Here is a 115343-nt window from a genome sequence, read left to right as displayed (position 1 = left end):
TAAAACGATTTGGTTCGACCTTCAATTTTTAATGAATGTACGCCAATCTTTGTCAGATCTTCGACTAATTCAACTGCTCTTAAATCTTTTGAATTCATGATATAAGTACCATGTTCATCTTCAAAAGCTTGCATATATTCGCCAGGGCGACCAGACTCTTCTAGCATAAAGACCTGATTGGTTGTTGAGCCAATACCTAATGTTGGTTCAATTTGTTGTACAGGAATCGGCTCGCATTTATGGACTATCTGCCCTACTTCGTCCTCTTTGCCCTCAGATACTTTATATTCCCAACGACAAGCATTAGTACAGGTACCTTGATTTGAGTCACGTTTATTAATATAACCAGATAACAAGCAGCGTCCTGAATAGGCCATACAAAGCGCACCATGAATAAAAACTTCAAGTTCCATTTCCGGCACTTTTTCTCGAATTTCTTTGATTTCATCGATGGATAACTCTCGTGACAACACAACACGCGTTAATCCCATCTTATGCCAAAATTTTACCGTCGCCCAGTTAACCGCGTTGGATTGCACAGATAAGTGAATTTCCATTTCCGGAAAATGTTCACGAACCAACATGATTAAACCCGGATCAGACATGATAAATGCATCTGGTTTCATGTTAACAATTGGCTCTAAATCACGAATAAAGGTTTTTAATTTCGAATTATGCGGTGCAATATTAACTACCACATAAAACTTTTTACCTCGAGCATGGGCTTCGTTGATGCCAATAGCGAGATTTTCATGATTAAATTCGTTATTGCGCACTCGCAAACTGTAACGTGGTTGCCCTGCATAAACTGCATCAGCACCATAAGCAAACGCGTAACGCATATTTTTAAGTGAACCAGCTGGTGAAAGTAATTCTGGTTTTGGATATAACATTGTCATTAAAAAATGCCTCTGATTTCAAGTCAGTATTACCTTATAAGGTAATAGGTTAAGCAAAATAGGATGGGCATTTTACGCTTTAGCTATCAGATTGGCAAATTTATTGTTATAACAATCAATAACAGCTCAATAGTGAGCAAAACAGTCTAGAAAAAGTTCTTAATAATTACCTGTTATCTTCTCTTAATTGTTAAATCATTAAGGTAAATGGTCTTTATTTTTGTCAGAAATATTCACTGGTGATTTATAACCTAAATGACTAACCCAAACCATTAATTTGAGTTGTCTAGGTCTTCGGTAACTAGTCCAATCAATGGTAAATATTCTTGCCAACGATATTCCCTTATCGGCATTGGGTTAGCATTGTCAAAATATAAAACTAATGCGGGTTTGATACCATTCCAATTATCCACAAACTCATAGTGTATCAAATACCCTTGTGAGATCAGTTTTTTGGCTTTAGCATGATAATTAAAATATGCCATGTTTTATCCTGTTTCTTGATAAACGTTATAAGTGAGCATAACTGAATCAATGGCTTACAGTAAATGATGGGTACTTTTTTGATTGTTTAATTGACTAATGATTTAATAAACAACATTAAAAATCGAAAATATTTTTACAATTACAAAAATACCTGAACTACAAATGGACTTTAATGATGATATTCAGCTTTAAGATTACTAAAGAATGGTTATTTTGATTCATCTTTTAACATTTCCAAACAGTCTTTACTATCTATAGTAAAAGAAAATAAATATTTATTATTTTCTTCATTATACATGTATTTAAAAATCGCCCCTTTATTTATTGCTTTTTTTGTACTTTCTTCAGTACAAAGAAGGTTTCTTACCGTCAAAAAAAGTTTATTTTCAACAAAACCTATTTCTAAATCTTCAAAATTAATATTAAAAATTGTCAGTTTGTAAACTATTGTATTTTTATATGCCATAGTTGAATCTAAAATGGTAAACTGATCTAACTGATATGGAGTATTTTTATTTATTTCTTTTGACATGGTAACTAACTGCTTTTCAATATTTTTTTTATCAAATAGGTCAAATTGATTCATAAAAAAGAAAACTGCTACTGAAGCTATAATAAATGATAACCAATATCTAAGTTTTTCTACCGTCATAATAATACTCAATTCGCTATAATTATCATTAACTATATCATATGAAGAATAATTATCTATATTGACTTGATAGTTTATTCGAAGAAATACTGTAGGTAATTTATCAATTTTAATGGAGGCGCGTCCCGGAGTCGAACCGAGGTAGACGGATTTGCAATCCGCAGCATGGCCACTCTGCCAACGCGCCAATGAGGTCTATCTGAATAGGTGGCAAATATTAGCATTGGCTTACCTTATCGTCAAGTTTTAATAGGTTATAAATACAGCAGTCGCATAGAATATTTTAAATGTCCTAAATATAGGACATCAATAAAAAGGATAAATTAAATTTATATAGCTTATTTACAACTAAAATCATAATAGTTTTGAGGAGTGGGCTATTTTTAAGTATAAAATCAGATATAGTTTCTAATAACGCTTTTATTTATCATAAAAAAAACATAAGTTTCGCTAAATTCACAATCTTAAACTTCTAACTAATAACGTTATAAATTATTTTCAATTAAAAGACATTTATTGCTTGAAAATTAACTCTTTTAGTATAAAAATAGCTCTGCTTTTATAATATTTATTTTTAAGGAATGGAAATGTTTAAAAAACTATTAGCTGTATCATTATTAAGTTTTGCGTTAATTGGTTGTGGTGGTGGTGATGCACCTAAAATTGATTTTACAACACAAGAAACTTTTACTAGTTCTGTAAAAACAGCTAGTGAAAAATTAAGTGATAACGATAAAATTGCTTTTGCTCGTGCCATTGTTAAAGCAACAACTGCTGCGGCAACTAATCCAGCTAATGCTGGCGATGAAGCTAAAGTAACTGCAGATCTTAAAAGCAAACTTAATGGTAAAACAGCTAAAGAAATTATCAGCGAATTTGATAAATAATTTTAACTGATTAGCGCTAAAGCCCGCATAAGCGGGTTTTTTTATAAATAAATTTCACCTCATTACGTAATTTATTTTTAATAATACATATCGTTATATACCCAATTACCATTATTTTAATTGAATTACTTTTGATTATGACAACTTGATTTGTATATAATTTAGTCTATTGAAGTTAATTTTTTTTTTAATTTCCTGAACAATTTTTATATACTTATAGCAATAGAACAGTAAATTTGAGGTATCTAGTGATTGAGTTAAAGCTTAGAGAAGTAAAAAAAGACTTATCAACTAAAGAGCTTAAAGTTGCTTACTATATTATTGATAATATCCAAGCACTCAAGAATATGAGCATCCAAACTTTAGCAAAACTCAATCACGTAAGTACCACCACTATTTTACGTTTATGTAATAAATTAGGATATAAAGGATTCAGTGATTTCAAGGTCGATCTGATTGGCTCAATCCCTAAAAAACTTAATAATGAGATATTACAAGATGATATCAATTTGAACGATTCTCTTGCTGATGTGAATAGTAAAGTCCAAGCAATGGAAAAATCCTCAATTGATGAAACCCACTCTATCGTTAATATTCATGCATTAAATAATGCCATTGATTTAATTATTAATTGTCAAAAAATAGTTATATTTGGTGTTGGCAGTAGTGGCTTAGTTGGTAAAGAACTGGAATATCAACTTATCAAAATAAAGAAAGATGTCAATTGTCACTTCGATGCTCACATTACTCGAAGTCTCATCAGTACATTAGATAAAAATGATCTTGTTATTATTATTTCACACTCAGGAGAAACGCCTGATTGTGTTGAGTTATTAAAACTAGCTGGTCAATCTTCGGTTCCTTCTCTTGCTATCACTAAAATGGGACAAAGTCAGATTTCATCCTTAGCCACCATAGTGTTACATACTACATCGATGGAGCATGCTTCAAGATTAATACCAATACGCTCTAAAATATCTCAAATATCTGTAGTAAATATGCTCTTAACTAACTTATTTATTCGCCAATATGATGAACGTTTACTCTTACAAACTCAAAATAGAGAAAAACGTAAATATCCAGCCAAAACAACAAAATAAACACAAAAAAGGAAAACACAAGTACTCTAGCTCTAACTCATTAGTTATAACCATCATCTTTCTTTGCATAAATTTGATCTCGTTCACAAAATCATAAAAATTTCTTAAAAAATAGATGACTATTTGCCTCCGCGGATGTAACTTTGTTACTAAATAAATAAAAATATTTAGTAATAAAATTACAAAACAAGGAAATTTCTATGCCACAACCTTTACCCATCATTCTAGCTAGTCATGGCCCATTTGCTCAAGGCGCTTTAGAGTGTGCACAAATGCTTATGGGAGAACAAGACAATGTTCATGTTATATCAGTTTTAATTGATAGTAATATCGATAATCTACGTCAAGAAATGCAAAGTAGTTACAAAAAACTAAATCAAGGTAATGGCGTAATTATATTGGTGGATATCATGGGGGGAACACCCTGCAATCTAGCCACCGAACTACTCATATCACATGACGATGTATTGTTATTTTGTGGTTTTAATATTCCGGTATTACTTGAAGTTTTAAATAATCGTGAAGGGACATTAAATGATGCCAAATTGGCTATTGAGGAAACTTTTCCCGAAAGCTGTAAAGATGTTCGGCAGATTCTAAATGTTCAACAAGAACAATCTAATGAGTTGTAAGGAGAAGACTAATGCCAATAAATGTAGCAAGAATTGATGATCGCTTGATTCATGGACAAGTTATTACTACTTGGGTAAAAAACTATGACATTGAACAAGTATTAGTTATTAATGATAAAGTCGCTGAAGATAAAGTTCAGCAATCGGTACTCACTATGTCGGCACCTCCTGGTCTAAAAGTTTTAGTATTTGGGGTACAACAATTTATCGAAATTCTAAAAAAGACCCCTATCAAAAAAAGGACCATGTTACTTTTCACGAATAGTATTGATGTTAATGCTTTAGTTGAAGGTGGACTATCGCTAGAAAAAGTGAATGTAGGCGGGATGAGAATGCAAGATGGCCGACATCAATTATCAAGAGCGGTTTCGGTAACACCAGAAGAGGAACAAGCATTCAAAAATCTTATTGCTAAGAATATTCCAGTTGAGGTGCAGATGGTTCCTAAAGATCCAATAGTCGATCTGAAATCACTACTTAACTAAATAATCTTTCGAAATATTTATTTTTAATTTGGAGGTTAACATATGTTAACACAAGCTATTCTTGTCGCCATTTGGGCGGGAATTTGTTCTTTGGATGATGTTGGTCCGCAGATGTTACGTCGCCCATTATTAACAGGTACCATTGCAGGTATTATTATGGGCGATATGGTTCAAGGGTTAGCAATTAGTGCAACACTTGAATTAATGTGGATGGGTATTGGTAATGTAGGGGCATATTCAGCACCAGACATTGTTGCCGGTGCCATTATCGGCGTTTCACTAGGTATCACTACTGGCGGAGGTATTGCTACTGGTATTGCATTAGGCGTGCCTGTATCATTGTTATGTCAACAATTACTCATTATATGGCGTTCATTCGCATGTTTTTTAAATCCTTGGGCAGAACGTTCTGTTTTAAATGGTAATTATAAAGCGCTAGCTAAAGTTCACTTTTTCTCAACACCAGTTTGGTTTTTAATTCGTGCAGTTCCTTGTTTTATTGCAATTTATTTTGGTAGTGATTTAGTTAAAACTATTTTAGATGCGATTCCAAAAAGTATCATTGATGGTATGGGCGTTGCTTCCAAATTAATTCCAGCAGTTGGTATTTGTATTTTATTACTGATGTTACTCAAAGGCAGAATGTGGTTCTTTTTCCTATTAGGTTTCATGCTAACTACCTATTTAAAATTACCAATTATTCCTGTGACCTTTATCGCCCTTGCTTTCGCAGTCCTATATGACATGGCGTCAACTAATAGCAGAAACAGTAATAATAATGAATCCGATAACCAAACATCAATGAATAGCAACACTGAAGAGGAATATGATCTATGAGTACTCTACATAAAATTACCAAAAAAGATCTGAATCGTATCTTTTGGAACTTACAAACAATGTCATTTTCATATAACTATGAAAAAATGCAAATGATAGGATTTGCTCATTGTATGATACCTGTACTAGATCGACTATATAAAGATGCAGATAAAGAAACTCGTATCCGAGCAATGAAACGCCATTTAGAGTTTTTCAATACACAAATTAATGCTGGCGCTTTAATTTTGGGCGTCACCGCCGCAATGGAAGAGAAAACCAGTGAAGAAGAAAAAGATGCGGTAGTCTCTGTTAAAGCTGGCTTAATGGGACCTTTTGCAGGTTTAGGTGATAGTTTACTTAAATTCACTTGGATGCCGATTTGCGGCAGTATTGGCGCAGCATTTGCGTTGCAAGGCAATATCATTGGCCCTATATTAATGTTTTTAATTTATAACCTTGTTAATGTATTAAGCAAATATTTCTTTATTCATTATGGTTATAACAAGGGTGTAGATTTAATTGAGCAATCAAAAAATTCAAACATTATTCAAAGAATAAGTAACTTGGCTAATGTTGTTGGTGTCATGGTCTTGGGTTCGCTCATTGCATCAACGGTCAAAGTTGCTACACCATTAACAATAAATGTTGGCGAACAATCGATTAAAGTTCAAGAAATGTTCGATAAAGTCATGCCAAATTTTTTAACCTTACTTTTTGCATTAGCCACATTCTTCATCGTTAGGAAGTTTCAAGGGAAATACACAGTTAGCTTAATACTGGCAGTAATGGTGATTGGCGTAATATTTTCAATGTTTGGTATTTTAAAGTAAGGAATAAATATGGTAGTTAAAATTAAAACAGCTTCATTAAATCGAAATAAGCAAGGTCAATTAACTGTCTCATTTGAAAACAATTCAGATCAACGTGTAGATTTATATTGGACTGAAGAAGCAAATGTTAATGCAACAAATAAAACATTAATCAGTCAAGATATTAAATCACCATTTAGTTTTGAAGATCCTTTACAAGCAAAACGTCGTATTTATCTGATTTTACAAATTGGTAATGATTCTTCATATCTAGTTGCCGAAAGGACTTTACCAATTACAGGTCTAAATAATTTCCGTGATTTTGGTGGTTATATTGGTGCAAATGGAAAACGGGTAAAATGGGGATTATTATACCGTTCTAATCATCTTCATGGCTTAAAACCTGATGCACAACAATATATTAAAACATTAAACATCCAAACAATTATAGATTATCGTTGTGAAAATGAGATTAAAACTAGTCCGAATTCTTCAATTGGTGAAAAACAAACCTTTAATTTTGATGCTTCAGCACAAACAGCAGAACTTGCAGCTCAATTTGCAGCCGAGCCAAGCAATGAAGATCAAGCTTTAATTGAGAGTGTGTTAAGAGATATTCCGAAAGAATTAGTCAATGGTGAAGGCACCCAAGTTCTTGAACAATATCGTAACTTTGTATTGAGTGAAAAATCAAAAAATGCTTATCGACAAATGCTGAGAGTGGTATTAGATGGCCACAATAGTCCAAGTATTCAACACTGTCGTGGTGGTAAAGATAGGACTGGCTATGGCGTATTACTTATTCAGATAATGTTAGGTGTATCTGAGTCAGATATTATTTATGATTATATGCTAACTCATGATAACCGTTTAGAGCGCAATAAAATCAAAATGGAAGCTTATCGAAAAATAACCGATAATGAGGATGTTTTAGGATATCTGCTAAGTCTAATTGATACTCGTGAAAGTTTCGTATTAGAAATACTCAATACGATGAAAAAAGTTGCTGGAACACCAAGCAATTACATTAAACAAGAACTTGGTTTCACCGATCAAGATTTTGAAAAAATGCAGGCTATTTATTTAGAATCCTAACTTAATACCCTTAATCAAAAAGCGTAATGACCCATTACGCTTTTTTTAGAACCACTTTAGTCTTTAGCCAAAGGCAAATTTTTAATCATAAATGCACTTAATCGTGATTAATTAATCTTGATTTTGTTATAAACCTTCCAGCAATTACTTAGTTAGTTTTCCGGATAACTATATATCCAAGTGATATCAGAATAATTGGCAAAAGCGCTCGGAAATAGATAATGACCACGCAATAAAGGGAAATTAGCATATTTCCATTCTGGGTTAAAATCAGATTTATATTTGATAATAACGTCATACAATAACGTTGTGCAATATAGATGATCTTCCTCACGAGAAGCAAGTTTAAACTCTTCTCCTTGTTTAGTTAACAACTCGGCAATAATTTGTAACTTTTGCTCATCTGTTAAAAAGTTTGGTCGCGCTATGGCATATTTCTCAGCTAATTCTGGAGCAGTAAAATCAGCCAAACTTGAAATAATAACTTGATTTGGAATATTCTCATCATCAGTTGTCGTGGCATGAATAACTTTTATTTCCGGTTCAATCGCGACAACCATGCCTATATGAGAAAATATACCACCATCAAGTTTTTTAACGATAAAACTATCTGTCTGAACACCACTACGAAAAATCCAATCACCAACATTAATTAATGAAGTCTTTTCCATATAGGAATTATCGGAATTTGCTAATTCTTGAGCATAAACTGGATTTATGATAAAGAGGAAAAAAATAAAAATATAATATGAAAATTTCATAAAATTTAGATTGGTTATCTATAACCTAAAAAGGATAGAATCACCTCTTTAGGTTATCAAATAATTATAAGAATTATTTTATATTAATTAACCATTTACCATCAACTTTGATTAATGATAATGCTGAATTATTCTCAGTTCCATCTTTAAAAATAATGATTGTCTTGATAGTAGCTTGAGTTTTATCATCATTATATTCAGTTGAAGATATTTTGACTTGATCAAATCCACCATTTTGTTTTGCAGTGGCAACAGCTTGATCAATAGCTACTTTCATTTTACTTTTCATTAATACTTTAATATCTACACCATTAGTTTTTAATTCATCAGGAATATATAAAGCATCGAGAATACCATCAACATTACCACTGTAAGAATCTTTAATAAATTTCTCTGCAGCCACTTCAGGTGTATTATCATCTGAAGAACAAGCAGTAACGACTAATGCTAATAAAAACACACTTAAAAATTTAACTAACAATTTCATATTTTATTTCCTTTTTTGATTTTTTATCCAATAAATTGGTATTCTCATTGAACAACAAAAAAGAGTAAAAGCTAATTTACTCTTTTTTATATTTAAACGAGTAGTAATATATTATGTTTAAAATTAAAAACCTACTTCAATAAACCAATTTCCATCAACTTTGGTTAATTTAAGATCTTCATTTTTATTGGTATTATCTTTGAAGATTACATCTATATCAATAATAGCACGACTTTTATCATCATTTAGATATTTAGTTGGTTGATATTCAACTTTAGCAATACCACCGTGTTGCTCAGCATAAGCTTTGGCTCTTATTGTTGCATCTTGCAATTTACCCTTAATCATCGTGCTCGCATCCGAAGATTTCCCTTCATCTGGCATATAAATCATTTTTATTATTGCATCAGCATCACCACTATACATGGCTGATACATACTTTTCTGCGACTTTTTCTGGTGAACTTTCACCTGATGAACACGCGATAGCGAATAAAGTTAAAAAGAAGATACTTACATACTGAGTTAATCGTTTCATTGTTTTTCCTAAATAATTTACTAAATTTAACTATTATTAATACTTGAAAATGTTAACAATATTTTGAAAGTATGGTGATAAGTACTCTGCAGATATTGTTTAATATTTAGATATGCGGCTTAAGGTTATAGTAACTAAATCAATAATGCAATAAAATTTGTTTTGCAAATAAAAAATCAAATACCACTAATAAATTTAAATTAATTATCAATAAAGTCATTAACTTTATCTAAAATTTTTTAATACTGTTAACCACTCTTCACTTAAATTTGCATGGATAGTTAATGGTTCATAGGTGACTGGGTGCATCATTTTGATAGTGCTAGCATGTAACATAAGACGTTTAACACCAAAATAATGATTAAAAGCACGATTTTGATGGAGATCACCATGTTTACTATCACCAATAATTGGATGGAAAATATGTTTTAAATGACGACGTAATTGATGTTTTCGTCCGGTCTGCGGTTTTAACTCAACAAAACTATATCTTGCCGTTTGGTATTTGCCTACCGCTATAGGTAATTCTATTTTACTAAGACCTTTGTAAAAGGTTATTGCTTCTTGGGCAGGCTTATCTTTGTTGGCAAATTTATCAGCAATTTTATCTAACTGTTCAACTAATGGATAGTCAATGGTAGCTTCACCATCAATATAACCTCGCACAATAGCATGATAAGTTTTTTCGATCTGTTTTTCCGCAAACTGTTGTGACAATAAACGAGCGATATCGCTAGATAAGGCAAAAACTAATACCCCAGAGGTTGGTCGATCTAAACGGTGGATAGGATAAACATGTTGTCCAATTTGATCACGTAACGTTTGCATCACAACCACTGTTTCATTTTTATCAAGCCAGCTACGATGTACCAACCACCCTTCTGGCTTGTTAATTGCTATTAAATCATTGTCCTGATAAAGAACCTCAAAAACCATTTTTAATTAATCCATTTGGCTATAAAAATAATTTTTTAAGCTCATTAGCGATACTGGAGCTATTATTATCACCAATTGTATAACTGGCTTTGGCTTTAACTTCATCATCAGCATTGCCCATAGTAATACCTAGTCCAGCAATAGCAAACATACTGATATCATTATAACTATCACCAAAAGCAACTATTTCACTTAATTTAATATTTTCATGTTCAGCCCAATGCTTTAAACCATTACCTTTTGTGTTACCTTTAACCGCAATATCGGCACGATTAGACCATGACCACTCACATGAGAACTCATCAAGTGCATCAACCGCATCGGAAAATTGTTTTAAGGCAGGTAAATTATGGCTACTGGTAGCAAATTTGAAAATCATATTTGCTTGTTCAATGACTTGTTCAAAATTATCAACTTTTTTGACTTCTGGTTGTAAGAATTCTGGTAATGAATTCAACCATTCAAAGAATCCTTCAAGATGATCATCAAGAACTTCATAATTCATAACTTGATCAGTATAAATCATGGTATGAATACCAAATTGGTTAACTAAATTTAACAGTTTTTTTGCTTGCTGTTTAGTCATCGGTTTAGCAGCAAAATTTTGTTGTTTTTTGAAATCATATAAATAAGAACCATTACAACAAATTGCCGGTGTTGATAATTTGAGTTGATAATAATAAGGATGTATTACAGTATGATGACGACCGGAGACTAAAATAACTTTAATGCCTTTCTCGCTAATTTTTTGGATCATATCTACTGTTTCAGGCAGAATTAAACGATTACTCGCCAGTAAAGTACCATCCATATCAAAAGCAACTGCTTTATATTTCATAACATCTCTCTTTCTAATTTTTGCTAAAATCTACGAATATTTACTAAATAATCTGTTTTATCTATTACGATAAACCATTAAATAACATTAAAAGTCTATCTTTTGTCGACCAACAAATGAATGCGATAAGGTAGTACCGTCAACCATTTCAAGTTCACCACCGACAGGTACACCATGGGCAATCCGAGTCGCAACGATATTAAACTCATTACACATCTGAGCAATGTAATTAGCTGTTGCATCACCTTCAACCGTTGGATTGGTTGCTAAAATGACTTCATGAATTGATTCTGACGCTAATCGGCTTTTTAGTAAATCAAGGCCAATATCAGTTGGTCCAATACCATCTAGTGGCGATAAATGCCCAAGTAAAACAAAGTAACGACCACTATACTGTCCGGTTTGTTCAATAGCAAAAATATCTGCTGGAGATTCAACCACACAGAGTTGATCACTGCTTTGACGACGAACATTAGCACAAATGGTGCAGATCTCTTGCTCAGTAAAAGTTCTACATGCTTTACAATGACCAATGTTATTCATTGCCTCATTTAGCTGATCAGCCAAATGAAGTCCTGCTTGACGGTTACGTTGTAGTAGATGATAAGCCATTCGTTGTGCTGATTTTGGACCAACGCCAGGTAAACAACGAAGTGCACTAATAAGTGATTCGAGTAACGGACTGATTTGCATGAATTATTTTGTTACCATATAGTTATATATAATTAATCAATAATACCTTGTTTCAATTATGTATAAAACAAGAAATATTCTATTATTTCAATTCCAAATTAATTAAAGTTTAAAAAAACTAACGTGAAATTAGTTGTTTTATACTTTTTAAATTTTCATCATTAATAATGATTAGCTGTTAAAAATAAATATCCCATTAAGCTATTTTTTGTTATGCCTAGTATAGCTTTTTGGCTCTTCACCTTTAAATAATCGCATAATATTACTACTATGACGAATAATAATTAAGCAAGAGAGCATTGTCACTGGTAACGTTAATTCGGGCTTGAAAAACCAGACATATAAAGGCGCAAAAAGGAAACCGACAATTGCAGCCACAGATGAATAGCCAGTAATAATTAACGCTAACAACCACGTTAAGAGAAAACAACCAGTAAAATCAAGTCCAATAGGCGCCATCATCCCTAATGCAGTCGCAACACCTTTACCGCCTCGAAAATGAAAGAAGCAGGGAAAAATGTGACCAAGACAAGCAGAAATACCGATTATCCCTAAAAAGAAAGGTGATATCCCAAGTCGATAAGCGATATAAACAGGAATCGCTCCTTTTAACATATCAAAAATTAATACGATAACGGCAGGTAAACGGCCATTAATTCTTAATACATTGGTTGCGCCCGGATTATGAGAACCATGCAAGGAAGGATCATGTAACTTCATCACATGGCAAATAATCATAGCCCCAGACAGTGAACCACAGAGATAAGCAATGATGATCATTAATATAATTTGTAATGTCAAAATACCTCTCCTATGGTTACCGTAGTTTTAGTCTAGATTATTTATCTTTTTGTCGTTGCAATAATGGTTTTAAATATTGACCTGTATAGGATTTTTTCGATTTAGCAACATCTTCAGGGGTACCTTCAGCAATGATCTCACCACCACCACTTCCTCCTTCAGGACCTAGATCGACAATCCAATCAGCAGTTTTAACAACATCTAAATTGTGTTCAATCACGACTATAGTATTGCCCTTATCTCTTAAAGAGTGTAATTGAGCAAGTAATTGTTTTACATCGGCAAAATGTAAACCGGTAGTTGGCTCATCAAGTATGTAAAGAGTACTACCAGTATCTCGCTTAGATAACTCTTTTGCAAGTTTTACCCGTTGCGCTTCACCACCAGATAAAGTTGTTGCTGACTGACCAATGGTAATATAAGCAAGACCAACATCAATTAAAGTCTGTAATTTACGTGAAATCATAGGTACTGCATCAAAGAACTCTCGCCCTTCTTCAACCGTCATGTTTAGGATTTCATTAATCGATTTACCTTTATACTTAATCTCTAATGTTTCACGATTATATCTAGCACCATGGCACTGATCACAAGGTACATAGATATCAGGTAAAAAGTGCATTTCGACTTTTATTAAACCATCACCTTGACAAGCTTCACATCGTCCACCTTTGACATTAAAACTAAACCTTCCTGGATTATAACCTCTTGCTCTAGCTTCTGGCACACCAGCATAAAGTTCACGAATCGAAGTAAAAAAGCCTGTGTATGTAGCAGGGTTTGAACGTGGTGTTCGACCTATAGGGCTCTGATCAATTGCGATAACTTTATCAAAATAATTTAATCCTTTGATTGCTTTATAAGGCGCAATGTCACTTTTTTCCGCACCATTAAGTTCATTTTGGGCTAAAGGATACAAAGTATCATTAATCAAAGTTGATTTACCCGAACCAGAGACACCAGTAATACAGGTAAATAAGCCAACTGGGATATTCAAAGTAACATTTTTAAGATTATTTCCCGTCGCACCAATTACTGATAACATTTTTTTCTTATCAATTTTGGTTCGCTCAGCAGGAATTTCAATTTTTTCTTCACCAGAAAGGTATTTACCGGTTAATGAATTTTTACATTGCATAATCTGTTGTGGCGTACCTTGTGCAACAACTTCACCACCATGAACACCTGCGCCAGGACCGATATCAATAACATAATCAGCAGCCATAATCGCTTCTTCATCATGTTCAACGACAATAACGGTATTACCTAAATCGCGTAAGTGAGTCAATGTATCAATTAAGCGACTATTATCACGTTGATGTAAACCAATCGACGGTTCGTCAAGAACATACATCACACCAACAAGCCCTGCACCAATTTGGCTAGCCAGTCGGATACGTTGCGCTTCACCACCAGATAAGGTTTCAGCAGAACGTGATAAGGTTAAATAATTTAAACCGACATTAATCAAAAATTGCAGCCGATCATTAATTTCTTTTAAAATCTTTTCAGCTATTTGTGCCCGTTGTCCGGTCAATGATAACTTATCAAAAAAGTCCTTCGCTTGTTGGGTACTTAAATTACTAATAGTTGGTAAATTAGTATCATTAATAAAAACATGTCGGGCTGTTTTACATAACCTTGAGCCTTCACAACATGGGCAAGGTCGATGGCTAATATATTTAGCTAACTCTTCACGAATAGTTTGCGAATCGGTTTCTTTATAGCGACGAGAAAGATTATTGATAATACCTTCAAAAGCATGTTTACGCTTCACAACGTCACCACGATCATTAGTGTAAACAAATTGTATTTCGTCACCACCTGAACCATTTAGTAAAATATCTTTCACTTTTTCAGGTAATTTTTGATATGGTTGATCGATATCAAATTTATAGTGTTCAGCTAACGATTTTAACATCTGAAAGTAATAGAAATTACGTCTATCCCAACCTTTAATCGCGCCTGCAGCTAAAGAAACTTCTGGCATTTGTACAACTCGTTTTGGATCAAAATATTGTTGTACCCCTAAACCATCACATTCAGGACAAGCACCAGCAGGATTGTTAAATGAAAACAATCTTGGTTCAAGTTCAGAAATACTATAGCCACATATTGGACAAGCAAAATTGGCAGAAAATAGATACTCTTCGGCTTTAGGATCATCCAAATTCGCGACTTTAACAATACCATTGGTAATTGAAAGTACCGTTTCAATTGACTCAGCTAAACGTAGTTTCAAATCATCACGAATACGAAAACGATCCACCACCACTTCAATAGTATGTTTTTTCTGTAGTTCAAGTGTCGGAGGATCAGAGAGATCATAAACATCACCATCAACCCGAACGCGAATATAACCGCTAGCAGCAAGTTGTTCGAATAATTTCACAAACTCACCCTTACGCTCAGTAACCACCGGCGCAAGTAACATATAACGATTTTCTGAAGGTAATGCCATAATACTGTCAACCATTTGCGAAACCGTTTGCGCAGCTAATGGTAGATTATGATTTGGGCAACGTGGTTCACCAATTCGAGCAAATAACAGACGTAAATAGTCATAAATTTCGGTGATTGTGCCGACTGTTGATCGCGGATTATGTGATGTTGATTTTTGCTCAATTGAAATAGCAGGCGATAAGCCTTCAATATGATCAACATCAGGTTTTTCCATTAGTGATAAAAATTGACGAGCATAAGCTGATAACGACTCAACATATCGTCTTTGACCTTCAGCATATAAGGTATCAAACGCTAGTGATGATTTACCAGAACCAGACAGACCTGTAATTACCACCAATTTATCTCTTGGGATAACTACATTAATATTTTTTAAGTTATGTGTTCTTGCACCACGAATATCGATATCTTTAATTGACATAGATCTCTTCTTATATGAGTGTTTAGATAAATAGATAAAAGACAAACTGTATATTATACCAGTATGGATTGATTAAATATACAACTATATAGCTCAATAGGGTCGGTTATTAGAATTTCAATAACATAAACCAAATTTGTTCATTAAATAATAAAAATAAAGCATTTTTTACTCATTCAAAAACCCCGTTCCTCAAAATTTTTCTAAATAGATCTTAGTACTAAAAAATATATTCCTATAACTTAAAATTATTTGTTTACAAAATATAGCCATTTTACAATAAAAAAATAATCGTGTTTTAAAGTGTGAGGATTAGTTTTGAATAATGATGTATTACAAGCTTTAAATTTATTAAAATCAAAAAAATGGATTGATTTAACCCATACATTTGATCACAATTCACCACATTTTTTTATGTTTAATCCAGCCGAAATCAAAACGCTGTTTGATCATAATGATGGCTTTTTGGCACAAAACTTTAGTTTTGCTGGGCAATATGGTACTCACTTAGATGCACCTATTCATTTTGTGCCTAATACCCGCTATTTGCATGAATTACAATTACAAGAATTGGTATTACCGTTAATTGTTATCGATCAATCGCAACGAGCACAACAAGATCCTAATTTCTCTTTTTCAGTAGCAGACGTATTAAGCTTTGAACAGCAGCATGGACAAATTGAAGCGGGTAGCTTTGTTGCATTACGAACAGATTGGAGTAAAAAATGGCCATCACAAACGGCAATGGAAAACAAAGATGCTGATGGAAATAACCAAATTCCGGGATGGGGGCTTGATGCACTGAAATTTTTATTTGAAGAACGAAAAATTAAGGCTATCGGTCATGAAACTTTTGATACTGATTCGGCCAAAGCATTTAGGGAAAATAATGCTTTAAAAGGCGAATACTATGTTTTAGAGCAAGATACTTATCAAGTTGAGTTAATGACCAATTTAGATCAACTGCCTGCTAAAGGAGCGGTTATCTTTAATATTGTAGCCAAACCTAATAATGCATCTGGTTTTCCGGTTCGTTCTTTTGCAATATTACCTTAATCTATTCATCATACCCAACTGTTTATATTGGTTTGATATTAAGGGCTAATTTTTCGACAAATATTGATTTGCAATAAAAAACGGTCATGATGACCGTTTTATTTACTAACTCTCAATTAATTTCGGTGTAGCGTCCAAAGGGATTATAGCACCACGATACTGAATCACAGTTCCGGCAACTAAATGACCTTGACTGGCTGATTGTGAAGGAGTTTTACCACTTAAACGAGCAGCTAAATATCCGGCACTAAATGAATCACCGGCAGCTGTAGTGTCAATAACATCTTCTTTGGCAATTTTGTTAGCAGGAACTTCAAAACGGCCTTCTAATGAATCAATGATACAACTATCACTACCACGTTTTATCACAATTTCTGAAACACCGAAGTTTTTAGTACGCTCGATAACTTGTTCATAAGGTAATTTACCCCATAATAGATCTTCATCATCTAAAGTTAAAAAAGCAATATCGGTGTATGACAAAATATCCGAATAAACGCTACGAGCTAAGTCAAAGCTACTCCACAAACGCGGACGGAAATTATTATCAAAAATAACTTTACCGCCATTCGCCTTAACTTGCTTTAATAGCGCTAATAATTTAACGATACTTTCTGCATCTAAAATTGCGATACTAATACCACTTAAATAAACATAATCACATTTAGCAATTTGCTCACTAACTTTGGCTGTTTCAGCTGTTTTTAACCAAAATTTAGCCGCTGCATCATTACGCCAATAATAAAAAGAACGTTCACCTTGCTCGTCAGTCACAATTGAGTAAAGTCCTGGCATTTTATCAGCCATTCTTTGAACTAGATCAGTTGAAATATGCTCTTTTTGCCAACTATCAAGCATTTCTTGGCTAAAAGGATCGGTTCCTAAGCCTGTCACATAGTGAATCGAAAAATCTTTATTGGTTAACAAACGCGATAAATAAACCGATGTATTGAGAGTGTCGCCACCAAAATTACGGGTTGTAGAATCTTGTTTTATTGAAAGTTCAATCATACATTCGCCAATAACAGCGATATTTGTCGTCATAGTGTTACCTAAAATCCTTACTCTATCTATAAATAATTCAATGCAATTTTTACCACAACCTTACGAACCGTAGCAATCTTATTATCGACAGCACAAAGCGGTTTATGAACTTCATTGGGTAAAAAAACAATAAAATCGTTAGGCTGTAATACTAACATAGTTTCTTCGTTAGGCGTTTTGATAAAAGCAATATCATTTTCTGCTATTTTATCATCTAAAACTTGAGTGTGTGGAGGCAAAGTACAAATAGCCATACCTTCCTGACCTTCTAAAACAATTTGCACATCAATATACTTTTTATGATATTCAGGATTAGCATCATGAATATATCTCGATGAATTATCAGACACCATAAAAAACATATTATCACCATCAATATCATAACGACCAGCTGGTGTATTGCTATTAACGTTGTCCTTTACGTATTCAATCGATTGTTTAATTTTGGCCGGCAAGTATGGAACTAAATCCAAATGATTAACATTACCTAAAATCATACTCAATGCTCCTTCACTTATAAATTGATGCAATAACTATTCACCATACTCTTCTACATACAACTATATGGAAGAATAAAATCTTTAGGCAAGAGTATATACTCAAGCAATAATTTTTTATAGATCATTTGTTAATAAGTATTGTTACTTTTTATGATTTTTTTGCCATGTTATAATTTAGAAGAATAAGGAAAAAGAACAAATGAAAACATTTATAATTAACTTAGAAAGACAATCATTAAAAAAAGCCAATATTGAAAAAATATGTCAACGTTTAGAGCTAAACTACCAATTTATTAAAGCTATTGATGGTTATCAATTATCTGATGATTACATTCGAAGTATTTCCAACGATTATCCTAAAAATTATCTAACTAAAGGTGAAATTGGCTGTGCTCTAAGCCATATTAGTGTTTATAAAGAAATTATTGATAATAACCTACCATATGCCTTAATTCTTGAAGATGATTCTGTATTAAAAACAGAAGTACCAAAATTTTTAAACAGTTTTGAAGAGAAAAATTTTAAACATGGAATTTATCTACTTACTGCCGATTTTCATTATCTCATGAATAAAAAAACCAAGATGGGTGAATTTGAACTGTATGAAGTCACTAAAGCGGTGAGAGCAAATGGATATATAATCACAAATGACGCAGCAAGAAAATTAATCAACTTTTTATATCCTATTCGATATGAAGCAGATATTTTTAAAGTATTTAGATTATGTGCAGGCATAAAGATATACGGTTTAATACCCCATTTGATCGAGGTAACTAAAGATTATAATTTAAACTCTTCGATTGATGCTGATAGAGCTTTATTAATTAAACAACGTTCAGAATACAGAAAAATTATCTTTAAAAAAGATGTCAAAAAAAGACTAATATCTTACTTGTTTTGGAAAATAATATTAAAGAAATTCGAAAAAACTAAATATTATGTTGATTAAATTTCTTCAATGAAAAACCCGCTAAGCGGGTTAAGATTTTTAGATTAATAATTAATAAAAAAATAGATCAAATTATTTCTCTTTAGCAATTTTATCCAATGCCAATGGTAAAAATTCATCTAATTGTTTTTCTACTTTAATATAAGCAGATAATGGTAATTTGTATGGGTCTGAAAGATCTTCATTTTTACCTGTAGCAAACTCAGATAATGTAAATACTTTACCTTTCGATTCAGGGAATAGACCTAAAATTTTATCTTTATGTTTTTGCGTCATTGTCAGTAAATATTCTGATTTATCGATATCTTCTTTAACTAATTGAGTTGCTTTATGTGACGATATATCAATATTTCTATCTTTTAATACCTTAACTGTATTTGCTTCTGGGGTTAATTCACTCGGATCAACATTAACCCCCCGTGATTGAACCTCAATATTGAGATTATGTTTGTGGACATAATCCTTAGCTAATGCTTCGGCCATAGGGCTACGGCCGGTGTTACCAGTACAAACAAAAGTAACAACGTGGTCGAGAGCAAAACAAGAAGCACTAAACAATGCCAATAAACCAACTAAATATTTTTTTAAATTAAACATATTTTTACCTTAATAATTAACCAAATAATGGGATTTATAATAACAAAAATAATGTTAAATCCTAATTAATTTTACTTCAATGCTTATTGGCTTATATCATTCTATTTACTTCATTATTTAGATCATCTTTAATCTGCAAAAATAAACAAAGATAACCACTGTTAGCGATATAATAGAATTATTAAAAGAAAACTACCCACAATTTTTATCAATATCGTGTAATTAAAATGATAACCCTAATCCATACAGGATTAACTTATCCATTGTTTAGTAAATTTAGGTAACAACTCACTCTATTTTAACAATTGGCTATTAAAAACCTATTCATGCAAAGAAAATAAATATTAGTTTTCATTTAACAAGGTTATTAAATGACTACGACTTTGCTGTAAAAGTTGGATTTGTTCATCTAGTTTTAACAAAGTTTCATTCAACCCCATTTTGAACTCTTTACAAGGCGAAAACTTTTTATTTTGATGTTGCCAACAAGGGAGGATCTTACGTATAACTTTTAATGTTAATCCTGCATTATTTAACTTATGAATTAGTTTAACTCGGTCAATGTCCTCTATTTCAAACTGTCGATAACCTGAAACAGTACGTTTTGGTGAAAGAAGTCCTGCTTCTTCATAGTATCTAAGCATCCTTATACTAATTTGACTAAGTTTGGATAATTCACCAATTTTCATAACACCTCCTATTGACTCTAACAGTACTGTCATACTTTATCATATGCTCGTATTTATTAAAGGAGGTATTAAATGATCAAATTAATTACGTTAGTTAAACGCAAAAAGACATTAAGTTATCAAGAATTTGATGATTATTGGCGTAACCACCATGCGGCTTTAGTTAATTCACAAAAAGAAGCACTAGGAATTCTTCATTATGTCCAAAGCATACCATTACAAGATAAAAAACCGGGAAATGCTATGCGCAATAGTAGAGGTGCGCCCATTTTTGATTTTGATGGAATGGCTGAAATTTACTGGCAAAGTAAAGAAAAAATGTTAACTATCAGAACTTCACCTGAAGCCAAAAGAGCCATCCAATTATTATTAGATGATGAAAATCAGTTTATCGATCACTCTCAATCGCTAATCTGGTATGCAACAGAGCGAACGATTATTTAAAAGTGAATGAGTGATTATTGTTAGGCGTTATCATGTTTAATTAAATAAATTTTATGAGTCTTAAACCAAATAAAAAGCCATTCGATCTGGAATGGCTTTTAGATATTAATTGAAGATAACAACTAAACAAAAGCTACTTTAACTTGGTTATTGCATAAATTAATTTATTAGAAAAAACAATAAATTAAATTTATTTAAATATTTATACCGTTAAAAAAACCGTAATAAAATAAGAGCTGTATTCTCAGCGACTTTGCTTTCTTAAGGCGCTAACAGCATCAGCAATTGAATCAAGATTATTTTCATTATTAGCCCATTCTGTCCAGAATTGTTTTGTTGCACTTGCCGGCTCGATAAAAGGTTTATCAAGTTTTATTCTAGTAGGTAACAAAATGGAATCACCTAATATTAGAGCTTCTCCAGTATCAAGCAAAGGTAAAATATCAGCAATCCCCCCCATTGATTCAGGTATTAAACGTTTTACAACGTTTTGATCTTGGTCATTCGTTAATCTTAATACAATAAAGTTATTACACTGACTTAATATTGTTCTACTCACATCAGATGGGCGCTGACTTATGACAAGTAATGAAACTCCATATTTACGTCCTTCTTTTGCAATCCGTTCAAATGATTCCAGAGATCTTTTCTCTGCTGCTTCTGCTGCATTCCTTACAGGTAAATATAAATGCGCTTCATCGCAAACTAACGTTAAAGGGTGTCGGTATTCGTTTTCTATCCAAAATTGAATAGTATAAATTAACCTAGCTAGCACGCCTGTTACTATAGGCAATACATCAGAAGGAACCTCAGAAAAATCGATTACTTTAATCCCTTTTCTATTTTTACCTGTTTCAAATAAGTCTTTAGCAAAATTGACTAACCAATTATAATCATTAGTTTTTTCTGGAGGATTAAACATAAATCCTAATCGACGATCTTCAATCTTAGCATTTAATCTGGCAACAAATCGCGTTAATTTCCCATTCCAAGGACCATTTTTTTTCTTATCATTACTACTAGAACTAGGAACTTTTTCTTCATTGTCACTACTTAATAAACTAGCTAATTCATTGATATTATAAAAAATTGGAGAGTCAACGGTAAAAGTATTTAATACATCATGTTTATTTAAATTACTTAATGTTTGTGTCTTTAATTTCCTTACATGCTCTGTAAATCGAGTCGCTTGATTTGGAGCATTATCATCACTCCTATCTAATATCATAGCTAACATTTCATCCCGATTAAGTAACCAATAAGGTAAAAATATACTATCATCACTTGGTTTATCTAAATCTGCAGGGCCAGCTATCCTAAAACGTTTAGCAAATGCATTATTGCCATCACACAAAGGTGAATACTCTCCATGCATATCAAAAACAATTAAATTAGAATATGTTAATTTAGCTGCTTTTTCTAGAATTAAGGCTACAGTCCAACTTTTACCAGACCCTGTACTACCAAGAATAGCTGCATGTCTTTGAAAAAACTTATCACCATTTGCAATAGCAATCGCTTCCCTATCTGCTACAAATTTACCTATTATTAATCTCTCATTTTCTGGAACTTTAGATGACAACAAATTCATAAATAGTTGTAAATTATTACCTTCAACTAAATAACATGCTCTTTCCACTTGAGGAAAGCTATCGGCACCACGTTTAAAAGTATTTATTTCATTACCATCAACAGATCGATAAGTCCCAATTAATATAATCCTTATCAAATCATCCTGTGTTTCTTGCAAAGGAATATAGCCATCATTTGTTATATCATCAGTTAACAATTTTTTATCTAAAGTTCGAGTCACTTTATCAACAATACCGATCAAAAAATCTGTAACAATACTGCCTTGAATTGCAATCAAATGCCCGACAGAAATAGACGGCATTAACGTTTTGTCCTCAACTGTAATTAAGACCTTTGTTGTATCTACAGCAGAGACAAAACCAATTTTTTCCTGCTCTGTAAAATTTAATATGTTTTTATTTTTTTTCATGCAGATAGTACTCCTTCAACAAATCGTTCCAAATCCCACCATTGTGTTTCAGATATAAAATTTGATGACTGTTGTGTGGTGACTAATGTTCCTGATTTTCCTTCACGGTTTGAGTCTGAAAGTGCAATTAAATTAGGAGAATTTTTAATAATACTTGTAGCATTTTCGGATAAATTCCTCGTTAGAATAATACCTTTGGTTCCATTTCGGAGTTTATTTGATATATGTGTCTGTAAATGCGTGTCATTAAATCCATAACCAACAAAGATAATAGCGTTTGCTTGATCTATTTTTTGATTGCCCTGATCCCTATGCACATCAAATGGTGATTCATAACCCTTTAAGTATTTTTTAGTTCCCGGAGTAATTATCATTCTAGGGCAATTAAAATTTAATGAGCTATATAAAATGCCATTAGACGTTGAATACCAATCAAGACTTCCATGTGGTTTATATAGATGAATTCTATCTTTATAACTAAGTTTTACTGTTCTGCTTCGTTTAACAATACCTGTGCATAGAGAAAATAAGCTTTCATTAGGGTTATGTTTTCCCAAAAATTTACCTGTCATCATAGTATCAACACCAAAACCTAAATTTTCGCCTGCAAACTCAATTAAACGATCATAGTTAGTTGTTATAATATTAATAATTTTAGGGGTCTCAACAGATAAATAAGGTAACAACTTTTCTATTTTTAGTTTTCGTTGATTTTGTATACAATTTTGTAAAACTTGGAGTTCATGTTCAAGTATAAGTTCTGAGGTTAATTGAATAATATTATTCTCTATAACTGACGAAATCTGAGATGATAGTAAAACACTTTCTAAGTCTTTTCCTTCTCCTAGTTTAGCTGAAATCTTTAGCCATACATTTAGATCATCGGGCTCTGACAATAAATCAGGAATCTTATTACACAAGAATTCGCTTAACTCCAACATTCCAGGTATGCCTTCAGCACAAGATAATCCAGAACCAACAATAAGAACAGTTTTATCTCCAAAACAACCTTGTAGACTTTTTTTTAGATTACTTATAGCATCTGCATCCATGTATTGAATACTAAAATTGATTAAACATTATTCTATTTTATCACAATTTATTTGATAGGTTCTAACTAAGAAAATTAATTATATCCATTTTCAACGAATTGATACTTACTCTGATTAATGGTCTTATAAAACATAAAAATGAGATATAAAAATTAAATCAATATTTCGCTAAAGGCTCAATCAAATCACCATCAGTCTTAATTACTTCACTGTTAACCAAATTCTCCAAGCACGGACTTAAATTTTTATCTATATCAATCTCCATTGCGAGTAAATCGTTGAGAAAGACAAAGTTGGTTCAAGATTCCTTTTTTAGTGTAATTAAGTGTATATATACTCCCATAAAGTAATTTAATTATTGGCTAGGTTTGGCCCCTTATTGAACTCAGGCTATTTATCAATACATTATACTAAAGCTATCCTTAAGGTATAACGATGATAACTAGAAATAAATTTAGTAACAAATCATCATAACCTTTTACTTTTAATGTTTTCAATTTGGACTCAGTCAACTTGTAAATATCGTTCTAAATACATATCAATTTTTCTATTATTTTTTACAAAAAATAATTTAAAGATATTGCAAAAGATAGTTTATTTAAACAAACAAAAAAACCAGCGATATGGTTTATATCACTGGCTTTTTAGATATTGATCTATATTAATAACAAAAAGAGAACGTTACTCCCATTCAATAGTCGCTGGCGGTTTTCCGCTGATATCATAAACCACTCGTGATATCCCATTTACTTCATTGATAATGCGGTTCGATACTCTTCCTAAAAAGTCGTATGGAAGATGAGCCCAATGAGCGGTCATAAAGTCGATGGTTTCTACGGCACGTAGTGAGACAACCCAATCATAGCGACGGCCATCACCCATAACACCAACCGAGCGTACAGGTAAAAATACGGTAAATGCTTGACTAACTTTGTGGTATAGTTCAGCTTTGTAGAGTTCCTCGATAAAAATCGCATCGGCTTGTCTTAATAAATCACAATACTCTTTTTTCACCTCACCCAGTACCCGAACACCTAAACCTGGTCCAGGGAATGGATGACGATATAGCATATCGTAAGGTAAACCGAGTTCTAAACCAACTTTACGTACTTCATCTTTGAATAATTCACGTAAAGGTTCAACTAAGCCCATTTTCATATCTTCTGGTAAACCACCGACATTATGGTGAGATTTGATGACATGTGCTTTACCTGTGTCAGCGGCTGCTGATTCAATAACATCGGGATAAATAGTCCCTTGAGCAAGCCATTTTACATCTTTAAGTTTTGCTGCTTCTTCATCAAAAACTGCAACAAATTCACGACCAATGATTTTACGTTTAGCTTCCGGATCTGCTTCACCTTTTAGTGCCGCCATAAAACGATCTTCAGCATTAACAGCGATAATATTTAAACCAAATTTATCACCAAACATGTCCATCACTTGCTGTGCTTCATTTAAACGTAATAAACCATGATCCACAAAAACACAGGTTAACTGATCGCCGATGGCTTGATGTAATAATAGTGCAGTAACCGAAGAATCAACACCGCCAGATAGACCTAATAATACTTTATCCTTGCCCACCTTCTCTTTGATGCGCGCCACCGCATCAGTGATAATAGAAGATGGTGTCCACAATTTTTCACAATGACAAATATCGATAACAAAGCGTTGTAATAATTCAAATCCTTTAACGGTATGAGTAACTTCAGGATGAAACTGTACGCCATAAAATTGTTTTTCATCATTTGCCATAATGGCAAATGGACAGGTTTCTGTTTGGCCTATTACCGTAAACGAGTCTGGTAGTGAAGTGACTTTATCACCATGACTCATCCAAACATCAAGTTGATTAATACCTTGATCATTAATGCTATCTAAAATTCCGTCTGTTAATTTTGATTTTGCAACAATATCTACTTTAGCATAACCAAATTCACGTTGATTAGATGCAGTAACGACTCCGCCCTTACCTAACTGGATCGCCATTGTTTGCATACCATAGCAAATACCTAATACCGGCACGCCTGCGTTAAACACATATTCAGGTGCACGAGGGCTATTTTGCTCGGTAGTACTTTCGGGACCACCCGATAAAATGATACCTTTAGGATTAAATTGTTTGATTTTTTCTTCCGAAACATCCCATGGCCAAAGTTCACAATAAACACCGATTTCACGAACTCGTCGAGCAATTAATTGCGTTACTTGTGAGCCAAAATCCAAAATCAATATACGCTGCTGGTGGATGTCTTTATTCATCAATCTTAATTCCTAAAATATGGGCTAATATAAAAATTGGTGGCTATTGTATCATCTAATCATTATGCTTAAATAGCCTAGCAGTATTTTTTTTATATATTGTGTCTATGTATTAATAGATCGATAACTTGCTTAGAGAAATGAACTGCGTAATGGAAATAATTCTATAGGCACTTGAAGTAATAGTTGTGGGAAATTTTTCAAAATAGTTTATGAAGAATAAAAAAATATATACATAGTAACTATAAAGCAAATTACTATGTATATATTAGTAGATAAAACTAAGCAACTTTATGTATTACCATTGATACTACCATTTGTGCTCAACACCAATATTACCCTGATAACCTTGATGTTTAGCACTACTGAAATTATGTTCGAAGCGCGCATCACCATATAAATAGGTATCTTTAACTATTGGTGTTTTTGCGCCTAAACCAATTTCCCCCCAACTACTGTTATATTTTTCACTTAAACGGTCTCTACCCACTTCAATACTACTTGGTTTAATAAAATCGTGCCAAACATTGGCTATAGTATAAAAAGAAGAGATTTGTTGTGATTGCGCCAGGTCATTGTAAGCCAATCGAACACCAATGCGGCCACGAAGTAATTTTTGGTTATTTTGATCCACACTTCGATATTTATCCTTAAAGTTATCCAAATCAATATATTGATAGACAAGTTGCATTTGTGGTTCCACTGACCAATCACTTTGCTTAATATCATTTTGGCCAAAATTAAAAGCAGATCCAGCTTCTGCGGAAACCGCTACACCAAAGCCATTTTGGTGAATTGAACTAGTGCTTTTATGCGCATCGTATTTGTTTCGTAATGCCGAGAATTGGCCTACTAAATCGATGTAACTATTATCAACTGAAAAATAAGTATTAGTTAATCCAAGGTTAAATGCTTCCGAGTTACCTTTACCTGTTTTTTTGTTATGAGCAATTAAACCATTAACTGCACGATATTTATCGGAAAAATCAGTATTGGCTTTAGTATATGAAAAATAGGCACCGATATAATTGTGGCTACCATCGGCAAATAAATTATTTAAAAGATCATGACCAAGTTGTAGTCCATAGACACCAGTATCTAAATTCAGCCGTTTTTTCCCATCTAATTTTAGATGTTTTCCTAATATTCTCCCCCATGTTTCACTTAGATAGTTATCACAGGTACTACATTTTGCTAAATTAAAATTGGTATAGCTACCTCTACGTTCATGCAAAGTACCAACACTTAATAGACCTTGCTCTTGGTTTACTCGTGGCATTGAAACATATCCGGCCACTGCATGTGAATAAATCACTTTTTTTGGTGGCGCCGGAGGCACTAGTGATGATGATGGTGTTGTTTGCTTAGCAGCATCCATAGTCCAATAGTATTCATCACCATTAGCTGTTTGGCGTTTTGCTAATTGAATTTCAGTCGCACCTTTGGTTTGAGCATCGCCAATAAAATTGTTTACGGTGGTTGATTTTTCTATTTTAATAATCGGTGTACTATTCAATACTGTAGCAACTTGATGTATATTGCCATCAATAACATTTTCATCGCCATTGGTATCAACTGGTATGATTTTGGTCAAACCTTTAACATCACCAGTAATTTTCAGTAAATCTGATTGCGAATTGTTTGCATAAGTATCACTTACATTATTCCATAATGTATTCATCTTAACTATCGCATTATTGGATGCAAAATAGTTACCTTGAATGGTTAAAATATCATTATATTCTCCATGAGAACGGTTATCCATACTGATAATGCCACCATCATTGATAACATTACCTTGTAAAACAAATTCATTGCCGCCGGCATTATCAAATGCCGCATTAAGTACTGCACCATTTGCTAAGGTCAAATTATCAAATAATGCGGTTTTATTAGTACCATTTGCTTTCAAATTCCAAGTAAAACCATTTTTTAAGTTTAAATTAAGTGATGGTGTTTTATCGGTATCTAATACTTCGCCCTCTTCTGTTTTAACCAAACCTTTATAAACTAACCCAGTCATACTACCCTTATCAGAAGCATTAAAGGTTACCGATGACGCTAGATAGGCATCATGGCCCTGTTCATCACCAGCTTGATCATAAGTGTTAGAAAAGAATTGATATCCAGAAGCGGTATAATTACCACTCACATTAATAATATAACCAGAATCATTTGCCGTAAGATCTGTTTTATCACCACTAAATGATAAAACGGTATTGACTTGCCCTTGATCGACAAATATTAAATCTTTACGACCTACAGAACCGCTAATAACTGGATCAGCACTGGTACCATTAGTAGTAAATATGGCATTTTTAAAACTAGCACTAACATTATGTGAGGCAGCTTGTTCAAACTCGCCATTTGAATTAGTATCATCATGGGTACCTATTTCAAGTGCATAACCATTGGTTTTAATAATTGTCGAACTAGTATCATAATCAGCTTTCAATAAAGAATTTCGTATCATTTTGATACCAGAACCATTTAAAGCATTAGTCGTATCAATGGTGAGTTCGCCGTGAGATTCTAAAATACCGGGACCTTCCCCCATATTACGTGCCTTACCTAATTTAATACCACTACTGTCCCAATCTAATGATGAACTATCACTACCTTTATTCAAAACAATACTATTTTTAGCACCTTTTAAAATCACTATTGGCGTCAATTGACCACTAGAACCTGTTTCGTTGGCTCCATTATAATTGGTTGCATTACCAGATACATAAATACCTACAGCACGATTACCTGTCAACGTCATATCCAAATCATCATTAACAATAACTCGGCCGGTTGAACCATCGCCGCTATTAGTATATGCACCTTGAATAGCGCGAATACCATTATTTAATAACGGTGAAGTTTTACCTCCTGATGTTGTTTGATTGATTGTCAGTTTATCGACTGTAATTGTGCTATATTTACCATTATAGGCGTTTCCTTCATCTGAATTGATAGAAGAGCCAGCTAATATTCCATAAGCTTGAACCGTACCACTAGAATTTTGACCACGGGTATAATTATCAGTTATATTTAATGCAACATCTTTAGCAGTTATATCTACGTTGTTGTAGGTAATCAACCCCACCACATTACCATTATTATTAATAGTAAAATTCAAATTACCAGCATTAATTGAACTACCATAAACACCATAAGTATATTGGTTACCTAAACCGGTATAATTGCCGTTAACATTTGCGGTAAGAGTTGTATCGCCAACATTAAGTTGTTCATGCAATTTACTCCTTGTTAAAATATAGAAACTTGCATTACCTGCTTGTGTTACAGTTGCCGACTTTATATTATTGCAACTAGGGCTATTTTGACCGACTAAATAAGATCCATCAGCACTCGGTGTACAATCTAAAGCAAAAGATGAGGCGGAGGCAGATAAAATTGAAACCGTTATCATTACTTTACTAACACGTCGTGTCAATTCAGAACAAACTATGCTAGTACCAGTAATAAAATTATATTTAGTTTGGTATATTCGATTCATAATTTAATCCTTATAGACTCTAACATTGAACTTTTTTTACAACAGTGTTTGTTTTCGATTTGTGATAACCAAAAAAGCAGAGATTATTTTTTAGGACTTTTTTACATATTGATTTCATTAAGAGAGATTCATTCAATCCAAATGGACAAAAAAAAGATAAAATCCATAAATTTTTGCTATCATCTTTGGTATTGCATTGAACAAAATTTACATAATTATCTTTTTTATTTAAGTAGTTATATTCTTCTTCTGAGTTCAAATAAGCCCAATTGAGATAACCCAATGGTCGGTTATTTTTAATGAGTAAAATGAAATTTTTAGACTGAATGATAGGTAGTAATATTTCCACCGCCGAGTTTATGGCTGAATTTCGGTAATATGAGTTTCTGTTCCATAACCAAACCATGGCACCTAATACTTCTGCCTCATTCCATGAAGTGTCATGATATATATTTGGTGCAATTACTCTGATGGAGTCATGATTAAGACAGGTCATTTCGTTCTACCTTTTATAAAATTAATGAGAAATTGATCTATTTGAAAAAATAAAACCTAATTTTTTAACGTAGAAACAGAGACGTGTAACCGTCATATTTTAATTAAATAATTAAAGAGGTAAGGCTTAACAGCAAATGTTAAAAATTGATTTAATTACAGAAATATAGGTCAAAAATAAAAAACATTTAAATATTAACCAAAAACTATTCAATAATTATGAGAATAAGATCTAAAAACAGCATTAAACAATGTAAAACTTACATCATCCTTAACTAATTTTGTCATTTATAAAAATGATAAGACTTGTGAGACAGGAAAATTGAGAGGTTATAGAAAAACCTCTCATAAATTAAAACATAGATTTTAACTATTTACTAGCATTTTGTTCTTGTGCAGATTGAATAGCAGTTAGTGCAATAGTATAAACAATGTCGTCAACTAAAGCGCCACGTGATAGATCGTTAACAGGTTTACGCATACCTTGTAACATAGGACCAATTGAGACAAGATCCGCTGAACGTTGTACCGCTTTGTAAGTGGTGTTACCAGTATTTAAATCAGGGAAGATAAATACTGTTGCTTTACCAGCGACTTGTGAATTAGGTGCTTTAGATTTTGCCACATCAGGCATAACTGCTGCATCATATTGTAATGGACCATCAATCATTAGATCAGGGCGTTTTTCTTGTGCTATACGAGTTGCTTCTTTCACTTTCTCAACATCGGCACCTTGACCAGAACTTCCGGTTGAATAAGAGATCATTGCAACACGTGGTTCAATACCAAAGGCAATTGCAGTATCAGCAGATTGAATAGCGATTTCCGCAAGCTCTTGTGCATTTGGATCTGGATTGATTGCACAGTCACCATAAATATAAACTTGATCAGGCATTAACATAAAGAACACCGATGATACAAGTGAGCTTCCTGGTGCAGTTTTGATTAATTGTAATGGTGGACGAATTGTATTAGCCGTAGTGTGTACCGCACCTGAAACTAAACCATCAACTTCGTTTGCTTCAAGCATCATTGTACCAAGTACTACATTATCCGCTAATTGCTCACGAGCAATGACTTCAGTCATACCTTTGTTTTTACGCAATTCAACTAAACGTGGTACATATTTTTCACGAATACTATCTGGGTCAACAATTTCTACACCAGCACCTAAGGTAACACCTTGCGATGCAGCCACTTTACGAACTTCATCTGGATTACCAATCAGCACACATTTTGCAATGTTACGCTCGGCACAAATTGCAGCAGCTTTGATGGTTCTTGGTTCGTCGCCTTCTGGTAATACCACCACTTTTTTCGCATTACGAGCAAGTTCAGTTAATTGATAACGGAATGCTGGTGGAGATAAACGTCGTGCTGAATTTACAACTTCATTTAATGATTTAATCCAATTTGCATCAATATGGTCAGCAACAAAGTTTTGAGTATTATCCATACGCTCTTTGTCATCAACAGGGATTTCTAGATTAAATTGTTGTAAGTTAATTGAAGTTTGGAATGTATTGGTTTTAACCGTAAATACCGGTAAACCAGTATCAAATGCTGGTTGACATAACTTATACACTTTTTCATCAATCTCGTAACCACCAGTTAGCAATACCCCACCAATGGCAACACCGTTCATCGCGGCTAAACTAATAGTAACCAATACATCAGCGCGGTCGGCTGAAGTCACTAAAAGCGCATTTGGTTGCAGGTGATTGATGATATTTTGGACGCTACGAGAACAGAAAGAAACATGTTTAATTCGGCGATTTTTAATTGCGCCTTCATTAATGATTTTTGCATCAAAATGTTTAGCAATATCGATTGCTCGGCAAGCACTCAAATCAATATTCCAAGGAATACAGCCAAGGACTGGTAATGGACTATGCTCGCTTAAATCCTTAATAGTGATTTTTTTATTATCAAATTTTGGCGTATGATAAATTTCGGCCACATCAGGACGGGCAAGATTTTGCTCTTCAACAGGAGCATTGACTTTATTAACAATGACACCAATGATCTTATCATTTTTAATGCCACCAAAATTAGAACGGGCAATCTCAATACGATCTTTTAGCTGTTCAGGATTATCTTTACCCATATTTACAACAAAAATAATTTCAGCGCCAAGTGTTTTAGCAATGTTATTATTTAACTCATTAGCAAATGGATAATCAGTTGTTGGTACAATACCTTCAACTAAAACAACATCAGCACCTTTGGTATTTTCAGCATACAGAGCGACAATTTCTTCCATTAATACATCTTGTTGATTTAAACCTAATAGGTTCTCAACATGACTCATTTTTAACGGTTTTAAAGTAGGAATGGATGTGTTTGAGCTAACTAAAGTAGTTGTATTATCAGGGGCATCGCCACCTGCTCTTGGTTGCGCAACAGGTTTAAATACATTTAAATTAATACCTTGACGCTCCATTGCTCGAATAACACCTAGACTTACACCTGTTAAACCAACATTGGTACCTGTTGGAATCAGCATAATGGTACGAGACATAATTTGTTTCCTCTTAATTCTTTTATTAAATCCAAAAAACAAACCGCCTTGTAGGCGGTTTTAAAAGCTTTTAAGCTGTTAAACGTGCAGCATCTTGAGCAATGACAAGTTCTTCATTGGTTGGAATTACCATCGCGATTGCTGAACCATCTTTAGTAATTTTACCACCTTTACCAAAACGAGCCGCTAAGTTGCGTTCTTGATCAAGTTCAAAACCAAGTAAGCTTAATTTTTGTAAAGTCATACGACGAACTTCTTCAGAATTTTCGCCGATACCGCCAGTAAATACGATTGCATCTAGACGACCGTCTAATAACATTGCATAACCACCAATGTATTTTACTAAACGATGAACAAAAACATCTAAGGCATTTTTTGCATTTTCATCTTTATCGTAATTTTCGGTTACATAACGACAGTCACTGCTAACACCAGTTAAACCTAGTAAACCAGATTTTTTGTTTAATAAATTGTTAATGTCAGCAACAGACATTTTTAAATTGTCATGTAAGAAGAACATAATAGCAGGATCAATATCACCACTACGAGTACCCATAACTAGACCTTCAAGTGGCGTTAATCCCATTGAAGTTTCAACACATTTACCATTTTTAACTGCAGTAATAGAGGCACCATTACCTAAGTGACAAGTAATCACGTTAGTTTCTTCTACAGGTTTATTTAATAATTTAGCAGCTTCACGGCTAACATAATAGTGACTTGTACCATGAGCTCCATAACGACGAATACCATGTTTAGTATATAATTCATTAGGAATTGCATATAAATATGCTTCTTTAGGCATTGTAGTATGGAATGCGGTATCAAATACTGCGACGTTTTTATCTTTTAAATGAGGAAAAGCAACATAAGCTTCACGAATACCAATTAAATGAGCTGGATTATGTAAAGGTGCGAAAGCTGCTGCTTCTTCAATCCCTTTTAATACTGAATCATCAATTACAACTGATTGGGTATATTTCTCACCACCATGAACAATACGGTGCCCAATTGATTTAATACTATCTAATAATTCTGGTTTTTGTGGAAAAATACTGTTTACAATAAATCTAATTGCTTCGCTGTGCGCTGCACCAGCACCTAAAGAAGCTTCTTTCTTTTCACCATCTAATTTCCATTTAATACGAGCATCAGGAAGGTGAAAACATTCAGCTAAGCCAGATAAAAATTCATCACCATTTTCAGGGTTTATGATTGCAAATTTTAAAGATGAACTTCCACAATTCAGAACAAGAGCGTTATTACTTGATGACATAGTAATTCCTATAAATTGAATAAAAAGATATATACCAATCAAAATTGGTAACTCCACACATGATTAAATAATCAATGTGATATACAAGGCGACTTCTGATATCTTGGTTTTTAAGATAAAATAAAGAGAGCCCCCAATTTGAATGACACTATTTTAAGACATTAAAATGTGAATGTCGAGGAATCCAAATCAGATGAATTTAGTTAAAAAATTTAAGGCAGGTCAAACATATATGGATCTTTGCCCCAAAGATAAGGCGCTTTCATATTCATTTCCGGAATTAAAAATTATTAACCACATAAAAACCGCGAAAAAAATCTTACCACCAATTATTATTGGCTTAATTGTTTGGCAATATTATTTACCAGCACAATTAGCGGTAACTATTGTTACCATTTTATTTGCTTTGAGCTTACCCATTCAAGGAATATTATGGTTAGGCTATCGAGCTCAATCACCATTACCACTAAATTTGGTTGATGATTATAACCGTATTAAATTACAACTAATCGAAAAAAAAGTAATCAGTCCAAACCACAATCCTAATGAAAAATTAACGTTTGAAGCATTAATTAAATTAATGAATCTATCTAAAATTCATTTAGGCAATTATTTTGGACAAGATGATGATACATCTAACCAACAATGAAGATATATTTATGCAGAACTTTTTGGAAAAATTAAAAGAGCAGATCAATCAACTTGAGCAACAGATCAACCTAGCTGATCAACCTGCTTATCAAGAACACTATTTTGATGAACATCTGTTTAATAGCAGTAAGATTGAAGTCGATTTTCAATTTTATATCGATAAGATTAAGCTTACTTATCAATCCCTCTGTGATGCCGCTTTAACCGAAAAACTAAGTCAAATTGAATTTTTATCAGAAAAACTTATTGACCAAATCACTGCTCTAAGTCGAGAACTTGCTACTGTACATTTACGTAAGCAACCAACAAGTTACGTGATTAAAGAAACAGTAGCGGAAAAACATTCCAGACATTTAGATTATCTACGTCGATTGCAAGAGATGAAATACGAATTAGAACTATCACCTGAGGCTATTGATTATACAAAAATAGCAGCATTAGATAATCGAATATATCGTTGTGAACAAGCAATTAAAAAAATTGAATTAGATATGGAAAATGAGGTCTTCGATTAAGTTGAATTATTTTTTATCAGTATATTGCGCTTAAAATATTCTTTTTTCTATATTCTCTTTTTTATCTGTACAACATAAATTTAGTAGACTTACTGTAATTTGGCGATAGATATACCTGTCAATTTAAGCTAATCCATTTTTCATCATGATAATGTTCAAGTACTTGCTCTTTTAACCTATTGCTTATTCCCAAAATGCATATTGTTATAATTATTAATTAGTTTCATCTTTTATAGTTATATTTATAATGATATTAATATTAACAAAGTGATACTATTTATCATTAGGCAATAAAAAAGGATTCAAACATGAGTAAAATATTTGATGATAATTCACAGACCATTGGCCATACGCCTTTAGTTCGCTTAAAACATTTCGGACGAGGAAATATATTAGCCAAAGTAGAATCTCGTAACCCTAGTTTCAGTATTAAGTGTCGCATTGCATCAAATATGATTTGGGATGCTGAGAAACGTGGTTTATTAAACCCTGATGTTGAACTTATCGAGCCAACTAGTGGTAATACCGGTATCGCACTTGCTGCGGTTGCAGCTGCTCGTGGATATAAATTAACCTTAACCATGCCTGAAAGCATGAGCATTGAACGCCGTAAACTTTTAAAAGCTTTAGGTGCTAATCTCGTGCTAACCGATGCAGCTAAAGGAATGAAAGGCGCAATCGAAAAAGCAGAAGAGATCGTTGCCAGTAATCCTAAACACAATATTATGCTACAACAATTCAGTAATGCCGCTAATCCAGAAATTCATGAAAAAACTACTGGACCAGAAATCTGGCTTGACACAGATGGACAAGTCGATATTTTTGTTGCTGGGGTCGGTACTGGTGGGACTTTTACTGGTGTAACTAAGTACATTAAAAAAACACAAGGTAAAAACATTACTGCAGTAGCGGTTGAACCAAGTACCTCACCTGTTATTAGCCAAGCACTTGCTGGTGAGCCAATCAAACCAGGACCACATAAAATACAAGGTATTGGTGCAGGATTCATTCCTGATAATTTAGATTTAAGTTTGATTGACTTGGTCGAAAAAGTAAGCAATGAAGATGCTATCGATACTGCGCGGCTATTAATGGAAAAAGAAGGTATTTTAGCAGGAATTTCATCCGGTGCGGCAGTATTTGCTGCTGACCGCTTGGCGCGACTACCAGAAAATGCCAATAAAACCATCGTGGTTATCTTACCATCTTCAGGTGAACGTTATCTTAGTACTGATTTATTCAGTGGTATTTTTACTGAAAAAGAACTCGGTTAATTTATACTACAAAAGCAAAACACCGCCAATCGGCGGTGTTTTATCAAATATTCGACAATTTAAACTGAAAGTCAGTTGGTCTAGTTAATCATCTTGAACAATACCAAAATGTCGATAAGCATGAGGTGTGGCAATTCTGCCTCTCGGCGTTCTTTGGATATAACCTTGTTGAATCAAAAATGGTTCTAACACATCCTCAATAGTTTCACGCTCTTCACCTATTGCAGCTGCAATATTATCTAAACCTACTGGCCCACCCATAAATTTCTCGATAATAGCCAGAAGTAACTTACGATCCATATAATCAAAGCCTTCATTATCGACATCTAACATATCTAATGCTTGAGTGGCAATTCGTTCATCAATAACACCTTTAGATTTGACATCAGCATAATCCCTAACCCGCCGTAACAAACGGTTAGCAATCCGTGGCGTACCTCGCGAACGCTTGGCAATTAGGTAAGCACCTTCTTTAGAAAGATCCATACCTAAAAATTTTGCACTACGGCTAACAATATATTCCAAATCTTCTACACGATAAAACTCAAGTCGTTGCACAATACCAAAGCGATCACGTAATGGCGACGTTAATGAGCCCGCTCGAGTCGTTGCGCCAATAAGGGTAAAAGGAGGCAGATCTATTTTAATTGAACGTGCTGCTGGCCCTTCACCAATCATAATATCAAGTTGATAATCTTCCATTGCCGGATATAAGATTTCTTCAACAACTGGCGATAATCGATGAATTTCATCAATAAATAGCACATCATTCGGTTCTAAATTGGTTAGCATAGCAGCTAAATCACCCGCTTTTTCCAATACTGGTCCTGATGTGGTACGTAAATTAACATTCATTTCATTAGCAACAATATTTGCCAATGTAGTTTTACCTAGACCTGGAGGACCAAATATTAAAACATGATCAAGTGCGTCACTACGCTGTTTAGCAGCTTGAATAAAAATTTTCATCTGCTCACGAACTTGAGGTTGGCCAATATATTCATCCAAATACTTAGGACGAATGGCTCGATCTAAAGACTCTTCTTCTTTTTGTGCCTGTGGAGCAATTAAACGATCCGCTTCAATCATTATCAATACCTACTTTACAATACTGACTTTAATGCTTCACGTATTAGCATTTCACAATCCATTTCTGGTCTAATGACTTTACTAATAATACGGCTGGCTTCTTGTGGTTTATAACCCAAAGCAATAAGCGCTGAAACTGCTTCACTTTCAATTTGGTTGGATGATTTTTTAATATCACCAATATCAATAGCCGGGTTAACATTTGATAGTTCTTCACCAAAGCGTTTAACACGATCTTTCATTTCAACAATTAATCGTTCAGCGGTTTTCGTCCCGACCCCCGGTAATTTGACCAATGTTTTAATTTCACCTTGTTCAACAGCGTTAATAAATTGTGCTGCAGACATTCCAGATAAAATCGCCAGCGCTAATTTTGGGCCAACGCCATTAACTTTAATTAATTCACGAAATAACTCTCGTTCTTGCTCATGATTAAATCCATAAAGCACTTGAGCATCTTCTCGAACAGCAAAATGAGTTAACACAATTACCTCTTTGCCATTGTCGGGTAACTCATAAAAACAGGTCATTGGCATAAAAACTTCATAGCCAACACCACCAACTTCAATTAATACTTTAGGTGGTTGTTTCTCAATAATGATTCCACGTAAACGACCTATCACAATATATCCTTAATAAATTTAATGTTGATTAAATAAGTTTGCTTAAAATAAACCTATATTAAACAACCTTTAAGATTCTAGATTAATCAAATTGATATAATCAACATTGAAAGTGAATTGAATGTAATTATCAGTTAGTTTACCTGATAGGAAAAAATTAATAAAGAAAAACTGTATAAATAGACAGGAGATAAAAAGAAATTTTGCCGACTAAGTCGGCAAAATGTATAAGACGATATCTGATTAATTTTTCAACTTAAAATGGCATTTTAAAGCCTGGAGGTAATTGCATGCCGCCAGTTACTTGAGCCATTCTTTCTTTTTGCGCCTCTTCTAAACGACGAGTTGCATCATTGTAAGCAGCCGCAATCAAATCTTCTAACATTTCTTTATCATCTTCAGTTAATAAAGATGGATCAATTTCCACACGTTTACAACTATGCGCACCATTTACAGTTACTTTAACGATACCAGCACCTGACTCACCGGTAACTTCTAATTTAGCAATTTCTTCCTGAGCTTGCTGCATTTTTGCTTGCATTTGTTGGGCTTGTTTCATCAAATTACCCAAACCGCCTTTTCCACCTGGAAACATAATTATTCCTCATTAAAAAACATTTATTCTGTAATTATACAGGACGAATACTCGATTCATCAATCTTGGCATCAAAATATTGACAAATCGTCTCAACTTTAGGATCTTGATGAATCGTCAATTTAGCTTGTTCAAGCTTTTGTTGATATAAATCCTCACGCATTTCTAACGGCGTCTTATTAGCCTTATTATCATCAATCACCACCTCTAGATTGAGTGTTTTTTGACGATAATTTGACAGCGCAGTTCGCAACTTAATACAATTTGCTGACGATTTAGCTAGATGCTCCACAGCCGAACGCGTATGCAAAATAATATGATTATCATCAATTAATTCAGGGTAGGAATTAATCGCAATTTGTTTAATTAATGGCGCAAGTTCTAATTGTTCAATTTCAGCACACCAAGCGTCTTTTTCAGCCATTTCGACAATTAATTTTTTAACCATTTCTGGCGTTTTATCAACTTTGAAAGAATCGCATAATGTTTTTGCATCAAGTGCTGGTTCATTTTTTGTTTCAACTATGCCACAAGCCTGCCATTGATAATTTTCAGCAGTTATCTCTTCTTGTTCCACTTCCTCATCACTTTTTTCACTATCATTGCCTAGCTTGGCAAGCTGCTGAACGTCATCCCGTTTACTGTTAATTAAAGAATTAGATGGTTGATGATAATCAACCAATTCAGGCTTTTTTGGCTTTTGTTCCTCTTTCATTAACTGCATTCGCATCTCTAAAATGTTTTTAGTGATTGATGATGCATCATCAGGAAGTGATATTTCTGGTTGTGAAACAGTATTTTCATCACTAGTAGCTGGTCTTACTATTGTACTGTCATTTAATTGCTGATTCTCAATAGCTGACTTAACAGTTTGCTGTACAGGCTCTGCCTCATTTACGTTTTGTGATGAAGTTGTCACAACTTGAGCTGGTTGTGTTCTAATAGGCGATTCAGCTTTTTTTGTCGGTGTAGTCGGTATAGTCGCTGTTGCAGCTGGTGGCATAATCGCATCGACATTTTTAGGCATAAATGCTAAAGCGCGCAAAAAACTCATTTCAACACCCATTTTTTTATCTGGTGCAAAAGCAAGTTCTTTCCGACCCATTAATAAAATTTGATAAAATAGTTGCACATCATTAGGCGCCATATATTGAGCTAAGAAGCGTAACTGTTCTTCATTATCTGTATAATCACCCAATGCTGTCGGCACAACTTGTAATAAGGCAATTTGATGTAACAAAGCAATAGATTCGGCTAATAAATTATCCCAATCTGCACCTTGCAAAGCAGCCGCTTCAATCTGTTGCATCAAAGTATTACCATCATTTTGATAAAGAGCATTAATTAATGAAAAAGGAATTGCTTTATCTAAAGTACCAAGCATGGAGGCTACTGACGCAGCATCAATTTTACCATTACCAAGCGCTATTGCTTGATCGGTTAAACTTAATGCATCGCGCATACTACCATTTGCTGCTTTAGCTAACAGCTGTATTGCTCGCGGTTCACTTTCAATTTGTTCTAATTGCAAAATATGTTTTAGTTGCTCAGCAATTAATGATGTATCAAGCACATTTAAGTGCAGATGCAGACAGCGAGATAAAATAGTGATAGGTAATTTTTGCGGATCAGTTGTTGCTAATAAAAACTTAACGTGTTCTGGTGGCTCTTCCAATGTTTTTAATAAAGCATTGAAGCTACTACGAGAGAGCATATGTACTTCATCGATTAAGTAAACTTTAAAACGGCCTTTGCTTGGCAAATATTGAATATTATCTAAAATTTCCCGAGTATCTTCGACTTTAGTACGTGAGGCAGCATCAATTTCGAGTAAGTCAACAAAACGACCCTGTTCAATCTCACGACAATTATCACAAACACCACAAGGCGTTGCCGTTATACCACTTTCACAATTTAAGCCTTTGGCTAACAATCGAGCAATCGAAGTTTTACCTACACCTCGAGTACCAGAGAACAGATAAGCGTGATGTACTCGACCAAGAGAAAGAGCATTAGATAAAATTTTTAAAACATGCTGTTGCCCTACTACTTCAGAAAATGATTTTGGTCGCCACTTACGTGCTAAGACTTGATAACTCATAATCACCATTACTTTTACTAATAAATTTTGCTAATCATACCATAAAGTGTCAATTTAGTCTTTAAGATGCCGATAACCGATTCGATATTAGGTGAGATTTTTAAGCAATAAAATCCCCTTTGCACAAATTTTCAAATTATTAGGCTGTTTTGGGGAGTTAATTTATTGAAAAATGATTTATCAACCTTCAAACAGTAAATCGAAGGTTGATAAGTAAAGAAAATAATCAATTGATGATTAATTATGAATGGCTAATCTTGATTTAAATAGGCCCATGCATATTGTACATAAAATTCTGCACCTAACGCCATACCATCTTCGTCAACATTAAAACAGCCATGGTGATGTGGCCATTGAGTATCTTTTTCAGGATTACCAGATCCAACTAAAGCAAAAGCACCAGGAATGTTTTCAGTATAATAACTAAAGTCTTCACCACCGGTAGTTGGTGCTTCAAAATACAATGCATCTTCACCAAATGATTCTACAATGACTTTTTGTGCTAATAGTGCGCTTTCTTTATCGTTTATAACTGGTAAGGTCCCATAGATATACTCGACTTCAGCGGTCGCTCTATACATAGCTGCTACTTGGTTGGCATAACGTCTAATTGCAGCTTCTATTTTTTCACGCACTGCAACATTAAAACATCTCACAGTACCTTCTAATACCGCATTTTCAGCAATTACGTTAAAACGCGTACCCACATCCATTCGACCTATAGTCACAACCGCAGGATCGAGAGGCGATATTTCACGAGAAACAATTGATTGAACATTCATAACAAATGCAGATGCAACCATAACCGCATCCACGGTATCATGTGGCATTGAACCATGACCACCACGACCTTTAAATTTAACCGTTAATAGATCGGCTGAAGCAAAGCTTGAACCAACAACACAAGATACTTTACCTACTGGCATTTGTGACCATATATGCATACCAAAAGCGCTATCAACACCTTCAAGTACGCCTTGTTCGATCATCCCTTTTGCCCCTTGTGCAATTTCTTCAGCCGGCTGAAATACTAATCGCACATTACCTTTTAACTGTTCCCGGATAGAATATAACGTTTTAGCAGCAGTGAGCAGCATAGCGGTATGAGTATCATGTCCACAAGCATGCATTTTGCCATCAATAGTGGATTGATAATCAATATTGGTACTTAATTCCTTAACCGGTAAAGCATCAATATCTGCCCTTAGTAAAATCGTTTTACCTGGTTTACCGCCTTGGATCTCAGCAATAATACCTGTCGGCTTAGTGCGTCGATAAGTAATACCAATTTTATCAAGTTCTTCAGCAATTCTATCAGTAGTTCTAAATTCTTCCCACGGTAATTCTGGATGGCGATGTAAATCACGACGAAACGTAATCATGTCGTTAATGTTCTGTTTTATTGAATCTTTAATAGTTTGATTAATCATGTTACTACCTTTTATATATTTCATATGTATTCTTTTAATAGTGCACATATTTGCACAAATCTACAAGTTGAATCTGATAATTAAATTTCCAACTAATTAATTGGCGTTAACGGACCAACAATCATATTAACCATGATGCCAGCTAACACAACCGATACCATCGTTACTGAAATAAATCCTCCAATTAACATCGGTGGTAACATATGGCTAGTTAATACCTCTTTCTCTTTTGGATCTTTGGTTAAATTATTAATAACCTCGTTAGTGATAATATAATCAGCCGGAAAGCCATATAGTGCTGTTAAAGCGATCGAAAAAGCCATTTCTTTACTTACTTTTAAAACTTTACCGACAATAACCGAAAAAATAAACATCCCAACAACAGCAGAAAGAATAAAAATAATTAAAGGTGTGATAAGTCTAATTAACATATCCGGCGTTGCTCGGCTCAAAGTATCAAAAATAAATAACATTAACCCCATAACCGCAAGCCCAAAACCACCGGCTTTCTTTAAAGGGTGACGTTCTAAAAAACCTAAAGAAGCAGCAACAACACCAAATAATAAACATAAAACAAATGGACTAATACTGACGACAGGTTTCAATACTTCCGATACTGAGTAAGCTAAAAAGCCCACTATTGCAATACGTAAAAAGATAAAGTACGAAGAATTATAACTTGCTGGAATTTTAGCAAACAGACCTGGCATCGGATTTTCATCAGTAGTTGCAGCTTGTTTATCCATAGTACTAACATCTTTTTCAACGACCCAAGTCCCTTCATGATATTTTTTCAATACACGGCGACCTTCTTTTTTCAGCATAATTGAAGTTAATGGATAACCAATAAAACCTTGCATTACATAGATTATAATTGCAAATACAGCCAGATCTGGCAATCCTGCATCAGTTGCCCCTTTAGCCATAATAATGGCTGAAACAATACCACCGACTAATGGTGGAATAGCGACAATAATGGTGTTGAGGTCAAAAAATAGATATCCAACCATAATAGCAACAACAATAATACCCACAATTCCTGAAAGCGATATAAGTATTGTCTTCCATTGTAGTATCAACTCATTTATTGATAACAAAGTTCCCATGTTTACAATCAATAAATACATAAACATAACAGCTACTACATTTGGGATACCTGCTCGAGCAACAATATCAGTTGGGAAGAATGTCCAATAACCTAATAAAAACAGGACAGCACAAATAAAAACTGAAGGTATCCAAGCTTTAGTCCGTGTTGAAACAACATCACCTAGATATAAAATAATAAGCAATAAAACTAATGCCAACATCTGTGGCATATCATTCATAGTGGGCATAAAAACTCCATTTTTAATAAATTAAATTATAAAAAATAATTAAAATGATTTAAAAAATAGCTATTATAGATAATATTTTAAACATTGTTATAAGTTTTTTATCATAAAATCATTAATTTCGTCTAAGAAAAGATTACCATATTTTTCTAATTTAATTTTGCCAACACCGGTAACATTAATCAGTTGTTTCTTACTTTCTGGTTTGGTTTGCACCATTTCAAGTAATGTTGCATCACTAAATACAATATAGGGGGCAATATCTTCCATATCAGCAATTTCTTTGCGCAACCGCTTAAGATTGTTGAATAATATTCGTTCTTCATAAGATAATATCGTAGTTAAATTAATCGCTCTAGCATAACGATTTAAACGACTTTTCTTCACGATTTCTAAACGTGGTTTTGCTAAAGATAAGGCTACTTGACCTTTAAGTATCGCACGTGCTTGTTCGGTCAATTGTAACGTAGTGAAGGTGGAAATATTTTGACTGACATATCCCAAATAAATTAATTGTCTAATTACACTAAGCCAATAGTCAGAAGAATGCGCTTTACCTATACCATAAACCGATAATTTATCATGACCATTTTCTTTAATTTGCGAGCGCGAAGATCCTCGTAGTACATCAACAACATATTGAGCACCATAGCGCTGTTCAACTCGGTATATACACGAAAGAATTTTTTGTGCATCAATTAATCCATCATAATGCTCAGGAGGATAAAGACAGATATCACAGTTGTTGCAAGGTTCGGTTCTATTTTCGCCAAAATAGTTAAGTAATACCGTGCGCCGACAGGTCATACTTTGGGCAAATGACTCCATAGCTTGTATCTTATGTAGCTCAACTTGCTTATGTTTATTCTCTGGTTTATCGGCGATTTGTCGATGGTACCAATTTAGATCTTTACTATTAAATAATAAAAGTGCCTCTGCCGGAACGCCATCCCGGCCAGCTCGACCAGTTTCTTGATAATATGCCTCAATCGTTCTAGGGCAATCAGCATGTACTACAAAGCGAACATTAGGTTTGTTTATTCCCATACCAAAAGCGACAGTTGCAACAATAATTTGCACATTATCTTTCAAAAAACTCTCCTGAGCTTGTTGACGTTCAGCAATGGTTAAACCAGCATGATAAGCAACGACAGAAAATCCCCTTGTAGCAAGTCTGGTTGTCATATCCTCAACTTTGGAGCGACTTGAACAGTAAACAATACCACTATTCCCCTTTTGCGTTTCAATAAAAGAGACAACTTGCTCTGTAAGATTAAATTTTTCAACTACCGTATAACGTATATTTGGTCGATCAAAACTACGTACTACCACCAAAGGATCGATTAAATTAAGTTGATTAATCACATCAGCTTGAGTCAATTTATCGGCAGTTGCTGTTAACGCTATAATAGGCACTTCAGGGAAACGCAATGATAAATGGCTTAATTGACGATAGTCAGGTCTAAAATCATGCCCCCATTGTGAAATACAATGCGCCTCATCAATAGCTATTAATGAAGGAGGATAAGCAGTAATTAATGAAGAAAAGGACGACACAGCCAGTCGCTCAGGTGAAATATATAATAATTTAATTGAATGATTTAAATATTTTTCAATAATATTTTGTTGCTCTTCTGGAGCTTGAGTTGCATTTAAAAAAGCGGCTGGAATCCCATTAACTAATAATTGATCGACTTGATCCTTCATTAACGAAATAAGTGGCGAAATAACCAATGCGGTACCGGGCAATAATACTGCCGGAATCTGGTAACACAGTGATTTGCCACCACCAGTTGGAATAATGGTTAATGTATCTCGCCCGGCAATAACTGATTCAATTATATCTCTTTGCTGATTTCTAAACGATTTGTAACCAAAAACATTGTGTAACACGTCCTCAATCTGATCTCTAAATGACATACTAACCTGAACCAGTAATACCTTATCTATTTTTTATGGAGTATATCGAATTTGATATGAACAAACCACCGTGAATTTACATTTATTTACAAATCATAATAAATAGAACTTCTTCAAAAATTAACATCGTTGAGTAAAAATGACAAAAAACAAAATTCTGTATATTATTGGATTAACAATATTGATTGTTTTTCCAACAAACAAACGCAAAAGATTAAAAAAACAACTAATTTTGATTTTTTTTACTTGAAACAAAACAATTTGCCAGCTAATATTTGCATGTTTCAAATGTACGCCCGTAGCTCAGTTGGTTAGAGCATCACCTTGACATGGTGGGGGTCAGTGGTTCGAGTCCACCCGGGCGTACCAATTCAAAGATTTATCCTACAAGCCTTACAACAAATTTAAATCACCTAAAAAAAACTGTTGAGGTAAAACCGGGATTACCCTATGTCAATAATTAGTTATTTTAATATCAAAATAACTAATTTATGCGAGCCGTCGCTTAATCATTTTCACTAAACAATATTAATCGATAATCAATCAAAATAACAATTATTGAAAAATAGAGTAACAATAAAAATCACTAAAGTTTACATAAATCAGTTATCAAATAAAAAACTAAATATGATAATCCAAATGCAGATTATCATAATAACTTTCAGAAACTAAGATTCATTGATCAACTTTTTTTAGTTTTAGTTATTTTTCCACCAAAATTAATACCTGTTCTTTCTACAAAATAAAACGTAAATATGCTAACCAATAATGTTATAAATATTGTTATTAATGTATTGACTAAATAGCTACCATTTCTTAAAAATACCAAATTTATTAGAAATAAAATCAAACCATGAATTAAATAAATACTATAGCTAATGGTACCAAGTGAAATTAAGATTTTTGTCTTTAATAGTCCAAAAACAGAATTACCATTGCTAATAACTATAAATACCAACCCTAATAATAAGCAATAAACAAGTGGTTTATTATGTAGAAAAACAGAAAACATTGTTATTAATAAAATGATAAATGAGGTTATGTGGTTAACTAATATTTTTTTGTTAATTTTTAAATAATTATTAGCAATTAAGCTGGCTAACATCCCAAAAAAGAAAGGTATGATATTAGTAATAGTTAATACCATTATTTTAGACTGATTTATGATAATAATAGTCGCTAACCCTAGCAAAACAAATGCAATTGAAACAATTTTTTTTCTATTAAATAAACTTAGAAACGGAACACAAAAATAAAAAATCCACTCTATTTTTAAAGTCCATAAAACACCAGCTAAAGGTACTGAACCAGGAGCTATTGAAGAAATTGTTTTTATGTCTACAAAATAAAAACATAACCACGATAAAAAAGATTTGATACATTTTTTAAGACTTGAAAATTCAGCTGGTCCAGTGATTAAAGCGGAAACAAAAACCAACAAAATTACAAAATAATATAATGGTGAAATTCTAAAAAATCTTTTTATAAAAAAGTTTTTAATATTAATATGTCCTTCAGAGCGGATAAGCTTATCATAAAACAAAAAACCGGTAATCATAAAGAAAATACAGACACCAAATCCACCGAGGGAATAAATTGTCGCACCAATATCAAGATTTACTGATTTATCAAATGTTTGAGATAAAGTATCTTGATCCCACCATGTTTTGAAATGAAGAAAATGATATGATAACAAGGAATGAACAAACATTACGCATATTGCGGCTATACCTCTTAATCCATCAATATTTTGGTATTTATTTTTTTCGTCAACCAAGACATGTTTAATTCTTTTCGGCAGAAAATAATACATAATTGACATAAAAACAAAAGGACTAACAACAACAAAAAGTAAAGTAAAGTAATTAATATTCATATATTTAGTTATAAAATTTTTTCTTATTATTATATATTAACACTTATTAAGTTAATATCAAATTAATTGATTTTTTTATATCTCATCATTTAGAGCCTAATTAATATTAACAACTTCTTTTGGTTTTAGACTCAAATGTTTTTTAAGATTAATAAATTAAATATGTTAGAATTAAACCAGTTAAAATAAAGGATTATTTCAATGAAATACATACAAATTATTCATTTTTTGCTTAATCATGATTTGACGCATTTGAAACAATGTTGGTTAAACGAATTAACTGGTGGAAAAAAAATATCTATCTATAGAATATTAAAATCATACTTAAGCACAAGGTCATTACAAAAAAAATATCTATTTTGGTGGCGACTTATTAACGAAATGTATTTATACGGTAATAGAAAACAGAAGGATATTGCAAAACGTATACAGATGAAATTAATTAATCAGTTCTGTATTGATATAATGTTAGGCACTAAAATTGGTAAAAATTTATCAATTGTTCATCCACACTCTATTACTATCAATAAAAATGTAACTATAGGAGAAAACTTTATTGTTCACCATAATGTAACCATAGGTATAGGACATGAGCCAATAAACATAATAATTGGTGATAACGTTTATATTGGGACAAACTCTATCATATTAGGTGGCGAAATAACTATTGGGAATAATGTCAAAATTGGAGCCATGTCATTTATAAACAAAGACATTCCAGATAATTGTACTGTTTATACTCAAAAGAGTAATATAATTATTCAAAACAATTATTAATTACCTACTGATTTAAATAAAAAAAAGCATAGTTTGTTCTATCTATAATTTCAACAATGTAGTAATAAACCAATTCATCGATTTTAAATAAATCAACATATTACAGTTTAATTAATATCGTAAAATAGTGGGAATTTTAATCGCTATATTTTAAATTGCTTATAAAACCATCGAAAAATAAAAAAATTGCTACTAACCAAAAAATAAACCACAACTGCTATATAAAATTTCGCTAAAAGCATAATCTTTAATTCATAACTTTTACAACTTATGCTAAATCCGAATTAAGATAAATCAAATAAAATTCTAACTTTTTGTCAAAAAATTATTGAATTTTTTGCTGATCTTGAAGAGGAAATTCTCCCATTAAATGGCCTAAATAGTTCAGAAATATCTAATTTTGATAGTAAATTACATTCTTATCAAAAACAACTAACAAAAAACACGCAAAATGTTTTAAAAACTGAATGGGAGCGGGTTAAAAAAGGCATTTAATAAAATATTAATGTAGTAAAACTTTAAGGAGATTACTGCATCACTGATAAATTTTATTAGTTTGAATTTAAAATAAAATTGACCTCAGTAGGAATCGAACCTACAACTAGCCCTTAGGAGGGGCTTGTTATATCCATTTAACTATGAGGTCATCAAAGGCGTTTATTCTAATAAATTTATCAATGCAATATCAATCAAATAATGAAAAATTTTCTATTTTAAGCAAACATGATACAATCCTTACATTCGACATTTTATCACTTGTATTCGGTAGCATTATGAGAAAAAAAATTATAGGTATGATGTTCTCGGTTTTAGCACTGACGGGTTGTGCGACCTATAAGGCTGAAACAAATAGTTATAGTGACCCGTTATCGGGTTTTAATAAAACCATGTTTAATGTTAACTACTATGCGCTTGACCCTTATATTTTGCGCCCTGCTGCCGTAGTATGGAAAGATTATGTACCAACACCAGTTCGTAAAGGGGTAGTTAATTTTTCCTCTAACCTTTCTGAACCAGCATCAATGGTAAATAGTGCTTTACAAGGTGAAGGGCATGAAGCCGGTAAACATTTAGCAAGATTCTTTATTAATACCGTTTTTGGTGTTGCCGGTTTATTTGATGTTGCAAGTGTAGCAGATCCTCAATTACAAAAAGGACCTAAACGTGGTTTTGGTGATACATTAGGTCATTACGATGTCCCTTATGGCCCTTATGTTGTATTACCTTTCTATGGTTCGGCAACACTTCGTCAAGAAGGAGGTGACCTGGTTGATACTTTATATCCGCCACTTGTTTGGATCGATTGGCAATGGGCACTGGTTCGCGGTGTATTTGATGGCATTGAAGCTCGAGCTGTGGCCATTGAGTATGAAGATTTAATTAAAAATAGTGATGACCCATACAACTTTATGCGTAATGCTTACTTCCAGCGCAATGATTTTAATGCTTCTGGCGGTAAAGTTGATGAGCAAAAAGAACAACAACGCCAACAAAGCATTAACGGCATTCTTGATGAAATTGATGCCCAATAAATTTTACTATTTATCATTAATTAACGCCGATTTATTCGGCGTTTTTTATTTGCCTTGCATTTCGGGTAAATGGTGCCAAAACCGTCTAGGCATATTTTGCCTTTGTAATCTTGGATTGATTCGTTCCTTAATGGTTAAGGCCTGACAATAACGATTCCACATGGTTTGAAACAATTTTTCATCATCAGTTAGATAATCTTGATTAATTTGCTTATTAACGATCAGAGGATCGTTATCGTTCAACCAGATTTGCTCAATCTTATCTAAATCATAAAAATAACCATATTGGCGTTTTTCATCATAAATTGCCCATTTTTGATCGGCATAACGATCTTTAAAAAATCGAGTGGTTAACGGTAAAGCGTTATATATAGGCTCTATAACCGCAAAGTAAATTTTGTCATTATTATCACAACTGTTGGCTGGATTTTGAATGCTATTAAAGCGAACAAATTGCTGAATATGATGTTTTTCTTTATTTACCTTTTTAGCTATATCATAAACAGCTAACACATCCGCATCAGCAAAATCAGTTTCAATCGAATTGGTTGACTTGAATACTTTACAAATATAGCGAAAAATAATTAAATCACTTTCAGGTAATTCTGATAGCCAAGTAAACAAGAGTTGATTTAGTGCAATCTGCGATAATTTTTTTTGCAGTGCAGTGTAAACACGCTCATATTTACTGTTGCGATATTCGACTTGATGAAAATCGGTAACCAAAAGTGGCATATCCTCACCCTCAACTAATAGACATTCAGGCATTTTTTTTAGTTTAAATGCATCAAATACCGCGCACATTAGTCCTTCGAAAGATTTATCATAATAAAACGCTAGCATAAATTACCATCCCATAACTAGTTGCTGTGGAAGGGATTGTTGTTTTACTTCAAGCCGAGGCGAATCTTGTAAACTTAGGCGTATATATTCAGCAGATGAATCCAGTACTTTAAATGTATTCATTTCATGACAAATAATAAAAAACTGCGCTCGTTTTAGCACCACACCAATACGTTTGAGCGCCTCTTTATTTAGTTTGCGATGTCGCCTTGCCATAACAATTAATTTTGCTGATTTAACGCCAATACCTGGCACGCGTAAGATTTTTTGGTAACTATCCCGATTGATATCAACCGGAAAAAATTGCGGATTACGAATCGCCCAAGATAATTTGGGATCAACCGTCAAATCAAGATCTGGATGTTCATCATTTACAATTTCATCGACACTAAAATCATAAAAACGAAGTAACCAATCTGCCTGATATAACCGATTTTCTCTTACTCTTGGAACTTCTTGCAAAACCGGTAATCGCTTATCATAACTATTTACTGGAATAAATCCCGAATAGTAAACCCGTTTCATACTTGGTCGCTTATATAGCTTGGCGGTGAGCTGTAAAATTTGATTATCGGTTTCATCTGTCGCACCAATAATCACCTGAGTACTTTGCCCTGCCGGAACAAATTTTGGTGTTGATTTGATTTTTTTACGATCTTCGATATTTTCTAGCAAATTTTGCTGGATATGTCGCATTGGTTGATAAATGGTTTGATGATCTTTATCTGGCGCCAATAATTTTAAATTACGCTCGGTAGGGATCTCTAAATTGACACTCATTCGATCAACGAGTAAACCAGCTTCACGAATCAATTCATTGCTGGCACCGGGAATCGCCTTCATATGGATATAACCATTAAAGTTATATTCTTGCCGCAATATTTTGACCACACGAATCATTTTTTCCATCGTATGATCAGCACTACGAACAATACCCGAGCTTAAAAACAGCCCTTCAATATAATTGCGACGATAAAATTCAATCGTCAGTTCCGCTAACTCTTTCGGCGTAAATCCTGCACGAGGAATATCATTACTCTGGCGATTGATACAATAAGCACAGTCAAACATGCAATAATTAGTTAACATGATTTTCAACAGCGAAACGCATCGACCATCAGCAGTAAATGAATGGCAAATACCACAGCGAGAAGCACTACCAATACCTTTATTTTTATTACTGCGTGAAGTACCACTTGAAGCACATGAAATATCATATTTTGCAGATTCGGCTAAAATCTCAAGCTTTGAGATCATTTTCTCTTGAATCATAATCATCACCAATAACTGTATATATTTACAGTATTATAGTGATTTTATTGGTATAAGCAAGTTAATAATCAGATCGAATTTAAAAAATATTTGTTCAATAAACTCGCGATTAAGACTGATTTAATCAAGATATTATTAATAGAATGTAAATATAATCATATTAATTGATTTATTGACCTGTCATGCCAATTTTATTTATTAACTTAACAAATAAAATCAATCTGGGGGTATTGTTCAGCTTACAAGTGTACGCTATAATCAGACCAATTTTTCATATGAAGCCAGTTAACTTAGGAGTAGAGCATTAGATGAAACGTGTAGTAATTACAGGATTAGGTATTCTTTCAAGCATTGGGAATAATACCAAAGAAGTTTTAGAGTCGTTAAGAGTAGGCCGAAGTGGTATTACTTTTTCGCAAGAAATGAAAGATAGCGGAATGCGTAGTCATGTTTGTGGTAATGTTAAATTAGATACAACTGGATTAATCGATCGAAAAGTTGTCCGTTTTATGAATGATGCGTCTATTTATGGATATCTTGCACTGCAACAAGCAATCGAAGATGCAAAATTAACCCCAGAGCAAGTATCTAATCCACGTACAGGTCTTATCGCTGGTTATGGTGGCTCAACCAAAACTCAATATAATGTTGTTGCCGGCATGAAAGAAAAAGGTTTAAGAGGTGTTGGCCCTTATGCAGTAACAAAATCGATGTCATCAGCGATTTCTGCATGTTTAGCGACACCATTTAAAATTAAAGGTGTTAGCTACTCAATGACTTCTGCTTGTGCAACATCAGTACACTGTATTGGTCATGCTGCTGAACTTATTCAACTTGGTAAACAAGATGTCGTGTTTGCTGGTGGTGGTGAAGAACTATGTTGGGAAATGTCATGCGAATTTGATGCTATGGGCGCATTATCAACTAAATATAACGACACACCAGAAAAAGCATCTCGTGCCTATGATAAAAACCGTGATGGTTTTGTAATCGCAGGCGGTGCCGGAATGGTAGTAGTTGAAGAACTTGAGCATGCTCTTGCCCGTGGTGCACATATCTATGGTGAACTTGTTGGTTATGGGGCAACATCAGATGGTTATGACATGGTTGCGCCATCTGGTGAAGGGGCAATGCGTTGTATGCAGCTTGCTATTCAAGATCTTGATGGACCAGTTGATTATATCAATACTCATGGTACATCAACTCCAGTTGGTGATGTCAAAGAGTTATGGGCAATCAAACAAGTATTTGGTGATAATATCCCGGCTATCTCTTCAACTAAATCCATGACTGGTCACTCATTAAGTGCCACCGGTGCACAAGAATTGATTTATTCACTACTTATGCTTGAACACGGCTTTATTACACCAAGTATCAATATTGACGAACTTGCAGATGAAGCAGTAGGCATGAATATTATTACCGAGCCAACCGAACGTGAATTAACCACAGTAATGTCTAATAGCTTTGGTTTCGGCGGTACTAATGCGTCAATTGTCATGAAAAAATATCAAGGATAATTGTAAAATTATCTAACCAATAATAAAAAACCGTTCATAATTAGAACGGTTTTTTATTTAACAGTGAACTTTGGAAAGTAGCAATCACAACAGTACGCATCTTTCTAAACTACCTAGTTTCTTCGCTCACTGTATTTTTGCTGTATCCAGCCTTTATTGCTGCTTGTGTCGCATTGAGATCAACTAAATACTCACGACAAAACAACTCCTAACAGCCCTCATAGGTTCATCCTGTAAAGCTATTAATTAATATTTGACCTGAGTTCATCACATAATTTACTTATTTGACTATGCACCGCTACTTAATCCGTATAACATATCATCACTCAAAAATTATTTATTACGAGGTTTAAAATGCCTACTGATATTAAACAAATCAACTTTAGTGAATTTCATGAAATAAAAGATTGGTTAATCAAAAACGGCTATAAAGGGAACAAATTAAATTGGAAACTTATGCGAGGATTAGCGCACGTAATAAAAGAATATTTTAATAAAGACTTTTTGGATCATCTAACATGGCAAGAACTTGATGAATTTCACGCAAAATCTCCAATACACTTTCTAGTTTTGGAGATTTCAAAAACTAGATAACAAACAATATGTCATTAAATTCTTTAGTTAGTATTCATAATGTAGCTAAATTCATTTGAATAATATTCATTATATTCTTCATTAGAGATGAGTTTTAATCAGGCAAGGAATTAGTCAAAGCAAGGCAAATAATGAAAAGTTATCTAATATCATCTAAAACTCACACCTAAGTGATCCTTTTTTAGAATTGTCAGTGAGTGTAGAATTAGTTCTGGTGCATTTTTGCACCGATTGAAGTTGAATTTCTGAATTTTAGGCACAAAAAAACCGCTCTAGGCGATTTAATGAAAATGAACCTTTTGAAGTAAAAATTTTTGCCCATCCAAGGTAACTAATTATTTTATTGTTTTTCATACGGCTGTCGCTATGGCAAGCCCCTATGTTATTAGTATTCCTTTACGCAAACCACCTACAGAGTAGTAAACAAGAAGGTGCAAAGTTGAATTTATAGTCAATAGAATAATTGTCTTATTCTTTAATTCGTTCACAAACAAATTCATCTTTAGATTTGCTAATTGGTTTATTGTTTTTATCGATGGTTATATATATATTAGTAATACTATAACTATCTTTGGATAGATATTCAATCTTATGAGATATTTGCATGTCATCGACAACATACTCAGTTTTTTTGTAAATATCCTCTAGATTAAAAGGCATTAAATATTCTTTGAATAAAGATGAACTCCAAAAAAGTTTTCCATCTTTTTTGGTGAAGATATATTTATATTCACCAACTTCAGGGTCACCGAAATCTTGCAGCTTACCCTTCTTTGAGTCTGCTTTTTGCGTGCTAACTGTGCAATTCCACTCCCCAAGAAGCATCTCTTCGGTTACTTTTTTCTCACCGCAACCAAACAACGCAAAACAAGTTAACCCCAATAATGCAATTCTTTTCATGCCATTTCCTTTGAATTTTTTTGTAATGGTATGTTATTTAAAATATTTGGGTAATAAAAAAATCTCGTTAGAGGGTTGAATTGATTTTAATCAATAGATGATTATTTTATTCTTGTGCAAACTTTTAGTATTTTAGTTTTAGGGTAGAGGGGGAAATAGCCTCTCTCTATATAAGCTTCGCAAAATTCCTCCCTTTCATAAGTAAACTCATTACTTGTATTTTTTGATAATTTTTTATTATAACTCCATTTACCACACAAGTTAGTTAAAGCTTCCATATTTAAATTGTTATAAAATATATCCAAATCAAATTCTATAGCTTTGTGATTCTCAGTTTTTGATAATAAAATTCCATTAACAATTTCATATGATTGAATTACTTGTTCGCTATCAGTTTCAAAATAATCACTATATCTTTTAAGTTTAGAATCATACTCACTTCCATATTCTTTATGGATGCAGTTCCACTTACCCACAAGGTACTCTTTTGTCACCTTATTATCACTACAGCCAGATAATGATAAACAGACCAAGCTTAATAATATCTTTTTCATACCATTTCCTTTTTAGGCAATAGTATGTTATATAAAGATTAAAAGCAATAAAAAACCGTCAGAAGGCGGTTTGTATGGATTTTTGGCCACCTACACGGCAGTGAACTGACACCAGAGATGATTTGGGGTAAATAGAATTTTCTAAACTACCTACACGGTAGCGAACAACAGCAGCACTATATCGCGTTTCAAGCGATGCTTTCTAAACTACCTACACGGTAGCGAACTAGAATCCAATATACTATAAATGCAGTTGGCAAAAAGAAGAAGCGCAATTTTACTATTAAAAAACCTTTTTTTAAGTGATTTTTTAATGTATTGCTTTTTAAATACTTTATTTTAAGTCAAAAAAAAGGGTTAGCAATAAGTAGGAATTTAAGTTTCAAAAACCCCGTTCCTCAAAATTTTTATCTTAAAAATCCCAATCCTCAAAAATAACCCCGTCCCAGTTGGGACGGATGGTTGTCGCCACAACATTGCTTTAGCCATTTACGTCATAATTCGCTTGGTTATTGAATTAATCATCCTTTAAAGGGGCTGCGGCACAAACTCCTGCATGTTTTTCACCTCCATTGGGTATAAAGCCACTAGATGCACTGCCAACATGGGTGAACACGACAAACTCAGTATAATTACTAGCTCGGCCAGGGTCGCTAGTCCAATAACCATAATAGAAACCAGCATCAGTGTAGCCCTTTACGTCGCCCCACTCCGAAAAGAAACCTGCACCAATTCTACGCTGATAGTGATTACCAATTGATGAAGGTGTCGCACCAACTATACCCTTACAATGTCCACCTGAATTCCCCCTCTCACAAATCGCGTTAGTTAAATCCTTGACCTTAGGCATACGGTATCCAATATCACTACACCAAGACGATACACTTTCATTAGTATAAGATTTAAGTCCACGGTTAACAAACCACTGCTTTAACTGGAAACCGTATTTGACGATTTCTTCCCCACTTTGACTGTCTCGACCAACTAACTCAAATGTCTGTGGTAATGTCGGATTGAGTATAGTTCCCAAACTACTTGGATTACTTGAACCCAATTGCTCATCTTTAGCAAATGGACCCTTTAGGCTAACCCGCACACTCTTATTTGTTGCTTCCGTCATAGTAGCTGTAATACCACCATGAGAAACTGGCTGCCAAGATAATTCTCGATAATTACCACCTATATCTAGATCAAAGTACAAATTATGAGCCCCTGTAGTAGGGAAATTCAAATCATAAGACGAAGGATTTTTCGACTGTGTAATGAACCCCATCTTTTCATTCCACATTGTAGCAGGACCTCGGAAATCCATGTCTTTAGAAAAAAGCTTACCATATTGCAAGTTCGGTTTTGCAAAACAGACCTCTGGTGGTGCCTTAGGATTAATATAATATGTCGCATTACTAGCATTAAAATCGCTACCTTTAGGAACGCCATAACGGGTTGATAAAGTGCCGTTGGTACTAGCCAATTTCACCTTATAGGGCCCATTACAAATGGTTAGCACTGTATTACGTGTGACAGGATTATTGAATCTATCAACAATAGATAAATTTAAACTACCTGTGGCAGTTATACCATCAGGGTCTTGACCATCACCATCATCATCACCCCAATAATTATAAGGTTCTCCGATAAGTAAATTTAATGCAATAGAATCAGTATCAGTTGGCACCAACATATCGATATCAGCAAAACTCTGACCCGCAACAGGTAAAACGATAGGATTATCTTTTGAATTATTGGTTGCGGGAGTATATTTATCTCCATTAGAAAGGGATATCCCAAGTAGAGCTTTGGTGTTTGTCACGCGTGTAAGACCACCATCAAAGGTTAAATATGGCGCATTACCATAAATAATATTGGTCGTTTGAGCGGTTAAAGCATGATTGGCAAAAGAGATAGAAAGTAAAATAACTAAGATTAACGCGGAAACAATCTGTCGAGATAAAAAGGCTAAACTAAGAAATTTTGAAAAATTTCGCCGAAATTGCTTAAAAAACAAACTACCATTAAGTAATAAATGATACGAACTTAACTTTAAAAAGATTAAATTATAGGTTGAGCAGGTGTTATGTGTTGCAAGATTATAATGCATATTGACGTCCTTGTCAACTAAGATACTGATTAATTTACACTTTTATATCAAAAATTATAAAAGTTATCCTTTTATATAAATAAGGTTTGAAAGTATAGTGATTGGAAAAAACCATGCAACTATTTTTGGCGGTTTAATTGTTAATTTTTGTAAAGTTTGATGAAAAATTATACTTCAAAATCAAGACATTAATAATAAAAGTACCAACACACCAAAATCTTACCTCCTATTTTTAGCCCTATTTTGATTTCAAAAAACCCCTCTCCTCAAATTTTTTTGGTTGTTTGAGTTTCGGACGTTTGTTGTTTTGTGGTTGTTTCTATACGGTGATTACGTCCGAGTTAAGAGGGTTGGCGCCAACCCTCTTTACAATCTCCCGCGGCGACTACGCAAGTGGTCACGATGTGACTGCCTTCCGTCTTCGTTCGGTCTTAACGCACCGGCTGTGATTTGTTCCTGACAAAGCACCGCCTTGCCAAACATCCCTGTTTGCCATGCTATCCTCTCTCAGTTGTCAGCACGTTGCGAATGTCGCTAAATGAGAAGCATCAAACTGATTGATAAAAATAAACTTTTATTATTGGAATTAGCAGATGTTATAACTAACGTTAACGATTTATTGGATGGGTTTTGGCTTTAAAAACCCCTTTCCTCAAATTTTTTGGTCCTTTATTTTTTGGATTGTTTGAGTTTCGGTCGTTTGCTGTTTTGCGGTTATTTCTATACGGCGATTACGTCCGAGTAAAGAGGGTTGGCGAGAACCCTCTTTACCATCTCCCGCGGCGACCACGCAAGTGGTCACGATGTGACTGCCTTCCGCCTGCGTTTAAGCCTGTTAACTAGACTTGCATATTTCTGCTTTCTAGTTTAATTTAGCAACACAAATTTTTTATATTTCGAGACTAAACATGACAATATCATTTAAAGAGCAGCAACAACGAATCAATTTTGTTAAACAATTTTTTGCCGAGCAATTAGCAAATAATCTATCACTAATTGAAGTTCAAGCACCAATATTGAGTCAAATTGGTGATGGCGTTCAAGATAATTTGTCAGGTACCGAAAAAGCCGTTCAAGTTAATATTAAAAGTATTCCTAATGCACAATTCGAAGTTGTTCATTCACTAGCTAAATGGAAACGTAAAACGTTAAGTCAGCACAATTTTCCTGTTGGTGAAGGCATTTATACAAATATGAAAGCTCTGCGCCCGGATGAAGATAAACTCTCGCCTATTCACTCTGTTTATGTTGATCAATGGGATTGGGAAAAAGTGATTCGTCCCGAAGATCGCAATTTAGCTTATTTAAAACAAACGGTTGAAAAAATTTATAGTGCGATTAAAGCGACTGAAAAAGCAGTCTCTGAAAAATATCATCTATCACGTTTTTTACCCGAAACAATTACCTTTATGGATAGTGAACAACTGTTAAAACGTTATCCAAATTTATCACCGAAAGAGCGTGAAAATGCAATTACCAAAGAGTTAGGCGCCGTATTTTTAATTGGTATTGGTGGTGAATTATCAAATAATGAAAAACATGATGTTCGTGCTCCTGATTATGATGATTGGAGTAGTGATAATGAAATGGGTTCAAAAGGCTTAAATGGTGACATTTTAGTTTGGAATCCGGTGTTAAATAGTGGTTTTGAAATCTCATCAATGGGGATCCGTGTCGATCCAGAAACCTTAAAACGACAATTAAAACTGACTAATAATGAAGATCGCCTCCAATATGCATGGCATAAAGCATTAGCTAATGGTGATTTTTTACAAACAATTGGTGGTGGAATTGGCCAATCACGATTAACCATGTTACTTTTACAGCAACAACATATTGGTCAAGTACAAGCAAGCGTTTGGGACGATGCCACCAAACAAAATTATTCAAAACTACTTTAGTTTAAAAATTGTTTAAATATAGTTCAAATTCAGCATACTTTACCCATAGTGGTAAAGTATGTTTGTTATTTAAAACGTTTATCTAAACCCATTTGCCAGAAACCAATTTCAAGTTTAGTTGCTTGCCTAAATAATTTTGTTAAATGTTCAATGCGACTATCCTCTAAATTTACTAAGCTGATCAAGCCAAGCTATTTTATTTGGCATTGTTTGTTGGAATTTGTTGCTAGCATATTTATTAACCCAACTGTTATATCTATGGTTATTTCTTGCGAATCAGTTTGGCAAGTCTTGTTTAGTGATATTAGCAATGTGTGACAACTGAGTAAGATTAGCATGGCAAATAGGGATGTTTGACAAGGTTGTTTTTGTCAGGAACAAATCACAGCCAGTGCGTTAAGAGCGAACGAAGGCAGAAGAGCGAATAGAATGACGACATGATGACTTCTTTTTATAAAAATTAGTAATTAAGGAGTACAACAGACTTGTAGAAAATGTGTTTTATACTCCCTTCGCCGGTACTAACCGAATCAGGTTCAACGGGTATAATCTCAGCCTAGGGCACCCCGGATAAATACAGATGAATAATAGTTCAGCAAATAAATAACAATTTTATAAAGATAGTAGTTTATTAACCGTTACTATTTATTCAAATGTTCTTTATTTATTTATCAACCGATAGATCTTCTATAACTATAGCTAATAATCAGTAATTATTCTGTCTTCGACTCAATTTGTTGATTATCTGCTGAAGGCGGCACTTCTATTTGTTGTTGAGAAGATTTCTCTAATTCAGCTTGTTCGGCTTGCTGATTAGAAATTGAAGACTCTTGTTGTTTTGCTTCAGTTGTTACCGAATTATCTTGTGAACGAACATATACTATCTTTTGTTGACCACGATCACATGATCCGACAATTTTACCTGCAACACCTTGCTCAGCTTGTTCTGATGGAACTAAATTTAATTGAAAACTGTTTTCATCAACACCATTGTTTTTGATTTTCTCAGCGATACTGGCACTAATTTCTTCACAATTAGATGCAGCGGCAACCATTGGCAGACCTAACAATAAAACCACGACTAACTTTTTCATACCCTTTCCTATAAATTATAAATAATAAGTCTTGTTGCATTGTAAAACGATTGATAAAACTGTCCATATCGTTATAAGCGATATGATAAATAAATTTTATCAATTTATTAATGAAGTTAGCGCAAGATTCTAACCGATTAATCTTGCTTATGCTGGCTTTCAAGTACTCTCAATTTATCTAAAACCCAACAGCGAATATCGGCTAATTCAGCTTCAGACAATCGATTAACAAAATCTCTTTTTTCATGAAGTTGTTTACGATCCTCATCAGTCAAAACAACCCCTTTTAAATTTAATAATACTTCTTTACGGTACATAGAATAGATAAAATCTTTTATCAAATCGTCAGAAAGATTAATGTTAGCCATTTTGATTTCCTTATTTTATATCTTTAACGCTCATACGATTAAGTCGACATCTAAATTAATAACATGAACACTCAATACAAAAGAGTATTAAAAAATAAACACTGTTTAATAAACAGCCGGATCTCCAATATAATCTAATCGCAAATAGATGACAATAATTGAATCTGATAATGCAAATTAAAACTTAGTTTTTTAGTTAAAACTAAATTGTGAATTATTCACTTAATTATTTGATAAGTATTTAACAAACCTGTTGATAACCTTGCAACACATTGATAAATAAAAACTTAATGGCAAGGTTAAAATTTAATCGGCAACAGAACAATCCATTTTTGAAACTAAACCCTCTATATTTGTCAACAGAAATCATCTAACAATTTGATAAAAAAATACAGCATAAGGTTTAAATTATGCTGTATTGAAATAAGACAAAGAAGTATAACAATAAATTTACAATGCCGTAAAAAATGCAATTAATCCAAACAAAACACCAGGGGAATTAGCTATAGCAATCGGCCAATCTTTTTTAGGTTGTAATAATCCATAACAAACCCATAACGAACAGTTAATTGCTGCCGCTAATGGTTGAGTTGGATTGGTTTTGAAACCATGAAGATTGTCGATAATTTGCGGAATATATGACACATACATGCCTAATGATGCAATCGTTGCAACGACGCCTAAATAATGGAAAGCTTTGGGTGAAAGATTCAAGATCAGCCTACCTGCTTAATGTGAATGGAAAAATTAATCTATCATAGATAATCAGCGATTTAAACCTTATTCTACCTAGCTTTTAGACAATTTAATGTAAATAAAATGATAAAAAATAGCTGATAAAATTAGTAATATTTTGATAATAAAAATAAAAAAATTTGAGGAACGGGATTTTTAAGGCTTAAAAATCCCCACACTTTCTCTGAAATTGCTTATAAAACTAAAATCAGCTCACACTAACCATCAAAGTTTATTGCTTGCCAAGCGTTTGCTGTATTTAATTTAGCGAGATTAGCAATGTGCTGATAACTGAGTGAGATTAGCATGGCCAACAGGGATGTTTAACAAGGCAAGGCTATGTTTTGTCAGGAACTTAGAACTTTCCATAATCAATAAGTTAATGCAGATTTTATGATGTGTGATCAAAGCAAATTTTTTTCAAAATGTCCATAACTTAATCGGATAGCCCCCAACTTATCACCAAAGTCAGTACCTTGCGAAACAATGATATGTTTTGACAACAACTTATTTAATATTGTCAGTTCTTGTGCAGCATTATTAACTGGTAAATGAGCATATAAATGAAAACCTCCGGTTGGGACTCGGTAAATAACATCACCATTAAAATAATCATCCAGCCAATCCATTAATTGGTTAGCTTTATTCTGCAACTGTTGGCAGAGCCATTTTTGATGTGTTTGATAATGGTGACTTAAATATTCCTCGGCTAATAGTTGCGGTAAAATACTTAACCCAGAGTCAATGTGATGGCGGATATTGGCTAATTTTTCGATAATTTCAGTTGGTGCTATCATCCAACCAATACGTATATTACGGCCGATATATTTGGATAAAGATCCTAAATAGACCACTTGATTACTTACATCGAATTTTTTAATCGGTAAAATATTGGTTTTTTCATCAAAAGCTAAGCCACTATAGGCATCATCTTCAACAATACCAATACATTGCTTTCGACAAAATGCCAGTACCTGCTTCTTGCGCTGATTACTCATCACACAACCAACTGGATTTTGAAAGATAGGATTTAGAAATAACCATTTTATTTGTCGCTCTAAGGTGACTTTCTGTAGACTCTCTAAAGTAATACCCTCATCATCACATTCAATACCGTATAAACGCAATCCTGCTGCTTGAAATAATGGTAATGAATAAAAGTATGATGGTGATTCAATACCTATCGCATCGCCAGGTTTTAATAATCCTTGGGTAATTAAAAAAAGAGATTGTTGAGTACCCGAGGTAATAAGAATTTGTTCAGTATCAACCAACATAGCAAATTGTTTCTTCATATAATAAGCAATTTGCTGCTTAAGCGAAGGAAGCCCTAATTGCAACATGTCGCTCTTCTTTTCGTAAGCAACCATTTCATGGGAAGTAATATTGGGTAATATTAATTTGGGGATCATATTAGTGGGCAAATCACCATTAGCTAAATCACAAACATGCTCCATTTGCTGCCGAACCTGTGTCACTTTTTGTTGATATACATTTTGACGATGATGATAAAAATTGGCAGGCAATCGCCAATTAATGGTCGAATAAGCTTGCAGCCCCCACTTTTGTTCATTAACAAAAGTCCCACTACCCTGCTTTCGCACTAATATCCCTCGTTCAGTTAAGATATCCAGCGCATGCACAATAGTTGAACGGTTAACTTGTAGATCCTTGGCTAAATTACGCTCCGATGGTAATCGCTCACCGGCTATTAACACGCCTTGTTCGATATAGTTCTCAATCAATTGCGTGACTTTTTTAAATAATGCACCATTAAAAGGGCTTAATTTTTGTTTATTCCACATCTTTTATTTTTAAAGTTTTTTAGAACTTATTACCTTAAACACAAAATTGGATGGGTTAATTATAGTCCAATTGGCTGTTTTTTGCAGTGCTTTAATTTTGAATAATAGTCCTGACATTAGACAACTAACATTAATTAATCAGGAGTAGCAATGAAACAACATACCGGTACACAAACAGTAAAACGTGGAATGGCACAAATGCAAAAAGGCGGCGTGATAATGGATGTCATCAATGCCGAACAAGCCAAAATCGCTGAACAAGCTGGTGCCGTAGCAGTTATGGCTTTAGAACGTGTTCCTTCCGATATTCGTGCTGCTGGTGGCGTCGCAAGAATGGCCGATCCGACCATTGTTGAAGAAGTAATGAAAGCAGTAACAATTCCTGTTATGGCGAAAGCAAGAATTGGCCATATCGTTGAAGCACGTATTTTAGAATCAATGGGAGTGGATTATATTGATGAAAGCGAAGTGCTAACGCCTGCTGATGAACAATATCACTTATTGAAAGATGAATTTACTGTGCCTTTTGTCTGTGGCTGTCGTGATTTGGGTGAAGCATTACGCCGAATTGGTGAAGGTGCCTCTATGTTACGCACCAAAGGTGAACCCGGAACAGGCAATATTGTTGAAGCGGTTAGACATATGCGTCGGGTCAATGAACAAATTCGTTTAGTCGTTGGCAAATCAAAGGATGAACTTATGACATTGGCCAAAGAAATTGGCGCGCCATATGAATTAGTATTACAAATTAAACAACTTGGTAAATTACCAGTCGTAAACTTTGCTGCCGGTGGTGTAGCTACGCCTGCTGATGCAGCATTAATGATGCAACTTGGTGCTGATGGTGTATTTGTCGGTTCGGGTATTTTTAAATCACAAAATCCAGAAAAATTTGCTAAAGCGATTGTTCAAGCAACTACTTATTTTGATGATTATCCAAGATTAGCTGAATTATCCAAAGGATTGGGTGAAGCCATGAAAGGGATTGAAATCAGTAAATTAACCGAATCAGAAAGAATGCAAGATCGAGGCTGGTAATGACAACAATTGCCAACTTAAAAGCTAACAAAATCATTGGGGTGCTTAATTTACAAGGTGCCGTAACTGAACATTTAAACATGCTTGCTAGCATTGATTTTGTGTGCCCTATTGCAGTTAAAAAAACCGAACAATTGCGTCAACTTGATGGCTTAATTATTCCGGGAGGAGAATCAACAGCAATCAGTCGTTTAATTAGACAAAATGATTTATTTGAGCCAATACAAGCATTTGCTAAACAAGGTAAAGGTATTTTTGGCACCTGCGCTGGATTAGTACTTTGTGGCACTGAAACCAGCCATAATGAGGTTGAACAACTGGGACTAATAGATATTATTGTTGAACGAAATGGCTTTGGGCGGCAAATAAATAGCTTCGAAACAGTGTTAGATATTGCACCTATCGGTCAGCAAATTCCAGCGGTATTTATTCGTGCCCCCTATATTGCCACAGCAGGTAAACAAGTAAAACAACTCGCTTTTGTTGATAATCATTGTGTAATGGCGGAACAAGATAATATTTTGGTATGTTCATTCCACCCAGAACTAACCACTGATAACCGCATAATGCGCTATTTTGTTGAAAAATGTTAACGATTAAAATGTAGTCCATTTTTAATCTGTAAAAATAGCAAATTTTCGTAATATTTGATTATTGGCACTAATTATTAGTGCCATTTTTTGCCTTAAAAACCCTTTTCCTCAAAATTTTGGAATAGTTATATCTTGCTGGTTTCTGAAATTTTTTTATATTAGTTGATAAGTGATGTGATTCTCTAATCCAGCATGTTCAAAAATTAATAAACATAATAATCTATCCAATTTAAAATGAATAAGTTAAGATATAAATCATATTCATTCAAATTTAAATAAATTAAAATAAATACTATTCATCTTAATAAAATAAATTATATAAATAGTTAGAATAAAGAATATTTATAGTACAATTATGCTAAATTCAAAATAATTGAATATAAAATACACCAATCATAAATAATAAAAAATATTAAATTATTATATTGGATTTTGTGCTTTGACTCTATTATTTAAGCAAATAGATAACTGGAATAATGTAAGGTATTAAAATATGAATAATTTTAAAGAAAAATTGTCTACTCATTCTGAACACGTTAAAAAAGTTGGAGATCATTGCACAACGGAAGAAACTACGAAACAAGCGTTGATATTGCCGTTACTCGATATACTTGGATTTACTCCTTATGATCCAACCAAAGTAAAAGCTGAATTTAAAGCCGATTTTCCAGGAGTTAAAGCAAATGAACGAGTTGACTATGCCTTATTTTGTCAAGATTTACCTGTGATGTTTATTGAAGCTAAATCATGGGGTGAAGAATTAAATAATCATTGCCCTCAACTATCAAGATATTTCAATGCAACACCTGAAGTTGCTGTTGCAGCAATAACCAACGGTAGAGAATGGCGTTTTTTTACTGACTTAGAACAAAAAAATATCATGGATTCAGCTCCGTTTCTAAAAATTAAAATAGAAGAATTACAAGATAACGATTGTGAGCAATTATATCAATTTAGATATGATCAATTTAAACCTGAAGCACTTAGAACATTAGCAGAAGAAAGTATCTATTTTTCACTTTTTACAAAAACAATTGCATCATCGTTGCGCGAGGCTCCAGTTGATTTCGTAAAATATGTAGCTAATAAATCTAATATTTCTAGACAACTAAATCAAAAATTTTTGGATAGCATTACTCCTATAGTAAAAAAAGCAATTGAAAAAGCTGTCAGCAATATGGTTGTAGTTGGATTAACAGGAAAAAAAGAATCTGTTGATGAACTAATTGAAGATAATGAAGAAATTAATGAAATCGATGATAAAGCTGATATTGTAGATCCTGAAAATAATAAAATTATTACAACTTATTCAGAAAGAGTTTTGTTCGATCATGTTAATTCAATTACTAATGATAAAGATTTGACATATAAAGATAATGAATCTTATTTTAGTGTTCTCTATCAAACAAAATCAAATAGATGGATTGTTCGTTATTACGACAATAAACAACGACCATCTATACAATTACCTATTGAGTTGACAGAGCAGGCTAAAGATGAAATAAAAAGGGCTGGATTAGAAATAGGTGCTGGTGATCAGATTATTATAGAAAAACCTGAAAATATATTAAGAATCGCCGGTTTAATTATTGATGCATATGAATATACAAAAAACGACGAGAATTTTAAGCGAAAATAATTACCTATTTTTCAAAAATTATTTAAGATTTATTTTCCTATAAAATTAATCTTAAATAATTTAATATAAGGAAATTTATCATGATGACTGGTAACTGTTTATGTGGTGAAATTGTCTATCAACTAAATAGTGATATCAAAGCGATTGTTTTTTGTCACTGTTCACGTTGTCGCAAACAAACTGGTTCAGCGTTTAATTCTGCCACACTCATTAACAAGGAAGATTTAACTTTTGTCAAAGGTGAGGAAAATATAAAAGTTTTTTCTAGCTTAGGCGTCAACCGTCATTTTTGTGGTAATTGTGGTTCACATCTATTTTCTAGTCGCGATAATGATAATAGTTGTTACCGATTACGTATTGGGTTGATTAATGAGCCAATTAATGCTGAAAAGCGTATACATATTTATACCGGTTCTAAAGCTAATTGGGATACTATTTGTGATGGCGATTGTGAATATGAGGAAAATATACCACCTAAATTGTGATAATGCAGTTTCAATTTAAGTTATTATCGGGTTTTAGGTTGTGATTAGATAATGATTAGACTAAAACCTAACATACCATTTATCAAGTTAATGATCTTTCAGTTTTGCGTCTCGTTGCCAATAGCTTTTATGTGCAAAACCAAGTAGATTATTGGTCATCTTAATTTCTTGTAATCGTAGTGACCAAATCGGCGCTTTCATGACTCTTGCAAAAGGAAAGGCGGAATAATAAAGCTTATAAGCATTGCTAGCTTTATTATCAATGAGTTGTTCAGCTATAGCGCTAAATTGAATACCTTGAATTTTGGTTATCGATTTTGGATTAACACTTATAGTACCGGCAACATTTGGATTGTGTAGCATTGCTTGTGCATGTTTGGTTTTTAATTCTGATAAGAAATATAAACACCAGTTCTCTTTATCAAATACATAGAATGCATTACATGCCCATGGCTGGTTATTAACTAATATCGCACATAAATTTACTACATGTTGTTGCTGGATAAATTGCGCGATTTTAGACTCGCTTTTTTTCATGATATTACTGTTTATTCAGGTTTTTGATTAAGATGCATATCTTCACCCCAGCGAGGTAAACAAGGTACATCAATATCAAACAGGTCAAGTGCTCTAGCAACACTATGGGTAATAAGATCATCAACACTTTCAATGTGTTGATATAACGCAGGAACTGGCGGAAAAATAATTCCTCCCATTAAAGTCACCGCTTCCATATTTTTAATATGACCTAAATGTAATGGCGCTTCTCGCGTCATTAAAACTAATCGACGTCGCTCTTTCAATACCACATCTGCCGCTCGAGTAAGTAAATTATCTGACAAACTATTTGCTATAGCTGAAAGTGTTCGCATTGAACATGGTGCAACTAACATTCCCATGGTTTTAAATGAGCCACTCGCAATTGCAGCGCCAATATTATCGATCGCATATACAACATCTGCTAACGATTGCAATTGAGTTAATTGTGATTGCGAATGTTCATAATGACCGGTGATTTTTGCCGCTTTTGATACCACTAAATGAGTTTGAATATCCATTGGTTTTAATAGTTCTAAAGCTTTAATTCCATAAGCAAAGCCTGTAGCACCACTTATGCCAATTACTATCCTTTTCGCAGCCATATTTATTCCTGTTATTTAATTGAATCTAAACGTTTGTTGATTAGTGTAGCTTAAAATAACATAGTCTAAATAACAATATTATAAATCGATGGGATGGTTAAAATATCTTTTCAGATAGAGAGAAGTGAATACCGCTAACCAAAATGTTAGCGGTATTTATGAATGACTTACTCTTTTGCCATAGGTTCTTCAACAACTTTGGTTTTTTGACTTCCTTGGATGGCTTTTATTTTAGCATCATAGTTTGCTACGTCTTCTTTGTTTGACAATAGGCTATAAGTTAAAACAAATTCTGTGCTTTTTCCGGCTTCTAATTTACGTACGCGTTTTTGTTCACGTTCAATTGTAACTGGATAAGCAAAACTTGTTCCTGGTTCAATACCAGTCACATAACCTTGTTTAACTGTATCAGTATTTTTCCATAGTGTTAGCACAGGTAATTGCTGAGTATTAAAAGCAATCCCTACCCCTTTATCACTTGCATTGTTGGTCAACATAACTTGAGTTTGATTATTTGCATCTGAATAAGGGAAAATGTTATACACCATTTCATCAAAGTCTTTAGTTGGTCCTAGATAAGTTTGCCAATTTTTAAGACCAGTTGCAGCGTATTCATTGAAAGGTGAGATTTCTTTAACTGGAGCAACAAATTTAGCTCCTTGTTCTAAAATTGGCGTACCAAAATTACTGTGATAAATAATTTGATAATCACGATCATAATCGCTTAAATTAGTTAGGATATCATGTACGGTAAATTCTTTGCTACCAGGAACATGTTGGATGGCAACCCAAGTTTCAAAATTGCTCTTTTTGAAAGTATTTTCTTTAATTAGCCCTTTGATCGTAATCGTATAAGGAGCTTGATCTTCAACTTCAACATATAATTTCGATACAGGAGTATTTTGTGCACGACCATGAAGTGTATACATCATACCATCAGCTTGTACAGCGTGACCGGTCCATTCAAAGCCACAGCGAACCATCATTTCGTTAAAGCCATCTAGCCAACCAAGACCACCACGGCTTTCTAAATTCATATATTTAGGATTAACAACCTCTTTAACTGGTGAATCCCAACCTAAACGAATCCCATCTCCCTCAACTTTTACGATACCTAAACCACGTGTTGGACTTAAGCTAATCGTTAAGCCTTCACTTTTAACAGTTAATAGTTCAGAACCTTCTTGCTTACCACCTTTGAGAATTAGATTTTGAACAGTAAAAGGAGGTGCATCAGGACTAACATCTTTGTTTGTAATATACCAATTGCCTTTTTGAAGGTTTTTTTCATCATCAGTGACTAAAAAATCTTTTGCACTGGCGGAATATGAAACTAAACCGAGTAATATAGCTAATGATGTATGTTTAATTTTCATGAGATTAATTCCTTATAATAATTTAATATTTTTGCACATCATAATATGAGTATTTTTTTCCGATAGTATACTATCTATAAAAATGCACAAGTAAATTTAATGATTTGGTCTTACTTGTCCTGCTTTCCAGTGTTTTCGACAAACAGAATGATACTCACTGTCACCAAGATGTATAGAATTTCCAAATTTGACTATTTGCCCATTTTCACCTTCTAAAAGGATCATGGTAGCTTTTTTACCACACCAACAAACAGTTTTAAGTTCCCTATAATTGTCAGCAATTTCTAATAAGGTTTTCGAACCTTCAAATAAATGCCCCATATAGTCTGTTTTTAATCCAAAAAACATCATAGGAACACCATATTCATCACAAACATCAGATAATTTCCAGATGGTATTAGATGATAAAAACTGACTTTCATCAATTAAAATACATGCGTAATTATTTTGTTTGATATGCTCAATTATGCCATCCACTGTGTTATCGTCAAGTTGTAATGCTTTTTTACGTAAGCCAAGTCGAGATACAATCTCAACAGCAGAATCTCGAGTATCGACCGAAGATTTAAGCAATAGTGTTTGCATGTTATTACTTAAGTAATTATGGTCGATTTGCAGTAATTCGGTAGATTTTCCAGCGTTCATTACGCCATAAATATAATAAATTTTTGACAAAATCAGCGTCTCAAAAAGTTAAATATTTATTTCCTAAATTAGGAAATAAAGGTAAGTTGTTTAACTTACCTTTTGATTGATTAATACTATTTTGCTTTACCTTGGTTAGCTACCGCTGCTTGTTTAGCGGCGATTTCATCAGCATTACCTAAGTAATAGTGTTTAACAACTTTCATGTTGTCATCGAATTCATAAACTAATGGTACACCAGTTGGGATGTTTAGATCGATAATATCATCATCACTGATGTTATCTAAATGTTTAACTAGCGCACGAAGTGAGTTACCGTGAGCTGCGATAATTACACGTTCACCTTTAGCAACACGTGGAGCTATAGTTGATTCCCAATAAGGAAGCACACGTTTAATCGTTAAAGCTAAGCTTTCAGTTAAAGGTAATTCTGATTCAGGTAATTTGCTATAACGTGAATCATGACCAGGGAAGCGTTCATCTGATTTTTCAAGTGCTGGAGGAGTAATTGCAAAACCACGACGCCATAATTTAACTTGCTCATCACCATATTTAGCAGCAGTTTCAGCTTTATTTAGACCTTGTAGCGCACCATAATGACGTTCATTTAATTTCCAGCTTTTTTCAACCGGTAACCATGCTTGATCAACTGCATCTAAAACGTGCCATAATGTGTGAATTGCACGTTTTAAAACAGAAGTATATGCATAATCAAATTCGAAACCTTCTTGTTTTAGCAATTGACCTGCTTCTGCAGCTTCTTTATTACCTTTGTCAGATAAATCAACATCAGTCCAACCACAAAAACGGTTTTCTTGATTCCACACGCTTTCTCCGTGACGAATAAGAACTAATTTTTTTACTGCCATAAATATAACTCCTTAGTTACGTAAAATAAAATGGTTAAATCAAATTGGTTTGCACTAAAACACATGATTAATTAGTGTGTTATTACTTATTAATTGGTTATAAACCTCTATATCACTTTAAAATACTGATTAATTTGTTGATAAGTATTTTAATGGATCGACTGATTGTGCTTTATAACGAATTTCAAAATGTAATCTTACTGATGAAGTTCCTGTTGCTCCCATCGTTGCAATTTGTTCACCAGCACGAACATTTTGTTGTTCTTTAACTAAAATAGTTTGGTTATGTGCATACGCGGTTAAATAGTCATCGTTATGTTTTATAATAATTAAATTACCATAGCCCGGTAAGGCATTCCCTGAATAAACCACTCGACCGTTAGCAGCGGCAACGACTTTGGTACCTAAAGTACCTGAAATATCAATCCCTTTGCTAGCATTAGAAAATTTTTCAATGATTTTACCTTGTGCAGGCCATTGCCATACAATATTAGCTACGTTAGATGTGGTTGGTAACTTGGTTGGCTCTGTGGCTGTGGTATCAACAGGTTCAGTTACCGTTTCTGTAGTTTGAATCGTATTGGTTGGTTTATCTTTACCCGAGGTTGTGGTTGTAGTTGTTGTAACTGTGGTTACAACTGGTTTAGTTTTGGTAGTGGTATTAGTCGCTGAACCATAATTACCAGCTGCAACAACTTGCGCTGTAGAAGTGGTTTTTTTAGTTTCAACCACCGTTGTACCACCACTGACATCTAACACTTGACCAACATTTACCGCGAATGGTTCTTTAATGTTATTTTTAGCAGCCAAGGCACGATAATCATTACCCGTTACCCACGCAATATAAAAAAGTGTATCACCTCGTTTAACAGTATAGGTATCGCCTTGATAACCACCTTTAGGAATATCATTGTAGTTACGATTATAAACAATGCGCTCATTAGAGGTAACCACACTTTGACTATCTCTATTGCTATTGGATGTTACTGTCGAGTGAGATACTGGTGTTGATGATGAATAAATTTGTGACGAAGAACGTGAACCAGTAGAAATATTTGTCGGTGGTTTTGAATATACCGACGAGCTAGAACGACTGGAAGAGTCAGAAATATCTTCAATTTCAGCTGGATTAGTTTGTGTACATGCGGAGATCATCAAACTTAAACAACTTAATGTGAGAATTTTTTTCACAATAACACCTTTCATTAATTTATATTATTTTGTTATGCACATTTTATCGTTTTTACAACAAAAAGCTATTATATTAATTACTTGTAAAGTAAATCAATAAAATCACTGGCAAAAATGTACAATTCTTGAGTAAAAGCTATAAATTCATCTCATTTGATGGCTAATTATTCGCAGTATTTCCAAATAACTATCGTATTCTAACTAACCGCTTATACGACCGAATAAATATCATTAGCACAAAAAAGCATTTCAGCCATATTTTTGGCCGATAATGATTAATACTAATTTCATGATAATGAGTATATACAATAAAACAAGGTTTGGTATAGTATATTTAATGCCTTACTACAAAATTTACAGTGATCAAAATAGAATGACTTTATATATTGTTGCAACACCCATTGGCAATTTAGATGATATTACACTAAGAGCCATTAATACACTTAAAAGTGTTGATCTTATTGCGGCTGAAGATACTAGACACAGTGGACTACTATTACAACATTTAGGTATTAAAGCTAAACTTTTTGCTTTACACGATCACAATGAACAAGAAAAAGCACACGTTTTGATCGAAAAATTAAAATCCGGGTTATCAATTGCATTAATATCAGATGCAGGAACACCGTTAATTAATGATCCTGGTTATCACTTAGTCAAAGCGTGTCGAGAAAATAATATTAATGTCGTTCCCATCCCTGGTGCATGTGCGGCTATAGCCGCATTATCAGTAGCGGGATTACCTTCAGACAAATTCTGTTATGAGGGTTTTTTACCGGCAAAAACCAAAGCACGCCAAGATTATTTGTCTACTTTATGCGAAGAGAGTCGAACAATGATTTTTTATGAATCTACCCATCGACTTTTAGATACATTAAAAGATATGCAGACGGTTTGGGGTAGCGATAAACATATTGTTCTGGCCAAAGAACTCACTAAAACATGGGAAACCATTGTCAGCTATCCGGTAAATGAGTTAATTCGCTGGTTACAAGAAGATAGTACTCGTCAAAAAGGCGAATTTGTTCTAATCGTTGAAGGACATAGCAAAACTGATAATGCTATTGATGCCAAAGTGATTAATACCTTAAACTTATTGATTAAAGAGTTACCATTAAAAAAAGCAGCAGCAATTACTGCAGAGATGTATGGACTGAAGAAAAACCAATTGTATCAAATCGGCTTATCATTGGAAAATTAGACAAACAGTTAATTAATAGTTAATTATAAAGATAAGAATAGCAAATTTTCAGTTCCAAAACTTAACACGCTAGTTTTGTTGAATATTTTAGAACAGTATCAACATTAGCATAATTAGCCTAATTTAGTATATAATTGCCCCCTATTTTTAAGATTTTTATAACACAAGGTAATAAACAGTATGGGATTTAAATGTGGTATTGTCGGACTACCAAATGTAGGCAAATCAACGCTTTTTAATGCACTAACCAAAGCTGGAATAGAGGCTGCTAACTTTCCGTTTTGTACGATTGAACCAAACACAGGTGTAGTGCCAATGCCTGATCCGCGTTTAGATCAACTTGCGGAAATTGTTAAACCACAACGCACTTTACCAACCACAATGGAATTTGTTGATATTGCGGGGCTAGTTAAAGGTGCATCTAAAGGTGAAGGACTAGGTAATCAATTTTTAGCCAATATTCGTGAAACAGAAGCGATTGGTCACGTTGTTCGTTGTTTCGAAAATGAAAATATTGTGCACGTTGCAGGTAAAATCGATCCAGCTGAAGATATTGAAATCATTAATACTGAACTTGCGTTAGCTGATCTTGAGGCTTGTGAAAGAGCCATTACCCGTTTACAAAAACGTGCTAAAGGTGGCGATAAAGACGCCAAGTACGAACTGGAAATTTTAGATAAGTGTTTACCTCATCTTGAACAAGGTAAAAAATTATTACTACTCGATTTTAGTAAAGAAGAATTAGATGCAATTAAATATCTAAGCTTTTTAACCCTAAAACCAACAATGTATATTGCTAATGTTAATGAAGATGGTTTTGAAAACAATCCATATTTAGAAAAAGTGAAAGCCATTGCTGAGCAAGAAAAAGCTGTCGTTGTACCTGTCTGTGCCGCAATTGAAGCTGAACTTGCTGAACTCGATGACGCTGATCGCGATGAATTTATGCAAGACCTTGGTTTAACTGAACCTGGCCTAAATAGAGTAATTCGTGCCGGTTATAGTTTACTTAATCTGCAAACTTACTTTACTGCTGGTGTTAAAGAAGTTCGTGCATGGACAATTTCAGTTGGAGATACTGCGCCACAAGCTGCAGGTAAAATTCATACCGATTTCGAAAAAGGCTTTATTCGAGCACAAACCATTGCTTTTGATGACTTCATTAAATATGGTGGCGAACAAGGTGCTAAAGAAGCAGGCAAAATGCGCTCTGAAGGGAAAGATTATATCGTGCAAGATGGCGATATTATGAATTTCTTATTTAATGTTTAATCTTTGTTGATGCCGTGTATTGCGGCATCATTATCATATATTTATATAACTCAATAGATTATCTGCTCTCAATTAACTACTTGTCTAACACCACGGAAAATCGATTATAAGGAGCTTCATTTATGTTATTAACCTTTGAACAAGCCAAAAAAAATATACTTGAAGTTGCAACAAATAATCATAAACCGTTAATGGAAAAAGTTGCATTATTTGATGGCTTAGATCGAATCACTGCTGAACCGGTTATTTCTCCAATTAATGTACCTAGCTTTAATAATTCGGCGATGGATGGTTATGCGCTAAGATTATCTGATATCAATCAATCGAAGTTATTACCATTAGCTGGAGTAATTTATGCAGGTGACGATATTTCTTCACTAAATTGGCCTAAAGGTAGTTGCTTACGAATTATGACTGGTGCACCGGTTCCTAACGAAGCTAGTGCTGTTGTGATGCAAGAAGAGACAGAACAAACTGAATCAGGAATTAAATTTTTACAGCAAATAAAACCAGCTAGTAATATTCGTTATATAGGTGAAGATGCTAAACAAGGTGCAGTTATTGTCGAAAAAGGCACTCGGTTAACTATTCCGATTTTATCAAGTTTAGCAACACTTGGGATTGCAGAGTTAACTGTCTATCAAAAGTTAAAAGTTGCAATATTTTCCACCGGTAATGAATTAACTGAAATTGGTAGCCGATTAGCAAATAATAGTGCTATTTATGATAGTAACCGATTCACCCTCAAATTATTATTGAGCAAATTAAACTGTGAAATAATTGATTTAGGGATAATTGTCGATGATCCGAGCAAAATTAAGCAAACACTCGAAATCGCATCTAAACAGGCTGATTTGGTTATTAGTAGTGGTGGAGTTTCAGTCGGGGATGCTGATTATACTAAAATGGCACTAGAAGAACTGGGTAAAGTTAACTTCTGGAAAATTGCCATAAAACCTGGAAAACCGTTTGCCTTTGGCAATATAGGTAATGCGCTATTTTGCGGATTGCCGGGTAATCCAGTTTCATCTCTTGTCACTTTTTATCAATTAGTTCAACCATTAATTTTAGCCCTTTCTGGACAAAATTTAACCGAAGCTGAGTTATCATTTAAAGTAAAAACAGCAACAAATCTGAAAAAAAGTATCGGTAGATTAGATTTTCAACGTGGTGTATTGCAAATTTCAACTAATGGTGAGTTGGAGGTTGTTTCAACTGGGCAACAAGGCTCCCATCTCACACAATCGTTTAATCATGCTAACTGCTTTATCTTGCTTGAAAAAGATAGAGGCAATGTAACTAAAGGTGAATGGGTAACTGTTGAACCGTTTAATACACTATTAAAATAGTGCAACTAATACCGCCCCAGCAGCTATCATGGCAACGCCTATAGCAGAAAGAAATGAAATTTTTTCGCCAAATATAATAGTTGCAAAAATTACCGCAAAAACGACACTAAGTTTATCAATTGGGGCGACTTGTGATACTTTACCTTCTTTTATTGCCATAAAGTAAAATAGCCACGATAATGCGCCAGCTACGCCACTCAATGCAATAATAAGTAATGCTTTTTTGTCATTAAAAAAAGTATTAATTAAATTCAGTTTTCCTTGAACAACAACTACACCAACTAGAAAAATAGCCATAACTATAGCTCTAATTGCTGTCGCAGTATTAGCGTCAAGATGTTGTAAACCTATTTTACCGAGGATTGCCACACAAGCCGCAGTAATCGCCGATAATAATGCATAAATAAGCCAAGCACTCATATAAGTTAATACCTATCAATTTGAAATAAATATTGTTGATTATTAGAATTTTTTTGACATTGCTCTGATTTATTCATTACTCCACGGCAATCTTCAAGAACTCCATGTGCTTGTGACCAATGATATTGTTTACCTTCATCATTTTTACCGCCACAAGCAGTTAAAGCTAAACTAAACGTTAGACAAGTTAATGCAATAATTACTGATTTCATCATATTTCCCTCGCAAATATCAAAATGTAGTTTAAATTATTATTGTTAATTATTTTAGTTCATTATTAAGCTGATTGATAGCTAAGCTATCACCTATTTTTAATATATGAAAAGATCTATCTCCCTTTAATGAGTTTAATAATGTTGGTGGCTCATCTAATGGTTCATCTGCCAATTCAAAAGCTCCCCAATGGATCGCAATAGCTGACTGACAATTTAATTCATCATAAAGTTGTAAAGCTTGTTGTGGATCTATATGCTGCGATTGCATAAACCAACGGGGTGCATAAGCACCAATTGGTATCAAAGCAAGATCTATCTGCTTAAATTTATCAGCTATTTTCTTTAAGCTTGCACAATAACCGGTATCCCCCATAAAGTAGACAGTTTTAGTCGATAGTGGTTTATCAATATCTGTCTGCATAACCCATCCACACCATAATGCTTTATTCACATCAAACGCACCTCGATTACTCCAATGCTTTGCCGGTGTAGCAGTAAAGGTAATTCCATTAACATTAGTTGACTGCCACCAATCTAACTCAATAACTTGCTTGGCCTCCCATTTTAATAATTTACTTTTAAGTCCTAAGGGAACCAGAATAGTAAGTTGCGGATACCGCATGATAAGTTGGCGGATACTATTAAAATCAAGATGATCATAATGGCTATGAGAGATTACCACCACATTAATTGACGGTAATTTATCAATGGTAATTGCTGGTTTTGTTCGTCGTTTTGGCCCAATAAATTGCACCGGCGATACTCGGTTAGAAAACACTGGATCGGTTAATATCCATTGTTCATTAAGCTTTATCAAGGTAGTAGAATGTCCGATCCACCAAACTCTATCACCGCTTAAGCTAATATCAATTGGACTAAACCAATTTTGTGTGAATGCTTGATATCCACCTTGTGGTGGTAAAACTTTACGTTGCAGTCGCCAACGCAAAGCATCAGTTAATTTAATTGAAAAAGGTTCAGTATTATCAAAACCTTTCTTTTTATGATGTGACTGATCACATATTATTTTGTTCGCTTTACTCATTAAGGGATATCTAATTGTAGTTATTTGGCTCTGCGTTCTATTAGTACCGCAACGTTACCAGCATTAGCAATAGCATCAGGTTTTGACACTTTTATTTTTAACCATTGTACCGAGAATTTCTCAATGACTAACATTGCAACACGTTCAGCTACGGTTTCAATCAATTCAAATTTATTTTGTTCAATAAATGACGTTATTGATTGCGACACAACAAAATAGTCTAAACAAAATTTCACATCATCACTTTGTCCGGCAGGTTGATTATCCCATGCCATTTCGAGATCAAGAACTAACTTTTGTTTAATCGTTTTTTCCCAATCATAAACACCAATTGTGGTATAAACCGTTAGTGATTCAATGAATACTCTATCTTTAATTGTTGAGGTCATATTCTATTCCAGATATAGATATTGTTTAAAATAGAGATTACCGAATCTTAATAAATTACGCTATAATTTATTTTAAATAATAGTAAATAATAGTTTATATGACGCGAATTTTTCAGCCTTACACAATTAATCAAAATAGTTTGATCACTTTAGATGATAATGCTTTCAATCACCTTATTCGAGTATTAAGAATGAAAACCGGGGAATCAATTACGCTTTTTGATGGTTCCAACCAAATTACGCCTGCCGTTATACATGAAGTTAATAAAAAAACGGTTATTGTAAAAACAACAAACAGTGTATTAGATAATCGAGAATCACCATTAAACATTCATTTAGGGCAAGTGATTTCTCGGGGTGATAAAATGGAGTTTACTATTCAAAAATCGGTAGAATTAGGTGTTAATACCATTACCCCCCTACTTTCAGAACGTTGTGGCGTCAAACTCGATCAAGATAGGCTTGAAAAGAAAGTTCAACAATGGCAAAAAATTGTTATTTCGGCTTGTGAACAATGTGGACGAAATATCATCCCAAGCATCAATCCAGTAATGAAATTAGAAACTTGGTGTGCAAATTTAACCGATAGTTTAAAACTTAACTTACACCCTAAAGCCGAACAAGGAATAAACCAATTACCGTGTGATAATAACAATATTAGTTTATTAATTGGGCCGGAAGGTGGTCTATCTAATGAAGAAATTAGCATGACTCATCAATATCAGTTTACTGATATTTTGCTCGGGCCGAGAGTATTACGTACTGAAACAGCGGCGTTAACTGCAATAACAGCGCTTCAAGTTCGTTTCGGTGATTTAGGTTAGTCACAAGAAATAAATAAGTTAATAAATGATTGCTTTGCTTATTAATCGGTAACGGGTATGATAGTTAAAAATTCGATTATTATTGCTAATACCTCTTTCTACCTTGATTTTATCTAAATTATTAAATAGGTAGAGCAGCAGCAAATCATCAACACCGAATTCAGTAAAATCAAATATAATCAGTAAGGAGTTACCATGATCAAACTTGGTATTGTTATGGACCCCATTAGCCATATCAAATTAAAAAAAGATACCAGTTTTGCGATGCTACTTGAAGCACAAAAACGCGGCTATCAACTTTATTATATGGAGATGAATGATCTGTTTTTACGCAATGGAGAAGCTAGTGCCACGACACGTACATTAACAGTTCATAACAATAGTGAACATTGGTTTGATTTTGGAGACGAACAGACTATAGCATTAAGTGAACTTGATGTAATATTAATGCGCAAAGATCCGCCTTTTGATACTGAATTTATCTATGCAACCTATATATTAGAGCGTGCGGAAGAGAAAGGAGTATTGGTAGTAAATAAACCTCAAAGTCTACGCGACTGTAACGAAAAATTATTTACGGCTTGGTTTGCTGACTTTACACCTGAAACCTTAGTTACTCGTCAGACATCACAAATCAAAGCTTTTCATCAACAATATCATGACATCATTTTAAAACCACTAGATGGCATGGGTGGTTCGTCAATTTTTCGCATGAAACAAGATGATCCTAATGTTTCGGTGATTATTGAGACACTTACTGAACATAATACCCGTTATTGCATGGCGCAAACATTTATTCCCGCAATTAAAGATGGCGATAAACGGGTTTTAGTTGTCGACGGTGTACCCGTGCCTTACTGCTTAGCACGAATTCCACAACAAGGGGAAACACGAGGAAACTTAGCCGCTGGTGGACATGGTGAAGTTAGGCCATTAAGTGATAGTGATTGGCAAATCGCTAACAGTATCGGCCCTGTTTTGCAACAAAAAGGACTACTATTTGTAGGACTTGATATTATTGGTGACAAACTAACCGAAATTAACGTTACCAGCCCGACTTGCGTTCGAGAAATTGAAGCAGCTAACCCAGATTTATCAATCACAGGTTTATTAATGGATGCGATTGAATCAAGATTAAATATAAAGAGTTAAAAATGATTAGAGAATATCAAGCAAAAGATTTAGATGCCATAATGACAATTTGGCTGCAAGGTAATGAACAAGCACATAATTTTATCGATCCTGAGTTTTTTAAACAAAACTTTGATTTAGTGAAGATGTTGATCCCAATGTCAACAATATATGTTCAAGATATCAACGGCGTTGTTGTTGGTTTTATTGGCTTGACGGAAAACTATATCTCAGGTTTATATGTTGAAAAGAATTTTCGTCATCAAGGTACCGGATCAGCATTAGTTGAAAAAGCCAAACAGCGTCATAATGAATTAATGGTACATGTTTACAAACAAAATAGTGATGCAATTAACTTTTATTTATCACAAAATTTTGCAATTGTTGGTGAATCAATTAATGAAGAAACCAATCATCCTGAAATATTAATGCGCTGTAATGTTGAACATAAAGTCAAAATTGGGAAATGTGCATTATAAATTTAACGACAATGTGAGCATATGAATTTAAAAAATCATTTTATTATAGCCATGCCAACTGTTAATGACTCAATTTTTAGTCGTTCAGTAGTATATATTTGTGAACATAATCGTGATGGTGCTATGGGGATTATTATTAATAAACCCATTGTAGATCTTAACATAGAAACAGTATTATCCCGTTTAGAGATAACCGCCTCAAAAAGCTGTGCTGAACTTGAACACCTTGTGTTTTGTGGCGGTCCGCTTGCTGAAGAGCAAGGATTTATTCTCCATACACCTCATCAAGGGTTTGCTTCAAGTATACAAATCTCTGATGATATCATGGTTACCACTTCTCTTGATGCATTAAAGTCTATTGGTACTCCAGAACAACCAAGAGATCTTTTCTTAGCATTAGGTTATTCAAGCTGGCAATCATTACAACTTGAAAGTGAAGTAGCAAAAAATGATTGGTTAGTTACCGATGTTGATCCTGCAATTATCTTCGAGGTAGCTATTGAAGATCGTTGGCAGAAAGCGGCTGAATCATTGGGCATTAATATTAAAACAATTTCACATCAAATGGGCACCGCGTAAGTTATGGCTACCATTATTGCATTTGATTTTGGTACAGCGAGCATCGGCGCAGCTATCGGTCAAGATATAACTAAGACCGCAAATTCACTTTGTTCATTCAAAGCTCGAGATGGCATTCCTAATTGGCAGTCAATAGAGAAAGTACTCAATGAATGGCAACCTGATTATTTAGTGGTAGGATTACCACTAAATATGGATGGTACAGAACAACCATTAACCGCAAGAGCACGCAAATTTGCTAACCGTTTGCATGGAATGTTTGGCTATCAAGTTCATTTACAAGATGAACGTTTATCAACCGTTGAGGCAAAATCACATATTTTTGCTTCACGTGGCTACCGTGCCCTTGAAAAAGGTCATGTCGATGCAACTTCGGCAATTATTATTTTAGAAAGTTGGTTCGAAAATTGTGAATCTAGATAATCAAAAGATTATTTTAACAATAATTAGTCGCCAATAAATTTCATCCTTGCTAAAATAACAAGCAATTTTTTCTATTGAAAGGACTGCTCCCCGTGTCAAATAATAAATCTCTTAGCTATAAAGATGCTGGTGTTGATATCGATGCTGGCAATGAATTGGTTGATCGTATTAAATCTGTCGTTAAAGAGACCAAACGTCCTGAAGTTATGGGTGGACTTGGTGGTTTTGGTGCATTATGTGCAATTCCAGAAAAATATAAACAACCTATTTTAGTTTCAGGTACTGATGGTGTTGGCACAAAATTGCGCCTTGCAATGGATTTAAATCGTCATGAATCAATTGGTATTGATTTGGTTGCTATGTGCGTTAATGATTTGATTGTTCAAGGAGCTGAGCCTTTATTTTTCCTCGACTATTATGCTACTGGCAAATTAAATGTTGATGTTGCAGCGACAGTTGTTACGGGTATTGCGGAAGGCTGTAAACAATCCGGATGTGCATTAGTTGGTGGTGAAACAGCAGAAATGCCAGGTATGTATCATGGTGATGATTATGACTTAGCAGGTTTTTGTGTTGGTGTAGTTGAAAAATCAGAAATGATTGATGGTAGTAAAGTACAAGATGGTGATGCTTTAATTGCCCTTGCATCAAGCGGTGCGCATTCAAATGGTTATTCACTAGTACGTAAAATTATTGAAGTTAGTGGTGTTAACCCCGCAACAGAACAATTAGACGGAAAACCATTAGCAGATCATTTACTTGCGCCAACTAAGATTTATGTAAAATCAGTGCTTGATTTGATTTCGAAAATTGATGTTCATGCTATTGCACACATTACTGGCGGTGGTTTTTGGGAAAACATTCCACGAGTTTTACCTGATAATACTCAAGCTGTTATTGATGAATCTAGTTGGCAATGGCCGGCCATCTTTAATTGGTTGCAACAAGCAGGCAATGTAAGCCGTCATGAAATGTACCGTACTTTCAATTGTGGAGTAGGTTTAATCATCGCTTTACCAAAACAATTAGCTGAACAAGCCATTAATTTACTTAACCAGCATGGTGAAAAAGCTTGGTTACTTGGCGAAATAAAACACTCTTCATCAACTGAACGAGTTGTTATTCAGTAATATATACGATATCAATTTTTGTCTAGTAATAGTAACTAATCAGTCAATATTACTGGACAAAAATTATTGATATAAAAACCCTCAAAAAAATTCCTTTTAGTATCAATCTGCAATATCTGCCTTATGTTTTAATATACTAATCCCCTGCCTTTTTTATTTTTACTAAAAACGTATAGTTAGGCAAAAATTTAACTTAAAAATAACTAAAAGCTATCTTAGTTTCTGGTACAATAAGCAAAATTATTATAACTAAGTAATGTCATAATACTCTAAGATACAAGGTTTTTTAATGATCATATCAGATGCTAATAGTGCGGTGTCATCTGTCGCATATCGTGCAAACGAAGTCATTGCTATTTATCCAATAACTCCAAGTTCATCTATGGCTGAACAAGCCAGCACGTGGGCGGAGTTCAATAAACCCAATGTTTTTGGTGATACACCGAAAGTTGTTGAAATGCAATCGGAAGCGGGAGCAATATCAACGGTACACGGTGCATTAATGACTGGGGCATTAGCAACATCATTTACTTCATCGCAAGGTCTGTTATTAATGATTCCTTCGCTATATAAAATAGCTGGGGAATTAACACCATTTGTATTACATGTTGCCGCCCGTACTGTTGCAACTCATGCCTTATCTATTTTTGGCGATCATTCTGATGTTATGTCAGTTAGGCAAACTGGTTTTGCCATGCTGTGTTCTAGCTCGGTACAAGAAGCCCAAGATTTAGCCTTAATCGCACAAATAGCGACACTCAATAGTAGAGTACCATTTATTCACTTTTTTGATGGTTTTAGAACTTCACACGAAGTAAATAAAATTTATCCAATCAGTGATGAGCAGATTCGTAATTTGCTTCCCAATCAAGCTATTGATGCTTTTCGTCGCCGTGCCTTAACACCAGATAATCCAGTCATTCGTGGTACATCAGCTAATCCTGATACCTACTTCCAATGCCGTGAAGCAATTAATCCATATTATGAGAATACTTTCAATCATGTTGTTGATGCTATGCAAGCCTTTGAAAAAGAGACCGGTAGAAAGTATCAACCTTTCGAATATTATGGCGCAAAAGATGCTGAGCGTATCATTGTCATTATGGGTTCCGGTGTCAGCACCACGAAGGAAGTTGTCGATCATCTGCTTAAAAATGACGAAAAAGTTGGTGTCGTTATCGTAAGATTATTCCGACCATTTTCAGCAACTCATCTACTTGACGTTATTCCGCAAACTGTGAAAAAAATCGCAGTGCTAGATCGTACCAAAGAGCCCGGCGCACAAGCTGAACCTCTTTACCTAGATGTAATGACAGCCTTTGCTGAGAGTTTTTCACGTGGCGAACGTGACCATTTACCACAAATTATTGGTGGTCGTTATGGTTTATCATCGAAAGAGTTCGATCCTCGCTGTGTATTAGCGATATTTAACGAATTAACAACAGAGAAACCTAAACCTCGCTTTACAGTAGGTATTTATGACGATATAACCGGCTTGTCACTACCATTACCAGAAAAATCCATCCCACAAAAATCAGCACTTGAAGCACTATTTTATGGTTTAGGCAGTGATGGTACGGTTTCAGCGACCAAAAATAATATCAAAATCATTGGTGATAGTTCACCATTTTATGTACAGGGTTATTTTGTTTACGATTCGAAAAAAGCCGGTGGTTTAACCACTTCTCACCTTCGAGTTAACCTTGAACCAATAGATTCACCATATTTGATAACTAGTGCCCATTTTATCGGTTGTCATCAAGATCAGTTTATCGACAAATATCAAATAGTTGAAAGATTAAAAGATGATGGTATTTTCTTGCTGAATACACCTTATAGTAAGGATGAAATTTGGCATAGATTACCTAAAGAAGTGCAAATTCAACTAATTAAGAAAAGAGCACATTTTTATATTATTAATGCAGCTAAAATTGCTCGAGAATGTAATTTAGGGGCAAGAATTAATACCGTAATGCAAGCTGCATTCTTCCATTTATCAGAAATATTTAAAAATGACTTTAGCATTTCACAGCTAAAAGAAGTTATTGCCAAAAGTTACAGCAGTAAAGGACAAGATATTGTTGAAAATAACTGGAAAGCACTTGATTTAGCCATTGCATCGCTTGAGAAAATTCCATTAAGTTGCGTGAATGAAAGTAGTCCATCACGTCCGCCAGTTGTGCCAAGCAATGCCCCTGATTTTGTTAAAATGGTCACTGCAACTATGTTAGCTGGCTTAGGTGATAGTTTACCTGTTTCAGCTTTTCCTCCCGATGGAACATGGCCTGTTGGCACCACCAAATGGGAAAAACGTAATATTGCTGAAGAAATACCAATTTGGCAACCTGAACTTTGTACTCAATGTAACCATTGTGCAGTTGCTTGTCCGCATGCAGCCATTCGAGCAAAAGTTGTTGAACCAGATGATATGCTCAATGCACCAGAATCACTAAGCTCACTTGAAGTAAAAGCTCGAGATATGAAAGGTCAACGTTATGTTTTACAAGTTGCGCCTGAAGATTGTACCGGATGTAATTTATGTGTTGAAGTTTGTCCTTCACGTGACCGTAATAACTTTGATGTTAAAGCCATTAACATGCGTTCACGAATTGACAATCTAGAAACTCAGCGTGCTAATTATAATTATTTCACCGACCTTCCTGATCGGGAAATCAAAACACTAGAACGAATTGATGTACGTACATCACAACTATTAACACCGTTATTTGAATATTCTGGTGCTTGTGCTGGTTGTGGTGAAACACCATACATCAAACTACTAACTCAATTATATGGTGATCATCTCGCTATTGCTAATGCAACTGGTTGCTCGTCAATTTATGGTGGTAATTTACCATCATCCCCATATACAACCGATCGCAATGGCCGTGGACCAGCTTGGGCAAATTCATTATTTGAAGATAATGCCGAATTTGCACTTGGTTATCGTATTACTTATGATCAACATAAAAAACGAGCATTACGTTTGCTTGAGCATGTTGCTGGTGAAGTTTCACCAGAGATTGTTATCAATTTACAATCACCAGATTTATCTATTGATGAAAAACGAACTCAAGTTAATTTATTACGACAACAATTAGCGCATTTAACTTCAGCTGAAGCTAAAGAGTTAATGCAAGATGCTAATTATTTGATTGATAAATCAGTATGGGCTATTGGTGGTGATGGTTGGGCTTATGATATTGGCTTTGGTGGACTCGATCATGTAATGAGTTTAACCGAAAACGTTAACATCTTAGTGCTTGATACCCAATGCTACTCTAATACTGGCGGACAGCAATCGAAAGCAACACCAATGGGTGCAGTTTCCAAATTTGCTGATTTAGGTAAACATAAAGCTCGTAAAGATCTTGGGGTCAGTGTAATGATGTATGGTCACGTTTATGTCGCCCAAGTTGCTTTAGGATCGCAATTGAACCAAACACTTAAAGCATTACAAGAAGCTGAAGCTTATAATGGCCCTTCTCTGGTTATTGCTTATAGCCCTTGTGAAGAACATGGTTACGATTTATCTAAATCTCATGAACAGATGAAAGATTTAGTTAAATCAGGTTTCTGGCCATTATATCGTTATGATCCGCGTCGTATGCAAGAAGGAAAACCAGGTTTAGTGTTAGACTCTAAAGCACCAAACAGTGAATCATTAACGGAAGTTTTACTTAAAGAACAACGTTTCCGTCGTTTAGAAACACTTGAACCAGTTATTGCCAATACTTTACATGCGCAATCAACTAAAATGGTAAATTCTAAATATAAATTCTTGCAAATGCTGGCAACCTATTCTGATATTGAAACGCCAGCAGATAGTTAATCACAAAATAACTATCAGGCAAAAATAGCCTTAGTTATGCGGTATTAAGATCATTGTTAGTATATTCATTAATATTAGCAATGATCTTAAATATGGACGTAATGTGGTGCAAATTCGAACTAAATATCAATACAGCTACCAACTGGTGTCGTATATCGTTAGGAACACCTGGTGAAATGTTATATGTTGCCAATGTGTTGTATGGTTTAAGGGAAAATTCACTGATATAAAATTGAAACAACCGAGGAAGGAATGCTAAAGACTCACTGTCTAGTTCATATCAGTGAGTCTATAATTTTACTTAACTTTAGTATCGATAACCCGACGAGTCATCCAATAATGTTTTTTCCAATAATCTTCTTTTAAATTAGAGAAAATAACACCTTTTGATGTTGAAGCGTGTAGGAACTTACCATCTGCATAGTAGATACCAACATGTAAACCGCTACGACTACGACCCGTTTTAAAGAATACTAAATCCCCCGCTTTAGGAGTAGTAACTTTATAGCCTAGTTTAGCTTGTTCTACAGTACTTCTTGGCAAAGTTTTTGATAATCTATTTTTATAGAAATTCATAACTAAACCAGAACAATCACTACCAGCTAAGGTTGTACCACCATAACGATATGGCGTTTTTTTCCATTTTTTATAATGTTGATCGATTTTTGCCAAAATAACTGGATCTGATTTATTTACCGCTACTTGACCTTGACTACTACTACAACCAAACAAGACAAACAGAGAAAAAATAATCGAAATTACTAAACATCGTTTTTTAACACTACCGCAATTGTTGCGCAACTTGGTTAATAACCGACTGCCTTTTTTTATCATTTCTTTTTGTTCCTTTATTTAAAGTCGACCAATGCGAATAACGTCTTGCTACCTTTAGACTTTTAGGTAACACACCTTTTTGCCACTCATTTTTATCTAGCTTAGATAATCTAATCGGGCTGGTGTTCGCATGGCTGCGATAATTTAAACTCTCTTTAAGTTGAACTAATCGTAAAGAAAGAAAACAAATAATCACATCATCAACACTTAATTTACTGTATCCAGAAAGCTGATAGCGCATTCTAGAACCGTAATGCTTTGCAGTTTGCATCAAACTACCCACGGCTGCACCAATTAATGCAGCTGAACCAAAGGATAATCCACCAGTAGCTAAATCAATACTTGCTCCGATAGTTGCACCAGATACAAATCCTTTAGTCAAATGTATACCCATCAATTTCAACGCATCTAAATTAAACAAATCAGCGTTATATCTACCTTTAATTAAAGGTAAATTTTCTTCACTCTCTTGAGTTGAATCAAATTGATAGAGTTGCAATAGATCATTTATTACTTTTTGTTCACGTAACCTAACTTTATTTTGCATATCAGTTACAGCTTGCTTATCATCTGATTTTGCCATTTTATAAAAAGCAGTCACATCAACCAATGCTTCGGCAATAAGCTTATTTGCTGTATGATTACGTGATTCACGAATCCTCGTAATATTATCTAACCAATTATCCAATATTTTTTTAGCTGATTCAATTAGTAAAGCTAAACTTTTGTATAATTTTTCTTCACCATCTATAGGTGGAAATACAGCGTCGAACCCAATGATAGCATGGATACCTATTATTGAAAGCAATCTTTTCCATTCCTTTTCATTTTTTTCTTTGGTTGAAGTAAAATTAAGGACAGCAAGAATAGGTTTATCACTATTTGCTAAAATGGCCAATTCATCGTGATATTTAGGTAGCACAGGCTCTCGGACATCAATGACATAGATAGCTGCATCACAATTTAACACTTGTCTGATGACTTTTGCTTCTTGATTAAAAAGTTTTTCAGCCTCCGGACTTTGTAAAAAAGTCGTTAATTTATCGATACCATCTAGCTTAGAATTTGCTGGTAGAATTTGTGTTATATAATCATAAAGCGCCAAACTATCTTCAAAACCCGGAGTATCATAAAAAGTAATGTCGGTATTATTAGCCAAAGACAATTTAATTGATTCAACGTGTCTTGTGGTGCCCGGTTTATCTGAAACATCACCAAAATGACTATTGTGCGACAATGCTCGCAAAAGCGAAGTTTTGCCAAAATTGGCATGGCCAACTATTGCTAATTTCAATGAAGTTATCATATTAATTATCCTGCTCTAACCAATTAGGTTCGGCTAATGGTAAAGATAACGATTGCCAATTATGAAATTGCTTTCCGTGATTAATAAACCATATCCGAGTTTGCTGGGATTTATTAATTAGCTGTTGAATGAAGTTTAATAATCCACGATCAGGGGCGCGATCCGTATCGATGGCGATTAATAATTTTTTCGCCGGTTTTAATTGTAAGTAGTCCAATAAAGCAACCCGTTGTTCACGGGTATTGAGAAAGCCATAGAACGGAACTGTAGTTGTTGGTTTCCAACTTTCAACGATATCCACTGCCACTAAATAGATACCATGCCCTTCTTCAATTTGCGAAATCGGCAATTGCCATCTATTTTCACCTAATTTATCTTCATCTTCTACATTAGTAACTAATGGTTGTAATTGTTGCGCGAGGATTTGATAATCAGGATCATCTAAATTTAACTTAATTTTTCGACTGGTTACCATCCAGGTGACACCACAAAAAATCATCAGAAGTAAACGAACAGTTAAGCCATAAAAAATAAAAACGCCAAGTAACCATATCGCCCATGAAGAACGAATATCACCAGAACTTAATGCATGTTCACTCAGTTTAATCACATCATCTTTTGGAATAGAAAATCCAAACCAAGATGGCAAATAACCTAGATAATGAGTTAATTCAATAATTGAATCGGCACTTAATAAAGTTGTTTTCCATTCAAAACTATAATGTTGGGTAGCAAAAAGCACTAACAAAACAATTAAAGCGCTAGTTAAAATAACTGTCCAAAACAAATTAAGTACAAAACCTAGCAACCAACGAATTCGATAGCCAAATAATGAAACAAAAGCAGGAACAAGTTGTTGCACAGTCTTTTTTTGGTAGAGTTTTTCCGCTATCCATAACCAACCGTGAATTAATAAACTACCACCAAAGCGAGAAAAAAATAACAATGAACTAAGCCAGACAATTAGCGTAATAAAATGAACACCCAATAAACTAAATAACGCCCAATATAAATTGATTGGATTTTGACTTAACGCGCCAAATGTCAGCGAGCTACCGATAAAAAGTGATACAAACAATAGTAACAAAAATGACAGTTTAATTGAGCGCAACATTACTTTTTGTGCCAAATATAAACCATTTTGTTTAGATAATAAGGTGGCTCGCGTAACAATACGATTAACCAAAGAGGTTGGCATAGCTTTAACTTGCCGATTAATATCTTGATCAGCAAAGCGTCCAGATTGTGACTCAATTAAATGAATAGTTTCAGTAAGCCATAAAGATTTTAGCTGTTCACGCATTTTTATTTAATTTTCACATTTAGGTTAGTCATAAAAGAAACGCGACATAAGTCGCGTTTAAGATAGATTGAGTCGTTTACTGGGTGATTTCACCAATTTTACTTAAAAGAGTTTGAATCCGTTGCTGCCAAATTTGTTGATCTTGTTTTAGTTTTTCATTTTCATCACGTAATGCTTTCATTTCATCAGAACTATCATTAATTAATTGCTCAAGTTCTTGATTACCTTGCTTTAATCTAGCAATCTCTTGTTGCAATGTATTAATGGTGTTAACAGTATGTTGAATTCTAGTTTCTAATTGATTCAATATTTCTAATGACATATTTTTCCTCAAGCTCAATTTATTTGGTGTATAATAAGTAGTATTATAACTAATTCATTCTGAAATCAACACCTTTTTAAATTTTAAGTTGGAGAAAAATATGCGAAAACCTCTCGTTATGGGTAACTGGAAACTCAATGGTAGTATCAGTATGGCAAAAGACTTGGTCGCAGGATTAAGAAATGAGCTATCAACAGACGCTAACTGTGGCATTGCAATTGCACCGCCTAGCGTTTATTTAGATTTTGTAGCACATCAATTAGGTGGCTCAAACATTCTTTTAGGTGCTCAAGATGTCGGTATTCATCTTTCAGGTGCTTATACTGGTGAAGTATCAGCAACTATGTTAAAAGAAATCGGCGTAACTCACGTCATTATTGGACATTCTGAACGTCGTACTTATCACAAAGAATCTGATGAATTTATTGCCCAAAAATTTGGTGTATTAAAAGAAGCAGGTCTAGTACCAGTACTTTGTATTGGTGAGACTGAAGCTGAAAACGAAGCTGGCCAAACTCAAGCAGTATGTGCTCGTCAAATTGATGCTGTTATTAATGCATTAGGTGTACAAGCATTTAATGGCGCAGTAATTGCTTATGAACCTGTTTGGGCAATCGGTACAGGTAAATCTGCAACTCCAGCACAAGCACAAGCTGTTCACAAATTTATCCGTGATCATATCGCAAAACAAGATGCAGCTGTAGCTAAACAAGTAATTATTCAATATGGTGGCTCAGTTAATGATAAAAATGCAGCTGAACTATTTACCCAACCAGATATTGATGGTGCTTTAGTTGGTGGAGCTTCATTAAAAGTCGATGCTTTTGCAGCAATCGTTAAAGCGGCAGAACAAGCTAAGAAATAAAACGTAAGACGCCTATTTTAGGCGTCTTTTTCTACTCAGTAGTACAATTGTAACTTATTTTTTACCCTTCTTTTCGTATCTAGATGGCCAAATTTGCTCAACAGGCACTTGTAAATATTCAGAGATAATACGTTCATATTTAGGACAATGTCGATATAGTGCATTACGTAAAGTATCAGCCTGTAAACCACTTGAACGAGAAAGAGCTCTTAAATTTCCGCCTCGGATTTTAATCTCACCTACAACTCTTGATGGTGTCCAGTCTTGATCTTGTTCTCTCATTATGAGATCCTCTATTGGTTAAATTTTTTGCTATTGTAAAGATTATCGGTATTACGCGACTAAAGCGATAACAAGTTACCTGCAAAGAATAGCATATAAAAAAACGAATTAAAATAATAAAAACAAAAAAATATCTAGAAATGGAATGAAAAACAATGGAAAACAAAGTAAAAAAACAGTCAGAACAGGAAAAAACACGAACATTGACCAGTACAGGAGTTATAAATTTTAAAAATCGATTAACTATTGTTTTAGAAGGTCTTTCAGGTAACGCTTTTGCAAAAAAAGTAGGAATGTCAGAAGCAGTAATACGAGATTATTTATGTGGAAAGACCTATCCATCGCTAAATAGATTGGCAACCATAGCTCAGAAATGTGATGTACCAATCGAGTGGCTTGCAACAGGAAAAGGCGAATGTCGTTTACTTCCAGAAAGCCAAGGTAAAGGTTCTATTGATATTCCATTTCATCATCTCAATGAAACAAATAGTGCATTTTCAGTTTTAGAAACAATCCCATTTGATATCACCTTAATCAAACATCACAGTTGTGAAGTTGATAATCTAATCGCTGTTTGGGCTAAGGGTGACAGTATGGAACCAACCATATCAAATCATGATATTCTTATTATCAATAAAGCTAACGCTAAACCTATTGATGGTTTTCTTTATGCGGTACAGTATGATGATCATATAAGTATCAAGCGTATTCAAAATCAAGGTGCTAACTTAGTTTTAATTTCAGATAACCCTAAATATCCAGCTATTGTGGTTGACAAAAAAGAACAACACGATTTTAAAATAATCGGCCATGTGGTCTATTTACTGAAAGATCTTAATTAAGATCACCATAATAATGCTATCTTTAAATTTAACTCCATTGATATTATCAATGGAGTTTGGAACTATAATTAATTTTTTTCTGCGAATAGATATCAGCAGACAACTACTAATAAAAATTTGTTAGTCAAACCCTTATCCCTCTTTTGCATAGCCTTACACTTTTCATCATAATTATGCTAAAATTATCACAAAATTTTTGCCCATTGATTTAGTTATTATGCCAAATATAAACACTCGAAAAAAAGTCGTTGTCGGCATGTCTGGCGGCGTAGACTCTTCTGTTTCTGCTTATTTATTACAACAACAAGGTTACGATGTTGTTGGTTTATTTATGAAAAATTGGGAAGAAGATGACACAGAAGAATATTGTTCAGCAGCGATCGATTTAGCTGATGCGCAAGCAGTATGTGACAAATTAAACATCAAATTACACACAATTAATTTTGCTGCCGAATACTGGGATAACGTATTCGAACATTTTTTATCCGAATATAAAGCAGGCAGAACACCTAATCCTGATATTTTATGCAATAAAGAGATCAAATTTAAAGCTTTTCTCGAATATGCAGCCGAAGATCTTGGTGCTGATTATATCGCTACTGGCCATTATGTTCGCAAGCGAGAAAATGGAAGCAAAGTCGAATTACTGCGCGGTATAGATAACAATAAAGACCAAAGTTATTTTTTATATACGCTGAGTAAAGATCAAATTAGACAAAGCTTATTTCCTGTTGGTGAACTAGAAAAACCACAAGTACGAAAAATCGCCGAAAAACTAGGCCTAGCAACCGCAGCTAAAAAAGACTCAACCGGGATCTGTTTTATTGGTGAACGAAAATTTAGTGATTTTTTAGCTCGTTACTTACCGGCACAATCAGGCGTGATTCGGACTGTAGACGGTGAAGTTATCGGCCAACATCAAGGGCTAATGTATCACACATTAGGACAACGTAAAGGACTTGGCATAGGTGGTCTAAAACAAGCCGATGATACGCCATGGTATGTTGTTGACAAAGACATAAAAAATAATGAATTAATTGTTGCCCAAGGTCATGATCATCCAGCTTTGTTTTCAGATGGATTAATTGCTCAACAACTACACTGGGTTGATCGTAAAGTTGTGACCAAACCTTTTCAATGCACAGTAAAAACGCGTTATCGTCAACAAGATATTGTTTGTAGTGTCACACCATTAGACCAAGATAAAATTCAAGTAATGTTTGAACAACCTGTTGCAGCAGTAACACCTGGACAATCAGCGGTATTCTATCAAGATGAAGTCTGCCTTGGTGGCGGTATTATTGAGGAACGAATTGTAAGCAGTAAGGAGCATTAAAATGAATAGTAAATATCATCATATTGCAATAGCCCTTGCCGGCGTAACACAAAGTGCGTCACTTATTCCCCAACTTGCTAATACAGGGGTTTGTAACAATACGCTTTATCAAATAGCAATTAAAAGCATATTCAATACATCGCCAAAAACCACTGATGATGTTTATGATGGTATTACCAATATTAAAACAGGCCTAGAAACACTTATCTCACTACTATCATCCAATCAAAAGCAACAAGTTGAAATCATCCGTTATTTGTTTGGTGCATTAAGTGTCACCAGCAAACTTTTAAAAAATAACGATGCATTAGGTAAAATAGATCAACGTTTGCAACGGATATCTGGACTTTATTCAGATATGAATCAAGAGACAATCAGTAATCATGTTGATGATCTCTCTTATTCATTAGCGGGAATCTATTCGGATATTATCAGTCCTCTATCAACCAAAATCAAAGTAGTAGGTAAAGCGGAGTATTTACAAAATTCATTGGTGCAAGCCAAAGTTAGAGCTTCACTACTAGGTTGTGTTCGTTCTGCCATTTTATGGTATCAAGTTGGTGGTAGTCGCTGGCAAATTTTGCTGGGTCGTAAACGAATATGTAATGCAGCACAAGAATTATTAAAAGATATTAATCAACAAAGTTATTAAATTTAAAAAATAGCAACGGAGTAAAACCGATGGAATTATCTGCTCTTACCGCCCTATCACCAATTGATGGTCGTTATGGTGACAAAACAACAGAATTACGCACCATTTTTAGTGAATATGGTTTATTAAAATATCGTGTGCAAGTTGAAGTTCGATGGCTACAAAAACTCGCTAATCAAGCAGATATTCTTGAGGTACCAACACTAAGTGAGCAAGCTAACAAGCACCTGAATGAAATTGTTGACAACTTTAATGAACAAGATGCAATGCGCATCAAAACAATCGAAAGAACAACCAATCACGATGTTAAAGCTGTTGAGTATTTCTTAAAAGAAAAAGTTAACACTAACGAAGAACTGCAAGCTATTAATGAATTTATCCACTTCGCCTGCACATCAGAAGATATCAACAATCTATCTTATGCTTTAATGTTAAAAACAGCCAGAGACACAGTTCTTATCCCTTACTGGAACAAATTAATTGCAACCATCACCACCCAAGCTAAGACTTATCGTGACTTACCATTATTATCAAGAACACATGGACAACCAGCTACACCTTCCACCATCGGTAAAGAGTTTGCCAATGTTGTTTATCGACTAAAGAGACAACTCAAACAATTAGAGTCAATTGAAATTCTTGGTAAAATTAATGGCGCTACAGGTAATTATAATGCGCATATGGTTGCTTACCCACAAATCAATTGGCATAAATTTAGTGAGGAATTTGTAACTTCATTAGGATTACAATGGAATCCATATACTACCCAGATTGAACCACATGATTATATTGCAGAATATTTTGATTGCATTGCCCGTTTTAATACCATTATGATCGACTTTGATCGTGATGTTTGGGGGTATATCGCTCTAAATCATTTTAAACAGAAAACCGTTGCTGGTGAAATTGGCTCTTCAACTATGCCACATAAAGTAAACCCAATTGATTTTGAAAATTCAGAAGGCAACTTGGGCCTTGCTAATGCAATCATGAGTCATCTTGGTAGTAAATTACCTATTTCTCGTTGGCAACGAGATTTAACCGACTCAACAGTATTACGTAATCTTGGTGTAGGTATTGGTTATGCGATTATTGCTTATCAATCAACACTCAAAGGTCTAAATAAACTTGAAGTTAATCAAGAGCATCTACTTGATGAACTTAACCGCAATTGGGAAGTATTAGCCGAACCAATTCAAACAGTGATGCGTCGTTATGGTATCGAAAAACCATACGAAAAATTAAAAGAATTAACGCGAGGTAAACGTGTCGATGCACAAGGAATGCAACAATTTATCGATTCGTTAGCGTTACCTGAACATGAAAAAACTCGTTTAAAACAGCTAACCCCAGCAAATTACATTGGTTTTGCCATTAATTTTGTTGATGAACTATAAATGACAAAATGAGTGTTGCAGCCTAAAGCTCAAATATAATGAGTTTTAGGTTAACCAATTTATGTTGAATGACTTATAACAACAAAAATATTTAAAGTTCGGAAGATAGGGAGCATCATTGAAAATCCGCATCGCAACAAGAAAAAGTCCCTTAGCCCTTTGGCAAGCTAACTTTGTTAAACAACAATTAATGACAATCCACCAAGATTTAACCGTTGAACTAATCCCAATGGTAACTAAAGGTGATGTACTATTGGACAGTCCGCTATCGAAAATCGGCGGTAAAGGATTATTTGTCAAACAATTAGAACAAGCCATAATAGATAATGAAGCTGACATTGCCGTTCATTCTATCAAGGACATTCCAGCTCAATTTCCTACAGAATTAACGCTTGCCACAATCTGTCAACGTGATGATGTTCGTGATGCATTTATATCAAATCAATATCAATGTTTAGATGATTTACCTGATGGAGCTATCATTGGCACCTCAAGTTTAAGACGTCAATGTCAATTACGGGCTAAATATCCACATTTAATCATCAAAGATTTACGTGGTAATGTTGGTACCCGTTTAGCCAAATTGGATAACCAAGAATATGATGGCATTATTCTAGCTGCTGTCGGTTTAAAACGACTAGGGTTACAAGAGCGAATCAAACAATACATTGATACTGACTTAATTTTACCTGCGGTAGGCCAAGGTGCCATTGGTATCGAAACTCGAATTAATGATGAAACAATTTTGCAATTACTTGCGCCACTTGATGATAAACATAGCCGAATATGTATACAAGCTGAAAGAGCAATGAATCAGGCATTACAAGGCGGTTGCCAAGTGCCTATTGCCTGTCAAAGTCTTTTAACTAACAATTTATTAACCTTAACTGGTTTAGTTGGCAGTCTAGATGGTTCAACAATTATTAAAGTTAGCGTAACAGGAGCAGCTACAGAAGCCGAGAGCTTAGGCGAAAAATTGGCAGCAAAATTATTAGCTAAAGGCGCTGATAAAATATTAGCGGAACTAAATAACTAATGATTTATATTACTCGCCCTTCCCCCGAAGGGGATAATTTAACCCTATTATTAAATCAAGCCAATATACCAGCAAAACATCTACCTTTTTTTAATATCTTAGCTGGTCAAGATCTGGGGTATTTACAGCAACAATTGGATAACCTCAATCGAGGTGATATGGTTATTATTGTTTCACCACAAGTCACTTATATGATTGAACAACATCTACCTAATCTCAGGTTACCTAATCACCTTCGCTATTTTGCCATTGGCAAAAAATCTGCCGAACTATTTAGTCAACAAAATAGCGTTCATGTTGATTACCCTAATGAAGAAAATAGTGCCGGATTATTATCATTATTAAATCAACAAGCAATAAGTGGTCATAATGCGTTAATTCTTTGTGGGGATAAAGGCGGTCAACAATTATCTCAGCAGCTAAAGTTACAAACAGTTAATGTGAAAACAATTGCATGTTATACTCGTCAAACTATTACTTATAAACCAAACATATTAGCCGAAAATATTACCCAACAAATCATATTAATTACGAGTGTTGATCACCTATTACAACTGGATATTTACTGCCAAAATAAACATAAAAGTGATGCACAACTAATCGTAACCAGTGAGAGAATTTTTGCAAAAGCTAAACAGTTAAATTGGCAAAAAGTTTTAAAAATTGTTAGTGCAAATAATCAATTTTTATTTAAAACAATGATAACTCTATGTCATAATGCCAAAAATATTTAAAAAATCTAAATGGGGTTAATTTATGTCAACAAAATATTATGGTGCCAATGCAACACTATCCAACATCAGCACCACTTCATTTAGTCAACCGCCAATACCTAATGCAAACAAAGAAGCGAAAACGACGATGAACGTAGATAAAAAAGAACCAATCAAAAAAACTTCTAGTCCAAAAATCGAACAACCAACCAATTCATCGGTTACCAATTCATCGGTTAATAGTAGTAAATCCCACGCACCTGTATCAAAACTGTCAATACTTGCCATAGCATTAACAGTTTGCTTAAGTGGATTTGTTTATTTCCAAGGATATAAACAAATTGAAAATCAAAAGCGAAAAATTTCCACCTTACAAACAGAAGTTGCAAACTTAAAGCAAAATACTAAAGCTAGCATAATTAATGATTTGCAAACTAATATTAATGATGCCGTCAATCAACAAAACCAACAGTTTACATCTCTATCACAGCGTGTTGATCGCCAATTAAATGAAAACCAAAAAATTCAACAACAATTAACCATACAAATTAATGATGCAACAAAGTTAAACGAACAAAATTTGAATACGATTAATGAACGTTTATCTGCCCTATCCACCCTTGATAATAATGTTTGGTTAATCTCACAGGCTAACTATTTAGTCCACCTTGCGGGTAGAAAAATTTGGAATGACCAAGATTATACCAGTGCCCGTTTATTATTGAAAAGTGCTGATGAAAGTTTGGCCAAAACCAATGATCCAAGTCTATTAACCGCAAGACAAGCCATTAGCAAAGATATTAATGCCTTATCACAAATCAGTTTTATTGATGAAGATGGGATTATTATTAAACTATTAGGTTTATCTGAATCATTAACCGACTTACCTTTAGTCGGTAATTATAAAGAAGCTGCACAGGCAGTTAACCAAAATGAAATTAAAACCGCAAATGAGGTTTCAACAAATAATAAACCGTCATCAAACTTAGCTGAAGATCAAGTTAGCTCATCAATAGATGATTGGTCAGACAATTTACTTGTCAATGCGGAAAAATTTATGGACAAATTTATCAAAATTGAAAAATTAGATGCAAAAGATAACCATTTTGCCACTTGTCTCGATAAGGCAGGTAATGATGAAAAGCAAATTGTCAGATGCCAGATTTTAAAAACACCTTTAAGTTTAGAACAGACTCTGTATCTTCGTGAAAATATTCGTTTCCGGTTATTAATTGCGGCGCAGGCAGTACCAAGACATCAAGAACTCATATATCAACGTGCTTTACATGATGCTTCGACTTGGATTAATGCTTATTTCGATGGTAATGCATCAGCGGTTAAATTGTTCTTAAATGATCTTGATAGTTTACAAAAACAATCGATTAGTAATCAAAACATCCCCGATAAACTCGACAGCATTATTGAACTTGAAAAATTAATGCAAACTCGAGTCAAATCAGCATTAGGTAAGTAGGAGAATAATAATGTTAAAAATACTCATTATTTTCTTAGTATTAGTCGGTGGATTTTTTCTTGGCCCTATTCTTGAAGGCAATCAAGGTTCAGCGATATTTGAAGTTGCTAAATATAGAATAAGTATGTCTTTTAACTCATTTGTCATACTACAATTGTTGGGATTGCTTGTCCTGTATTTAGTTTATGAAATAGGTAAAAAAGTCTTTAACTCAAAAACTGCTTTTGGTGAATGGTTAAGATTAAAATCACCGAAGAAATCAATTAAACGTGTTGAACAAGCACAATTTTACCTTTTACAAGGTGATTATCAACAAGCCGCTAAACTATTTATGAAAAGTGCCAAAGGTGCAAAAAGCTCTACTTTATCTTATTTACTTGCAGCTCAAGCACAAATTGATGCAGACCAATTAATCGCCGCCAATCAATCTTTAGCCGAAGCGGCAAAATGTTGCCAACCAAAAGAGTTATTTGCTTTTCAACTGGTACAAATTCGTCTACAACTCAAAAATCATGAATACAGTGCAGCTAAAATCACAATTGAAAAATTATTAAACGAAAAACCGCGTAATGTTGAAATATTGAGATTAGCCGATCAACTCTATTATGAAACGGAAGATTATCAATCAGTTATTGATTTATTACCAATCATGTATAAAACTAAAGCTTATCCAGACTCTCAACTTGATCAGTTTAGACAAGCAGCCTATATTGGCCGTATCAAACAATTATCAACCAATAGTGATCCACTTGCTTTGATAAAATGGTGGAAACAACAACCAAAAGTTATTGTTAATAACCTAGCCAACCAAAAAGCAATGGCCAACTATTTAAATCAATTAGGCCAAACAACCGAAGCGGAAAAGTTGAATAAAAGTATTCTAAAATTACAACAAAAAGAAAGAACCTAAAAAATATTAAATAGTAAACAGGGCAATTGCCCTGTTTTTGTTTGAATAGATAATCTGTTTAGATAATAAAATAGCGAATTAATGCCATACTACTCATTCCAGCAATAACCACCCACATTAAGTTGCGAGTCAAAACAGCAACACCAATAGTTGGCAGCGCAGCTAAGCAATATTCAAAATTAAGACTAGGAAATTCACCTTGTTTAACTATAAAGAGATTCTCGACAAATAGTGCGGTTAAGATACAAATAGGTACATAGGATAAAAAACGAATTACCACTTCAGGCAATTGCAATTTTCTGACTAATAAGAAAGGGATAACCCGAGGTAACCAAGTCACCAAACCACTACCCAAAATGATTAATAGACTATAAATACTCATGCTTTACGCTCCACAATAATCCCCATAAAGCAACCGGCAAAAGTACTAAATAATATCGCCATCTCGGATGAGACAAAACGTAATAAAAAAATCAATATTACACTGACTGTCAAAATTACAATAACACGATTTAAAAGTGTTTTAGATTTATCAGCTGTTAGCTGTAAATAAAGTAAACCAATAAACATCGCCACTAAAGCATAATCTAATCCAAATTGTGCTGGATTGGGTAACCATTCACCAATCAATGCCCCAACTAAACATGATAGAATCCAAGCAGCATAAGCGGTTAAATTTAGGCCATGCATCCAGGCTGGATTTACGGGTTGTTTATTAGCAATAGCATTCATGGCAACCGCAAAACTTTCATCAGTTAATAGACTGCCAATACCAATATTATTCAATAATGAGAAACGACGAAATGCCGGCGCAGTCGCCATACTCATCAAAAAATGCCGCGAATTAACTAAAAACACCGTGAAAATAACCGCAGATATTGGCGTTGCTACCATCATTAAACCGGTGATGATAAATTGTGATGCGCCCGCATAAATAATAATTGCCATGAGTGTCACTTCTAATACCGATAAGTTAGACGCTTTACCCACAACACCAGCGGCAATACCTATTCCAATATAACCCAATAAAGTTGGAATACACGCATGTACACCATCTTTAAATGTTAAAGACATTTTCCTTTCCTTAATGACATAAACTGCTATCTAATATATTTAATAATTGTAATAATGTTGATTCAATTTCACTGCCGTATTATTCGTTATATGATTGATCGCTAATAATAAAATCTATATATAACAATAAGCCACATACAATAAGCAAATTTTGCTATAATAGCGCCTATCGACTCTTTGTGACAATAAAAATCACTCATTATCTTATTAAAAAACGGTAATATTATTTATGTATACGGGTACTTTATTCATTATCTCAGCGCCAAGTGGTGCTGGTAAATCAAGTCTTATTCGTGCCTATTTAGCACAAAAAAACCACCATCCAGCAAAAGTTTCAATTTCTCATACGACAAGAAAACCAAGACCTGGTGAACAACAAGGTGAACATTACTATTTTGTTGATAATCAAGAGTTTGAATCATTAATTAAGCAGAACGCTTTCGTCGAATATGCCCATGTATTCGATCACTATTATGGAACATCTAAAGCCGAAATTGAGCAATCTCTATTGCAAGGTATTAATGTTTTTTTAGATATTGACTGGCAAGGTGCCGAACAAGTTAGACAACAAATGCCTGAATCAAAAAGTATTTTTATCTTACCGCCATCACTCAAAGAACTTGAAAATCGACTCATCAAACGTGGTCAAGATGATGCTCAGGTGATCAGCAAAAGAATGCATAAAGCTCAATCTGAAATTTCACATTACAATGAATATGATTATGTAATTATCAACGATGATTTTGATGAATCATTAACTGCATTAAATGCCATTATGACTAGTGCTAGTCTTGAACAAAGCAAACAAGCCATAGCCCATCACCAACTATTAACCGATCTATTGGCGGCCAAATATTAACTAAATTTTAATAACCAATATCGCCGATCACTCGGCGATAGTAAAAATTAAAATAACTGAATTAATTGCCTAATGCTTTAGTCGCTTGGCTATTTTGAATTAACTCTATTTTATAACCATCGGGATCTTCAATAAAAGCAATAATCGTTTTACCACCTTTAACTGGACCTGCTTCACGGGTAACTCGACCACCAGCTTGACGAACATCCTCACACATTTTAGCAACATCATCAACACCAATAGCAATATGACCAAAAGCAGTACCGTGATCATATTTTTCAGTTCCCCAATTATAAGTTAATTCAATTACTGAATTGGTTGACTCATCACCATAACCGACAAAAGCCAGTGAATATTGATATTCCGGGTTTTCACTGGTTCGAAGTAGTGTCATTCCCATAACTCGAGAATAGAAATCAATTGATCGTTTTAAATCCCCGACTCGGATCATTGTATGTAATATACGCATTACTATATAGTTCCTTATTTCTATTAAAACATTTAGTTTGAGTTTAGCGATTTGTGATTAGACAGGCAAATTTTTATGTCGACAAAATAATCAATTAGCTGATGAGGATAAAATAGCAAATAAGATAATTAAAATAGAAAAAAGCTTTCACTGATAACAAGTATAAGTGAAAGCAAATTCAGATAAAACTAACAAGATTTGAATGATAGATTTGAAATAGCTCAGATATTATTTACCACTATATCTTGGTGCGGCATTGATACGTTGACCATTAGTAATTAATTTAACATTTTGACCAGCATAAAACTGTTTAACATCACCTTTTTGAACGATAACAAAGTTAGAACCATTTTCTGGTTTAATTTCTAACTCAACTGCATCAGCTTGACTAGACTTGTTTTCAATCGCATCGCCTAAAATCGCACCACCAATAGCACCTGTTGCTGCGGCTAAGATTTGACCAGTACCATTACCTATTGTATTACCTAAAACGCCACCAATTACCGCGCCACCTAAAGGACCAGCAACATTTCCACCGTCTTTACCATTTGAATTTGCTTGAATCTTAACTGCCCTTACCGATACAACTGTACCATAACTTACTTGCTGAACTTGTTTTGCTTGGTCTGCTGTATAAACATCGCCAGAATAGATATCACTATTACTACATCCAGATAAAATTGCTGCTAGAATAGTTAATGTGACGATTTTTTTCATAATTTATTCCTCATATAATTTGAGTATATTTTTATACCTTGTTTAGAATAATATTCTTTTTGAAAAACAACAATATCATTTTCATTATTTTATCATTAGATAATACAATTTTTGGCTAACTTGAGTTATACTCAGCTCAATTGTTAATCTACCATACAATAAGTACATGAAACGGTTATTTTTTCCTTTACTATTATCAGTTATGATAACGGCCTGTCATGATGAAAATCAGCAAACGACGATAAAAAATGAAACCGTCACACATCAATCTAAACCAGATTGTTTACAAGACAGACCAACTAAAAGTTTAAATTTTGACACCATTCCAGTTAATGGTTGTCCAGTACAATAATTTAATAGGCAAAGTAACAGAATGAAAACTATCGAAATCGACGAAGAACTTTATCAATTTATTGCAGGTCAAACTAAACATATTGGTGAAGATGCATCAAGTATTTTGCGACGTTTATTAAACTTTAACCAACCTGAAATGACTAAAGCTGATCCTATATTAGCCAAACAAAATCATTACCCAATTTTTAATGATCTCCTTACTAGCGACACTTTCTCAAATGAAAAATCGATCATAAGCCGTTTTTTATTACTACTTGGCGCGCTATATAACTACAACCCGGCACTATTTTCAATTGCAGCAACGTCACTACATGGCAGTAAACGGCAATACCTAGCTAAAGACAAACAATCCTTAGAAACTTCGGGAAAAAACACCAAACCAAGAGAAATTGTTGGTACCCCATATTGGGTAATTAGTAATACGAATACAGCGCGAAAACTATATATTATTGAATCGATTATGAGTGACATGGGTATTTCAGAAAGCATGATTAATCAAGTTATCCATGCCTTTTTACCGTAGACTATATAACAATTCACTAACATAATGATTATAAAAGTGAATATTAAAATAAAGTTATGAAAGAGGAGTAAAAAATGGCTAAGTCAAGCCGTGCGGGATTATTAGCTCAACCATCTGACCTAATTAATATCCAAACATTACAAAATAACTATTATCAAATTCAACCAGATGTTGATAATGCTAGCCAATTAGTTATTTTTGGTACATCAGGTCATCGTGGCAGCTCAAATAAAGCCACCTTCAACGAAGCACACATATTAGCAATTGCCCAAGCGGTAGCCGAGTATCGCAAAACAAACAATATCACTGGACCATGTTTTATTGGCCAAGATACTCATGCTTTATCTGAACTTGCATTAAAATCAGTGCTTGAAGTCTTTGTGGCTAATGAACAAACCGTGGTTATAGCACAAAATTGGGGGTACACACCAACACCAGTAATATCGCATGCGATATTGACTTATAATCAGGATAAACAATCTCAATTAGCTGATGGTATTGTAATTACCCCTTCACATAATCCACCTGAAGATGGCGGTATAAAATACAATCCAACTAATGGTGGTCCTGCCGATACTGATATTACCAAACAAATCGAAAACCGTGCTAATGAACTGCTAAGAAACAACCTTAATGGCGTTAAACGTGTCAGCTTAGAAAAAGCGCTAAAATCAGACTTTGTACATACTAAAGAATATGAAACTGATTATGTCAACGATCTTGAAAATATTTTAGATCTATCATTAATCAAGTCATCATCGCTAAAAATTGGAGTTGATCCCCTTGGCGGTGCATGTATTACCTATTGGCCTCGTATTGCTGAAAAGTACGGCATAAACCTTGAAATCGTCAATAATAAAATTGACCCAACATTTAGCTTTATGCATCTTGATCATGATCAAGTGATCCGTATGGACTGTTCAAGTCGCTGGGCGATGGCCGGTTTATTAAACCTTAAAGATAAATTTGATTTAGCTTTTGGTAACGATACTGATGCTGACCGTCACGGCATTGTCACACCGAAAGGATTAATGAACCCAAATGCTTACCTTTCAACTTGCGTAAACTATTTATTTCAAAATCGTCCACAGTGGCATCAAAATATCGCTATTGGTAAAACGCTAGTCACTAGCTCAATGATCGACCGTGTAGCTAATAGCTTAAACAAAAAATATCTTGAATATCCTGTCGGTTTTAAATGGTATGCTGATGGACTTTATCACGGTAAACTAGGTTTTGCTGGTGAAGAAAGCGCTGGCGGATCATTCTTAAGAACTAATGGCAAAGTTTGGGCAACGGATAAAGATGGTATCATCTTATGCCTATTAGCGGCTGAAATGACAGCAAAAACTGGCAAAAACCCACAAGAGCAATACCAAGCGCTTGAAGCTAAATTTGGTGTTTCTTATTATGGTCGAATTCAAGCGCCTGCATCATTTACTGAAAAACAAAAATTAGCCAAACTCGATGCCAGCCAATTAACTACAAATAAACTAGCCGGTGAGGAAATTACCCAATGCCTAACTACTGCACCAGCGAATAACGCACCAATCGGTGGTTTAAAAGTTATCACGCAAAACGGTTGGTTTGCCGCTCGTCCGTCTGGTACTGAAGATGCCTATAAAATTTATGCGGAAAGCTTTATAAGTAACGAGCATTTAGCAACCTTACAACAAGAAGCACAACAAATTGTCGCTAAAGCGATAAAATAAAAAAGTAGATTAAACAATTAATCTATTGAATATAAAACCAGATGAATAATGCTCTAAATCATAGCACAATCATCTGGTTTTTCTTTCCCAAAAACCCCGTTCCTCAAAATTTTTATCTTAAAAATCCCAAGCCTCAAAAATAACCCCGCCCCAGCTGGGGCGGATGGTTGTTGCCATAACATTGCTTTAGCCATCCACGTCATAATTCGCTTGGTTATTGAATTAATCATCCTTTAAAGGTGCTGCGGCACAAACTCCAAAACGAGTATCACCTCCATTGGATATAAAGCCACTAGATGCGTAGCCACTATAGGCGTAAACGATAAACTCAGTATAATTACTAGCTTGGCCAGGGTCGCTAGTCCAATAGCCGAATCTGAAACCAGCATCAGCGTAGTCCTTTAAGTCGCCCCACTCCGAAAAGAAACCGGCACCAATTCTACGCTGATAATGATTACCAGTTGATGAAGGTGTCGCACCAACTGCACCCTTGCATATGTTGCCACCTGTATTAACCCCCTGACAAATCGCGTTAGTCAAATCCTTGACCTTAGGCATACGGTATCCAATATCACTACACCAAGACGATACACTTTTATTAGTATAAGATTCAGTTCCACGATTGACAAACCACTGCTTTAACTGGAAACCGTATTTGACGACTTCTTCCCCACTTTGACTGTCTCGACCAACTAACTCAAATGTCTGTGGTAATGTCGGATTGAGTATAGTTTCCAAACTACTTGGATTACTTGAATCCAATTGCTCATCTTTAGCAAATGGACCCTTTAGGCTAACCCGCACACTTTTATTTGTTGCTTCCGTCATAGTAGCTGTAATACCACCATGAGAAACTGGCTGCCAAGATAATTCTCGATAATTACCTCCTATATCTAGATCAAAGTATAAATTATGGGCCCCTGTAGTAGGGAAATTCAAATCATAAGACGAAGGATTTTTCGACTGTGTAATGAACCCCATCTTTTCATTCCACATTGTAGCAGGACCTCGGTAATCCGTTACTCTAACAAGAGTACCTAATCGCAAGTTCGGCTTTGCAAAACAGACCTCTGGTGGTGCCTTAGGATTAATATAATATGTCGCATTACTAGCATTAAAATCGCTACCTTTAGGAACGCCATAACGGGTAGATAAAGTGCCGTTGGTACTAGCCAATTTCACCTTATAAGGTCCATTACAAATGGTTAGCACTGTATTACGTGTGACAGGATTATTGAATCTATCAATAATAGATAAATTTAAACTACCTGTAACAGTTATACCATCAGGGTCTTGACCATCACCATCATCATCACCCCAATAATTATAAGGTGCTCCGATAAGTAAATTTAATGCAATAGAATCAGTATCAGTTGGCACCAACATATCGATATCAGCAAAACTCTGACCCGCAACAGGTAAAACGATAGGATTATCTTTTGAATTATTAGTTGCGGGAGTATATTTATCTCCATTAGAAAGGGATATCCCAAGTAGAGCTTTGGTGTTTGTCACGCGTGTAAGACCACCATCAAACGTTAAATATGGCGCATTACCATAAATAATATTGGTCGTTTGAGCGGTTAATGCATGATTAGCGAAAGAAATAGAAAGTAAAACAACTACGGTTAATACCAAAACCATCGGCCGAGATAAAAAGGCTAAACTAAGAAATTTTGAAAAATTTTGCCGAATTTGCTTAAAAAACAAACTACCGTTAAGTAATAAACGATACGAACTTAACTTTAAAAAGATTAAATTATAGGTTGAGCAGGTGTTATGTGTTGCAAGATTATAATGCATATTGACGTCCTTGTCAATTAAACTAATGATTAATTTATACTTTTATACCAAAAATTATAAAAGTTATCCTTTTATAAAAATAAAGTTTGAAAGTATAGTGATTGGAAAAAACCATGCAACTATTTTTGGCGGTTTAATTGTTAATTTTTGTAAAGTTTGATGAAAAATTATACTTCAAAATCAAGACATTAATAATAAAAGTACCAACACACCAAAACCTTACCTCCTATTTTTAGCCCTATTTTGATTTCAAAAAACCCCGTTCCTCAAATTTTTTTGGTTGTTTGAGTTTCGGACGTTTTGTTGTTTTGTAGTTAGTTTGGTGGCTAGTTCTATTGAGATATGGGTTATTAGATATATTTTGATAAGATTCAATCTGTTCTTTTAAACTATAAGCTATCTATGTCATCACAAAAAATAACAAATTATAGATTAAAAATACTTTCCGAAAAGTCATCGATAATCAATTCTGTTGTTTTACAGCGTAGCGTTAGTTCATTGTTTAACAAATGCTATTACATTTCACAATTTCCTAGCGCTACCATTTCCCAACGATTCCAATAAAAGTCAAAGGCCTCAACTTAAGTCAAACGGATTCAGTCAAGCGTTGATGTAGATAAATCATAACTCAGTTTAACAAAATGTTATTTTAAACAAGCTATAGATGCAACATCATTTCCTCGTAAATCATCGGGTGGACGAGGTACAGGTAATATTCCACCATCATGTAAATAAGCAATAAAGTATTGCGTTTCATTATTAGGCTCTTTAGTAAAATAAGCAGTGTCATCCCACTCCCATTTTGAATTTGGATAAGTATGACGCGTTATATACCCCCATTCAGGATAAAGTCCTTGATTAATTGCCCGAGTAGAAAAATTCCATTTACCATTGTGTTGCCAATTTGGGCCTGCGTTCACTATAGGTGAGTTTGAATAATCTTTACGGGATGGAAATCCATTAACTCCTCCACAAAATTGGTTAAAGGCATCCTGCCAAGTATGATTACCTACATCCTGAGGTTCTATCCAAATGGATGTCGGATTAAATTTATAATCAAAATGCTGATTAGGAGATAACTTCAATGTTGCTCGGATAACAATATCACCATTACTTGCTGGTGGTTTAGATTTTAAAAGAACATTACCTGTTTCATCTACGGTTGCTACATTGCCAGGATTAACTAGTACACTATAGATATAATTATCGGGAGGATAATCCATTATTAATTGAAATTGAGCACCTGGGAAACCTGTTGTTGGAAAGTGTTTATTTGAAACAATTGGCTTAGCTCTGAAACCCTTATCAACAATAAAATCTTCATTATAACCACCACCATTTTCGGGATCTGGTTTTATTGGACCTGTATGCCATGGATACAGAGTCCCTTGAGCATCACCACCACGCCATTGTTTTAAAGGTAAAACTTTAGTTGAATTTGGCTTCAGATAACATATATCACCTATAGGTGCGATTTTATATAGTTTAGTTATCGTTACTGCCTCACTTTCATTCGGGTTACCATATTCAGAATAAGTTTTTACTAAAGTTTCTATTGATAATGTTAAAGGCAAGGCATAATTTGCACAACCTATTATATTATGTTTATCAATATCAGGAATTTCCACTCCATAATTATCAAACCAATGATAAATCGTCTGTTCGACGGTAAATGGCATATTATTACGGATGCTATCACCGTCAGCATCATCGTAATTAGATGAAATATCTAAATCATCCACAGTATAGTCTTTAATAATAAAATCACTTAATTGTGTAAAACCCTCAAATATATTGATATCCGTATCACTTAAATTATGTGAACTTGAACTATAAAAAACACCATTTAAGGTAAAGCCATGTTTTTTGGCAGCAGCTTCTATATTAATAACGCTCGGTTTATTACCGATAATAGTATTTATGGTATGTGTTGTGATGGCTTGACTTTTTTGACTAATGAATAAAAAACATAATATGAATAAAAGAAAAGAAATAAGTTTATTATTTAAATTAACCGAATTTAAAAGAGAAGTTGGGCAGGTTTGGTGTTTGGTGTTTGGTGTTGTAAATTATAATGCATTTTGACGTTCCTGTCAAGTAATTCTATGATTTTTTTGGTTTTATTTTATTTTTATCGGCTAAATATCCGTCGAATATTGTTTATTATAAACACTCGAAGTATAGTCATAAAAAAAATCTAAGCAATAGTATTTAATTGTTTATTTGTTAAATTTTGTAAATATTATTATTAAGTTAGGTTATTAAAGCATAGTTTTAATTCTTAAAAAAATACGCCTAAGATTTTCAGAATGCAAATGATATAAATAAAAAAAGGGATTGTATTCAATCCCTTCTAAATCATACTTATTAGCCAGCTCGATAGTTAGGTGGCTCTTTGGTGATAAGAACATCATGAACATGACTCTCTTTCATACCCGCACCAGTTATGCGATAAAACTTCGATTTAGTGCGAAGTTCATCGATAGTTCCACAGCCAGTTAATCCCATACATGAACGTAAACCACCCATTTGTTGATGGATAATTTCTTTTAATAAGCCTTTATATGCAATTCGACCTTCAATACCTTCTGGTACTAACTTGTCAGCAGCATTATCAGATTGGAAATAACGATCAGATGATCCTTTTGCCATTGCCCCTAATGATCCCATACCACGATAAGATTTATAGGCACGACCTTGGAATAATTCAATTTCGCCGGGTGCTTCTTCAGTACCAGCAAACATTGAACCAACCATAACACAAGATGCACCAGCGGCAATTGCTTTAGCGATATCACCTGAAAAACGAATACCGCCATCAGCAATAACAGGAATATTATGCTGTTTAGCTACCTCAACAGCATCCATAATCGCACTAATTTGTGGTACTCCTACCCCAGTAACAATACGTGTAGTACAAATTGAGCCTGGTCCAATACCGACTTTGACTGCGCTTACTCCGGCATCAATAAGAGCTTTAGCACCTTCACCGGTTGCCACATTACCACCAACAATTTGCAAGTTTGGATAAGCTTGTCTTGTTTGGCGAATACGTTCAAGAACACCTTCTGAATGACCATGTGATGAATCGATAAGTAATACATCAACACCAGCTTCTACCAATGCAGCAATACGTTCTTCATTACCTGCTCCTGCGCCAACAGCAGCGCCCACTCGTAAACGACCTTTTTCATCTTTACAAGCATTTGGTTTTTGCTCGGCTTTATTGTAGTCTTTGACTGTTATCATGCCTTTTAAGTGGAAACGATCATCAACAACTAATACTTTTTCAACACGGTGTTCATGCATTTTTTTCAAAACACTTTCCCGAAATTCACCTTCTTTAACAGTAACTAAGCGTTCTTTAGGCGTCATCACCGCTGTAACAGATAGTGATAAATCAGTAGCAAATCGAACATCACGAGCAGTAATAATACCAACCAATTCTTGCGATTCAGTTACAACTGGAAAGCCGGCAAAACCATACTCTTTAGCTAGGTCAATCACTTGTTTAATACTCGCCGTTGGTAGTACCGATACTGGGTCTTGTACTATGCCGCTTTCATGTTTTTTAACGCGCTTTACATGTTCTGCCTGAACTTCAATTGGCATATTTTTATGAATAAAACCAATGCCACCTTCTTGAGCAAGAGCAATAGCAAGTTCGGCTTCGGTAACGGTATCCATTGCCGCAGATAACATTGGAATATTTAATTTAATGGTTTGCGTCAGTTGAGTTGTAATATCAGCAGTGTTAGGTAAAACAGTTGAATGGGCTGGAACTAATAAAACATCATCGAACGTGAGGGCTTCTTTAACTATACGAGACATGACAATATTCACCATTGAGTTGAATTGTTGATAAAATATTGCCGATGTATTCTACTCACTTTTAATATAAAAGACCAGTAAAATTTTATATTTATATTTCAGCAGATAAGTATAGCGCAAACTAATCTCTGTTACTCGCCATCGCTTTTTTGTGCCATTAAGATGTAATTGACATCAACGTTTTTACCTAAGCGAAATTGATTACTGAGCAAATGATACTCCATACCAATTATTCCTTTGACAGTCAAATTAGCGTGTTCAACCCAAGTCATTAATTCAGAAGGACGAATAAAGCGATTAAAATCATGAGTACCTTTCGGCACTAAGCGTGCAATATATTCCGCGCCATAAATCAACATTAATTTTGCTTTATGATTACGATTAATGGTCGATAAATAGAGTTGTCCATTAGGCTTAAGCAATTTCGCACAAGCCTGAATGATTGAAAACGGGTCTGGAACATGTTCTAACATTTCCATACAAGTAATAACATCATAGTGTGCGGGGAATTGTTCAGCATGCTGCTCTACGGTTTGATTCTGGTAGTTTATATCTAAGCCATTTTGCTCGGCATGTAATTTTGCCACTGCTAATGATTCTTCAGCAAGATCAATTGCAGTTACATTAGCAGCTAGTTTAGCTAGACTCTCTGACAAAATACCACCGCCACAGCCAACATCTAATACATGTTTTCCATTTAGATCACCGGATTGTTGTTTTATATAATCCACGCGTAATGGATTAATAATATGCAATGGTTTGCATTGACCATTGGGATCCCACCATTGCGAAGCTAGTTTTGCAAACTTATCTATTTCGTTTAAATCGATATTTTGTGTCATGACTATTCTTTTTAGAGACGTAAATATTTTATGTAATATATGCGATGGGCTGATGATTAGCAATATCAAAGATTTCATGCTCTCTTTTTCTCAACTTTTTGTCACACTGAATTGTTTTAGCTCACTAACGTTTAGAGGTTTAAATAATTTCTGAGGGGATTTTAGTACAAAGGATATTTCTTTGGATAAGGGATTATACACCCCACTAGTTTTCGCCATCGACAGCGAAACTAGCTGGTCATTACGTGACTAGTTTTTTGACGTTAAGTATTTATACATTATCTATTAATTGTTTTAGAACATAAATATCCTTGTCAAAAAGGCATATTTGACATGATCTTCAATCTTTTTCGTCAACATAATGTAATGGCTTAAAATTTAAATCTACCTACACGGTAGTGAATAACATTCGGCGGTTTATTTATGTTGTTTCAATTTCTAAGCTACCTATACGGCAGTGAACTGTTAAAATTTGTTTAGCAACTGGCGCCAGATTTTCTAAGCTACCTATACGGCAGTGAACTAGAGCCGGATATACTATAAATGTTGTTGGTAAAAAGGCAAAGCGCAATTTTACTATTAAAAACCCTTTTTTTGAGTCATTTTTCAACGTATTGATTTTTAAGAACTTTATTTTAAGTTAAAAAAAAGGGTTAGCAATAAGTAGGAATTTAAGTTTCAAAACCCCCTTTCCTCAAATTTTTTTGGTTCTTTGAGTTTCGGTCGTTTGCTGTTTTGCGGTTATTTCTATTCGGCGATTACGTCCGAGTAAAGAGGGTTGGCGAGAACCCTCTTTACCATCTCCCGCGGCGACCACGCAAGTGGTCACGATGTGACTGCCTTCCACCTTCGTTCGCTTTTAACGCACCGGCGGTGATTTGTTCCTGACAAAACACAGCCTTACCAAACATCCCTGTTTGCCATGCTAAACTCTCTCAGTTGTCAGTACATTGCTAATGTCGCGCCACAAAATCGTTGTTTATCGCACACTTTGTCAGCCTGCTTCCTTAGCTAAGCAATTATTCTTTAACGTCCTAACGTTTTTTCATATATCTAACTCTACAACCCAAGGCTAAGAACTAATAAATAAGTACTAAGGATAGACGCACATCCCGTACGCGTCTCTACCTGGGAAGCTAAATACTTGACCATTGTACGCGTTAACCTGAAAGTGGGTATTATCTTTTTTATCAGCCGTCCAATAATTCCAGCGGTAGAAAGATGTGTTACTGTAGTCCCCCATGCTCCCCCACTCCGTGAAGAATCCGGCGCCAATTCGACGTCGGTAATTATTACTAGATGACGATGGTGTAGCACCGACAGCACCGTTACAAGTGTCCCTTTCAGACTGACAAGTCGCGTTGGTTAAATCCATTACCTTAGGCAGCCGATAATCACCAATTTTTCTACACCACGATGTTGTACTTGAATTAGTGTCAACACGAGGACCACGACTAACGAACCACTGCTGTAACACAAAACCATACTTGACGATGACATTACCCAAGCTATCACGACCAACTAACTCAAATACCTGTGGTAAAGATATCCTATCGATACGAGTTGGATTGTCTGATTCCCATTGCGAAGCGTCGGTAACAGCCGGACCAGTTAAAGTGACACGAACACTAGTGTTCGTTGCAGATGTCATCGTCGCCGTAATACCACCATGCGAAACGGGCTCCCAATATAAGTTCTTTTGATTCCCACCTATATCTAAAATAAAACTCAATTTATTCGCACCTGTAGTCGGAAAGTTTAAACCATAAGACGATGGCGTAACTGACTGAACACGAAACCCATCATAAATATCCCATATGTTAGCAGGGCCAGCATAATTATCAGGAGAATAATCTGTACCTCCGAATATCAAGCTAGGTTTTGCAAAACAAACTACTGGCGTTGCCTTAGGATTAATATAATAAGTGATCTGACGTTCATAAAAATTTGCACTAAAAAGACTTTCGTTAGGTACACCATAACGTGTTTTTAATGTACCTTCAGTATTAGATAAGGTTAATCTATAAGGAGCATTACAAATTGTTAACACGGTATTGCGTGATACAAGCCGATTATTTTTATCGACAATAGATAACCTTAAACTACCGGTAGCGATGACACCATTAACTCCTTGGCCATCGCCATCATCATCCCCCCAATAATTATAGGGCGGGCCAATAAGTGAACTTAATTCAATAAAATTAGTATCCGTTGGTACAAACATACCAATATCTGCAAAACTCTGACCAGCAACAGGTAAAACGATAGGATCACGCCACGAAGCATGGGTTGTGGAAGTAAATGTTCTTCCATCAGAAAGGTATATCCCGAGTAGCGCTTCGGTATTTGTCGCTCGGGTTTGACCACCGTCGAAAGTTAAATAAGGCGCTGAACCTTGAATAATATAGATCGTTTTAGCGGTTAACGCATGATTAGAAAAAGAGATAAACAGTAAAACAACCACGGTTAATGCGAAAACAATCTGTCGAGATAAAAAGGCTAAACCAAGGAGATTTGAGAAATTTTGTCGAAATTGCTGAAAAAATAAACCACAGTGAAGAAATAAACTATCTAAGCTTAATTTTAAGGAATTTAAATTACAGGTTTGGTAGGTTACATGTTGGAAATTATAATTCATACCCGATATCCTTGTCAATTTAATTTAATTATTTATTTAAAGATTCAGCTCCAGCGGTATAAAATTTATTCATTTATATCGATATGCTATAAAAGTATAGTGATTGGGAAAAACCATGCAACTTTTTTAGACGGTTTAATTGTTAACTTTTGTAAAAGTTAATGTAATATTACGTCTTAATTACGCCCTTAAAACCTATTTCGAAGAAACTTTAGAGGGATTTTTAGGCTTTAAAAACCCCTTTCCTCAAAATTTTTTATTCTTTGAGTTTCGGACGTTTTGTTGTTTTGCGGCTAATTCTATACGGTGATTACGTCCGAGTTAAGAGGGTTGGCGCGAACCCTCTTTACAATCTCCCGCGGCGACCACGCAAGTGGTCACG

Annotated in this window: 110 protein-coding genes, 3 tRNA genes, 1 pseudogene and 1 riboswitch (1 of these 115 running past the window's edge); of the genes and pseudogenes, 46 read left to right on the top strand and 68 right to left on the bottom strand. The window is 34.3% G+C overall.

The genetic code is table 11. The features are described from left to right. The 4 genes from yegQ to H3U96_RS00550 form a co-directional block, all read right to left on the bottom strand. A protein-coding gene (yegQ, locus tag H3U96_RS00565; RefSeq protein ID WP_198195644.1) for a tRNA 5-hydroxyuridine modification protein YegQ crosses the window boundary here: on the bottom strand, positions 1 to 893 show its 5' portion. Its footprint begins 445 nt before the window's first position; only the first 893 of its 1338 coding nucleotides appear in the window; it begins with the start codon at positions 891 to 893; its stop codon lies beyond the left edge, outside the window. Between the two features lie 278 nt (positions 894 to 1171). Beyond that, positions 1172 to 1384 carry a thermostable hemolysin delta-VPH gene (locus H3U96_RS00560; protein ID WP_065612892.1) on the bottom strand — a complete coding sequence of 71 codons (213 nt, stop codon included), beginning with the start codon at positions 1382 to 1384 and terminating at the stop codon, positions 1172 to 1174. Between the two features lie 209 nt (positions 1385 to 1593). Then, on the bottom strand, positions 1594 to 2037 hold the full coding sequence (locus H3U96_RS00555; protein ID WP_198195274.1) for a hypothetical protein: 444 nt from the start codon (positions 2035 to 2037) through the stop codon (positions 1594 to 1596). A gap of 113 nt (positions 2038 to 2150) precedes the next feature. Further along, positions 2151 to 2224, bottom strand: a tRNA-Cys gene (locus tag H3U96_RS00550). A 400-nt stretch (positions 2225 to 2624) separates the two neighbouring features. Between H3U96_RS00550 and H3U96_RS00545 the strand changes: the two genes are divergently transcribed. From H3U96_RS00545 to H3U96_RS00515, 7 genes are all read left to right on the top strand, one after another. Continuing rightward, positions 2625 to 2924, top strand: a complete 300-nt coding sequence (locus tag H3U96_RS00545) for a DUF6694 family lipoprotein (RefSeq protein ID WP_065578899.1) — start codon at positions 2625 to 2627, stop codon at positions 2922 to 2924. A gap of 248 nt (positions 2925 to 3172) precedes the next feature. Beyond that, positions 3173 to 4024 (top strand): MurR/RpiR family transcriptional regulator, encoded by an 852-nt coding sequence (locus tag H3U96_RS00540; protein WP_065651226.1) that lies wholly within the window; start codon positions 3173 to 3175, stop codon positions 4022 to 4024. A gap of 200 nt (positions 4025 to 4224) precedes the next feature. Continuing rightward, complete coding sequence (locus H3U96_RS00535; protein ID WP_065612890.1) at positions 4225 to 4656, top strand: PTS sugar transporter subunit IIA; 432 nt, start codon at positions 4225 to 4227, stop codon at positions 4654 to 4656. An 11-nt stretch (positions 4657 to 4667) separates the two neighbouring features. Beyond that, on the top strand, positions 4668 to 5141 hold the full coding sequence (locus tag H3U96_RS00530; RefSeq protein ID WP_065578902.1) for a PTS sugar transporter subunit IIB: 474 nt from the start codon (positions 4668 to 4670) through the stop codon (positions 5139 to 5141). 42 nt (positions 5142 to 5183) lie between these two features. Beyond that, entirely contained in the window at positions 5184 to 5978 is a 795-nt protein-coding gene (locus tag H3U96_RS00525; RefSeq protein ID WP_065578903.1) for a PTS sugar transporter subunit IIC, read from the top strand. Beyond that, positions 5975 to 6790, top strand: a complete 816-nt coding sequence (locus tag H3U96_RS00520) for a PTS system mannose/fructose/sorbose family transporter subunit IID (protein WP_065578904.1) — start codon at positions 5975 to 5977, stop codon at positions 6788 to 6790. Before H3U96_RS00525 ends, H3U96_RS00520 begins: the two co-directional genes overlap by 4 nt. Before the next feature lie 9 nt (positions 6791 to 6799). Beyond that, the gene (locus H3U96_RS00515; RefSeq protein ID WP_065578905.1) at positions 6800 to 7864 is read left to right on the top strand and encodes a tyrosine-protein phosphatase; all 1065 of its coding nucleotides are present in this window, start codon (positions 6800 to 6802) and stop codon (positions 7862 to 7864) included. 152 nt (positions 7865 to 8016) lie between these two features. Here H3U96_RS00515 and H3U96_RS00510 read toward each other — a convergent pair whose 3' ends face one another. The 8 genes from H3U96_RS00510 to uvrA all read right to left on the bottom strand — a co-directional run bounded on the left by H3U96_RS00510 (position 8017) and on the right by uvrA (position 15795). Then, positions 8017 to 8535: a YiiX/YebB-like N1pC/P60 family cysteine hydrolase gene (locus tag H3U96_RS00510; protein ID WP_065651228.1), complete on the bottom strand. Its 519-nt coding sequence runs from the start codon at positions 8533 to 8535 to the stop codon at positions 8017 to 8019. Positions 8536 to 8698: 163 nt separating this feature from the next. Next, complete coding sequence (locus H3U96_RS00505; RefSeq protein WP_065651229.1) at positions 8699 to 9112, bottom strand: DUF4878 domain-containing protein; 414 nt, start codon at positions 9110 to 9112, stop codon at positions 8699 to 8701. A 123-nt stretch (positions 9113 to 9235) separates the two neighbouring features. Continuing rightward, positions 9236 to 9649 (bottom strand): DUF4878 domain-containing protein, encoded by a 414-nt coding sequence (locus H3U96_RS00500; RefSeq protein ID WP_065651230.1) that lies wholly within the window; start codon positions 9647 to 9649, stop codon positions 9236 to 9238. Positions 9650 to 9874: 225 nt separating this feature from the next. Next, a complete protein-coding gene (truC, locus tag H3U96_RS00495) occupies positions 9875 to 10585 on the bottom strand; it encodes a tRNA pseudouridine(65) synthase TruC (protein ID WP_198195273.1) in 711 nt (236 codons plus the stop codon). 19 nt (positions 10586 to 10604) lie between these two features. Further along, the gene (locus H3U96_RS00490) at positions 10605 to 11423 is read right to left on the bottom strand and encodes a pyridoxal phosphatase (RefSeq protein ID WP_198195272.1); all 819 of its coding nucleotides are present in this window, start codon (positions 11421 to 11423) and stop codon (positions 10605 to 10607) included. A gap of 87 nt (positions 11424 to 11510) precedes the next feature. Continuing rightward, on the bottom strand, positions 11511 to 12116 hold the full coding sequence (gene recR, locus H3U96_RS00485; protein WP_198195271.1) for a recombination mediator RecR: 606 nt from the start codon (positions 12114 to 12116) through the stop codon (positions 11511 to 11513). A gap of 201 nt (positions 12117 to 12317) precedes the next feature. Continuing rightward, positions 12318 to 12917 carry a glycerol-3-phosphate 1-O-acyltransferase PlsY gene (gene plsY / locus H3U96_RS00480; protein WP_232347703.1) on the bottom strand — a complete coding sequence of 200 codons (600 nt, stop codon included), beginning with the start codon at positions 12915 to 12917 and terminating at the stop codon, positions 12318 to 12320. A 37-nt stretch (positions 12918 to 12954) separates the two neighbouring features. Next, complete coding sequence (gene uvrA, locus H3U96_RS00475; RefSeq protein WP_198195639.1) at positions 12955 to 15795, bottom strand: excinuclease ABC subunit UvrA; 2841 nt, start codon at positions 15793 to 15795, stop codon at positions 12955 to 12957. Positions 15796 to 16119: 324 nt separating this feature from the next. Between uvrA and H3U96_RS00470 the strand changes: the two genes are divergently transcribed. Then, positions 16120 to 16857 (top strand): cyclase family protein, encoded by a 738-nt coding sequence (locus H3U96_RS00470; RefSeq protein WP_065651235.1) that lies wholly within the window; start codon positions 16120 to 16122, stop codon positions 16855 to 16857. A gap of 105 nt (positions 16858 to 16962) precedes the next feature. On the opposite strand, the gene H3U96_RS00465 is transcribed toward H3U96_RS00470, so the two are convergent. Next, positions 16963 to 17901 carry a sugar kinase gene (locus tag H3U96_RS00465; RefSeq protein WP_198195270.1) on the bottom strand — a complete coding sequence of 313 codons (939 nt, stop codon included), beginning with the start codon at positions 17899 to 17901 and terminating at the stop codon, positions 16963 to 16965. Positions 17902 to 17927: 26 nt separating this feature from the next. Continuing rightward, on the bottom strand, positions 17928 to 18398 hold the full coding sequence (locus H3U96_RS00460; protein ID WP_198195269.1) for a YhcH/YjgK/YiaL family protein: 471 nt from the start codon (positions 18396 to 18398) through the stop codon (positions 17928 to 17930). 202 nt (positions 18399 to 18600) lie between these two features. Between H3U96_RS00460 and H3U96_RS00455 the strand changes: the two genes are divergently transcribed. Then, positions 18601 to 19350, top strand: a complete 750-nt coding sequence (locus H3U96_RS00455; protein ID WP_065578917.1) for a glycosyltransferase family 25 protein — start codon at positions 18601 to 18603, stop codon at positions 19348 to 19350. Between the two features lie 72 nt (positions 19351 to 19422). Here the strand turns inward: H3U96_RS00455 and H3U96_RS00450 are convergent, their stop codons facing one another. Together H3U96_RS00450 and H3U96_RS00445 are read right to left on the bottom strand one after the other, a co-directional pair. Continuing rightward, a complete protein-coding gene (locus H3U96_RS00450) occupies positions 19423 to 19947 on the bottom strand; it encodes a low molecular weight protein arginine phosphatase (protein WP_110453499.1) in 525 nt (174 codons plus the stop codon). 344 nt (positions 19948 to 20291) lie between these two features. After that, the gene (locus H3U96_RS00445) at positions 20292 to 20636 is read right to left on the bottom strand and encodes a MerR family transcriptional regulator (RefSeq protein ID WP_198195268.1); all 345 of its coding nucleotides are present in this window, start codon (positions 20634 to 20636) and stop codon (positions 20292 to 20294) included. A 72-nt stretch (positions 20637 to 20708) separates the two neighbouring features. Between H3U96_RS00445 and H3U96_RS00440 the strand changes: the two genes are divergently transcribed. After that, positions 20709 to 21080 (top strand): EthD domain-containing protein, encoded by a 372-nt coding sequence (locus H3U96_RS00440; protein WP_198195267.1) that lies wholly within the window; start codon positions 20709 to 20711, stop codon positions 21078 to 21080. 244 nt (positions 21081 to 21324) lie between these two features. Here the strand turns inward: H3U96_RS00440 and H3U96_RS00435 are convergent, their stop codons facing one another. From H3U96_RS00435 to H3U96_RS00405, 7 genes are all read right to left on the bottom strand, one after another. Continuing rightward, complete coding sequence (locus H3U96_RS00435; RefSeq protein ID WP_198195266.1) at positions 21325 to 23082, bottom strand: ATP-binding protein; 1758 nt, start codon at positions 23080 to 23082, stop codon at positions 21325 to 21327. Continuing rightward, positions 23079 to 24134, bottom strand: coding sequence for an SIR2 family protein (locus H3U96_RS00430; protein ID WP_086361154.1), 1056 nt, complete (start codon positions 24132 to 24134; stop codon positions 23079 to 23081). Before H3U96_RS00430 ends, H3U96_RS00435 begins: the two co-directional genes overlap by 4 nt. A gap of 681 nt (positions 24135 to 24815) precedes the next feature. Continuing rightward, complete coding sequence (gene guaA / locus H3U96_RS00425; protein WP_198195265.1) at positions 24816 to 26399, bottom strand: glutamine-hydrolyzing GMP synthase; 1584 nt, start codon at positions 26397 to 26399, stop codon at positions 24816 to 24818. Positions 26400 to 26709: 310 nt separating this feature from the next. Then, positions 26710 to 29907, bottom strand: coding sequence for an autotransporter outer membrane beta-barrel domain-containing protein (locus H3U96_RS00420; protein WP_198195264.1), 3198 nt, complete (start codon positions 29905 to 29907; stop codon positions 26710 to 26712). A gap of 19 nt (positions 29908 to 29926) precedes the next feature. Continuing rightward, positions 29927 to 30403 (bottom strand): toxin-activating lysine-acyltransferase, encoded by a 477-nt coding sequence (locus H3U96_RS00415; protein WP_086365342.1) that lies wholly within the window; start codon positions 30401 to 30403, stop codon positions 29927 to 29929. 369 nt (positions 30404 to 30772) lie between these two features. After that, positions 30773 to 32923: a phosphate acetyltransferase gene (pta, locus tag H3U96_RS00410; protein WP_065578925.1), complete on the bottom strand. Its 2151-nt coding sequence runs from the start codon at positions 32921 to 32923 to the stop codon at positions 30773 to 30775. A 70-nt stretch (positions 32924 to 32993) separates the two neighbouring features. Beyond that, the gene (locus H3U96_RS00405) at positions 32994 to 34199 is read right to left on the bottom strand and encodes an acetate kinase (protein ID WP_086356956.1); all 1206 of its coding nucleotides are present in this window, start codon (positions 34197 to 34199) and stop codon (positions 32994 to 32996) included. Between the two features lie 193 nt (positions 34200 to 34392). Here H3U96_RS00405 and yfbV point away from each other — a divergent pair, with 193 nt between their 5' ends. From yfbV to cysK, 3 genes are all read left to right on the top strand, one after another. Further along, positions 34393 to 34848, top strand: a complete 456-nt coding sequence (gene yfbV, locus H3U96_RS00400) for a terminus macrodomain insulation protein YfbV (protein WP_165755226.1) — start codon at positions 34393 to 34395, stop codon at positions 34846 to 34848. A 10-nt stretch (positions 34849 to 34858) separates the two neighbouring features. Then, positions 34859 to 35365: a primosomal replication protein PriC gene (priC, locus tag H3U96_RS00395; RefSeq protein WP_165601670.1), complete on the top strand. Its 507-nt coding sequence runs from the start codon at positions 34859 to 34861 to the stop codon at positions 35363 to 35365. Positions 35366 to 35673: 308 nt separating this feature from the next. Next, the gene (gene cysK / locus H3U96_RS00390) at positions 35674 to 36639 is read left to right on the top strand and encodes a cysteine synthase A (RefSeq protein ID WP_086361117.1); all 966 of its coding nucleotides are present in this window, start codon (positions 35674 to 35676) and stop codon (positions 36637 to 36639) included. A gap of 84 nt (positions 36640 to 36723) precedes the next feature. Here cysK and ruvB read toward each other — a convergent pair whose 3' ends face one another. The 7 genes from ruvB to recQ all read right to left on the bottom strand — a co-directional run bounded on the left by ruvB (position 36724) and on the right by recQ (position 45731). Next, positions 36724 to 37728 (bottom strand): Holliday junction branch migration DNA helicase RuvB, encoded by a 1005-nt coding sequence (gene ruvB, locus H3U96_RS00385; RefSeq protein ID WP_065612869.1) that lies wholly within the window; start codon positions 37726 to 37728, stop codon positions 36724 to 36726. Positions 37729 to 37742: 14 nt separating this feature from the next. Next, on the bottom strand, positions 37743 to 38351 hold the full coding sequence (gene ruvA, locus H3U96_RS00380; protein ID WP_065612868.1) for a Holliday junction branch migration protein RuvA: 609 nt from the start codon (positions 38349 to 38351) through the stop codon (positions 37743 to 37745). 256 nt (positions 38352 to 38607) lie between these two features. Further along, positions 38608 to 38946 (bottom strand): YbaB/EbfC family nucleoid-associated protein, encoded by a 339-nt coding sequence (locus tag H3U96_RS00375; RefSeq protein ID WP_065578932.1) that lies wholly within the window; start codon positions 38944 to 38946, stop codon positions 38608 to 38610. A 34-nt stretch (positions 38947 to 38980) separates the two neighbouring features. Then, positions 38981 to 41047 carry a DNA polymerase III subunit gamma/tau gene (gene dnaX, locus H3U96_RS00370; protein ID WP_198195263.1) on the bottom strand — a complete coding sequence of 689 codons (2067 nt, stop codon included), beginning with the start codon at positions 41045 to 41047 and terminating at the stop codon, positions 38981 to 38983. A 251-nt stretch (positions 41048 to 41298) separates the two neighbouring features. Then, positions 41299 to 42477: a M20 family metallopeptidase gene (locus H3U96_RS00365; protein WP_198195632.1), complete on the bottom strand. Its 1179-nt coding sequence runs from the start codon at positions 42475 to 42477 to the stop codon at positions 41299 to 41301. Between the two features lie 92 nt (positions 42478 to 42569). Then, on the bottom strand, positions 42570 to 43796 hold the full coding sequence (locus tag H3U96_RS00360) for a hypothetical protein (RefSeq protein WP_370545620.1): 1227 nt from the start codon (positions 43794 to 43796) through the stop codon (positions 42570 to 42572). A 105-nt stretch (positions 43797 to 43901) separates the two neighbouring features. Continuing rightward, positions 43902 to 45731, bottom strand: coding sequence for a DNA helicase RecQ (recQ, locus tag H3U96_RS00355; RefSeq protein ID WP_198195261.1), 1830 nt, complete (start codon positions 45729 to 45731; stop codon positions 43902 to 43904). Between the two features lie 292 nt (positions 45732 to 46023). Here recQ and H3U96_RS00350 point away from each other — a divergent pair. After that, positions 46024 to 46100 (top strand) — tRNA-Val (locus H3U96_RS00350). 313 nt (positions 46101 to 46413) lie between these two features. On the opposite strand, the gene H3U96_RS00345 is transcribed toward H3U96_RS00350, so the two are convergent. Continuing rightward, on the bottom strand, positions 46414 to 47508 hold the full coding sequence (locus tag H3U96_RS00345) for an acyltransferase (RefSeq protein WP_198195260.1): 1095 nt from the start codon (positions 47506 to 47508) through the stop codon (positions 46414 to 46416). Between the two features lie 300 nt (positions 47509 to 47808). On the opposite strand from H3U96_RS00345, the gene H3U96_RS11175 reads away from it, so the two are divergent. Beyond that, a complete protein-coding gene (locus tag H3U96_RS11175; RefSeq protein ID WP_086356964.1) occupies positions 47809 to 48384 on the top strand; it encodes a serine acetyltransferase in 576 nt (191 codons plus the stop codon). A gap of 574 nt (positions 48385 to 48958) precedes the next feature. Here the strand turns inward: H3U96_RS11175 and H3U96_RS00335 are convergent. Further along, a tRNA-Arg gene (locus tag H3U96_RS00335) sits at positions 48959 to 49030 on the bottom strand. A gap of 127 nt (positions 49031 to 49157) precedes the next feature. Here H3U96_RS00335 and H3U96_RS00330 point away from each other — a divergent pair. Further along, on the top strand, positions 49158 to 49916 hold the full coding sequence (locus H3U96_RS00330; RefSeq protein ID WP_065579010.1) for an MlaA family lipoprotein: 759 nt from the start codon (positions 49158 to 49160) through the stop codon (positions 49914 to 49916). Between the two features lie 45 nt (positions 49917 to 49961). Here H3U96_RS00330 and H3U96_RS00325 read toward each other — a convergent pair whose 3' ends face one another. Next, positions 49962 to 50759: a TIGR03915 family putative DNA repair protein gene (locus tag H3U96_RS00325; protein ID WP_198195259.1), complete on the bottom strand. Its 798-nt coding sequence runs from the start codon at positions 50757 to 50759 to the stop codon at positions 49962 to 49964. Between the two features lie 3 nt (positions 50760 to 50762). Further along, positions 50763 to 52028 (bottom strand): putative DNA modification/repair radical SAM protein, encoded by a 1266-nt coding sequence (locus tag H3U96_RS00320; protein WP_065579011.1) that lies wholly within the window; start codon positions 52026 to 52028, stop codon positions 50763 to 50765. Between the two features lie 311 nt (positions 52029 to 52339). On the opposite strand from H3U96_RS00320, the gene fabB reads away from it, so the two are divergent. Then, the gene (fabB, locus tag H3U96_RS00315; protein ID WP_065578940.1) at positions 52340 to 53551 is read left to right on the top strand and encodes a beta-ketoacyl-ACP synthase I; all 1212 of its coding nucleotides are present in this window, start codon (positions 52340 to 52342) and stop codon (positions 53549 to 53551) included. Between the two features lie 124 nt (positions 53552 to 53675). On the opposite strand, the pseudogene H3U96_RS11360 reads toward fabB, so the two are convergent. Continuing rightward, positions 53676 to 53756, bottom strand: a pseudogene (locus tag H3U96_RS11360) (terminase small subunit); the annotation flags it as partial. 149 nt (positions 53757 to 53905) lie between these two features. Here H3U96_RS11360 and H3U96_RS00305 point away from each other — a divergent pair. After that, positions 53906 to 54145, top strand: a complete 240-nt coding sequence (locus tag H3U96_RS00305; RefSeq protein ID WP_065578941.1) for a hypothetical protein — start codon at positions 53906 to 53908, stop codon at positions 54143 to 54145. Between the two features lie 468 nt (positions 54146 to 54613). Here H3U96_RS00305 and H3U96_RS00300 read toward each other — a convergent pair whose 3' ends face one another. From H3U96_RS00300 to H3U96_RS00285, 4 genes are all read right to left on the bottom strand, one after another. After that, positions 54614 to 55045, bottom strand: coding sequence for a hypothetical protein (locus H3U96_RS00300; protein ID WP_065578942.1), 432 nt, complete (start codon positions 55043 to 55045; stop codon positions 54614 to 54616). A gap of 101 nt (positions 55046 to 55146) precedes the next feature. Further along, entirely contained in the window at positions 55147 to 55599 is a 453-nt protein-coding gene (locus tag H3U96_RS00295; RefSeq protein WP_086361208.1) for a hypothetical protein, read from the bottom strand. A 517-nt stretch (positions 55600 to 56116) separates the two neighbouring features. Continuing rightward, entirely contained in the window at positions 56117 to 57697 is a 1581-nt protein-coding gene (locus tag H3U96_RS00290; protein ID WP_198195257.1) for a hypothetical protein, read from the bottom strand. A 652-nt stretch (positions 57698 to 58349) separates the two neighbouring features. Then, entirely contained in the window at positions 58350 to 58499 is a 150-nt protein-coding gene (locus H3U96_RS00285; protein WP_198195256.1) for a hypothetical protein, read from the bottom strand. Positions 58500 to 58605: 106 nt separating this feature from the next. Between H3U96_RS00285 and asnA the strand changes: the two genes are divergently transcribed. Next, positions 58606 to 59598: an aspartate--ammonia ligase gene (gene asnA, locus H3U96_RS00280; protein WP_034903383.1), complete on the top strand. Its 993-nt coding sequence runs from the start codon at positions 58606 to 58608 to the stop codon at positions 59596 to 59598. Between the two features lie 489 nt (positions 59599 to 60087). Continuing rightward, a riboswitch (TPP riboswitch) is annotated at positions 60088 to 60177 on the bottom strand. A 134-nt stretch (positions 60178 to 60311) separates the two neighbouring features. Here the strand turns inward: asnA and H3U96_RS00275 are convergent. From H3U96_RS00275 to H3U96_RS00260, 4 genes are all read right to left on the bottom strand, one after another. Next, the gene (locus H3U96_RS00275; protein ID WP_198195255.1) at positions 60312 to 60692 is read right to left on the bottom strand and encodes a DUF1161 domain-containing protein; all 381 of its coding nucleotides are present in this window, start codon (positions 60690 to 60692) and stop codon (positions 60312 to 60314) included. A gap of 137 nt (positions 60693 to 60829) precedes the next feature. After that, complete coding sequence (locus H3U96_RS00270; RefSeq protein ID WP_065578946.1) at positions 60830 to 61060, bottom strand: hypothetical protein; 231 nt, start codon at positions 61058 to 61060, stop codon at positions 60830 to 60832. 450 nt (positions 61061 to 61510) lie between these two features. Continuing rightward, positions 61511 to 61774 (bottom strand): SemiSWEET family transporter, encoded by a 264-nt coding sequence (locus H3U96_RS00265; RefSeq protein WP_034903376.1) that lies wholly within the window; start codon positions 61772 to 61774, stop codon positions 61511 to 61513. A 425-nt stretch (positions 61775 to 62199) separates the two neighbouring features. Then, positions 62200 to 63600: a PLP-dependent aminotransferase family protein gene (locus H3U96_RS00260; protein WP_198195254.1), complete on the bottom strand. Its 1401-nt coding sequence runs from the start codon at positions 63598 to 63600 to the stop codon at positions 62200 to 62202. Positions 63601 to 63750: 150 nt separating this feature from the next. Here H3U96_RS00260 and pdxS point away from each other — a divergent pair, with 150 nt between their 5' ends. The 4 genes from pdxS (at position 63751) to H3U96_RS00240 (ending at position 67355) form a co-directional block, all read left to right on the top strand. Then, a complete protein-coding gene (gene pdxS / locus H3U96_RS00255) occupies positions 63751 to 64638 on the top strand; it encodes a pyridoxal 5'-phosphate synthase lyase subunit PdxS (protein WP_065614193.1) in 888 nt (295 codons plus the stop codon). Beyond that, positions 64638 to 65231, top strand: coding sequence for a pyridoxal 5'-phosphate synthase glutaminase subunit PdxT (gene pdxT / locus H3U96_RS00250; RefSeq protein WP_198195253.1), 594 nt, complete (start codon positions 64638 to 64640; stop codon positions 65229 to 65231). The genes pdxS and pdxT overlap by 1 nt, the downstream gene beginning before the upstream one ends. A 493-nt stretch (positions 65232 to 65724) precedes the next feature. Then, entirely contained in the window at positions 65725 to 66870 is a 1146-nt protein-coding gene (locus H3U96_RS00245) for a type I restriction endonuclease (RefSeq protein ID WP_086360632.1), read from the top strand. A gap of 80 nt (positions 66871 to 66950) precedes the next feature. Beyond that, positions 66951 to 67355, top strand: coding sequence for a GFA family protein (locus H3U96_RS00240; RefSeq protein WP_198195252.1), 405 nt, complete (start codon positions 66951 to 66953; stop codon positions 67353 to 67355). Positions 67356 to 67442: 87 nt separating this feature from the next. Here the strand turns inward: H3U96_RS00240 and H3U96_RS00235 are convergent, their stop codons facing one another. From H3U96_RS00235 to nlpD, 6 genes are all read right to left on the bottom strand, one after another. After that, positions 67443 to 67892 carry a pyridoxamine 5'-phosphate oxidase family protein gene (locus H3U96_RS00235; RefSeq protein WP_198195251.1) on the bottom strand — a complete coding sequence of 150 codons (450 nt, stop codon included), beginning with the start codon at positions 67890 to 67892 and terminating at the stop codon, positions 67443 to 67445. An 11-nt stretch (positions 67893 to 67903) separates the two neighbouring features. Then, positions 67904 to 68497, bottom strand: a complete 594-nt coding sequence (locus tag H3U96_RS00230) for a UbiX family flavin prenyltransferase (RefSeq protein WP_198195250.1) — start codon at positions 68495 to 68497, stop codon at positions 67904 to 67906. Between the two features lie 167 nt (positions 68498 to 68664). Further along, a complete protein-coding gene (locus tag H3U96_RS00225) occupies positions 68665 to 69873 on the bottom strand; it encodes an aldose 1-epimerase family protein (RefSeq protein ID WP_198195249.1) in 1209 nt (402 codons plus the stop codon). 96 nt (positions 69874 to 69969) lie between these two features. After that, positions 69970 to 70548, bottom strand: a complete 579-nt coding sequence (locus tag H3U96_RS00220) for a thymidine kinase (protein ID WP_034902208.1) — start codon at positions 70546 to 70548, stop codon at positions 69970 to 69972. 86 nt (positions 70549 to 70634) lie between these two features. Continuing rightward, complete coding sequence (gene gpmA, locus H3U96_RS00215; protein WP_034902210.1) at positions 70635 to 71387, bottom strand: 2,3-diphosphoglycerate-dependent phosphoglycerate mutase; 753 nt, start codon at positions 71385 to 71387, stop codon at positions 70635 to 70637. A 129-nt stretch (positions 71388 to 71516) separates the two neighbouring features. After that, positions 71517 to 72593, bottom strand: coding sequence for a murein hydrolase activator NlpD (nlpD, locus tag H3U96_RS00210; protein ID WP_255545794.1), 1077 nt, complete (start codon positions 72591 to 72593; stop codon positions 71517 to 71519). Between the two features lie 322 nt (positions 72594 to 72915). On the opposite strand from nlpD, the gene rsmI reads away from it, so the two are divergent. From rsmI to moeA, 3 genes are all read left to right on the top strand, one after another. Then, positions 72916 to 73779, top strand: coding sequence for a 16S rRNA (cytidine(1402)-2'-O)-methyltransferase (gene rsmI / locus H3U96_RS00205; protein WP_232347700.1), 864 nt, complete (start codon positions 72916 to 72918; stop codon positions 73777 to 73779). 180 nt (positions 73780 to 73959) lie between these two features. Beyond that, the gene (ychF, locus tag H3U96_RS00200; protein WP_034902214.1) at positions 73960 to 75051 is read left to right on the top strand and encodes a redox-regulated ATPase YchF; all 1092 of its coding nucleotides are present in this window, start codon (positions 73960 to 73962) and stop codon (positions 75049 to 75051) included. 122 nt (positions 75052 to 75173) lie between these two features. Continuing rightward, positions 75174 to 76400, top strand: coding sequence for a molybdopterin molybdotransferase MoeA (moeA, locus tag H3U96_RS00195; RefSeq protein WP_198195247.1), 1227 nt, complete (start codon positions 75174 to 75176; stop codon positions 76398 to 76400). On the opposite strand, the gene H3U96_RS00190 is transcribed toward moeA, so the two are convergent. Genes H3U96_RS00190 through folB form a run of 4 tightly spaced genes read right to left on the bottom strand, consistent with a single transcriptional unit; the run spans position 76392 to position 78469 of the window. After that, positions 76392 to 76820 (bottom strand): EamA family transporter, encoded by a 429-nt coding sequence (locus tag H3U96_RS00190; protein WP_065614206.1) that lies wholly within the window; start codon positions 76818 to 76820, stop codon positions 76392 to 76394. The two genes, moeA and H3U96_RS00190, sit on opposite strands and share 9 nt — an antisense overlap. A gap of 5 nt (positions 76821 to 76825) precedes the next feature. Further along, positions 76826 to 77035 carry a hypothetical protein gene (locus H3U96_RS00185; RefSeq protein ID WP_198195246.1) on the bottom strand — a complete coding sequence of 70 codons (210 nt, stop codon included), beginning with the start codon at positions 77033 to 77035 and terminating at the stop codon, positions 76826 to 76828. Positions 77036 to 77081: 46 nt separating this feature from the next. Then, on the bottom strand, positions 77082 to 78080 hold the full coding sequence (locus H3U96_RS00180; RefSeq protein ID WP_198195245.1) for an MBL fold metallo-hydrolase: 999 nt from the start codon (positions 78078 to 78080) through the stop codon (positions 77082 to 77084). 20 nt (positions 78081 to 78100) lie between these two features. Further along, a complete protein-coding gene (gene folB / locus H3U96_RS00175; protein ID WP_198195244.1) occupies positions 78101 to 78469 on the bottom strand; it encodes a dihydroneopterin aldolase in 369 nt (122 codons plus the stop codon). A 98-nt stretch (positions 78470 to 78567) separates the two neighbouring features. Here folB and rsmE point away from each other — a divergent pair, with 98 nt between their 5' ends. The 7 genes from rsmE to nifJ all read left to right on the top strand — a co-directional run bounded on the left by rsmE (position 78568) and on the right by nifJ (position 86867). Continuing rightward, positions 78568 to 79293: a 16S rRNA (uracil(1498)-N(3))-methyltransferase gene (gene rsmE / locus H3U96_RS00170; RefSeq protein WP_198195243.1), complete on the top strand. Its 726-nt coding sequence runs from the start codon at positions 78568 to 78570 to the stop codon at positions 79291 to 79293. 195 nt (positions 79294 to 79488) lie between these two features. Further along, positions 79489 to 80445 carry a glutathione synthase gene (gene gshB, locus H3U96_RS00165; protein ID WP_198195242.1) on the top strand — a complete coding sequence of 319 codons (957 nt, stop codon included), beginning with the start codon at positions 79489 to 79491 and terminating at the stop codon, positions 80443 to 80445. A 2-nt stretch (positions 80446 to 80447) separates the two neighbouring features. Beyond that, a complete protein-coding gene (locus H3U96_RS00160; RefSeq protein ID WP_065578960.1) occupies positions 80448 to 80903 on the top strand; it encodes a GNAT family N-acetyltransferase in 456 nt (151 codons plus the stop codon). Between the two features lie 21 nt (positions 80904 to 80924). Next, a complete protein-coding gene (locus H3U96_RS00155) occupies positions 80925 to 81482 on the top strand; it encodes a YqgE/AlgH family protein (RefSeq protein WP_034902232.1) in 558 nt (185 codons plus the stop codon). Positions 81483 to 81485: 3 nt separating this feature from the next. Beyond that, on the top strand, positions 81486 to 81905 hold the full coding sequence (gene ruvX, locus H3U96_RS00150; RefSeq protein ID WP_034902234.1) for a Holliday junction resolvase RuvX: 420 nt from the start codon (positions 81486 to 81488) through the stop codon (positions 81903 to 81905). A 92-nt stretch (positions 81906 to 81997) separates the two neighbouring features. Continuing rightward, positions 81998 to 83035, top strand: a complete 1038-nt coding sequence (purM, locus tag H3U96_RS00145; protein ID WP_034902236.1) for a phosphoribosylformylglycinamidine cyclo-ligase — start codon at positions 81998 to 82000, stop codon at positions 83033 to 83035. Positions 83036 to 83324: 289 nt separating this feature from the next. Next, the gene (gene nifJ, locus H3U96_RS00140; protein ID WP_198195241.1) at positions 83325 to 86867 is read left to right on the top strand and encodes a pyruvate:ferredoxin (flavodoxin) oxidoreductase; all 3543 of its coding nucleotides are present in this window, start codon (positions 83325 to 83327) and stop codon (positions 86865 to 86867) included. A 297-nt stretch (positions 86868 to 87164) separates the two neighbouring features. On the opposite strand, the gene H3U96_RS00135 is transcribed toward nifJ, so the two are convergent. The 4 genes from H3U96_RS00135 to zapB form a co-directional block, all read right to left on the bottom strand. Continuing rightward, positions 87165 to 87701, bottom strand: coding sequence for a C40 family peptidase (locus H3U96_RS00135; RefSeq protein WP_081298901.1), 537 nt, complete (start codon positions 87699 to 87701; stop codon positions 87165 to 87167). Further along, positions 87649 to 89007: a DUF3482 domain-containing protein gene (locus H3U96_RS00130; protein WP_198195240.1), complete on the bottom strand. Its 1359-nt coding sequence runs from the start codon at positions 89005 to 89007 to the stop codon at positions 87649 to 87651. Before H3U96_RS00130 ends, H3U96_RS00135 begins: the two co-directional genes overlap by 53 nt. A gap of 1 nt (position 89008) precedes the next feature. Next, a complete protein-coding gene (locus H3U96_RS00125; protein ID WP_198195239.1) occupies positions 89009 to 90310 on the bottom strand; it encodes a DUF2868 domain-containing protein in 1302 nt (433 codons plus the stop codon). A gap of 76 nt (positions 90311 to 90386) precedes the next feature. Next, the gene (gene zapB / locus H3U96_RS00120) at positions 90387 to 90632 is read right to left on the bottom strand and encodes a cell division protein ZapB (RefSeq protein WP_034902244.1); all 246 of its coding nucleotides are present in this window, start codon (positions 90630 to 90632) and stop codon (positions 90387 to 90389) included. 100 nt (positions 90633 to 90732) lie between these two features. Here zapB and tpiA point away from each other — a divergent pair, with 100 nt between their 5' ends. Next, positions 90733 to 91497 (top strand): triose-phosphate isomerase, encoded by a 765-nt coding sequence (gene tpiA, locus H3U96_RS00115; RefSeq protein ID WP_034902247.1) that lies wholly within the window; start codon positions 90733 to 90735, stop codon positions 91495 to 91497. A gap of 54 nt (positions 91498 to 91551) precedes the next feature. On the opposite strand, the gene H3U96_RS00110 is transcribed toward tpiA, so the two are convergent. Beyond that, the gene (locus H3U96_RS00110) at positions 91552 to 91779 is read right to left on the bottom strand and encodes a helix-turn-helix domain-containing protein (protein WP_065578965.1); all 228 of its coding nucleotides are present in this window, start codon (positions 91777 to 91779) and stop codon (positions 91552 to 91554) included. 155 nt (positions 91780 to 91934) lie between these two features. Between H3U96_RS00110 and H3U96_RS00105 the strand changes: the two genes are divergently transcribed. The 8 genes from H3U96_RS00105 (at position 91935) to H3U96_RS00070 (ending at position 100139) form a co-directional block, all read left to right on the top strand. After that, positions 91935 to 92621 carry a LexA family transcriptional regulator gene (locus H3U96_RS00105; protein ID WP_065578966.1) on the top strand — a complete coding sequence of 229 codons (687 nt, stop codon included), beginning with the start codon at positions 91935 to 91937 and terminating at the stop codon, positions 92619 to 92621. 217 nt (positions 92622 to 92838) lie between these two features. Next, the gene (mnmA, locus tag H3U96_RS00100) at positions 92839 to 93957 is read left to right on the top strand and encodes a tRNA 2-thiouridine(34) synthase MnmA (protein WP_086360647.1); all 1119 of its coding nucleotides are present in this window, start codon (positions 92839 to 92841) and stop codon (positions 93955 to 93957) included. Position 93958: 1 nt separating this feature from the next. Then, a complete protein-coding gene (gene hflD / locus H3U96_RS00095) occupies positions 93959 to 94609 on the top strand; it encodes a high frequency lysogenization protein HflD (RefSeq protein ID WP_034902253.1) in 651 nt (216 codons plus the stop codon). 29 nt (positions 94610 to 94638) lie between these two features. Further along, a complete protein-coding gene (gene purB, locus H3U96_RS00090) occupies positions 94639 to 96006 on the top strand; it encodes an adenylosuccinate lyase (RefSeq protein ID WP_198195238.1) in 1368 nt (455 codons plus the stop codon). Positions 96007 to 96124: 118 nt separating this feature from the next. Further along, positions 96125 to 97042 (top strand): hydroxymethylbilane synthase, encoded by a 918-nt coding sequence (hemC, locus tag H3U96_RS00085; protein ID WP_198195237.1) that lies wholly within the window; start codon positions 96125 to 96127, stop codon positions 97040 to 97042. Beyond that, positions 97042 to 97776, top strand: a complete 735-nt coding sequence (locus tag H3U96_RS00080; RefSeq protein WP_086354274.1) for a uroporphyrinogen-III synthase — start codon at positions 97042 to 97044, stop codon at positions 97774 to 97776. The genes hemC and H3U96_RS00080 overlap by 1 nt, the downstream gene beginning before the upstream one ends. A gap of 22 nt (positions 97777 to 97798) precedes the next feature. After that, positions 97799 to 99229, top strand: a complete 1431-nt coding sequence (locus H3U96_RS00075; RefSeq protein WP_198195236.1) for a uroporphyrinogen-III C-methyltransferase — start codon at positions 97799 to 97801, stop codon at positions 99227 to 99229. A 10-nt stretch (positions 99230 to 99239) separates the two neighbouring features. Continuing rightward, entirely contained in the window at positions 99240 to 100139 is a 900-nt protein-coding gene (locus H3U96_RS00070; protein WP_198195235.1) for a heme biosynthesis HemY N-terminal domain-containing protein, read from the top strand. A 58-nt stretch (positions 100140 to 100197) separates the two neighbouring features. On the opposite strand, the gene H3U96_RS00065 is transcribed toward H3U96_RS00070, so the two are convergent. Both H3U96_RS00065 and H3U96_RS00060 read right to left on the bottom strand, forming a co-directional pair. Continuing rightward, positions 100198 to 100521, bottom strand: a complete 324-nt coding sequence (locus H3U96_RS00065; protein WP_065578974.1) for an AzlD domain-containing protein — start codon at positions 100519 to 100521, stop codon at positions 100198 to 100200. Next, positions 100518 to 101213, bottom strand: coding sequence for an AzlC family ABC transporter permease (locus tag H3U96_RS00060; RefSeq protein WP_065578975.1), 696 nt, complete (start codon positions 101211 to 101213; stop codon positions 100518 to 100520). The genes H3U96_RS00065 and H3U96_RS00060 overlap by 4 nt, the downstream gene beginning before the upstream one ends. A 229-nt stretch (positions 101214 to 101442) precedes the next feature. On the opposite strand from H3U96_RS00060, the gene gmk reads away from it, so the two are divergent. After that, entirely contained in the window at positions 101443 to 102072 is a 630-nt protein-coding gene (gmk, locus tag H3U96_RS00055) for a guanylate kinase (RefSeq protein WP_034903349.1), read from the top strand. 61 nt (positions 102073 to 102133) lie between these two features. Here the strand turns inward: gmk and gloA are convergent, their stop codons facing one another. Both gloA and H3U96_RS00045 read right to left on the bottom strand, forming a co-directional pair. Then, positions 102134 to 102541, bottom strand: a complete 408-nt coding sequence (gene gloA, locus H3U96_RS00050; RefSeq protein WP_198195234.1) for a lactoylglutathione lyase — start codon at positions 102539 to 102541, stop codon at positions 102134 to 102136. 228 nt (positions 102542 to 102769) lie between these two features. Next, positions 102770 to 103258, bottom strand: a complete 489-nt coding sequence (locus H3U96_RS00045; protein ID WP_207463560.1) for a glycine zipper 2TM domain-containing protein — start codon at positions 103256 to 103258, stop codon at positions 102770 to 102772. Between the two features lie 166 nt (positions 103259 to 103424). Here H3U96_RS00045 and H3U96_RS00040 point away from each other — a divergent pair, with 166 nt between their 5' ends. The 3 genes from H3U96_RS00040 (at position 103425) to pgm (ending at position 105847) form a co-directional block, all read left to right on the top strand. Then, entirely contained in the window at positions 103425 to 103610 is a 186-nt protein-coding gene (locus tag H3U96_RS00040) for a hypothetical protein (protein ID WP_034903340.1), read from the top strand. Between the two features lie 21 nt (positions 103611 to 103631). Then, a complete protein-coding gene (locus H3U96_RS00035) occupies positions 103632 to 104135 on the top strand; it encodes a hypothetical protein (protein ID WP_065651022.1) in 504 nt (167 codons plus the stop codon). A gap of 74 nt (positions 104136 to 104209) precedes the next feature. After that, positions 104210 to 105847, top strand: coding sequence for a phosphoglucomutase (alpha-D-glucose-1,6-bisphosphate-dependent) (gene pgm, locus H3U96_RS00030; RefSeq protein ID WP_034903334.1), 1638 nt, complete (start codon positions 104210 to 104212; stop codon positions 105845 to 105847). Between the two features lie 222 nt (positions 105848 to 106069). Here the strand turns inward: pgm and H3U96_RS00025 are convergent, their stop codons facing one another. The 6 genes from H3U96_RS00025 to H3U96_RS00005 all read right to left on the bottom strand — a co-directional run bounded on the left by H3U96_RS00025 (position 106070) and on the right by H3U96_RS00005 (position 114961). Next, positions 106070 to 107650, bottom strand: coding sequence for a hypothetical protein (locus H3U96_RS00025; RefSeq protein WP_198195233.1), 1581 nt, complete (start codon positions 107648 to 107650; stop codon positions 106070 to 106072). A gap of 644 nt (positions 107651 to 108294) precedes the next feature. Continuing rightward, on the bottom strand, positions 108295 to 109392 hold the full coding sequence (locus H3U96_RS00020; RefSeq protein WP_198195232.1) for a hypothetical protein: 1098 nt from the start codon (positions 109390 to 109392) through the stop codon (positions 108295 to 108297). A gap of 625 nt (positions 109393 to 110017) precedes the next feature. Then, on the bottom strand, positions 110018 to 111481 hold the full coding sequence (gene guaB, locus H3U96_RS00015; protein ID WP_198195231.1) for an IMP dehydrogenase: 1464 nt from the start codon (positions 111479 to 111481) through the stop codon (positions 110018 to 110020). 131 nt (positions 111482 to 111612) lie between these two features. Continuing rightward, the gene (ubiG, locus tag H3U96_RS00010; protein ID WP_198195230.1) at positions 111613 to 112401 is read right to left on the bottom strand and encodes a bifunctional 2-polyprenyl-6-hydroxyphenol methylase/3-demethylubiquinol 3-O-methyltransferase UbiG; all 789 of its coding nucleotides are present in this window, start codon (positions 112399 to 112401) and stop codon (positions 111613 to 111615) included. A gap of 616 nt (positions 112402 to 113017) precedes the next feature. Further along, positions 113018 to 113152 carry a hypothetical protein gene (locus H3U96_RS11290; protein ID WP_255545793.1) on the bottom strand — a complete coding sequence of 45 codons (135 nt, stop codon included), beginning with the start codon at positions 113150 to 113152 and terminating at the stop codon, positions 113018 to 113020. Positions 113153 to 113416: 264 nt separating this feature from the next. Continuing rightward, complete coding sequence (locus H3U96_RS00005) at positions 113417 to 114961, bottom strand: hypothetical protein (protein ID WP_198195229.1); 1545 nt, start codon at positions 114959 to 114961, stop codon at positions 113417 to 113419. Positions 114962 to 115343 lie beyond the last annotated feature (382 nt).

The organism is Gilliamella sp. M0364 (assembly GCF_016100565.1).
In the GTDB taxonomy this organism is placed as follows: domain Bacteria; phylum Pseudomonadota; class Gammaproteobacteria; order Enterobacterales; family Orbaceae; genus Gilliamella; species Gilliamella apis.
Note: the sequence above shows the minus strand (reverse complement) of the source record. Positions and strands in the feature narration are given on the sequence as shown.

What these genes read in the sequence shown, in the direction of transcription:
- H3U96_RS00560 (WP_065612892.1), bottom strand. Translation starts at nt 1,384, where the DNA reads ATGGCATATTTTAATTATCATGCTAAAGCCAAAAAACTGATCTCACAA.
- H3U96_RS00555 (WP_198195274.1), bottom strand. Translation starts at nt 2,037, where the DNA reads ATGACGGTAGAAAAACTTAGATATTGGTTATCATTTATTATAGCTTCA.
- H3U96_RS00545 (WP_065578899.1), top strand. Translation starts at nt 2,625, where the DNA reads ATGTTTAAAAAACTATTAGCTGTATCATTATTAAGTTTTGCGTTAATT.
- H3U96_RS00535 (WP_065612890.1), top strand. Translation starts at nt 4,225, where the DNA reads ATGCCACAACCTTTACCCATCATTCTAGCTAGTCATGGCCCATTTGCT.
- H3U96_RS00530 (WP_065578902.1), top strand. Translation starts at nt 4,668, where the DNA reads ATGCCAATAAATGTAGCAAGAATTGATGATCGCTTGATTCATGGACAA.
- H3U96_RS00525 (WP_065578903.1), top strand. Translation starts at nt 5,184, where the DNA reads ATGTTAACACAAGCTATTCTTGTCGCCATTTGGGCGGGAATTTGTTCT.
- H3U96_RS00520 (WP_065578904.1), top strand. Translation starts at nt 5,975, where the DNA reads ATGAGTACTCTACATAAAATTACCAAAAAAGATCTGAATCGTATCTTT.
- H3U96_RS00515 (WP_065578905.1), top strand. Translation starts at nt 6,800, where the DNA reads ATGGTAGTTAAAATTAAAACAGCTTCATTAAATCGAAATAAGCAAGGT.
- H3U96_RS00510 (WP_065651228.1), bottom strand. Translation starts at nt 8,535, where the DNA reads ATGGAAAAGACTTCATTAATTAATGTTGGTGATTGGATTTTTCGTAGT.
- H3U96_RS00505 (WP_065651229.1), bottom strand. Translation starts at nt 9,112, where the DNA reads ATGAAATTGTTAGTTAAATTTTTAAGTGTGTTTTTATTAGCATTAGTC.
- H3U96_RS00500 (WP_065651230.1), bottom strand. Translation starts at nt 9,649, where the DNA reads ATGAAACGATTAACTCAGTATGTAAGTATCTTCTTTTTAACTTTATTC.
- truC (WP_198195273.1), bottom strand. Translation starts at nt 10,585, where the DNA reads ATGGTTTTTGAGGTTCTTTATCAGGACAATGATTTAATAGCAATTAAC.
- H3U96_RS00490 (WP_198195272.1), bottom strand. Translation starts at nt 11,423, where the DNA reads ATGAAATATAAAGCAGTTGCTTTTGATATGGATGGTACTTTACTGGCG.
- recR (WP_198195271.1), bottom strand. Translation starts at nt 12,116, where the DNA reads ATGCAAATCAGTCCGTTACTCGAATCACTTATTAGTGCACTTCGTTGT.
- H3U96_RS00465 (WP_198195270.1), bottom strand. Translation starts at nt 17,901, where the DNA reads ATGACGACAAATATCGCTGTTATTGGCGAATGTATGATTGAACTTTCA.
- H3U96_RS00460 (WP_198195269.1), bottom strand. Translation starts at nt 18,398, where the DNA reads ATGATTTTAGGTAATGTTAATCATTTGGATTTAGTTCCATACTTGCCG.
- H3U96_RS00455 (WP_065578917.1), top strand. Translation starts at nt 18,601, where the DNA reads ATGAAAACATTTATAATTAACTTAGAAAGACAATCATTAAAAAAAGCC.
- H3U96_RS00450 (WP_110453499.1), bottom strand. Translation starts at nt 19,947, where the DNA reads ATGTTTAATTTAAAAAAATATTTAGTTGGTTTATTGGCATTGTTTAGT.
- H3U96_RS00445 (WP_198195268.1), bottom strand. Translation starts at nt 20,636, where the DNA reads ATGAAAATTGGTGAATTATCCAAACTTAGTCAAATTAGTATAAGGATG.
- H3U96_RS00440 (WP_198195267.1), top strand. Translation starts at nt 20,709, where the DNA reads ATGATCAAATTAATTACGTTAGTTAAACGCAAAAAGACATTAAGTTAT.
- H3U96_RS00435 (WP_198195266.1), bottom strand. Translation starts at nt 23,082, where the DNA reads ATGAAAAAAAATAAAAACATATTAAATTTTACAGAGCAGGAAAAAATT.
- H3U96_RS00430 (WP_086361154.1), bottom strand. Translation starts at nt 24,134, where the DNA reads ATGGATGCAGATGCTATAAGTAATCTAAAAAAAAGTCTACAAGGTTGT.
- guaA (WP_198195265.1), bottom strand. Translation starts at nt 26,399, where the DNA reads ATGAATAAAGACATCCACCAGCAGCGTATATTGATTTTGGATTTTGGC.
- H3U96_RS00420 (WP_198195264.1), bottom strand. Translation starts at nt 29,907, where the DNA reads ATGAATCGAATATACCAAACTAAATATAATTTTATTACTGGTACTAGC.
- H3U96_RS00415 (WP_086365342.1), bottom strand. Translation starts at nt 30,403, where the DNA reads ATGACCTGTCTTAATCATGACTCCATCAGAGTAATTGCACCAAATATA.
- pta (WP_065578925.1), bottom strand. Translation starts at nt 32,923, where the DNA reads ATGTCTCGTACCATTATGCTGATTCCAACAGGTACCAATGTTGGTTTA.
- H3U96_RS00405 (WP_086356956.1), bottom strand. Translation starts at nt 34,199, where the DNA reads ATGTCATCAAGTAATAACGCTCTTGTTCTGAATTGTGGAAGTTCATCT.
- yfbV (WP_165755226.1), top strand. Translation starts at nt 34,393, where the DNA reads ATGAATTTAGTTAAAAAATTTAAGGCAGGTCAAACATATATGGATCTT.
- priC (WP_165601670.1), top strand. Translation starts at nt 34,859, where the DNA reads ATGCAGAACTTTTTGGAAAAATTAAAAGAGCAGATCAATCAACTTGAG.
- cysK (WP_086361117.1), top strand. Translation starts at nt 35,674, where the DNA reads ATGAGTAAAATATTTGATGATAATTCACAGACCATTGGCCATACGCCT.
- ruvB (WP_065612869.1), bottom strand. Translation starts at nt 37,728, where the DNA reads ATGATTGAAGCGGATCGTTTAATTGCTCCACAGGCACAAAAAGAAGAA.
- H3U96_RS00375 (WP_065578932.1), bottom strand. Translation starts at nt 38,946, where the DNA reads ATGTTTCCAGGTGGAAAAGGCGGTTTGGGTAATTTGATGAAACAAGCC.
- dnaX (WP_198195263.1), bottom strand. Translation starts at nt 41,047, where the DNA reads ATGAGTTATCAAGTCTTAGCACGTAAGTGGCGACCAAAATCATTTTCT.
- H3U96_RS00365 (WP_198195632.1), bottom strand. Translation starts at nt 42,477, where the DNA reads ATGATTAATCAAACTATTAAAGATTCAATAAAACAGAACATTAACGAC.
- H3U96_RS00360 (WP_370545620.1), bottom strand. Translation starts at nt 43,796, where the DNA reads ATGCCACAGATGTTGGCATTAGTTTTATTGCTTATTATTTTATATCTA.
- recQ (WP_198195261.1), bottom strand. Translation starts at nt 45,731, where the DNA reads ATGTCATTTAGAGATCAGATTGAGGACGTGTTACACAATGTTTTTGGT.
- H3U96_RS11175 (WP_086356964.1), top strand. Translation starts at nt 47,809, where the DNA reads ATGAAATACATACAAATTATTCATTTTTTGCTTAATCATGATTTGACG.
- H3U96_RS00330 (WP_065579010.1), top strand. Translation starts at nt 49,158, where the DNA reads ATGAGAAAAAAAATTATAGGTATGATGTTCTCGGTTTTAGCACTGACG.
- H3U96_RS00325 (WP_198195259.1), bottom strand. Translation starts at nt 50,759, where the DNA reads ATGCTAGCGTTTTATTATGATAAATCTTTCGAAGGACTAATGTGCGCG.
- fabB (WP_065578940.1), top strand. Translation starts at nt 52,340, where the DNA reads ATGAAACGTGTAGTAATTACAGGATTAGGTATTCTTTCAAGCATTGGG.
- H3U96_RS00305 (WP_065578941.1), top strand. Translation starts at nt 53,906, where the DNA reads ATGCCTACTGATATTAAACAAATCAACTTTAGTGAATTTCATGAAATA.
- H3U96_RS00300 (WP_065578942.1), bottom strand. Translation starts at nt 55,045, where the DNA reads ATGAAAAGAATTGCATTATTGGGGTTAACTTGTTTTGCGTTGTTTGGT.
- H3U96_RS00295 (WP_086361208.1), bottom strand. Translation starts at nt 55,599, where the DNA reads ATGAAAAAGATATTATTAAGCTTGGTCTGTTTATCATTATCTGGCTGT.
- H3U96_RS00290 (WP_198195257.1), bottom strand. Translation starts at nt 57,697, where the DNA reads ATGCATTATAATCTTGCAACACATAACACCTGCTCAACCTATAATTTA.
- asnA (WP_034903383.1), top strand. Translation starts at nt 58,606, where the DNA reads ATGACAATATCATTTAAAGAGCAGCAACAACGAATCAATTTTGTTAAA.
- H3U96_RS00275 (WP_198195255.1), bottom strand. Translation starts at nt 60,692, where the DNA reads ATGAAAAAGTTAGTCGTGGTTTTATTGTTAGGTCTGCCAATGGTTGCC.
- H3U96_RS00270 (WP_065578946.1), bottom strand. Translation starts at nt 61,060, where the DNA reads ATGGCTAACATTAATCTTTCTGACGATTTGATAAAAGATTTTATCTAT.
- H3U96_RS00260 (WP_198195254.1), bottom strand. Translation starts at nt 63,600, where the DNA reads ATGTGGAATAAACAAAAATTAAGCCCTTTTAATGGTGCATTATTTAAA.
- pdxS (WP_065614193.1), top strand. Translation starts at nt 63,751, where the DNA reads ATGAAACAACATACCGGTACACAAACAGTAAAACGTGGAATGGCACAA.
- pdxT (WP_198195253.1), top strand. Translation starts at nt 64,638, where the DNA reads ATGACAACAATTGCCAACTTAAAAGCTAACAAAATCATTGGGGTGCTT.
- H3U96_RS00245 (WP_086360632.1), top strand. Translation starts at nt 65,725, where the DNA reads ATGAATAATTTTAAAGAAAAATTGTCTACTCATTCTGAACACGTTAAA.
- H3U96_RS00240 (WP_198195252.1), top strand. Translation starts at nt 66,951, where the DNA reads ATGATGACTGGTAACTGTTTATGTGGTGAAATTGTCTATCAACTAAAT.
- H3U96_RS00235 (WP_198195251.1), bottom strand. Translation starts at nt 67,892, where the DNA reads ATGAAAAAAAGCGAGTCTAAAATCGCGCAATTTATCCAGCAACAACAT.
- H3U96_RS00230 (WP_198195250.1), bottom strand. Translation starts at nt 68,497, where the DNA reads ATGGCTGCGAAAAGGATAGTAATTGGCATAAGTGGTGCTACAGGCTTT.
- H3U96_RS00225 (WP_198195249.1), bottom strand. Translation starts at nt 69,873, where the DNA reads ATGAAAATTAAACATACATCATTAGCTATATTACTCGGTTTAGTTTCA.
- gpmA (WP_034902210.1), bottom strand. Translation starts at nt 71,387, where the DNA reads ATGGCAGTAAAAAAATTAGTTCTTATTCGTCACGGAGAAAGCGTGTGG.
- nlpD (WP_255545794.1), bottom strand. Translation starts at nt 72,593, where the DNA reads ATGAAAGGTGTTATTGTGAAAAAAATTCTCACATTAAGTTGTTTAAGT.
- rsmI (WP_232347700.1), top strand. Translation starts at nt 72,916, where the DNA reads ATGCCTTACTACAAAATTTACAGTGATCAAAATAGAATGACTTTATAT.
- ychF (WP_034902214.1), top strand. Translation starts at nt 73,960, where the DNA reads ATGGGATTTAAATGTGGTATTGTCGGACTACCAAATGTAGGCAAATCA.
- moeA (WP_198195247.1), top strand. Translation starts at nt 75,174, where the DNA reads ATGTTATTAACCTTTGAACAAGCCAAAAAAAATATACTTGAAGTTGCA.
- H3U96_RS00190 (WP_065614206.1), bottom strand. Translation starts at nt 76,820, where the DNA reads ATGAGTGCTTGGCTTATTTATGCATTATTATCGGCGATTACTGCGGCT.
- H3U96_RS00185 (WP_198195246.1), bottom strand. Translation starts at nt 77,035, where the DNA reads ATGATGAAATCAGTAATTATTGCATTAACTTGTCTAACGTTTAGTTTA.
- H3U96_RS00180 (WP_198195245.1), bottom strand. Translation starts at nt 78,080, where the DNA reads ATGAGTAAAGCGAACAAAATAATATGTGATCAGTCACATCATAAAAAG.
- folB (WP_198195244.1), bottom strand. Translation starts at nt 78,469, where the DNA reads ATGACCTCAACAATTAAAGATAGAGTATTCATTGAATCACTAACGGTT.
- rsmE (WP_198195243.1), top strand. Translation starts at nt 78,568, where the DNA reads ATGACGCGAATTTTTCAGCCTTACACAATTAATCAAAATAGTTTGATC.
- gshB (WP_198195242.1), top strand. Translation starts at nt 79,489, where the DNA reads ATGATCAAACTTGGTATTGTTATGGACCCCATTAGCCATATCAAATTA.
- H3U96_RS00160 (WP_065578960.1), top strand. Translation starts at nt 80,448, where the DNA reads ATGATTAGAGAATATCAAGCAAAAGATTTAGATGCCATAATGACAATT.
- H3U96_RS00155 (WP_034902232.1), top strand. Translation starts at nt 80,925, where the DNA reads ATGAATTTAAAAAATCATTTTATTATAGCCATGCCAACTGTTAATGAC.
- ruvX (WP_034902234.1), top strand. Translation starts at nt 81,486, where the DNA reads ATGGCTACCATTATTGCATTTGATTTTGGTACAGCGAGCATCGGCGCA.
- nifJ (WP_198195241.1), top strand. Translation starts at nt 83,325, where the DNA reads ATGATCATATCAGATGCTAATAGTGCGGTGTCATCTGTCGCATATCGT.
- H3U96_RS00135 (WP_081298901.1), bottom strand. Translation starts at nt 87,701, where the DNA reads ATGATAAAAAAAGGCAGTCGGTTATTAACCAAGTTGCGCAACAATTGC.
- H3U96_RS00130 (WP_198195240.1), bottom strand. Translation starts at nt 89,007, where the DNA reads ATGATAACTTCATTGAAATTAGCAATAGTTGGCCATGCCAATTTTGGC.
- H3U96_RS00125 (WP_198195239.1), bottom strand. Translation starts at nt 90,310, where the DNA reads ATGCGTGAACAGCTAAAATCTTTATGGCTTACTGAAACTATTCATTTA.
- zapB (WP_034902244.1), bottom strand. Translation starts at nt 90,632, where the DNA reads ATGTCATTAGAAATATTGAATCAATTAGAAACTAGAATTCAACATACT.
- tpiA (WP_034902247.1), top strand. Translation starts at nt 90,733, where the DNA reads ATGCGAAAACCTCTCGTTATGGGTAACTGGAAACTCAATGGTAGTATC.
- H3U96_RS00110 (WP_065578965.1), bottom strand. Translation starts at nt 91,779, where the DNA reads ATGAGAGAACAAGATCAAGACTGGACACCATCAAGAGTTGTAGGTGAG.
- H3U96_RS00105 (WP_065578966.1), top strand. Translation starts at nt 91,935, where the DNA reads ATGGAAAACAAAGTAAAAAAACAGTCAGAACAGGAAAAAACACGAACA.
- mnmA (WP_086360647.1), top strand. Translation starts at nt 92,839, where the DNA reads ATGCCAAATATAAACACTCGAAAAAAAGTCGTTGTCGGCATGTCTGGC.
- hflD (WP_034902253.1), top strand. Translation starts at nt 93,959, where the DNA reads ATGAATAGTAAATATCATCATATTGCAATAGCCCTTGCCGGCGTAACA.
- purB (WP_198195238.1), top strand. Translation starts at nt 94,639, where the DNA reads ATGGAATTATCTGCTCTTACCGCCCTATCACCAATTGATGGTCGTTAT.
- H3U96_RS00080 (WP_086354274.1), top strand. Translation starts at nt 97,042, where the DNA reads ATGATTTATATTACTCGCCCTTCCCCCGAAGGGGATAATTTAACCCTA.
- H3U96_RS00075 (WP_198195236.1), top strand. Translation starts at nt 97,799, where the DNA reads ATGTCAACAAAATATTATGGTGCCAATGCAACACTATCCAACATCAGC.
- H3U96_RS00070 (WP_198195235.1), top strand. Translation starts at nt 99,240, where the DNA reads ATGTTAAAAATACTCATTATTTTCTTAGTATTAGTCGGTGGATTTTTT.
- H3U96_RS00065 (WP_065578974.1), bottom strand. Translation starts at nt 100,521, where the DNA reads ATGAGTATTTATAGTCTATTAATCATTTTGGGTAGTGGTTTGGTGACT.
- H3U96_RS00060 (WP_065578975.1), bottom strand. Translation starts at nt 101,213, where the DNA reads ATGTCTTTAACATTTAAAGATGGTGTACATGCGTGTATTCCAACTTTA.
- gmk (WP_034903349.1), top strand. Translation starts at nt 101,443, where the DNA reads ATGTATACGGGTACTTTATTCATTATCTCAGCGCCAAGTGGTGCTGGT.
- gloA (WP_198195234.1), bottom strand. Translation starts at nt 102,541, where the DNA reads ATGCGTATATTACATACAATGATCCGAGTCGGGGATTTAAAACGATCA.
- H3U96_RS00045 (WP_207463560.1), bottom strand. Translation starts at nt 103,258, where the DNA reads ATGAAAAAAATCGTCACATTAACTATTCTAGCAGCAATTTTATCTGGA.
- H3U96_RS00040 (WP_034903340.1), top strand. Translation starts at nt 103,425, where the DNA reads ATGAAACGGTTATTTTTTCCTTTACTATTATCAGTTATGATAACGGCC.
- H3U96_RS00035 (WP_065651022.1), top strand. Translation starts at nt 103,632, where the DNA reads ATGAAAACTATCGAAATCGACGAAGAACTTTATCAATTTATTGCAGGT.
- pgm (WP_034903334.1), top strand. Translation starts at nt 104,210, where the DNA reads ATGGCTAAGTCAAGCCGTGCGGGATTATTAGCTCAACCATCTGACCTA.
- H3U96_RS00025 (WP_198195233.1), bottom strand. Translation starts at nt 107,650, where the DNA reads ATGCATTATAATCTTGCAACACATAACACCTGCTCAACCTATAATTTA.
- guaB (WP_198195231.1), bottom strand. Translation starts at nt 111,481, where the DNA reads ATGTCTCGTATAGTTAAAGAAGCCCTCACGTTCGATGATGTTTTATTA.
- ubiG (WP_198195230.1), bottom strand. Translation starts at nt 112,401, where the DNA reads ATGAAATCTTTGATATTGCTAATCATCAGCCCATCGCATATATTACAT.
- H3U96_RS00005 (WP_198195229.1), bottom strand. Translation starts at nt 114,961, where the DNA reads ATGAATTATAATTTCCAACATGTAACCTACCAAACCTGTAATTTAAAT.